Origin of the sequence: Candidatus Spyradosoma sp. SGI.093 (assembly GCF_050314555.1) — a bacterium.
Lineage (GTDB): Bacteria > Verrucomicrobiota > Verrucomicrobiia > Opitutales > UBA953 > Spyradosoma.
The window spans coordinates 173015-283422 of the sequence record NZ_JBNPNH010000003.1; the positions used below are offsets into that span (position 1 = coordinate 173015).

At 64.1% G+C, this 110408-nt stretch carries 112 protein-coding genes and 3 tRNA genes (2 of these 115 running past the window's edge); 32 read left to right on the plus strand and 83 right to left on the minus strand.

Annotated elements, in window-relative coordinates:
- Positions 1-835 carry the 5' portion of a hypothetical protein gene (locus tag ACQREB_RS04630; protein ID WP_427765864.1) on the minus strand. The gene continues 587 nt to the left of window position 1, outside the view, so only the first 835 of its 1422 coding nucleotides appear in the window; it begins with the start codon at positions 833-835; its stop codon lies beyond the left edge, outside the window.
- 8 nt (positions 836-843) lie between these two features.
- Positions 844-1842 carry a beta-ketoacyl-ACP synthase III gene (locus ACQREB_RS04635; RefSeq protein ID WP_427765865.1) on the minus strand — a complete coding sequence of 333 codons (999 nt, stop codon included), beginning with the start codon at positions 1840-1842 and terminating at the stop codon, positions 844-846.
- Positions 1843-1927: 85 nt separating this feature from the next.
- Here ACQREB_RS04635 and menC point away from each other — a divergent pair, with 85 nt between their 5' ends.
- Positions 1928-2908 (plus strand): o-succinylbenzoate synthase, encoded by a 981-nt coding sequence (gene menC / locus ACQREB_RS04640; protein WP_427765867.1) that lies wholly within the window; start codon positions 1928-1930, stop codon positions 2906-2908.
- Positions 2909-3126: 218 nt separating this feature from the next.
- On the opposite strand, the gene ACQREB_RS04645 is transcribed toward menC, so the two are convergent.
- Both ACQREB_RS04645 and ACQREB_RS04650 read right to left on the minus strand, forming a co-directional pair.
- The gene (locus tag ACQREB_RS04645; protein ID WP_427765869.1) at positions 3127-3969 is read right to left on the minus strand and encodes an MYXO-CTERM sorting domain-containing protein; all 843 of its coding nucleotides are present in this window, start codon (positions 3967-3969) and stop codon (positions 3127-3129) included.
- Between the two features lie 1149 nt (positions 3970-5118).
- A complete protein-coding gene (locus tag ACQREB_RS04650) occupies positions 5119-6480 on the minus strand; it encodes an MBL fold metallo-hydrolase (RefSeq protein WP_427765871.1) in 1362 nt (453 codons plus the stop codon).
- Positions 6481-6615: 135 nt separating this feature from the next.
- Between ACQREB_RS04650 and rdgB the strand changes: the two genes are divergently transcribed.
- A complete protein-coding gene (gene rdgB / locus ACQREB_RS04655; RefSeq protein WP_427765873.1) occupies positions 6616-7239 on the plus strand; it encodes an RdgB/HAM1 family non-canonical purine NTP pyrophosphatase in 624 nt (207 codons plus the stop codon).
- A gap of 6 nt (positions 7240-7245) precedes the next feature.
- Here rdgB and ACQREB_RS04660 read toward each other — a convergent pair whose 3' ends face one another.
- From ACQREB_RS04660 to ACQREB_RS04685, 6 genes are all read right to left on the minus strand, one after another.
- On the minus strand, positions 7246-8514 hold the full coding sequence (locus ACQREB_RS04660; protein WP_427765875.1) for an MFS transporter: 1269 nt from the start codon (positions 8512-8514) through the stop codon (positions 7246-7248).
- A 132-nt stretch (positions 8515-8646) separates the two neighbouring features.
- The gene (locus ACQREB_RS04665; RefSeq protein ID WP_427765878.1) at positions 8647-9363 is read right to left on the minus strand and encodes a type II secretion system protein; all 717 of its coding nucleotides are present in this window, start codon (positions 9361-9363) and stop codon (positions 8647-8649) included.
- A 108-nt stretch (positions 9364-9471) separates the two neighbouring features.
- Positions 9472-10719: a serine hydroxymethyltransferase gene (gene glyA, locus ACQREB_RS04670; protein WP_427765880.1), complete on the minus strand. Its 1248-nt coding sequence runs from the start codon at positions 10717-10719 to the stop codon at positions 9472-9474.
- Between the two features lie 47 nt (positions 10720-10766).
- Positions 10767-11219 (minus strand): ribose 5-phosphate isomerase B, encoded by a 453-nt coding sequence (gene rpiB, locus ACQREB_RS04675; RefSeq protein ID WP_427765882.1) that lies wholly within the window; start codon positions 11217-11219, stop codon positions 10767-10769.
- Between the two features lie 120 nt (positions 11220-11339).
- On the minus strand, positions 11340-12344 hold the full coding sequence (locus ACQREB_RS04680; RefSeq protein ID WP_427765884.1) for a thiamine-phosphate kinase: 1005 nt from the start codon (positions 12342-12344) through the stop codon (positions 11340-11342).
- Complete coding sequence (locus ACQREB_RS04685) at positions 12341-12961, minus strand: manganese efflux pump (RefSeq protein ID WP_427765886.1); 621 nt, start codon at positions 12959-12961, stop codon at positions 12341-12343. The genes ACQREB_RS04680 and ACQREB_RS04685 overlap by 4 nt, the downstream gene beginning before the upstream one ends.
- 122 nt (positions 12962-13083) lie before the next feature.
- Between ACQREB_RS04685 and ACQREB_RS04690 the strand changes: the two genes are divergently transcribed.
- Both ACQREB_RS04690 and ACQREB_RS04695 read left to right on the plus strand, forming a co-directional pair.
- A complete protein-coding gene (locus ACQREB_RS04690; RefSeq protein WP_427765889.1) occupies positions 13084-15015 on the plus strand; it encodes a DUF4139 domain-containing protein in 1932 nt (643 codons plus the stop codon).
- Positions 15016-15055: 40 nt separating this feature from the next.
- Complete coding sequence (locus tag ACQREB_RS04695; RefSeq protein WP_427765892.1) at positions 15056-16705, plus strand: mucoidy inhibitor MuiA family protein; 1650 nt, start codon at positions 15056-15058, stop codon at positions 16703-16705.
- A 208-nt stretch (positions 16706-16913) separates the two neighbouring features.
- On the opposite strand, the gene metK is transcribed toward ACQREB_RS04695, so the two are convergent.
- The 7 genes from metK to ACQREB_RS04730 all read right to left on the minus strand — a co-directional run bounded on the left by metK (position 16914) and on the right by ACQREB_RS04730 (position 22691).
- On the minus strand, positions 16914-18092 hold the full coding sequence (gene metK, locus ACQREB_RS04700) for a methionine adenosyltransferase (protein ID WP_427766174.1): 1179 nt from the start codon (positions 18090-18092) through the stop codon (positions 16914-16916).
- Between the two features lie 169 nt (positions 18093-18261).
- A complete protein-coding gene (locus tag ACQREB_RS04705; protein ID WP_427765894.1) occupies positions 18262-18426 on the minus strand; it encodes a hypothetical protein in 165 nt (54 codons plus the stop codon).
- Positions 18427-18439: 13 nt separating this feature from the next.
- A complete protein-coding gene (locus tag ACQREB_RS04710) occupies positions 18440-19381 on the minus strand; it encodes a hypothetical protein (protein ID WP_427765895.1) in 942 nt (313 codons plus the stop codon).
- Positions 19382-19387: 6 nt separating this feature from the next.
- Complete coding sequence (locus ACQREB_RS04715; protein WP_427765898.1) at positions 19388-20968, minus strand: glucose-6-phosphate isomerase; 1581 nt, start codon at positions 20966-20968, stop codon at positions 19388-19390.
- A gap of 20 nt (positions 20969-20988) precedes the next feature.
- The gene (gene secG / locus ACQREB_RS04720) at positions 20989-21393 is read right to left on the minus strand and encodes a preprotein translocase subunit SecG (RefSeq protein WP_427765900.1); all 405 of its coding nucleotides are present in this window, start codon (positions 21391-21393) and stop codon (positions 20989-20991) included.
- Between the two features lie 127 nt (positions 21394-21520).
- Positions 21521-22090 (minus strand): NUDIX hydrolase, encoded by a 570-nt coding sequence (locus ACQREB_RS04725; protein WP_427765903.1) that lies wholly within the window; start codon positions 22088-22090, stop codon positions 21521-21523.
- 22 nt (positions 22091-22112) lie between these two features.
- Positions 22113-22691 (minus strand): LysM peptidoglycan-binding domain-containing protein, encoded by a 579-nt coding sequence (locus tag ACQREB_RS04730; protein WP_427765905.1) that lies wholly within the window; start codon positions 22689-22691, stop codon positions 22113-22115.
- 99 nt (positions 22692-22790) lie between these two features.
- Here ACQREB_RS04730 and ACQREB_RS04735 point away from each other — a divergent pair.
- The 3 genes from ACQREB_RS04735 to ACQREB_RS04745 all read left to right on the plus strand — a co-directional run bounded on the left by ACQREB_RS04735 (position 22791) and on the right by ACQREB_RS04745 (position 25122).
- A tRNA-Pro gene (locus tag ACQREB_RS04735) sits at positions 22791-22864 on the plus strand.
- Positions 22865-22894: 30 nt separating this feature from the next.
- A complete protein-coding gene (locus ACQREB_RS04740; protein WP_427765907.1) occupies positions 22895-24091 on the plus strand; it encodes a lipid-A-disaccharide synthase in 1197 nt (398 codons plus the stop codon).
- 14 nt (positions 24092-24105) lie between these two features.
- Complete coding sequence (locus ACQREB_RS04745; RefSeq protein ID WP_427765909.1) at positions 24106-25122, plus strand: shikimate dehydrogenase family protein; 1017 nt, start codon at positions 24106-24108, stop codon at positions 25120-25122.
- 93 nt (positions 25123-25215) lie between these two features.
- Here the strand turns inward: ACQREB_RS04745 and glgB are convergent, their stop codons facing one another.
- Positions 25216-27420, minus strand: coding sequence for a 1,4-alpha-glucan branching protein GlgB (glgB, locus tag ACQREB_RS04750; protein ID WP_427765910.1), 2205 nt, complete (start codon positions 27418-27420; stop codon positions 25216-25218).
- 252 nt (positions 27421-27672) lie between these two features.
- On the opposite strand from glgB, the gene ACQREB_RS04755 reads away from it, so the two are divergent.
- Complete coding sequence (locus ACQREB_RS04755; RefSeq protein ID WP_427765913.1) at positions 27673-28560, plus strand: PEP-CTERM sorting domain-containing protein; 888 nt, start codon at positions 27673-27675, stop codon at positions 28558-28560.
- 446 nt (positions 28561-29006) lie between these two features.
- Here the strand turns inward: ACQREB_RS04755 and ACQREB_RS04760 are convergent, their stop codons facing one another.
- The 3 genes from ACQREB_RS04760 to ACQREB_RS04770 form a co-directional block, all read right to left on the minus strand.
- On the minus strand, positions 29007-31685 hold the full coding sequence (locus ACQREB_RS04760) for a glycoside hydrolase family 2 TIM barrel-domain containing protein (protein ID WP_427765914.1): 2679 nt from the start codon (positions 31683-31685) through the stop codon (positions 29007-29009).
- 326 nt (positions 31686-32011) lie between these two features.
- On the minus strand, positions 32012-32869 hold the full coding sequence (locus ACQREB_RS04765; protein WP_427765916.1) for a LamG-like jellyroll fold domain-containing protein: 858 nt from the start codon (positions 32867-32869) through the stop codon (positions 32012-32014).
- A gap of 302 nt (positions 32870-33171) precedes the next feature.
- Positions 33172-34734 carry a class I tRNA ligase family protein gene (locus ACQREB_RS04770; protein ID WP_427765919.1) on the minus strand — a complete coding sequence of 521 codons (1563 nt, stop codon included), beginning with the start codon at positions 34732-34734 and terminating at the stop codon, positions 33172-33174.
- 188 nt (positions 34735-34922) lie between these two features.
- Between ACQREB_RS04770 and argH the strand changes: the two genes are divergently transcribed.
- Positions 34923-36356, plus strand: a complete 1434-nt coding sequence (argH, locus tag ACQREB_RS04775; RefSeq protein WP_427765921.1) for an argininosuccinate lyase — start codon at positions 34923-34925, stop codon at positions 36354-36356.
- A 34-nt stretch (positions 36357-36390) separates the two neighbouring features.
- Here the strand turns inward: argH and ACQREB_RS04780 are convergent, their stop codons facing one another.
- Both ACQREB_RS04780 and ACQREB_RS04785 read right to left on the minus strand, forming a co-directional pair.
- A complete protein-coding gene (locus ACQREB_RS04780; RefSeq protein ID WP_427765923.1) occupies positions 36391-37866 on the minus strand; it encodes an excinuclease ABC subunit UvrC in 1476 nt (491 codons plus the stop codon).
- Positions 37850-40423 (minus strand): hypothetical protein, encoded by a 2574-nt coding sequence (locus ACQREB_RS04785; RefSeq protein WP_427765926.1) that lies wholly within the window; start codon positions 40421-40423, stop codon positions 37850-37852. The genes ACQREB_RS04780 and ACQREB_RS04785 overlap by 17 nt, the downstream gene beginning before the upstream one ends.
- 138 nt (positions 40424-40561) lie before the next feature.
- Between ACQREB_RS04785 and ACQREB_RS04790 the strand changes: the two genes are divergently transcribed.
- The 6 genes from ACQREB_RS04790 (at position 40562) to ACQREB_RS04815 (ending at position 44270) form a co-directional block, all read left to right on the plus strand.
- Entirely contained in the window at positions 40562-41176 is a 615-nt protein-coding gene (locus ACQREB_RS04790) for a riboflavin synthase (protein ID WP_427765928.1), read from the plus strand.
- 11 nt (positions 41177-41187) lie between these two features.
- Complete coding sequence (locus ACQREB_RS04795; protein WP_427765930.1) at positions 41188-41754, plus strand: shikimate kinase; 567 nt, start codon at positions 41188-41190, stop codon at positions 41752-41754.
- A gap of 9 nt (positions 41755-41763) precedes the next feature.
- Positions 41764-42105 carry a histidine triad nucleotide-binding protein gene (locus ACQREB_RS04800; protein ID WP_427765932.1) on the plus strand — a complete coding sequence of 114 codons (342 nt, stop codon included), beginning with the start codon at positions 41764-41766 and terminating at the stop codon, positions 42103-42105.
- A 90-nt stretch (positions 42106-42195) separates the two neighbouring features.
- Positions 42196-42468, plus strand: coding sequence for a 30S ribosomal protein S20 (gene rpsT, locus ACQREB_RS04805; protein ID WP_427765934.1), 273 nt, complete (start codon positions 42196-42198; stop codon positions 42466-42468).
- Between the two features lie 84 nt (positions 42469-42552).
- A complete protein-coding gene (locus tag ACQREB_RS04810; protein ID WP_427765936.1) occupies positions 42553-43362 on the plus strand; it encodes a hypothetical protein in 810 nt (269 codons plus the stop codon).
- Positions 43359-44270: a metal ABC transporter substrate-binding protein gene (locus ACQREB_RS04815; RefSeq protein WP_427765939.1), complete on the plus strand. Its 912-nt coding sequence runs from the start codon at positions 43359-43361 to the stop codon at positions 44268-44270. Before ACQREB_RS04810 ends, ACQREB_RS04815 begins: the two co-directional genes overlap by 4 nt.
- A 22-nt stretch (positions 44271-44292) precedes the next feature.
- Here ACQREB_RS04815 and ACQREB_RS04820 read toward each other — a convergent pair whose 3' ends face one another.
- The 4 genes from ACQREB_RS04820 to ACQREB_RS04835 form a co-directional block, all read right to left on the minus strand.
- A complete protein-coding gene (locus ACQREB_RS04820; RefSeq protein ID WP_427765942.1) occupies positions 44293-44757 on the minus strand; it encodes a tRNA (cytidine(34)-2'-O)-methyltransferase in 465 nt (154 codons plus the stop codon).
- A gap of 65 nt (positions 44758-44822) precedes the next feature.
- On the minus strand, positions 44823-45194 hold the full coding sequence (locus ACQREB_RS04825) for a four helix bundle protein (RefSeq protein ID WP_427765944.1): 372 nt from the start codon (positions 45192-45194) through the stop codon (positions 44823-44825).
- 115 nt (positions 45195-45309) lie between these two features.
- The gene (locus ACQREB_RS04830) at positions 45310-45894 is read right to left on the minus strand and encodes an HAD family hydrolase (RefSeq protein ID WP_427765946.1); all 585 of its coding nucleotides are present in this window, start codon (positions 45892-45894) and stop codon (positions 45310-45312) included.
- 71 nt (positions 45895-45965) lie between these two features.
- Positions 45966-46041, minus strand: a tRNA-Thr gene (locus tag ACQREB_RS04835).
- 171 nt (positions 46042-46212) lie between these two features.
- Here ACQREB_RS04835 and metH point away from each other — a divergent pair.
- Entirely contained in the window at positions 46213-49848 is a 3636-nt protein-coding gene (gene metH, locus ACQREB_RS04840) for a methionine synthase (protein WP_427765949.1), read from the plus strand.
- Positions 49849-49941: 93 nt separating this feature from the next.
- Here the strand turns inward: metH and ACQREB_RS04845 are convergent, their stop codons facing one another.
- The 33 genes from ACQREB_RS04845 to rpsL form a co-directional block, all read right to left on the minus strand.
- Positions 49942-54240 (minus strand): autotransporter domain-containing protein, encoded by a 4299-nt coding sequence (locus ACQREB_RS04845; RefSeq protein ID WP_427765951.1) that lies wholly within the window; start codon positions 54238-54240, stop codon positions 49942-49944.
- Between the two features lie 180 nt (positions 54241-54420).
- Positions 54421-54720 carry an HPr family phosphocarrier protein gene (locus tag ACQREB_RS04850; protein ID WP_427765954.1) on the minus strand — a complete coding sequence of 100 codons (300 nt, stop codon included), beginning with the start codon at positions 54718-54720 and terminating at the stop codon, positions 54421-54423.
- 296 nt (positions 54721-55016) lie between these two features.
- A complete protein-coding gene (gene rplQ, locus ACQREB_RS04855; protein ID WP_427765956.1) occupies positions 55017-55508 on the minus strand; it encodes a 50S ribosomal protein L17 in 492 nt (163 codons plus the stop codon).
- Between the two features lie 35 nt (positions 55509-55543).
- Complete coding sequence (locus ACQREB_RS04860) at positions 55544-56680, minus strand: DNA-directed RNA polymerase subunit alpha (RefSeq protein ID WP_427765959.1); 1137 nt, start codon at positions 56678-56680, stop codon at positions 55544-55546.
- Positions 56681-56706: 26 nt separating this feature from the next.
- Positions 56707-57315 (minus strand): 30S ribosomal protein S4, encoded by a 609-nt coding sequence (gene rpsD / locus ACQREB_RS04865; RefSeq protein ID WP_427765962.1) that lies wholly within the window; start codon positions 57313-57315, stop codon positions 56707-56709.
- Positions 57316-57444: 129 nt separating this feature from the next.
- Positions 57445-57927, minus strand: a complete 483-nt coding sequence (rpsK, locus tag ACQREB_RS04870) for a 30S ribosomal protein S11 (protein ID WP_427765965.1) — start codon at positions 57925-57927, stop codon at positions 57445-57447.
- A gap of 21 nt (positions 57928-57948) precedes the next feature.
- Positions 57949-58320 carry a 30S ribosomal protein S13 gene (rpsM, locus tag ACQREB_RS04875; protein WP_427765967.1) on the minus strand — a complete coding sequence of 124 codons (372 nt, stop codon included), beginning with the start codon at positions 58318-58320 and terminating at the stop codon, positions 57949-57951.
- A gap of 94 nt (positions 58321-58414) precedes the next feature.
- Positions 58415-59179 (minus strand): type I methionyl aminopeptidase, encoded by a 765-nt coding sequence (gene map, locus ACQREB_RS04880; RefSeq protein WP_427765969.1) that lies wholly within the window; start codon positions 59177-59179, stop codon positions 58415-58417.
- A 20-nt stretch (positions 59180-59199) separates the two neighbouring features.
- The gene (secY, locus tag ACQREB_RS04885) at positions 59200-60750 is read right to left on the minus strand and encodes a preprotein translocase subunit SecY (RefSeq protein ID WP_427765972.1); all 1551 of its coding nucleotides are present in this window, start codon (positions 60748-60750) and stop codon (positions 59200-59202) included.
- 30 nt (positions 60751-60780) lie between these two features.
- Positions 60781-61245 carry a 50S ribosomal protein L15 gene (gene rplO, locus ACQREB_RS04890; RefSeq protein WP_427765974.1) on the minus strand — a complete coding sequence of 155 codons (465 nt, stop codon included), beginning with the start codon at positions 61243-61245 and terminating at the stop codon, positions 60781-60783.
- Between the two features lie 31 nt (positions 61246-61276).
- A complete protein-coding gene (gene rpsE, locus ACQREB_RS04895) occupies positions 61277-61891 on the minus strand; it encodes a 30S ribosomal protein S5 (RefSeq protein ID WP_427765977.1) in 615 nt (204 codons plus the stop codon).
- Between the two features lie 9 nt (positions 61892-61900).
- A complete protein-coding gene (gene rplR / locus ACQREB_RS04900; RefSeq protein WP_427765979.1) occupies positions 61901-62266 on the minus strand; it encodes a 50S ribosomal protein L18 in 366 nt (121 codons plus the stop codon).
- 20 nt (positions 62267-62286) lie between these two features.
- Positions 62287-62823 carry a 50S ribosomal protein L6 gene (rplF, locus tag ACQREB_RS04905; protein ID WP_427765982.1) on the minus strand — a complete coding sequence of 179 codons (537 nt, stop codon included), beginning with the start codon at positions 62821-62823 and terminating at the stop codon, positions 62287-62289.
- 25 nt (positions 62824-62848) lie between these two features.
- The gene (gene rpsH, locus ACQREB_RS04910; RefSeq protein ID WP_427765984.1) at positions 62849-63244 is read right to left on the minus strand and encodes a 30S ribosomal protein S8; all 396 of its coding nucleotides are present in this window, start codon (positions 63242-63244) and stop codon (positions 62849-62851) included.
- Between the two features lie 33 nt (positions 63245-63277).
- Complete coding sequence (gene rpsN / locus ACQREB_RS04915; RefSeq protein WP_427765987.1) at positions 63278-63583, minus strand: 30S ribosomal protein S14; 306 nt, start codon at positions 63581-63583, stop codon at positions 63278-63280.
- Between the two features lie 18 nt (positions 63584-63601).
- On the minus strand, positions 63602-64171 hold the full coding sequence (gene rplE, locus ACQREB_RS04920; RefSeq protein WP_427765989.1) for a 50S ribosomal protein L5: 570 nt from the start codon (positions 64169-64171) through the stop codon (positions 63602-63604).
- A gap of 18 nt (positions 64172-64189) precedes the next feature.
- Entirely contained in the window at positions 64190-64450 is a 261-nt protein-coding gene (gene rplX / locus ACQREB_RS04925; protein ID WP_427765992.1) for a 50S ribosomal protein L24, read from the minus strand.
- A 1-nt stretch (position 64451) separates the two neighbouring features.
- Entirely contained in the window at positions 64452-64820 is a 369-nt protein-coding gene (gene rplN / locus ACQREB_RS04930; protein ID WP_427765995.1) for a 50S ribosomal protein L14, read from the minus strand.
- Between the two features lie 24 nt (positions 64821-64844).
- A complete protein-coding gene (rpsQ, locus tag ACQREB_RS04935) occupies positions 64845-65132 on the minus strand; it encodes a 30S ribosomal protein S17 (protein ID WP_427765997.1) in 288 nt (95 codons plus the stop codon).
- Between the two features lie 18 nt (positions 65133-65150).
- Complete coding sequence (rpmC, locus tag ACQREB_RS04940) at positions 65151-65369, minus strand: 50S ribosomal protein L29 (RefSeq protein WP_427766000.1); 219 nt, start codon at positions 65367-65369, stop codon at positions 65151-65153.
- A gap of 51 nt (positions 65370-65420) precedes the next feature.
- On the minus strand, positions 65421-65852 hold the full coding sequence (gene rplP, locus ACQREB_RS04945) for a 50S ribosomal protein L16 (RefSeq protein WP_427766003.1): 432 nt from the start codon (positions 65850-65852) through the stop codon (positions 65421-65423).
- Positions 65853-65882: 30 nt separating this feature from the next.
- Complete coding sequence (gene rpsC, locus ACQREB_RS04950; RefSeq protein ID WP_427766006.1) at positions 65883-66512, minus strand: 30S ribosomal protein S3; 630 nt, start codon at positions 66510-66512, stop codon at positions 65883-65885.
- A gap of 18 nt (positions 66513-66530) precedes the next feature.
- Positions 66531-66866, minus strand: a complete 336-nt coding sequence (gene rplV, locus ACQREB_RS04955; RefSeq protein ID WP_427766009.1) for a 50S ribosomal protein L22 — start codon at positions 66864-66866, stop codon at positions 66531-66533.
- Between the two features lie 10 nt (positions 66867-66876).
- Entirely contained in the window at positions 66877-67227 is a 351-nt protein-coding gene (locus ACQREB_RS04960; protein WP_427766012.1) for a hypothetical protein, read from the minus strand.
- 3 nt (positions 67228-67230) lie between these two features.
- Entirely contained in the window at positions 67231-67506 is a 276-nt protein-coding gene (gene rpsS / locus ACQREB_RS04965) for a 30S ribosomal protein S19 (RefSeq protein ID WP_427766015.1), read from the minus strand.
- A 6-nt stretch (positions 67507-67512) separates the two neighbouring features.
- Complete coding sequence (gene rplB, locus ACQREB_RS04970) at positions 67513-68370, minus strand: 50S ribosomal protein L2 (protein WP_427766018.1); 858 nt, start codon at positions 68368-68370, stop codon at positions 67513-67515.
- Between the two features lie 27 nt (positions 68371-68397).
- Entirely contained in the window at positions 68398-68685 is a 288-nt protein-coding gene (rplW, locus tag ACQREB_RS04975; protein ID WP_427766021.1) for a 50S ribosomal protein L23, read from the minus strand.
- A gap of 14 nt (positions 68686-68699) precedes the next feature.
- Positions 68700-69320, minus strand: coding sequence for a 50S ribosomal protein L4 (gene rplD, locus ACQREB_RS04980; protein ID WP_427766023.1), 621 nt, complete (start codon positions 69318-69320; stop codon positions 68700-68702).
- A 13-nt stretch (positions 69321-69333) separates the two neighbouring features.
- Complete coding sequence (gene rplC, locus ACQREB_RS04985; protein ID WP_427766026.1) at positions 69334-69969, minus strand: 50S ribosomal protein L3; 636 nt, start codon at positions 69967-69969, stop codon at positions 69334-69336.
- Between the two features lie 140 nt (positions 69970-70109).
- Complete coding sequence (gene rpsJ, locus ACQREB_RS04990; RefSeq protein WP_427766029.1) at positions 70110-70418, minus strand: 30S ribosomal protein S10; 309 nt, start codon at positions 70416-70418, stop codon at positions 70110-70112.
- A gap of 33 nt (positions 70419-70451) precedes the next feature.
- Positions 70452-72602, minus strand: a complete 2151-nt coding sequence (gene fusA, locus ACQREB_RS04995) for an elongation factor G (RefSeq protein ID WP_427766031.1) — start codon at positions 72600-72602, stop codon at positions 70452-70454.
- Positions 72603-72635: 33 nt separating this feature from the next.
- Positions 72636-73115: a 30S ribosomal protein S7 gene (gene rpsG / locus ACQREB_RS05000; protein WP_427766034.1), complete on the minus strand. Its 480-nt coding sequence runs from the start codon at positions 73113-73115 to the stop codon at positions 72636-72638.
- Between the two features lie 27 nt (positions 73116-73142).
- Positions 73143-73523: a 30S ribosomal protein S12 gene (gene rpsL, locus ACQREB_RS05005; protein WP_427766176.1), complete on the minus strand. Its 381-nt coding sequence runs from the start codon at positions 73521-73523 to the stop codon at positions 73143-73145.
- A 176-nt stretch (positions 73524-73699) separates the two neighbouring features.
- Here rpsL and ACQREB_RS05010 point away from each other — a divergent pair, with 176 nt between their 5' ends.
- From ACQREB_RS05010 to purB, 6 genes are all read left to right on the plus strand, one after another.
- Positions 73700-74785 (plus strand): DUF4339 domain-containing protein, encoded by a 1086-nt coding sequence (locus tag ACQREB_RS05010; protein WP_427766036.1) that lies wholly within the window; start codon positions 73700-73702, stop codon positions 74783-74785.
- Between the two features lie 81 nt (positions 74786-74866).
- Positions 74867-76828, plus strand: a complete 1962-nt coding sequence (locus tag ACQREB_RS05015) for a DUF3857 domain-containing transglutaminase family protein (RefSeq protein WP_427766039.1) — start codon at positions 74867-74869, stop codon at positions 76826-76828.
- Between the two features lie 29 nt (positions 76829-76857).
- On the plus strand, positions 76858-78513 hold the full coding sequence (locus tag ACQREB_RS05020) for a DUF3857 domain-containing protein (RefSeq protein WP_427766042.1): 1656 nt from the start codon (positions 76858-76860) through the stop codon (positions 78511-78513).
- Positions 78514-78575: 62 nt separating this feature from the next.
- Positions 78576-79643, plus strand: a complete 1068-nt coding sequence (gene ruvB, locus ACQREB_RS05025; protein ID WP_427766045.1) for a Holliday junction branch migration DNA helicase RuvB — start codon at positions 78576-78578, stop codon at positions 79641-79643.
- A gap of 22 nt (positions 79644-79665) precedes the next feature.
- Entirely contained in the window at positions 79666-80118 is a 453-nt protein-coding gene (locus ACQREB_RS05030) for a YraN family protein (protein ID WP_427766047.1), read from the plus strand.
- Between the two features lie 52 nt (positions 80119-80170).
- Entirely contained in the window at positions 80171-81595 is a 1425-nt protein-coding gene (gene purB / locus ACQREB_RS05035; RefSeq protein ID WP_427766050.1) for an adenylosuccinate lyase, read from the plus strand.
- A 196-nt stretch (positions 81596-81791) separates the two neighbouring features.
- Here purB and ACQREB_RS05040 read toward each other — a convergent pair whose 3' ends face one another.
- Together ACQREB_RS05040 and ACQREB_RS05045 are read right to left on the minus strand one after the other, a co-directional pair.
- Complete coding sequence (locus ACQREB_RS05040; protein ID WP_427766053.1) at positions 81792-82505, minus strand: FecR domain-containing protein; 714 nt, start codon at positions 82503-82505, stop codon at positions 81792-81794.
- An 83-nt stretch (positions 82506-82588) separates the two neighbouring features.
- The gene (locus ACQREB_RS05045) at positions 82589-83854 is read right to left on the minus strand and encodes a 6-phosphofructokinase (RefSeq protein ID WP_427766055.1); all 1266 of its coding nucleotides are present in this window, start codon (positions 83852-83854) and stop codon (positions 82589-82591) included.
- A 191-nt stretch (positions 83855-84045) separates the two neighbouring features.
- On the opposite strand from ACQREB_RS05045, the gene rpsP reads away from it, so the two are divergent.
- From rpsP to rplS, 3 genes are all read left to right on the plus strand, one after another.
- Positions 84046-84297 (plus strand): 30S ribosomal protein S16, encoded by a 252-nt coding sequence (rpsP, locus tag ACQREB_RS05050; RefSeq protein WP_427766057.1) that lies wholly within the window; start codon positions 84046-84048, stop codon positions 84295-84297.
- Positions 84298-84377: 80 nt separating this feature from the next.
- Positions 84378-85073, plus strand: coding sequence for a tRNA (guanosine(37)-N1)-methyltransferase TrmD (gene trmD / locus ACQREB_RS05055; protein WP_427766060.1), 696 nt, complete (start codon positions 84378-84380; stop codon positions 85071-85073).
- Complete coding sequence (gene rplS / locus ACQREB_RS05060) at positions 85070-85435, plus strand: 50S ribosomal protein L19 (protein ID WP_427766061.1); 366 nt, start codon at positions 85070-85072, stop codon at positions 85433-85435. The genes trmD and rplS overlap by 4 nt, the downstream gene beginning before the upstream one ends.
- A 75-nt stretch (positions 85436-85510) precedes the next feature.
- Here the strand turns inward: rplS and ispH are convergent, their stop codons facing one another.
- The 6 genes from ispH to ACQREB_RS05090 all read right to left on the minus strand — a co-directional run bounded on the left by ispH (position 85511) and on the right by ACQREB_RS05090 (position 89206).
- Entirely contained in the window at positions 85511-86386 is an 876-nt protein-coding gene (ispH, locus tag ACQREB_RS05065; protein ID WP_427766063.1) for a 4-hydroxy-3-methylbut-2-enyl diphosphate reductase, read from the minus strand.
- A 132-nt stretch (positions 86387-86518) separates the two neighbouring features.
- A complete protein-coding gene (gene rplI, locus ACQREB_RS05070; RefSeq protein ID WP_427766065.1) occupies positions 86519-87088 on the minus strand; it encodes a 50S ribosomal protein L9 in 570 nt (189 codons plus the stop codon).
- A gap of 53 nt (positions 87089-87141) precedes the next feature.
- A complete protein-coding gene (gene ssb / locus ACQREB_RS05075) occupies positions 87142-87621 on the minus strand; it encodes a single-stranded DNA-binding protein (protein ID WP_427766068.1) in 480 nt (159 codons plus the stop codon).
- Positions 87622-87654: 33 nt separating this feature from the next.
- Positions 87655-87912, minus strand: coding sequence for a 30S ribosomal protein S6 (locus ACQREB_RS05080; RefSeq protein WP_427766070.1), 258 nt, complete (start codon positions 87910-87912; stop codon positions 87655-87657).
- 16 nt (positions 87913-87928) lie between these two features.
- On the minus strand, positions 87929-88522 hold the full coding sequence (gene pth / locus ACQREB_RS05085) for an aminoacyl-tRNA hydrolase (protein ID WP_427766073.1): 594 nt from the start codon (positions 88520-88522) through the stop codon (positions 87929-87931).
- A 51-nt stretch (positions 88523-88573) separates the two neighbouring features.
- Entirely contained in the window at positions 88574-89206 is a 633-nt protein-coding gene (locus tag ACQREB_RS05090; RefSeq protein ID WP_427766076.1) for a 50S ribosomal protein L25, read from the minus strand.
- Between the two features lie 248 nt (positions 89207-89454).
- On the opposite strand from ACQREB_RS05090, the gene ACQREB_RS05095 reads away from it, so the two are divergent.
- From ACQREB_RS05095 to ACQREB_RS05105, 3 genes are read left to right on the plus strand one after another with little or no spacing between them, the layout of a single operon-like run.
- Positions 89455-90522, plus strand: coding sequence for a TraR/DksA family transcriptional regulator (locus tag ACQREB_RS05095; protein ID WP_427766078.1), 1068 nt, complete (start codon positions 89455-89457; stop codon positions 90520-90522).
- A 10-nt stretch (positions 90523-90532) separates the two neighbouring features.
- Positions 90533-91123: a signal peptidase II gene (lspA, locus tag ACQREB_RS05100; RefSeq protein ID WP_427766081.1), complete on the plus strand. Its 591-nt coding sequence runs from the start codon at positions 90533-90535 to the stop codon at positions 91121-91123.
- Positions 91120-91545, plus strand: coding sequence for an acyl-CoA thioesterase (locus ACQREB_RS05105; RefSeq protein ID WP_427766083.1), 426 nt, complete (start codon positions 91120-91122; stop codon positions 91543-91545). The genes lspA and ACQREB_RS05105 overlap by 4 nt, the downstream gene beginning before the upstream one ends.
- A 112-nt stretch (positions 91546-91657) precedes the next feature.
- Here ACQREB_RS05105 and dtd read toward each other — a convergent pair whose 3' ends face one another.
- The 8 genes from dtd to ACQREB_RS05145 form a co-directional block, all read right to left on the minus strand.
- Complete coding sequence (dtd, locus tag ACQREB_RS05110) at positions 91658-92113, minus strand: D-aminoacyl-tRNA deacylase (protein ID WP_427766086.1); 456 nt, start codon at positions 92111-92113, stop codon at positions 91658-91660.
- Between the two features lie 14 nt (positions 92114-92127).
- Complete coding sequence (locus ACQREB_RS05115) at positions 92128-92781, minus strand: nucleoside deaminase (protein ID WP_427766087.1); 654 nt, start codon at positions 92779-92781, stop codon at positions 92128-92130.
- Between the two features lie 93 nt (positions 92782-92874).
- Positions 92875-92950, minus strand: a tRNA-Phe gene (locus ACQREB_RS05120).
- Positions 92951-93065: 115 nt separating this feature from the next.
- Entirely contained in the window at positions 93066-95717 is a 2652-nt protein-coding gene (gene acnA, locus ACQREB_RS05125; RefSeq protein WP_427766090.1) for an aconitate hydratase AcnA, read from the minus strand.
- A 73-nt stretch (positions 95718-95790) separates the two neighbouring features.
- The gene (locus tag ACQREB_RS05130) at positions 95791-97011 is read right to left on the minus strand and encodes a hypothetical protein (protein ID WP_427766092.1); all 1221 of its coding nucleotides are present in this window, start codon (positions 97009-97011) and stop codon (positions 95791-95793) included.
- A gap of 65 nt (positions 97012-97076) precedes the next feature.
- Entirely contained in the window at positions 97077-98021 is a 945-nt protein-coding gene (locus ACQREB_RS05135; protein WP_427766095.1) for a hypothetical protein, read from the minus strand.
- A complete protein-coding gene (locus ACQREB_RS05140; protein ID WP_427766098.1) occupies positions 98021-98569 on the minus strand; it encodes a nucleoside deaminase in 549 nt (182 codons plus the stop codon). Before ACQREB_RS05140 ends, ACQREB_RS05135 begins: the two co-directional genes overlap by 1 nt.
- Before the next feature lie 41 nt (positions 98570-98610).
- Positions 98611-98907 carry a ribbon-helix-helix domain-containing protein gene (locus ACQREB_RS05145; protein ID WP_427766100.1) on the minus strand — a complete coding sequence of 99 codons (297 nt, stop codon included), beginning with the start codon at positions 98905-98907 and terminating at the stop codon, positions 98611-98613.
- Between the two features lie 124 nt (positions 98908-99031).
- Between ACQREB_RS05145 and ACQREB_RS05150 the strand changes: the two genes are divergently transcribed.
- From ACQREB_RS05150 to ACQREB_RS05160, 3 genes are all read left to right on the plus strand, one after another.
- Positions 99032-100285, plus strand: a complete 1254-nt coding sequence (locus ACQREB_RS05150) for a DUF1015 domain-containing protein (RefSeq protein WP_427766102.1) — start codon at positions 99032-99034, stop codon at positions 100283-100285.
- Between the two features lie 106 nt (positions 100286-100391).
- Entirely contained in the window at positions 100392-102146 is a 1755-nt protein-coding gene (locus ACQREB_RS05155; protein WP_427766105.1) for a hypothetical protein, read from the plus strand.
- 10 nt (positions 102147-102156) lie between these two features.
- Positions 102157-102906, plus strand: a complete 750-nt coding sequence (locus ACQREB_RS05160) for a class I SAM-dependent methyltransferase (protein WP_427766107.1) — start codon at positions 102157-102159, stop codon at positions 102904-102906.
- Here the strand turns inward: ACQREB_RS05160 and ACQREB_RS05165 are convergent.
- From ACQREB_RS05165 to ACQREB_RS05195, 7 genes are all read right to left on the minus strand, one after another.
- Positions 102903-104237 carry a DUF3472 domain-containing protein gene (locus ACQREB_RS05165; RefSeq protein ID WP_427766109.1) on the minus strand — a complete coding sequence of 445 codons (1335 nt, stop codon included), beginning with the start codon at positions 104235-104237 and terminating at the stop codon, positions 102903-102905. The two genes, ACQREB_RS05160 and ACQREB_RS05165, sit on opposite strands and share 4 nt — an antisense overlap.
- Before the next feature lie 95 nt (positions 104238-104332).
- Positions 104333-105406, minus strand: a complete 1074-nt coding sequence (recA, locus tag ACQREB_RS05170) for a recombinase RecA (protein ID WP_427766112.1) — start codon at positions 105404-105406, stop codon at positions 104333-104335.
- A gap of 132 nt (positions 105407-105538) precedes the next feature.
- Positions 105539-106549, minus strand: coding sequence for a protein kinase domain-containing protein (locus tag ACQREB_RS05175; RefSeq protein WP_427766115.1), 1011 nt, complete (start codon positions 106547-106549; stop codon positions 105539-105541).
- Positions 106550-106553: 4 nt separating this feature from the next.
- Entirely contained in the window at positions 106554-107660 is a 1107-nt protein-coding gene (gene ribD, locus ACQREB_RS05180; protein WP_427766117.1) for a bifunctional diaminohydroxyphosphoribosylaminopyrimidine deaminase/5-amino-6-(5-phosphoribosylamino)uracil reductase RibD, read from the minus strand.
- Positions 107661-107678: 18 nt separating this feature from the next.
- Positions 107679-108548, minus strand: coding sequence for a carbon-nitrogen hydrolase (locus ACQREB_RS05185; RefSeq protein ID WP_427766119.1), 870 nt, complete (start codon positions 108546-108548; stop codon positions 107679-107681).
- Between the two features lie 19 nt (positions 108549-108567).
- A complete protein-coding gene (icd, locus tag ACQREB_RS05190) occupies positions 108568-109821 on the minus strand; it encodes an NADP-dependent isocitrate dehydrogenase (RefSeq protein WP_427766120.1) in 1254 nt (417 codons plus the stop codon).
- Between the two features lie 4 nt (positions 109822-109825).
- Positions 109826-110200: a hypothetical protein gene (locus tag ACQREB_RS05195; RefSeq protein WP_427766122.1), complete on the minus strand. Its 375-nt coding sequence runs from the start codon at positions 110198-110200 to the stop codon at positions 109826-109828.
- A gap of 139 nt (positions 110201-110339) precedes the next feature.
- On the opposite strand from ACQREB_RS05195, the gene ACQREB_RS05200 reads away from it, so the two are divergent.
- On the plus strand, positions 110340-110408 hold the start of the coding sequence (locus ACQREB_RS05200; protein WP_427766124.1) for a rod shape-determining protein. The gene runs 957 nt beyond the window's last position; the window shows 69 of its 1026 coding nt (coding positions 1-69); the start codon lies at positions 110340-110342; its stop codon lies off the right edge, out of view.

The following is a 110408-nucleotide window of genomic DNA, read 5'->3' on the forward strand; positions in this document are numbered from 1 at the left end:
CGCCGATGGCGTCGCGGACGCGGTCGCCCTCGAAGATCTCCTCCGAGATTTCCGACGCGAAGACGCCCTTGCGGAAGAGCAGACGCGGCGCGAGCGCGGACTGCGGCGCGAGCGCGTAGAGCTCGTCGTAGAGACGCAGCACCGCCTTGCGGTCCTTCAGCCACGGCAGACGCCCGCCGAACTTGCGCGGGCGCACGCCCTGCCGCCCCGATTCCGCGATGACGTAGCCCTGCGCGAGCGCGTCCGCGATGCGGTCCGAGCCCGGGTAGGTGGAGACGAGCGTGCGGACACGGTCGAAAGCCTCCTCGAAGCGCCGCTGCAGCGTCAGAATCACGCTCTGGCGGAAAAGCGCCTCCGCCGCGAAAAGCGTCGTCGGGAACGCCTCCACGACGGCTTCGCAGCGTTCGAGCGCCGCCGCGCAGTCCGGTCCCGCCGTGTAGAAGACGGCGGCGCCGCCGTCTTCGCCCGCGTGATTCGGGTCGCGCGAAAGATTGTAGGCGTCGGCGAGCATCGCGATCGCCTCCGCGCGGACGTCGTCGGAGACGCGCCACGCGCGGGAACGTTCCCAAAGCGCCTCGGCGTAAGCCTTCACGAGCGGCTCGCGCGCGCCGAGCTCCTCGCCGCTTTCCTCGACGGCGGCGGCGATCGCCGCCCAGGTTTCCGCCGGCATCGCTCCGCCCCGCCCGGCCGCGTCTTCCGCGTCCGCGGGAACGGCGGTCGTCGTCGGAGGTGGCGGGGGCGTCTTTTCCGTCTCCGCCGCGCTCTCCGCAAAAGAAGCCGCGGGAACGCCGCAAAGCGCCGCCGCGGCGAAAAATGCCGTCGTTCCGAACTTCATGCGCCGCCTTATTTCCAGCGGATGAGCGTCGCGCCCCACGTGAAGCCGCCGCCGAACGCCGTCAGCAGCACGAGGTCGCCCTCCTTGAACCGGCCCGCGTCGTAGGCTTCCTTCATGCAGTTCGGAATCGTCGCCGAGGACGTGTTGCCGTAATTCTGCAGGTTGACGCAGAAACGTTCGAGCGGAATGCCGAGCTGGCGCGCCACGGCGTCGATGATGCGCAGGTTCGCCTGGTGCGGAATCACGCACTTGATCTCGTCCGCCGAGACGTTGCATTTTTCGAGCAGACGCCGGCAGCAGTCCGACATCGTGCGCACCGCGATCTTGAAGACTTCCTGCCCCGCCATGTGCAGATAATGGTCGCCCCCGCGCACGGTCTCGTAGCTCGCCGGACACGCGCTCCCGCCCGCGGGCAGGCTCAGCAGATCGCCGTTGGAACCGTCCGCGCCGAGGATGTTGCCGAGAATGCCGACGTAGGGCTCGTTGCATTTCGTGAGCACGAACGCCGCCGACGCGTCGCCGAAGAGCACGCAGGTGTTGCGGTCTTCCCAGTTGACGATGGAGGAAAGCTTTTCCGTCGAGATGATGAGCACGTTGCGGTAGTCGCCCGCGCGCAGCATGTGATTCGCGATCTGCATCATGTAGATGAAGCCCGAACACGCCGCCGACATGTCGAACGCGGGAACGTCCTTGATGCCGAGCTTTGCCTGCGTGCGGCACGCCGTGGACGGGAACGCGTGGTCCGGCGTCGCCGTCGCGACGATGATGAGGTCGATCTCGTCCTTGGAAATGCCCGCGTCGGCGATCGCCTTTTCGCCCGCCTTCGCCGCCATGTCCGAAGCGCTCTCGGACGCGTCCGCGAGCCGGCGCTCGACGATGCCCGTCCGCGTGCGGATCCATTCGTCCGACGTGTCGACGAGGCGCGTCAGATCGGCGTTGGTCAGGCGGCGCTCCGGCGTATAGACGCCCATGCCGCGAACATAAACGGACGGTGTAGGAGTTCTCATGATTGCCGATTATGAAACAGCTTTTCCCCCGAAATGGGAACAAAAAACTTTCCGCGCGCGCGCCGCCGCCGTAAGCTTTCCGACCATGAACCGAAGCCCGCTGAAACTCGCCTTCGAGCACGTCTCCCGCCCCTTCCGCGTTCCCGTGAAAACGGCGCGCGGAACGGCCGCCGCGCGCGAAACGATCGTCGTCTCGATGCGCGACGAAGCCGGGCGCGTCGGCAGGGGCGAAATCGCGCCCTGGGGGGGCTTCGGATGCGAGACGCTCGACGCCGCGGAAGCCGCCCTGCGCGCGCTCGCGGAACACGCGGGAAAGCCCGAAAGCCTCGCCGACGCCGTTCCCGCCCGCCTGCCGTGCACGCGCCACGCGCTCGCCGCCGCCGCCTTCTTCCTCGACAACCCCGCCGAGTTCGCCGCGCCCGAGCCGACGCCCGCCGCCGTCTGCCGCCTGATTCCGCGCGACGCCGCCGACGCGCCCGAAACCCTCGCCGAAAAAATCCGCCGCGCGCACGCCGAAGGCTTCCGCGCCTTCAAAATCAAAATCGGACTCGCCGCCCTCGCCGACGAAGTCGCGCTCTGCGACGCCCTGCTCCGTCTCGCCGCGGAAAGCTTCCCGGACGCGCGGCTGCGCTTCGACGCCAACGGCGCCTGGCGCGACGACGCCCTCGACGCGCTCGCGCCCCTCGCGGCGTTCCCGCAGCTCGAATTCGTCGAACAGCCGCTCGCGCCCGCGCCGGAGAACGACGCCGCCGTTCTCGCGCTCCCGCGGGAACGCGCCGCCAAAATCGCGCTCGACGAATCCCTGCGCGAGCCGTGGACGCTGCCCGACGACGCGCCCGTCGTCGCCGTCGTGAAGCCGCTCCTCGTCGGAGACTTTCCGCGACTGCGCGCCTGGCTGCGGCGCGAAAACGCCGCGCCGCGTTTCGTGCTCTCCTCGGTCTTCGAGACGGACGTCGGCCGCTCCGTCCTGCGCGCGCTCTGCGCCCGCGCCGCCGACAATCCGCGCGCGCTCGCCGCCGGCGTCGGCACCCTCGCCTTCTTCCGGGAAAACCCGCCGCGTCATTAAAATCCGCATACATGTTTTTTCATCACCACGGGATCTCGCGGAAATCTTCACGGAAAACGCCGAAACGCGGAAGCGTTCCCGCACACAAAAAAAACGTCCCCGCGGATCGCTCCGCAGGGACGCCAACACACACTATGAAAAAAGTCGAGGAGTCGAAAAGGTTTAAGAGGTCGAGGAGTAATTACTTTTAAACTCCTGAACTCCTCCGCTCCTGAACTTTATTTTCTCCGGCGGCGACGCGTTCCCGCCAACGCCAGCGCGCCCAGGCCCGCCAGCAGCCCGAACGCCGACGGCTCGGGAACGGCACCGCAAGCTTCAACGGCGAGCTTCAGCCCAGAAGCGTCGTTCGTCGTAGAAAGCCAATAATACCCCTGTGTTCCTATTTTATCCGAATCGCTCGTATAGGTCAGCAGATTGCCGCAAGCGTCCGTGACGGTAATTCCGCTGACATCCCAGTTCGCCGTCGCGGAATAAGTCGTCGCCGACAAAAGAGAATAGGAATAATTCTTGGACGTCATGGAAATTGATCCGGTAAACTTCACGTTTTTCCCGGTAACGCCCCCGTTCGTCGTAAGTCCAGAATCATTGGTGATGGAGGAAAAATTGAGCATGGAGGATCCTCCAAAGTCTCCGAAATCGAAAGTGTAAGCCTTGTTCGTGTATCCGCCCAAAGCAATGGAACCAGACAGCGTGACGCTTTCGCCGAGATAAATTCTCCCGTGCGTCAGTTTTCCGCTCATGACAATATCGAGCGCGGTGGAATTTGAAGTGAATGTTTGGGCATTGTCAGCCCACGCGTAATCGTACCCGATAACGGCGGTATTGTTGTCTCCGGGCGTCCAATTATTCGTCGTGTTCATCGACTGAGCCGTGGCGCCTGTCAGATAATCCCACGCGGCCCCGTCGGTCCAGTTCCCGCCGTTTGAGGACGTCCAAGCGTACACATACGCGTTGCCATTGTTGCTGTCCTTATAGTCCGAAGCGCTGGTAGTGAAACTATACGCGTTCGCGCAGAGCGTTCCCGCGGCGAGGAGTGAGGTAATAGTGATGATGTGTTTCATAAGTGAGAAAAACAATAATGCCCCCCCCCCCGTATGTAAATCGTCAAGAAGCGAATTTTCGCCCGGAAAACATTTTTTCTTTGACCTCATTATCATCATTTCGAATTTGGGGGCGAAGGCATTCTTGCCTTCGTTCCCGCGACGCCCGATTTCCTAAGGACACATTTTCGCCGCGCGGCGTTCCCGCGCCTCTCCGAATTCGTGAAATTCGAGCAATTCGTGGATAAAAAATCCGCGTCAATCCGCGAGTTCCGCGGGAGATTTCCGCGCTTGCGCGTTCCCGCAATCGCGCACTTACAGCGCGCATCGTTTTCGTTGCCGTTTCCGTAGGGTTGGCACCCTACGCTAGGCAATTCCGCCCCTTCGGGGCTTTTGAAAATCCTTCCGCACTTTGAAAAGCCCCCGCCGGGGCAACCCTCTTAGAAACCCCAGGTGGGAACCTGGGGCAGGGCGGAAAATCCGACAAGCCCCGTCGGGGCGACCCTGCTCCGGGCGCGTCCGTCCGCCGCGGGAACAGGGTCGCCTTTACAAGGCTTTTCCGTTTCGCGTGCATCCCCGGGCTTCCGCCCGGGGTTTCTTTTAGGGCAGCCCCGACGGGGCTTTCATCTGTGTTCATCCGTGACATCTGCGGCAAAAAACTTTCTGCCCGCCGCGCGGCGTTCCCGCGCCCCGCGACGAAGACGTGGACGTCTTCGCCCCCAAGCGTTCCCGCGAGCGGATCCGCATGGAATGCGGAACAAAAATAACCCCATGCGGCGGAACGCCGCTTGGGGCTGTGTCTCGGAAAAACCACGCGCCTGAAAGGCGCAACTCCCCTGCGGGAACGACGCGCCGCGAGGCCTCGTGCGCTTCGGACGGTTGCGCCTTTCAGGCGCGCTCGATGCGCGGAGCGTTCCCCAAGCGCGCGCTTCGCGCCGCGCATGGGGTTACGCTTGTTCCGCCCCGTCGGGGCGTTTTCCGCGTCAATCCGCGAGTTCCGCGGGAAATTTTTCGCGTTCCCACAATTGCGCACTTACTGCGTGCATCGTTTTCGCATTTTTCATCACGGAAGCCCGAAAAAATTTGACGCGACGCGCCCGATTCACTCTCGTTTCGGCGTCTTCCGTGAAGATTTTCGTGAGATTCCGTGGCGAAAAAACGTTCCCGCGGTCAGACGTTCAGTTCTTCGCCGGGCGCGGGATTGACGACCTTCGTTTTCGGGAGCTGAATCGCGAGCTCTTCCGCGTACCATTCGCGGGCGGCGGGATCGCCGTGCGTCAGCACGACCAGGCGCGGCTCGACGGCGTTCACGAACTCCATCATGCGTTCCCGCGTCGTGTGTCCGCTCAGATCGTAGCGCGCGACGGCGGCACGGACGCGCGCGATGTAGTTCAGAGGCGCGAAGCGGAGTTCGTCCGTGTTCGTGCGCGTGAGCAGGCGGCCGCCCGGCGTGTCCGGATCGCAGTAGCCGACGAACGCGATCAGGTTGTGCGCGTGGTCGAGCATGTTCGAGGCGATGAACCACGCCGGCGTGTTTTCGACGAGCATGCCGCTCGAAACGAGGTAAATGCCCTGCACGGCGACGTCCGTTCCCGGCGCTTCCCAGGCGCGGAGCGGCTGCACGCCGAGCTCCTTCGCCATCGCGCGGTGGAAATGCACGTCGCCCGTCTTGCGCGCCATCGTGTCGAAGAAGTCCGCCAGATCGAGCCCGAGCCCCGTGCAGAAGACGGGAACGTTCTTCGGAATGCGTCCGTCGAGCTTCGCCTTCAGCAGCACGTGAAAAAGGTCCTGCATGCGCCCGAAGGCGAACGCGGGAATCAGCACGGAGCCGCCCGCCGCGAGCGTTCCCGCGACGTCGCCGACGAGGCGTTCGAGCTCGCCGTCGCGCGTCAGATCCGGATCGACCTCCGTCGCGCCGCGCGTCGTCTCCATGATCAGCGTGTCGATCTTTTCGAGCGGGAACGCCGCGCCGTCCACCGTCTCCAGATCGTGAAAGCAGACGTCGCCCGTGAGAAAGATCTTCCGGTGCCGGTATTCGATCATCACGCCGACGGCGCCCGCGACGTGCCCCGCGGCGTGGAGCGTGAAGGTGATTTCGTCGTCGTGCTCGTGAAACGTCTTCGGCACGCCGAGCGGCAGCGCCGTCAGCGCGGCCTCGACGCGGTCGAGTTCGCTGTATGTATAAAGCGGATACTCGAAGACGTTCTGCTCCTCGCGCTGGCGCATCATGACGCCGATGGAATTGCGCAGAATCCGCGTCGCGACGATGCGCGAAGCCGGCGAGCAGAGCACGCGCGCGCTCGGGTGCTCCCGCAGCGCGACGGGCAGACCGCCGAGGTGGTCGAGGTGGCAGTGCGTCAGCAGAATGAAGTCCACGGACAGGTCGCGCACCTTCGCGAGATCGGGCAGCGCCGCGCGGCCGAGCTTCTTCGGGTGAATCCCGCAGTCGGCGAGAATGCGGAAAGGTCCGATTTCCAAAAGCATGCAGTTGGAACCGATGTCTTCTTCGCTGTTGAGATCCGTGATTTGCATAGGCGGCGCGCTGTCTTCCAAATGCGGAAAACGATAAGCGCTCCGCGCTCCCGCGTAAAACGCAAAATCGCGGGCGCGGCGCCGCGCGGTCAAAACTTTTGCCTTCGCCGTTCCCGCGCGCTACGCTTTCGCGCCATGAAGGAAAAAATCGTCGTCATCGCGACCGGCAACGCCCACAAGGTCGAAGAATTCAACCGCCTCGCGGCGCGCGCGGGTCTGCGCGGCGTGCGCTTCGTCTCGGCGAAGGAAGCCGTTCCCGGCGGCATGCCGCACGTCGTCGAAGACTCGGGGACGTTCGTCGGCAACGCGCGTCTGAAGGCCGCCGCGCTGCGCGCGCTCGCGCCCGCGGACGCTTTCGTGATGGCGGACGACAGCGGCCTGCGCGTCGATTTTCTCGACGGCGCGCCCGGCGTCGAGACCGCCTACTACGCGGGGCCGCAGGCGGATTCCGCGGCGAACCGCGCGAAGCTGCTCGGCGCGCTCGCGGGCGTTCCCGCGGCGAAACGCGGCGCGAATTTTTATTGCCTGCTGCTGCTGATCGCGCCCGACGGCGGCGAAAAAATCTTCGAAGGCGTCTGCCCGGGAACGATCGCCAAGCGCGAGCGCGACGCGGGATTCGGCTTCGGCTACGATCCGATTTTCGTTCCCGCGGGACACGCGGAGACCTTCGCCGAGCTCTCGGGCGAAATCAAGGACGCGCTTTCGCACCGCGGCAAGGCGTTCGACGCGCTCGCCGCGTTCCTCCGCGCCGCCGCGTGAGGCGCGTCACGCGCCCTTCCCGTCCGCGAAGATGCGGCGTTTCGCGAAGAGCGTCGCCGCAATCGCGAAGCACACGCCCGCGCCCAGCCCGAGGCTCGCGCCCGTGCCGAAGCGTTCGTCGAGAAATCCGAGCAGCAGCGTGCCGAACGGAAACGTTCCCGTGAACATCATCGTGTAGAGCGAGACGACGCGCCCGCAGTGCGCCGCGTCCACGTTGAGCTGGATGAGCGTGTTCGACGAGGCGCCGACCAGCACGCTCCCGAAGCCCGCCGCGAAGAGCAGCGCGAGAAAGCACGGCAGCGGCGGCGCGAAGATCATCCCGACGAGCGAGGCGCCGACCAGCAGATTGCCGACGACGAGAAAGCGCGGCAGCAGGCGTTCCCGCTTCAGCACGGAGACGGTCAGCGCCGCGACGATCGCGCCCGCGCCCGTCAGCGTCAGCATCTGCCCGTAAAGCCCCGCCGAACCGCCGTAGACGCCGTGCGCGAACATCGGCAGCAGCACCGTGTAGCTGAAGCCGAACGTGCTCAGCAGGCCGATGCCGACGAGCACCGCGCGCAACACGGGAACGGACGCCGCGTAGCGCACGCCCTCGGCGAACGCGCGCAGCGGGCTCTCGCGGCGCGTTCCCGCCGGCGGACGCCCGTCGAACTTCAGCGCGAAGACGAGCAGGATGGACGGCACGTTCAGCAGCACGTCGGCGAAGAAGCAGGCGGCGGCGCCGAGATTGGCGACGTTGCGCGCGAGCGCCGGGAACAGCGACGCGGCGCGCGCGTAGATTTCTCCCGCGGCGGCGGGCGCGACGACGCGCATGAAGTTGAACTGCGTCGCGTTCAGCCCGATCGCCTGCGGCAGATCTTCGCGCCGCCCGACGAAGGTCGAGACGAGCGACTGCCGCGTCGGAATCTCCACCGCGCCGACGAGCCCGCGCACGAAGCACAGCGTGAAGAGCACCGCGAGATTTTCGCCGTTGAAGACCGCGTAGAGCGCCAACGCGAGCGACGCCGCGAGCATCGCGAACTGTACCGCGACGAGCATGCGGAAGCGGTCCGTGCGGTCGAACATCACGCCCGCCGCCGGCGTCACGAACAGGTGCGAGACCTGGCTCAGGAACATCGCCGTGCCGGACATCAGCGTGGACTGCGTCAGGTCGTACACGAGCCAGCCGATCGCCGTCTGCGAAATCCACATGCCGGGAAGCGCGAAGGTCCTTCCCGCAAAGAACAGCCGATAATTGCGGGAACGGAACGGCGAAAGCGCTTCCGGAATCTTCATGCCCGCAACGGAAACCCGAAACGCTCCGCCCCGCAAACGTTTTTTTCGGGCGCGCGTCCCGACCGCACGCAAAAAAACGTTCCCGCGAAGCGAATCGCGGGAACGTTTTCGGGAAAAGGTCCGTAAACCTTATCAGGCGCCCTGGTCTTCGAGACGCGTCGGCGTCAGACCGCCGGAAGACGTGTTGGAGCCGATGGCGTCTTCGTAGCTGGACGAATCGCGCTTGCCGTCCGCGGAGCGGAACTGGTCTTCTTCGGAAAGGAGGTTGGAATACTTCTTGACGGAACCGTCCGCGAACGCGACGAAACCGACGCCGGCGCCGAAGGGCGCGTCTTCCGTCCATTCGCCGTTCGTCTGCAGGCCGCGGAGCCACGCGATCGGGTAAGCGGACTTGCCCGCCTTCGGGTTCTTCTTCGCGTTGACGACGACCGCCCAGGAAATCGGCTTCACTTCGCGGAGCTGATTCGTGCCATCCGTACCGTCGGAAAGAACGGTCTTCGGAATCGTGTTGTTGATCGCGTCGTCGGAAGCGACGTACCAGACTTCCGCGTCGACGAGGCCCGCCTTGCGCGCGAGAATTTCGGCGACGGAGGCGACGGTGGACGCGGTGCCGCGTTCGGGCTCGTCGCCCTTGTTGGTGATCTGGCGGCCGTTCGTGCCTTCCTGCATGTAGGAGACGTAGGACTTGGCGATCTGGCTCAGATTGTTGCTCGCCACGAGCTGGCGGACTTTGTCCATGCCGATGCCGATCGTCGGAACGGCGAGAGCCGCGAGAATGCCGATGATCGCGATGACGGTCAGGAGTTCGATGAGCGTGAAACCTTTACGGTTGGTTTGAGATTTCTTCATAAGCTTTTTCTGGGGGTTGTGGGTTTTAAAATTTGTCCTCAATGATGCACTGCGGGAACGCTTTGGCAAACAAATTTTTTCGCCGCCGCGGCGTTCCCGCGTTTTCCTTCAGTACGGGAGCGGGAAGTTTCGGCAGAGCTCGCGGGAAATTTCGCGCGCCTCCGCGATCTTCGACTCGTCGTGAATGTTGTTGACGACGAGCGCGATCGCCTTCGCGATGAGCTTCATCTCCGGCTCGCGCATGCCGCGCGACGTGCACGCCGCCGTGCCGAGGCGGATGCCGCTCGCCTGGAACGGGGAGCGCGTCTCGCCGGGAACGGTGTTCTTGTTCGTCGTGATGTTCGCCGCGTCGAGCGCGAGCTGCGCGTCCTTGCCCGTGACGTCGGGATGGCTCCCGCGCAGGTCGACGAGGCAGAGGTGGTTGTCCGTCCCGCCGGAGACGAGCTTGAAGCCCGCCGCCGCGAGATCCGCCGCGAGCACCTTGCAGTTGGCGACGATCTGGTGCGCGTACGCCTTGAACTCGGGCTTGAGCGCTTCGCCGAAGCAGACCGCCTTGCCCGCGATCACGTGCTCGAGCGGTCCGCCCTGCATGCCCGGGAACACGGCGGCGTCGATCGCCTTCGCCCATTTTTCGCCGCAGAGAATCAGCCCGCCGCGCGGCCCGCGCAGCGTCTTGTGCGTCGTCGTCGTCACGAAGTCCGCCAGCCCGACGGGCGACGGATGCGCGCCGCCGGCGACGAGCCCCGCGATGTGCGCGATGTCCGCGAGCAGCAGCGCGCCGTTGGAGTGCGCGATGTCCGCCATGCGCGCGAAGTCGATGATGCGCGGGTACGCGGACGCGCCGACCGTGATCAGCTTCGGCTTCTCGCGCGCCGCCGTTTCCGCGATTTCGTCGTAATTGATGTAGCCGTCCTCGCCGACGCCGTAATGGACGACTTCATACAATTTCCCGGAAAAGTTCACGGGCGCGCCGTGCGAAAGGTGCCCGCCGTGCGCGAGATTCATCGTCAGAATCTTGTCGCCCGGCTTGAGCGCGGCGAAATAGACCGCCATGTTCGTCTGCGAGCCCGAATGCGGCTGCACGTTCGCGTGCTCCGCGCCGAAGAGCTTCTTCGCGCGGTCGATCGCGAGCTGCTCGATCTTGTCGATCCATTCGCAGCCGCCGTACCAGCGCTTGCCCGGATAGCCTTCGGCGTACTTGTTCGTCAGGATGCTGCCCTGCGCCTGCATGACCGCCGGGAGCGTGAAGTTCTCGGACGCGATCAGCTCGACGTGCGACTGCTGACGCGAGAGTTCGCCGCCGATGAAGCCGGCGAGCTCGGGATCGATTTGTGCGAGTGGAGTCGGATTTATCATGGTTTTTCGGTTTTGGGAAAAAGGGAGACGCGTTCCCGCGCGGGCGCTCAGAGACGGCACGCGCAGGCGGCCAGATCCTCGATTTCGCCGACGCGGCGCGCGTGACGCCCGCCCTCGAAATCCGTCGCGAGAAACGCGTCGAGCATCGCCTTCGCGTCCGCGGGAGCGATGAACTTCTGCCCGAAGCAGATCACGTTCCCGTCGTTGTGGCGGCGGAAGAGCCCCGCCATCTCGACGTTGAAGCAGTTGCCGGCGCGCACGCCCGCGACCTTGTTCGCGGCGATCGAAATGCCCACGCCCGTCCAGCAGACGAGCACGCCGCGATCCGCGGCGCCCGAAGCGACGTCGCGCGCGACCGCGTGCGCGAAAAGCGGGTAATCGACGGAATCCTTCGACGCCGCGCCGTAGTCCGCAACTTCGTGCCCGCGGGAACGAAGGTACTCGGCGAGTTCCTGTTTGAGTTCAAAGCCTGCGTGATCGCTGCCGATGCTGATTTTCATGACGATAAATTGCTGACGCGGATTCTTGAACGGAACGCGAAAAATGGAAAGCGGAAAATGACGGAAATCCGCGCGGGAACGGAACCCGGAAACGTCTTCCGCCGGCGTTCCCGCGCCGCCTCACTTCTCCGGGGCGAAATGCTCGTAGCCGCCGGAGAAAAGCGGTTCCGCGGGCGCGTCGGCGGCGATGCGGCCGATGCGCGTCAGCGGCGTTTCCGGGAAGCGTTCCCGCCAGCGCGCGAAAAGCTCCGCCTCGAAATCCGGCGCGACGCAGAAGAGCAGCTCGTAGTCTTCGCCGTCGCAGAAGGCGCGCCGCAGCGCGGCGTCCGCGTCGCCGCCGGAGAGCGCGAGCGCGTCCGCGGAAACGGGCACCGCGTCGAAGTCGATCTCGGCGCGCGCGCCCGCGGGAACGATCGCGGGCAGGTCCTTCGCCGCGCCGTCCGTGACGTCGATGCAGGCGCGGACCTTGTCGCGCGGGAACGCCGCGAGAAACGCGCCTTCGCGCACGCGCGGCTCGAACGCGTAATGCCTGCGGCGGAGGCTCCCGCCGAGCGTTCCCGTGACGCAGACCGCGTCGCCGACGCGCGCGCCCGTGCGCAGCAGCGGTTCGCCCGCGCAGAAGCCCGTCAGCGCGAGCGTCGCCGCGAAGAGCCGCGTTCCCGCGGGCGCGGAAGCGACGTCGCCGCCCGCGAGCTCGACGCCGAGCGCCTCGCACGCGCGCGCCGCGCCTTCGTAGAATTCCGCGAGCCAGGCGACGCGGACGTCGCGGCTCATGATCAGCGAAATCACGGCGTCGGCGGGCTCGCCGCCCATCGCAGCGACGTCGCTCACGTTGCGCCGGATCAGCTTCGCGCCGGCCTCGCGCGCGGTGACGCCTTCGTCGAAATGCCGGGAAAAAATCACGCTGTCCGCGGTCGTGAGCCGCCGCGCGTTCCCGTGTTCGTTCGGAAAGACGGCGCAGTCGTCGCCTATGCCGCGCGGCGCCGGGCGCGAGACGCGCGGGAACGCCGCGAGCAGCGCGGAGATTTCCCGCAGCAGCGCGGTCTCGCCGAGCGCGCCGACGGTCGGTTCGGAGCCCGCGCCGTCCGCGAACGGAAAATTCGGATTCCGCTCCGCCGCGTTCATTGCGCCGCACCCTCCCCGAGCAGATCGCGCGCGAGCGCGACCGCACCGATGGAAAAGAGAATCAGCCCGGCGCAGACTTCCGCCGCGCGTTTCGGGAATCTGCGGAAGCAGCGCGAGACGAAGAACGCGCCGAACGCGCCCGCGAACGTGACGACGCCGATAATCGCCGCGGGAACGAGCACGTCGGAAACGCCCGCGTAATCCTGCGCCATGCAGCGCATGCCCGCGCCGACGGCGAGCGCGTCGAGACTCGTCGCCACGCCGATCGCGCCGAGCTTTTTCGCGCCGAGCGCGCACTTGCCGCACGCGCAGGAACGGTCGCCCGCCGCCGCGTCGTCCGCGTCCCCGCGCAGTGCGCCGTAAATCACGGAACCGCCGAGCGCGGAAAAGACCGCGAACGCGATCCAGTGGTCCCACGCCGCGTAGTAGGCGTGAAATTCCGCCGCCGCCGAAAAGCCCAAAATCGGCATCGCCGCCTGAAAAAATCCGGTCGTCGACGCGAGCTTCAGCGCAGCCGCGAGCCGCGCGCGCTCGATGACGACTCCGTAGGAAAACGCGACGAGCGTCGCGTCCGTCGCCAGCGCCGCCGCGATGCAGACTGTCTCCAAAAAATTCATGCCCGCAGTCTAACGCCCCGCCGCCACCCTTTCGAGCCTCGAAAACTTTTCCCGAAGGCGGCGACGCTTTTTCTTTAAACCCGCGCGCCGCGCGGGCATCATGCTTTTCACGAAATCACGTCATGCTCACCCCGAATCCTAAAATGCTTTTCGCCGTCGCGCTGGCGGCGTTCCTGTGCGTTCCCGCGGCGTTCGCGGACGAAAGCGCTCCCGCGGCGAAGACGCCTCCGCCGCCGCACTATCTTTACGCCGCGACCGAAGCCGAGAAGGCGGCGACGCCGACGCGCGTCTCCCGCGTGGTCGTGTTCCCGAAGGGCGCGCGCGTCACGCGCTCGGCGGAAGTCTCGCTCCGCGCGGGCGAGCAGGAAATTCTGCTCACGGGAACGCCCGCGCGTCTCTCCGCCGCGACGCTCGCCGCGGAAACGCGCATCCCGGGCGCGCGCGTGCTTTCCGTTTCGACGGAAACGCGGACCGCGGCGCCCTCCGCGACGCGCGAGACCGTCGAGGCGGCGAAGGAAAAACTCGAACGCGCGCGGATCGCGCACGTCGATCTGACCTGCCGGCACGCCGAAGCCGAATCCCGCCGCCGCGCGCTCGGCGAGTTCAGTCCGCCCGAAGCGGACGCGCCGTTCCCGTCCGCCTTCGACGCGCAGACGGCGCTCCGCGCGCTCGCGCTTCTGGAAAAGGAGGCGGACGCCGCTTCGCGCGAAACGCTCCGCCTGAAAAAGGCGCTCGACGAAGCCGCGCTCACCCGCGAGATCGCCGAGAGCGAATACCGGAAAATTTCCGCCTACGCGCAGGAAAAGGAAACCCTCGTGCGCGTGAAGCTCGTCGCCGACGCGGACTGCGCGGGAACGCTCGAACTGAGCTATTTCATGGGCGCCGCGCAGTGGCGGCCGAGCTACGACGTCGTCGTCGATCCCGCGACGAACGCCGCGACGCTCGTCTCCTACGGCGTCGTCAGCCAGCGCACGGGCGAGGACTGGACCGGCGTTCCCGTGACGCTCTCGACCGTGAACCCGGACGCGTCCGCGGATCTTCCGGAGTTCAGAAAAATCCTGATCACGGAGGCGTTCGCGCCGCGCCCCGTTCCCGTCGCCCTGCTCGCGAAGAAAAGCGGCGGCGGACGCGGCGAAGGAATCGGTCCCGCGTCGTTCGGCTCGCACTCTTCCCGCGATTCCGGCGAGGCGCCCGCCCTGGCCGCCGGCGAAAACGGCGTGTTGTCGATCGCGCTGAACAGCGGACGCGTCGTCGCGAACGCGCGGGACATCCGGCTCGCGGGCGGCGGCTACGTCTTCCGCAACGCCGACGGCGTGCTCGAACGCGTCGCGGCGAAGGACGTCGCGGGCATTTCCCAGAACTACGTCGAGACGCAGGCGGAAAACGAGAGCGTTCCCGCCGCGCGCCTGCGCGACCCGGCGGCGGACCTGCGCGGGCTGGAAATCCGCCGCGACCTCGCGCGCGCGGAGACGATTCCGTCCGCGGGAACACCGCACCGCTGCCTGCTCGGCAGCGAGACCTACGCGGGCGACGCCTATCTGCAGCTCGCGCCCGCCGCCGACGGGAACGCCTACCGCATGCTCGCCGTGACGCACCGCGACTTCCGCCCGATTCTCGCCGGCCCCGCGAACATCTTTTACGGCGCGGACTTCATCGGCGAAATGGACGTGCCCTACACGCTGCGCGACGGGAGCGTGCGCATTCCGCTCGGCGTCGATCCGCGCGTCGCCGTCGAGCGCCGCGTCGTGAACGCGATCGAGACCGTCGGCACGTTTTCGAAATCGCGCCGCAAGGCGGTCGAGGTTTCCGTGAAGATACGCAACCGCACGCCGGAGAAAATCCGCGTCGTCTGCGACGAGGCCGTTCCCGTGAGCACGCGCGACGACATTGAAGTCTCCGCGCCGGAATTTTCGCCCGCCGCCGCGAAGTTCGACGCGAAGACGGGGCTCGCGACGCGCGATCTCGCGCTCGAGCCCGCGCAGGAAATCGAGCTGAAGACGCGCTACGAAATCGATTTCCCCGAAAACTTCGAACTGCGGGAACGCTCCCGCTGAACCGCCGCCGCAACCGCACAGCAGAAAGGATTTTTTGAAGATGAAAAAGACACTCGTCGCCGCCTTCGCCCTCGCCGCCGCGCTCGCGCCCTTCGGCGCCTTCGCCGCCGAGGAAATCGCGCACGCCGTGAGCGCCGTCTCGGTGTTCACCGACCGCGCCGTCGTCACCCGCTCGGGAACGGCGAAGCTCGAAAAAGGCAAAAACGAAATCGTGTTCGCGGGCGTTCCCGCCGACGTCGATCTGCGCTCGATCCGCGCGGGCGCGCGCGTTCCCGCGGGCGTGAAGATTCTCGGCGTGTCGTGGGAGCGCCGCGTCGAGCGCGTCGTGAACGACAAAAAAATCGCCGCGCTCGAAGAAAAGCTCGCCGTGCTGAACGAACGCAGGGCGCTGCTCTCCGACGCCTCCGATTTCAACCGGAAGCGCCGCGAAACGCTGCGGGAATTCGAACGCCGCTTCCGCCGCGCCGTCGAGGAAAACAGCGTCGGCGGAAAAGGCGGAGAAAACTGGAACGCCGACGCCGAAGCGCTGCGCGCGGAATTCGAAAAAATCTTCGCCCGCGCGACGGAAATTTCCGAACAGACGGCGGCACTGGAAAAGGAAATCGCGCCCGTCCGGGCCGAGTTCGACGCTCTTTGCTCGGGAACGGACGCGCGGCGCTCCGTCGCGCTCGTCGTCGCGCTCGAGGCGGAGCGCGCGGGCGAGGCGGAAATCTCCGTCGCCTACACGACGCGCGCCGCGCGCTGGAAGCCGCGCTATTCCGCGCGCCTCGACCGCGCCGCGGGAACGGTCGATTTTTCCTACGACGGCGAAATCTCGCAGAACACGGGCGAAGACTGGAAGGGCGTCGCGCTCACGCTCTCGACCGCGCAGCCGCAGGTGAGCGCGCTCCCGCCGCGCGTGCGCCGCATCGAGCTTTACGGCGAAAGCCTCGCAGACCCGCGCGCGCGCCGCATCGTGGCGACGGAGGAGGCGGCTCCCGCCGCCGAGCCGCCCGCGAATTTCGCCGACGCCGCGCCCGCCGACGAGGACCGCGCGCTTTCCCGCGTGCGCGAACAGGGCGCCGTGGTGAATTTCGAATTACGCGGCGCGCACGACGTGCCCTCGGGCAAGGCGGCGCCGCGCGTCTCCATCGCCCGCGCGACGCTCGCGGACGTCGAGCTCCGCGCCGAAGCCGCGCCGCGCCTGCGCGCCGGCGTCTATCTGCGCGCGACCGCGAAAAACGAAACGCCCTGCCCGATTCTGCCCGGCGAGCTGTCGCTCTTCCGCGACGGCGCCTTCATCGGCGGAAGCTCGCTGAAATTCGTTCCCGTCGGCGGTGAAATCGCGTTCTTCGCGGGAACGGAGGACGGGCTTTCCGCCGCGTTCGAGGAGCTCCCGCCCTTCCGCGCGACGCACGGCTCGCTGAAGGCCTCCTTTTCCGGGAAGAGCTCGACCGACGCCGCGGGCGACGTCTATACGCTCGCGAACCTCACGGGAACGCCGCGCAAGGTGCGCCTGCGCTCGCAGATCAAAGTCTCGGAAGTGGACGACGTGAAGATCTCGCTGCTCGAAACGCCCTGCGGGCACGTTCCCGCGACCACGCCCGGCTTCACGCTCGAAAAGGACACGGGCATGATCTTCTGGGACGTCTCCGTTCCCGCGCGCGGCGAGGCGAAAATCGTCCTCTCCTCCAAAACCGAAAAGAAGTGAGCGCCTGACCGCGGGAACGTTCCCGCGCGCGGATTTCCAAAAATTCAAAAAAAGGGACCGGGTACCCCCTCACGGGGATACCCGGCCTTTCTCTTATCTCTACTGACTAACTCTAACTTCTCTATCTACTCTATTCGCTAATTGCTTAGCAAAGCCTTTGATGGTGGGCATTCTTGCCTTAAAAAAAATTTTTGGCAAGCAATTTTTTTCATTTCATCGCGGCGAGAAGCGCGTCGACGCGATCCGTCTTTTCCCACGGAAGATCTTCCTTCGTGAAGTGCCCGTAGTTCGTCGTCTTCGCGTAGATCGGGCGCAGCAGATCGAGGCGCGCGATGATGTCCGCGGGCTTGAAGGAAAAGACTTCGCGGACGGCGGCGGCGATACGCGAATCCGGCGCCGTTCCCGTGCCGAACGTGTTCACGTAGACGCTCGTCGGATTCGGCTCGCCGATGGCGTAGGAGACCTGCAGCTCCACGCGGCGCGCGAGCTTCGCGGCGACGACGTTCTTGGCGACCCAGCGGCACATGTAGGCGGCGGAACGGTCCACCTTGGACGGATCCTTGCCCGAGAAAGCGCCTCCGCCGTGGCGACCGGCGCCTCCGTAAGTGTCCACGATGATCTTGCGCCCCGTCAGCCCGGCGTCGCCGTGCGGCCCGCCGACGACGAACTTGCCCGTCGGGTTGATGAAGAAGCGCGTCTCCGCGTCGATCAGTTCCGCCGGAAGCGTCTCGCGGATCAGCGCTTCGCCGAAGGCGCGGATCGTCGCGCAGTCCACGTCTTCCGTGTGCTGCGTGGAGAGCACGACGTTCTCGATGCGCGCGGGAACGCCGTCTTCGTAGCGCACGGCGACCTGCGACTTGCAGTCCGGGCGGAGCCAGGAGGCTTCCGGGCGCGCGGCGTTCTTGCGGACGGCCTCCAGCGCGCGCAGAATCCTGTGCGCGAACATGACGGGCGCGGGCATGAGCTCCGGCGTCTCGTCCGTCGCGAAACCGAACATGATTCCCTGGTCGCCGGCGCCCTGCTCCGCGGAGCTTTTGCCTTCCGCGGCGGCGGCGTCCACGCCCTGCGCGATGTCGGGCGACTGCGTGCCGATGAGATTGATCACTTTCGCCGTTCCCGCCTGAAAGACGTCGTCGGCGCGGCTGTCCACATAGCCGATTTCGCGGATCGCGGCGCGCGCGACGGCCTCGTAATCCACTTTCGCGCGGGTCGTGATTTCTCCCGCGAGCACCACGTGGTCGTCCTTCACCAGCGTTTCGCAGGCGACGCGGGAACGCGGATCCTGCGCGAGGCACGCGTCCAGAATCGAATCGGAAATCAGGTCGGCGACTTTGTCCGGATGCCCGGCGCCGACGGATTCGGATGTGAAAGTGTAAGATTTCATGATGCCGCGCAGTCTGCCCGAGAGACGCAGGAAACGCAAGATTGTATTTTCATATCAAGATTGATTGATATAAAAAGAAAAACAATGAACGCTCCGCCTTCGCGTTCCCGCGGATCGGACGCGCAAAAAAATCCTTCCGCGGGAACGGAAGGATTTTTTCGGAGAAACGCGCTCAGCGGTCCTGCGGCGTCATGCCGCCCATGCCCGGCATGGAATTTTCCCACGCCTGCGGCGCGCCGCTCGCCGGCAGATTGGAATCTTCCGGCGGAGGCGTTTCCGTACACGCGGCGAGCCCGAAAAGACCCGCGAGAGCGAAAAGCGAAAGAAAAATTCTCATCGGAATCGGAGTGTCAGCGTTTCGTGACGAACGGAATCAGACGGACGTTCGTTCCCGCGGAAATCGCGGACATGTCGGATTTCGGCAGAATGTGCGCGATGACGTTGGACGGCTGCGCGTCCGCAATCTGAATCTGACCGACGTTCACGCCGTTGACCTCGACGTTGTAGTATCTGCCGACGGCGATGTAGGATTCGCTCGTGCCGACGGAAAGCACCATCAGACCACGGCGGACGTCGATCGAATAGACGGTCGTCGCGACGTAGGGTTCCGCGAACTCGATCGTCGGACCCGTGAGACCGGTCGCCACGTAAAGGGCGGACGGATATTCTTCTTCGGAGAAGGAAACGCCTTTCGCCTTCGCGTAGTGGCGGAACTTCGTGTAGCGGTTCTGCCCGTTTTCCATCTTCTTCTGGAGGTCGGCGATCTCGTCGAGGCGCGCGTTGTATTCCTCCATCGTCTTCATGTTCGCGATGCGCTGATTGAGGCGCGCCGTGTTTTCCTTTTCGGCGCGAAGCGTCGCTTCGGCGGAAGCGAGCTGGGATTCAAGCTGCGACTTCTTGCCTTCGAGCTCGTCGCGGGCGCGCGTCAGCTCGGCGATTTCGGTGTTCTTCGCGTCGATGTCGGCGTTCAGTCCGTCGATCGTGGCGTCGCGCGCGGCGATCGTCGCCTTCTGGCCGGCGATGGTCGCGTCGTCGGCGCGTTTCTGCTCGCGGCGCTTTTCGATTTCCTTGCAGGCGGGAGAGACGATTTCCATCGCCGCCTTCAGATCGACGGGCTTGGCGAGATTCTTGTAGTCGAAGGGCTCTTCGGAGGTCTTGGCGACCTGGACGAGGGGCTTGGTCTTTTCGACCGCGTTCTGCATCTCGCCGCGGACGAGGAAGAACAGCGCGACGGCGGCGGCCGAAAGAACAATCGCGAGTGCGCGGAGAATAATAGAAACTTTGTTGTTCATGGGGTTTTATTGATTGTAATTGAAAGTTGAGCAATGGGCGGGAATCGCGACCTGACGGGAAACCGCGCAGGACGGGCTCGCCGCCAAGTGTTGACAGATTTTGAACACTAATTCCGTGCGGTTTTCAAGCTCTAATTTTTCCGCGAGCGCTTCCGCCGTGAATTTTTCCGGCGCGTGCGCCTTCAGGAATTCGACGATGCGCACCTGCAGCTTCAGGATGCCCGCCGCCGCCTTCTTGCCGGCTTCGACGCCGGGCTGGTGATAGGCGTTGATGCCGATGAAGGTCGCGTAGAAGCCGACCGCGCGCTCGAACAGCGCGATGAGCGCGCCGACGCTGCCCGGCGTCACATCCTCGACGGTCAGCGTGACCGAGGCGCGTCCCTTTTCCGTGAGCGCCTCGCGCGTGCCGAGCAGGAAGCCTTCGAGATAGTCGCCCGCGCGCACGCCGGGATCGACTTCGACGCTCGTTCCCGCGCGGTCGCGGAGCACTTCGATGAACGTCGCGAAAAAGTTCGGCACGCCCTCGCGCAGCTGCTGAATGTAGGCGTGCTGGTCCGTCGAACCCTTGTTCCCGTAAACGGAAATGCCCTGGTTGACGACGTTTCCGGCGAGGTCCTTTTCCTTGCCGAGCGATTCCATGATGAGCTGCTGCAGGTAGCGCGCGAAAAGTAGCAGACGGTCCTTGTAGGGCAGAATCACCATGTCCTTGGTGCCCTTGCCGTCGGTGAGGAAATACCAGGCGAGCGCGAGCAGCGCGGCGGGATTCGCACGCGCGTCGCGGGAACGCGTCTGCGCGTCCATCGCGGCCGCTCCCGCGAGCAGCCCGCGGATGTCCAGCCCCTGCAGCGCGGCGGGCAGAAGCCCGACCGCCGCCGTTTCGCTCGTGCGGCCGCCGACCCAGTCCCACATCGGGAAGCGTTCGATGAAGCCCTGCGCGACCGCCGTCTTGTCGAGCTGCGAGCCGACGCCCGTCACGGCGACGGCGTGCTTCGCGAAGTCCAGTCCCGCCGCCTTGTAGCGGGCTTCGGTCTCGATCATCGCGTTGCGCGGCTCCGGCGTGCTGCCGGACTTCGACGTTACGACGCAGAGCGTTTCGCCGAGCCTGCCTTCAAGCTCCGCGAAGACGGCGTCGAATCCGTCCGCGTCCGTGTTGTCGAGAAAATACACCTTCAGCTTGTCCTTGCCGGGCATGCCGAGCGCGGAGGCGACGAACTGCGGGCCGAGCGCGCTCCCGCCGATGCCGATGCAGAGCAGATTTCTGAACGCGCCGGCGCTCCCGCGGATTTCGCCCGCGTGCACCTTCTTCGCGAAGGCTTCGATGCGGTCGGTCGTTCCCGAGATTTCGGCGGCGAGCTCCGCCGTCGGCGCGAGCTGCGGCGCGCGCAGCCAGTAGTGCCCGACCATGCGGTTTTCGTCCGGATTGGCGATCGCGCCCTTTTCGAGCTCCGCCATAGCGTCGAACGCCTTGGCGAGCATCGGCGCGGCTTCTTCGACGTAGCCCTTCGGGAAGCCGACGCGGCTGAGGTCGATCGCGAACTTCAGCGCGTCGAACTCGATGTAGTTTTCCTTGAAATTTTCCCAGCTCATGACGATTTACAGAAAAATTTTTACTGCGCGAGAACGTTCTCGACCGGCTGCGGCTCCTGCGCGGGAACGGCCTCGGGCGCGGGCTGCGCCGCGGGTTCCACGTCGGTCGTCACGAGCGCCGCGGGCGCGGCGGGAACGGCCGTCTCCATCTTCAGCGATTCGGCGACGTCGCCGCGGGTGGACTTGGCGATGAAGCCGAAATAAAGCCCCGCGCAAAGCAGAAAGAAAAGCGTGATGAAGATCACCGTCGCCTTGGAAAGCACGCCGGCGGCTTCCCCGCCGAAGACGCTCTCGGAAGTCGCGCCGCCGAGCGCCGAGCCCATGCCCGCGTTCGCGCTCGGGCGCTGCATCAGCACGAAGAGCACGACGAGCGCGCAGACGAAGAAAAGCACCAGGGCCGCTGTGAAAAGGAGAATGTTGAACATAACGAAAGTTTCTTATTAAACGGCCCCCCCGCCGCAATCTCAAACAAAATTTTCTCGACCGCGACGGAACCGAAACGCCCCGCGAGCCTTGAAAACGCGGGCGCCGCGCGGGAACGCCGCGCTGGGCTCACGAAGCGCGGGGACGGAGCAGTTCCGGACAATGCAGGTAGATTTCGCCCAGCGCCGCCGTCATGATGGCGTGGTGCATGCCGCCGGAGCGCGCGAGTTCCGGCAGCGCTTCGGGCTCGATTTCGCGCACGAGGATTTCCTCGTTCGCGTCCGGCGAGATTTCCGCGACCTTGCGGCAGTTGCGGATGAGCACGATGCTGCAGTAATTGTTGAAGATCGCCGGATTCGCCGAAAGCCGCCCCAGCAGCACCGGCGCGTCGCCCGCGTAGCCGGTTTCCTCCAGCAGTTCCCGCGGGCCGGCCGCGAGCGGATCTTCGCCCGGCTCGACGACGCCGCCGGGAAATTCCCACGACAGATCGCGCACGCCGTAGCGGTACTGCTGCTCGACGAGAAATTTTCCCTCCGCCGTCACGCAGACGCACGTCACCCACGCGGGCGCGTGCGCCACGAAGAAATCGCCTTCGCGCCCGTCGAGCGGATGGCGGTCGTGCTCGCGGAAGACTTTGAAGACCTTGCAGTCCGACCAAAACTCTTCTTTTTCGACGATCCAGCGGGAAGGCGTCTTCATCGCGCGAAACGGAAACGCGAAATCACTTCGCGGGAACCTTGATTTTCTGACCGACGCGCAGGCGCGCGGGATCGACGTCCGGATTCAGAGCCTCGATGTCCGCGGGCTTGCAGTCGAACTTGCGCGCGATCTTCCAGAAATTGTCGCCGGGCTCGACCTTGTATTCTCCGCCCGCGGCGGCGGCGGGCGTCCCGGAATTGCCCGCGGGACGCGGCTGGGCGGCGTTCCCGTCGGCGGCGGGCGCGCCTCCGCGGCGGCGGCTCAGCGACTCCACGGTCTGCGCGAGCGCCTCCTGGTTGGCGTTGACGGACTCGAAGCTCGCGGAAACCTGCGCGCGGAGCGCTTCGAGCTCGCGCCGCAGCTCGGCGACTTCCTTCGCGTTCCCGCCGGCGTCCTGCCCGGCGGCGGTCTTGTTCACGGTCGCGCGCACGTCTTCGATGTCCGCGTCCACCTTTTCGGTGAAGCGGGAAATCTTGCCGCGGTCGACGAAGACGATGATCAGCGCCAGCCCGCCGACGATGAGGCCGAGAAGCCCGAGAGCGATCGGAATCTTGAGATCCGCGGGAGCGTCGAAACCCGTGTCCATTGAAGAATCTTCCATAGTCGATAATCCTTTATCTGAAATGATTTTCGGTAAGCTTCGAATGGAATATGTTGTTGACACGCGGGGCAATAAAAAACGATGCTTTCCCGATAATTTCGGGCAATAGCGCAGTCTGGTAGCGCATCTGCTTTGGGAGCAGAGGGTCGTGGGTTCGAATCCCTCTTGCCCGACTCCTTTCCGCCGAAAATTCCGTTCCCACCATGAAGAAATCCATGCCCGATCTGCCCGCCGCGTTCCCGCCGCCGGAAAAACCCGGCCGCCCCGACATCCTTTTCGTCGCGGGCGAGCATTCCGGCGACGAGCTCTCCGCCCTCGCCGTCCGCCGACTGCTCGCGCTGCGGCCCGAGCTCAGAATCGAAGCCTTCGGCGGCCACGACATGCGCCGCGCGGGCGCGCGTCTGCTCTTCGACATGACGACGTTCTCCGCCGTCGGGCTCGTCGAGGTGCTCTCCAATTTTTCGTTCTATTCCGCGCTCTTCAAAAAAATCCTCGCGTGGATCCGGGAACACCGCCCGCGCGTCGTCTGCTTCGTCGATTTTCCCGGGATGAATCTGCGTCTCGCCGAAGCGATGAAAAAGGAAGGCATCTCGCGCAAGGGCGGCGGCGACGTCGTCGTCCTCCATTACGTCTCGCCGCAGATCTGGGCGTGGAAGGCGAAGCGCCGCTTCAAGATGGAGAAGCTCGTCGATTCGCTCGGCGCGCTCTTCCCCTTCGAGCTGAAATGCTACGCGGACACGCGGCTCGACGTCCGCTTCGTCGGCGATCCCTTCGCCGAGCCGGACTACCGTCTGCCCGTGAAATACGCCGCGGACGCGCCCGTGCTCCTCCTCCCGGGAAGCCGCCCGAAACCCGTCGCGCGCATTTTCCCGATTCTCCTCGCCGCGTGGGAAAAATTTCACGCCTCGCACCCGGACAAACGCGCCGTCGTGCTCCACCCCGGCGAACCCGTGCTGAGCATTCTCCGCGAGCTCCGCGGGAAAAGCGTCGCCGCGCGCAGCGTCGAGCTCGTTCCCGTGGACGACGTCGCCGAAACACAGCAGGCGGCGAGCGCCGTGCTGATGAGCTCGGGCACGATGTCGCGCACCTGCTCGCTCGCGGGCATTCCCGGCGCGATTCTCTACAAGGCGAATCCGCTCACGTGGGCGGTCGGCCGCGCGCTCGTCGGCGACAAGGTGAAGTATCTCGGCATGGCGAACATCCTGCTCGACCGCGTCGTCTATCCCGAATTTCTGCAGGGCGACGCGACGCCGGACGCGCTCGCGGCGCGTCTCTCCGCGTGCTTCGACGATCCCGCCGTCCTCGCGCGCATGCGCGCCGACTGCGACGCGCTGCACGCCCTGCTCCGTCCCCGCGCGGGCGACCTCGACGCCGCCCGCTGGATCGCGCAGTTTCTGTAAGCGTTTTCCGCACGATGAACGCCGCCGAAAAAGTCTTCACGCTCGCCGACCTGCGCGCATGGACGCGCGCCGAGCCGAGCTTCGCCGTGCTCGGAAAACCCATCGCGCATTCGCTTTCGCCGAAGATGCACGACGCCGCTCTCGACGCCGCCGCGCGGGAACGCTCCGCGCCCGAGCTCGCCGCGCGGCGTTATTTCCGCTTCGAAATCGCGCCGGAGGAGCTCGGAGAGGCGCTCCCGCTCTTTTTCGCGAAGAATTTTCTCGGCCTCAATCTCACGATTCCGCACAAGGTCGCCGCGCTCCCGCTGCTGAAAAAGATTTCGCCCGAGGCGGAAATCATCGGCGCGGCGAACACGCTCGCGCGCGACGACGCGCTCAGCGGCTGGCGCGGCGAAAACACGGACGGACGCGGGTTCGCGCGCGCGGCGGAAATGAGCCTCGGCGTGAAGCTCGCGGGAACGCGCGTCGTGCTTCTCGGCGCGGGCGGCGCCGCGCGGGCGATCGCCGCGACCGCGCTCGCGCAGGGCTGCGCCTCGCTCACGATCGTCAACCGTTCCCGCGACCGCGCCGAAGCCCTCGCCCGCGCCCTTTCCGGGAATTCCGGGGAAGCGACTTTCCAGTCGCTTTATGAAAACCCCTACAAGGAAATTTCCTTAAAACGGATTCCGACAAGCGACAAGAATGTCGCTTCCCCGAAAAGCGGTTTCCCGAAAATTTCCGTTCTTTCGCCTGACGAAATCCGCGATTTCCGCGGCGAGGGGAAAACGCTCGTCGTGAACGCCACTCCGCTCGGGCTGAAGCCCGGCGACCCGTCGCCGTTCCCGCTGAAACTTTTCCGCGACGGCTTCGCCGCCTACGACACCACCTACGGCGCGCACGTTCCCGCGCTCGTCGCCGCCGCGCGGGAACGCGGCGTTCCCGCCGCCGACGGCCGCGCCATGCTCGCCTGGCAGGGCGCCCTCGCCTTCGAGCTCTGGAACGGCGTTCCCGCCGCCGACGCCTTCCCCGTCATGTTCGCCGCGATTTCCTGATCCGCGGGATTTTCCCGCAATCCCGCGGACTGCGAAAAACAAAGAAGTCACGAGGCGTCCCTCGTGACTTCTTCGGATTCGCGTTTCCGTCTCTTACGCTTTTTTGCGGAAGATGACCGTCGCGAGCGGCGGGAGCGCGATTTCGACGGAGTTCGGGCGGTCGTTCCACGGCTTGGCTTCGGAATCGACGCCGCCGAAATTGCCCTGTCCCGAACCGCCGTAGCATTCGGCGTCGGAATTGAACACTTCGTCCCAATGCCCTTCCGCGGGAACGCCGACGCGGTAGGTGCGCGCGACCGGCGTGAAGTTGCAGAGCACGACCCAGAGCGTCTTGCCGTCGAGGCTCTTGCGCACGTAGGAGAGCACGGAATTGTCGCCGTCGTTCGCGTTGATCCACTCGAAGCCGCGGTAATCCTGGTCGAGCGCGGCGATTTCCGGCGATTCCTTGTAGAGCTTGTTCAGATCGCGCACGGCGTTCTGCACGCCCTTGTGGTCCATGTACTGGAGCAGATGCCAATCAAGCGAGCCGTCGTATTTCCATTCATGCGACTGGCCGAACTCGCCGCCCATGAAGAGCGTCTTCTTTCCGGGCCAGGTCCACATGTAGCCGAGCAGCGCGCGCAGGTTCGCGGACTTGCCGGACATGTCGGGCTGCGGCATCTTGTTGATCAGCGAGCATTTCCCGTGGACGACCTCGTCGTGCGAAAGCGCGAGCATGAACTTTTCGGAATACTGGTAGAGCATCGCGAACGTCAGCTTGTTGTGGTGGTACTTGCGGTTCAGCGGATCCTCCTTCATGTAGGCGAGCGTGTCGTGCATCCAGCCCATCGCCCATTTGAAGTCGAAGCCGAGCCCGAAATCCTTGGTCGGGCGCGTGACGCCCGCGAACGAAGTCGATTCTTCCGCGATCGTGATCGCGCCCGGGTGATACTGGTGCACGACGTCGTTCACGGTGCGCAGGAACTCAATCGCCTCGATGTTCTCCTTGCCTCCGTAGCGGTTCGGAATCCATTCCCCGTCCTTGCGGGAGTAGTCCAGATAAAGCATCGCCGCGACGGCGTCCACGCGCAGACCGTCCACGTGGAAGCGGTTGATCCACGAGAGCGCGGAGCCAATCAGGAAGCCGCGCACTTCGCAGCGGCCGAAATTGAAGAGCAGCGTGCCCCAGTCCGGCTGCGCGCCCTGGCGCGGGTCGGCGTGGTCGTAAAGGTGCGTGCCGTCGTAGCCGGAAAGCGCCCAGTCGTCGCGCGGGAAGTGCGCGGGCACCCAGTCGATGATGACGCCGATGCCGTTCGCGTGCAGCGTGTCCACCATCGCCATGAAGTCCTCCGGCGTGCCGTAGCGGCAGGTCGGCGCGTAGAAGCCCGTGACCTGGTAGCCCCACGACGGCGGGAACGGATATTCCGTCGGCGGGAGCATTTCGACGTGCGTGAAGCCCATGTCCTTGCAGTATTTCGCCAGCTCGACGCCGAGCTCGCGGTAGTTGAGCGGGCGGTTGTCCTCTTCGGGAACGCGCTTCCACGAATCGAGGTGCATTTCATAGACGGAGACGGGCTTTTCCTGCCAGTTCGTCTTGTCGCGCGCGGCGATCCACGCGGCGTCCTTCCAGGAAAATCCGGAGACGTCGCGGACGATGCACGCGTTGTTCGGCGGCGGCTCGAACGAAATCGCGTAGGGATCGATCTTGCAGTACGGCGTCGGGTCGTACTGATTCAGCAGCTCGAACTTGTATTTCGCGCCCGCGGAAACGCCGGGAATGAAGATCTCCCAGATGCCGGACGCGCCGAGCATGCGCATCGGGTGGTAGCGCCCGTCCCAGCCGTTGAAGTCGCCGACCACGGAAACGCGCCGCGCCGACGGCGCCCACACCGCGAACGAGACGCCCTTCACGCCGCCGATCTCGCGCACGTGCGAGCCGAGCTTTTCGTAAACGCGGTGGTCCGTGCCCTGATTGATCAGATAAAGATCGCTGTCCGTGATCGTCGGCAGGAAGCAGTACGGATCCGCGATTTCCGAACGCGTTCCCGCGTAGCTCTCGACGAGCAGACGATAGCCGAAAAGCTCCTTCGTGCGCGGATACCACGCTTCGAAAAATCCGTCCTCGGAAAGGCGCGTCATCGCCGTCGCCTTGCCGGTCTTGAGATTCTTTACGGAAACGGCCTTCGCGTCGCGCAGATAAGCGCGCACGACGACGCCCTGCTTGCCGTCCACGGTCGCCTGGTGCATGCCCAGGAAATCATGCGGATGCGACTGAACGACGCCGGTGAAGGACTGAAGTTCTGCTTCGGAGATAATCATATTTTTTTGAAAACAGTGGGGTTGACGAATGAGGGGATTTTCGGTTGACGCGCTTTTCGCGCGAACCCGGGCGCTGCGCCCGAATCGTCGCGTATTCTGCGCGGGAACGTCCGCGCTTTCAACGAAAAAAGATTCCGCGTTCCCGAGCCCGCGCCGAGCCGTTCCCGCACGAAACTTTTTCGTTTGCGCGGGAACGTCCTTTCCTTTATCTTGCGCGGCAACATGACGAAAAGAAGACAGCCCCGACTTTTTATGAAATCCGTCATTCTTCCCGCCGCCGCGCTCGCGCTCGCCGCGTCCGCGTTCCCGTCGCCTGAAGCCCGCGCCGAAAATCTCGTCCAATACTGGGCGGACGGAGTGAGCACGGAAGGCGGCTGGCTCGACGGTCTGCAGTATCCGAATCACTGCTGGGCGGCGTGCTGCTCGAACATGCTCGCGTGGTGGCAGGACCGCCTCGCGGAAAAATACGTGCTGCCGGCGGGCGTTCCCCGCACGAACGAAGAGCTGAAGGCGTGGTATTACACGAATTACGGGAGTATTCAGGGCGGAAAGCTCCCGTCGCCCGGACTTAATTACTATTTCGAAGCGTTTTATCCGGAGCTCGACATCTACGCGTATCAGGCGGGCGCGCGCTACAGCTATTCAACCTACGGCGGACTGCCCTCGCTGATCAACGAATACCTTTACGAAAGCTTTTCCCGCGCCGACGGCAAGGTCGTCGCGACGATCAGCTCCGACACGCACGCAGTGACGCTCTGGGGCGCGGAGTTCGACGAAAGCGTCGAGGGCTCGCCGCGGCTGACGCGCGCGTGGATCACGGATTCCGTCGGGCGCGACGGAGGTTTCTCGGACACTCACGAACTCGAAGAATATCTCGCGGTTTACGGCGAGAGCACGAGCGGCGCGCCCATTCTTTCGCTCCAACGCTCGCTCTACGATTCTTCGACGGGCGTTTCGACCACGAGCGTGCTTTACATCGAGGACATCTGCTTCCTCAGCTACGAAGATTATCGGCTGATGGACAAAAACGGCGAATTCTTCTTCACGGGGATTCCGGAGCCGTCGGCGTTCGGGCTGCTCGCGGGAACGCTCGCGCTCGCCCTCGCGGGAACGCGTCGCCGCAGGCGGAAAAAAGCTTAAAGCTTAAAGAATCGCTTCCGCGATACACCATTCCCGCGGGGCAGTTGCGCTTTTCAAGCGCGTGTTCTTTTTGCGGGTCCAGCCCCAGGCGGCGTCGCCGCATGGGGTTATTTTTGTTCCGCATTTCATGCGGGAACATGGGAGCGAAGACATTCCCGCCTTCGTTCCCGCGGCGGGCGATTTTCTGCGGACGAACTTTCGTAGCGCGGCGTCCGCGCGTTCCCGCGACGGTGACGTTCGTCCGCCGCGGGGACAGGGTCGCCTTTACAAGGCTTTTCCGTTTCGTGCGCATCCCCAGGCTCCCGCCCGGGGTTTCTTTCGGGGCAGCCCCGACGGGGCTTAGGGGTTGAATCCAATCCCTTGAAATCCCCGAAATCCCTGTTCGTTTTCGCGTTCCCGCGGCGGGCAAGCGGGACGCTCGCCCTCCTTTCCGCGCCGCGCGCGGCTCAGGTGTTGGTCTTGAGCTGGCGCGCGGTCGGTTTCTTCACGGTGACGTCGAGCGTCTGCGTGCCGATTTTTTCGCCGGAAATCTTCAGCGTCGCCTTGCCCGAGGAATCGCGCTTCGAGCGCAGAATCACCTGCACGAGCCCGTTGAACGCCTTCAGCTCCGTGCCCTTCATCGAATCGTGGTCCGTCTGCGAGCCGTTGCACACGCCGACGATTTCCGCCGGACCCGTCACCGAAAACTTGAACTTGTTCGACGCCGTCGGCACGACGCGCCCTTTCGCGTCCGTGACCGCGATCTTCACGTAGGAGAGGTCGCGCCCGTCGCCGAGGATTTCCGTGCGGTCCGCCTCGGCGGTGAACTTCGCGGGCGCGTCCGTGGTCTCGACGACGTCCTCCGCCCACTTTTTGCCGTTCTTGTAAACGACGACCTTGAGCGTTCCCGGCGCGTATTTCACGTCCATCCACGTGAGGCGGAAGCGTTCCCGCAGATCGCCGTTCATGTCTTTTCCGGAGAGCGGCGCGCCGGGCTTCTTCTCGCGCTTGCCGAGCGATTTTCCGTTCAGAAAGAGCTCCGCCTTGTCGCCGTTCGTGTACACGAAAACGGGCGTCGTCTTGCCCTCGCGCAGGCCCTTCCAGTTCCAGTGCGGCAGGATGTGCGCCATCGGCTTGTCGGGAATCCAGTGCGCGCGGTAGATGTACGTGCGGTCCTTCCAGAAGCCGCAGAGATCGACGATGCCGAAATACGACGAGCGCGCGGGCGAGCCCTGCCGCTTGAGCGCCTCCATCTCCGCCTTCATCTTTTCGAGATCCTTCGCGGGCGCGTCGCGGAAATCGTTTTCCGGCTTGCGGCCGAGGTTCCACGGCGTGGGTTCGCCGAGATAGTCGAAGCCCGTCCACACGTATTCGCCCGCGCAGCGCGGTTCGTCCTCGAGCGCGCCGAACTCGACGTCGGGCGCGTACGACCAGCCGGGCGCGTAGAGCCCGTAGTCGCTCACCTGGCACGTCGCGATGTTGTCGCAGAAATTGCGCCGCCAGAACGGCTCGAAATTGTCGTCCGCCGGGAACGAGTAGAAGCCGCGCGTGCTCACGCACGAAGCCGTTTCCGAGGCGACGAAAGGCTGCTTGTTCTTGTTCGCGAAATCCTTGTAGTTGTTCGGTTTGTAGTTGAAGCCGTACACGTCGAATTCCTTGCCGAAGCCGTTCCACGACGCGCTGAGGTCGTTGCAGCCGACGGTGACGGGGCGCGTCACGTCGTATTTCTTGAAGAGCTTCACGAGCTCGCGCGCGATCGCGGGACCGTCGGGCTTGCCCTGCTCTTCGATTTCGTTGCCGGCGGACCACGCGATCACGCACGGGTGGTTGCGGTCGCGCTGCACGAAATTGCGCACGTCGCGTTCCCGCCAGTCGTTCCAAAAGAGATTGTAGCCGTTCGCCTTGCCTTCCTTGGTGTATTTCCAGCAGTCGAAAAGCTCCGCATCCACGAGAATGCCCATGCGGTCGCAGAGCTCGAGCAGCTCGGGCGCGGGCGGGTTGTGCGAGGTGCGGATGGAGTTTGTGCCGAAGCTCTTCAGCACCTCGATCTGGCGCTCGATCGCGCGCTTGTGCACGGCGCCGCCGAGCGGCCCGAGGTCGTGGTGCTGGCACACGCCCTTGATCTGCACGCGGCGGCCGTTCAGGAAAAAGCCGTCGGTCTTCCATTCCGCCTTGCGCACGCCGAAGACGGTGTCCTTGCGGTCGGTCATCTGCCCGTCGAGCAGAATCGTCGTGCGCAGCACGTAAAGCGACGGCGCGACCACGTCCCAGAGCTTCGGCGACGGGAGCGTCGCCTCCACGTCGATCGTCGCGGACGCGCCCGCGGGAACGGTCTTCGCCGGAGACTGGCGCGACGCGAGCGGAGCCTTCGCGCCCCCGAGCGGATAAATCTCCTGCAGCACTTCGACCTTCGCCGGCGCCGAGGATTTGTTGACGACGGTCGTCTCGGTCGCGATCTTCGCGCTGCTCGCCTTGAGCTCCTTCGGCGGCTTCTTGTCGTTGATCTTCGGCAGCCCGTCGATCTTCGGCGTCGTCACGAAGACGCCCCAATTCTCGATGTGCACGGGATTCGATTCCGTGATCCACGTGTGGCGGTAAATGCCCGCGCCCGGATACCAGCGCGTGGAGTTCGGCAGATTTTCCGCGCGCACGGCGACGACGTTCGTGCCGCCGAATTTCAGGAAGTCCGTGATGTCCACGCGGAACGAGTTGTAGCCGTATTTCCACTCGCCCGCGAGCTTGCCGTTCACGTACACCTGCGGCGTCATCATCACGCCGTCGAAATCGAGATAAAAGCGGTTGCCCTTCGACGCCGCGGGAACGCTGAAATCCTTGCGGTACCAGCCGACGGCGTTCCACGGGAGCGAGGCGGTCTGGTTCGGCAGCTGCGGCAGGAAGCGGCTCTCCACGCCCCAGTCGTGCGGCAGGTCGAGCTTGCGCCACTTGCCGTCGGAATAACCGGGCTTGGCGGCCTCCGCGCCGGGATCGTTCGGCGCGAGGCAGTCGGCGTGCCCGCCGAACTTGGCGAACTTCCAGCCGAAGTCGAACGTCTCGCGCTGCGAATACTTCACGGGCGCGGCGACGAGCGTTCCCGCGAACACGCAGGACGCGATCAGCGAAAAGGAAAGGGGCTTGAACGATTTCATGCCCCAAAATCTACCGAAACCCCCTCCCGCCGTCAAAGCTTTTGGACGCGTTCCTGCCGCCGGAGCCGAGCCTCCCGAACGCGGATTTTTGACCACAGAAAAGCACGGAAGTCTCCACGGAAAACAAGCGGAGCGAACGCCGCCCCGAAACGTCGCGGCGAAAAGCGCCCGCCTCCGAAACGGATTCCGAATTTTCTCCCCGCGTTCCCGCGACAAAAAAACGCCCCCGCGGATCGCTCCGCGGGGACGCCAACACACACTATGAAAAAGTGATGAACGCTTAGAGACTCGGTATTTCCGCCTCTTTAAGCTTTAAGCCTTAAACTTTAAGCTTTTCTCCGGCGGCGACGCGTTCCCGCCAACGCCAGCGCGCCCAAGCCCGCCAGCAGCCCGAACACCGACGGCTCGGGAACGGAAGCGGTCAAGTGAGCTGCGGACAGAATCTCCGCTTGCGTTTTCGCGCCGCTCAAAATCTGAAATTCAGCAATCAGCCCCGCGAAGTTGCCCTGCTGACTGTCGGAAGACGCGCTGCCGAACGCGGAAGCCGCGCCGCCGCCGTTATCGCAAGCAACTGAAGCCAAGCTGCCGATCTGCCCGACGTCTGCGCCGTCAACATAGAAAGTCGCGATTCCCAACGCAGCGTCGTAGGACACGGCGAGGTTATACCAAGTACCCGTCGAGAACGTGACCGACGAAGTCAAATTATAATGAGCCTTGCTTTTCGCGAGAAGGTCCAACCGTCCGTTGTTCAACCCGAACGCAAGCCCCGCGCCATGGTTGGAACCCGTTCCGAAAATAAATTGTTCACCCGCAACGGAATCGAAATTCACGTATGTGATCAGCGTGAAACTCTGAGCGCCGCTTCCGATCTTGAGCGCTCCGTCGCCGTTTCCCCAATAGGCGGAACCAGCGGTCGTCACACGCTGAGTCGTGCCGAGGTCAATCGCCTGTCCGAGGGAAGCCGTCAATTCATAGCTCCCGAATTTCGTGCCGATACCCAGCGTCGAATCGACATAACTTGCGGAAGTCGCGGCCCCGGAAGTCGCTGAATCCGCAAAAGCTCCGGCAACAGAAACGCCTGTCGAAGCCGTCGTACCGTCAAACGTCCAGACAGTATCCGTAAACGCGTTCGCGAGAATCGTTCCCGCGGCGAGGAGAGAGGTAATAGTGATGATGTGTTTCATAAGTGAGAAGAACAGTAATGCCCCCCCCGTATGTAAATCGTCAAGAAGCGAATTTTCGCCCGGAAAACATTTTTTCTTTGACCTTATTATCATCATTTCGAATTTAGGGGCGAAGGCATTCCTGCCTTCGTTCCCGCGACGCCCGATTTTCCCGAGGGCGCGTTTTCCGCCGCGCGGCGTTCCCGCGCCCCGCGACGAAGACGCGGACGTCTTCGCCGCCAGGCGCCGGACAAGCAGACCGCTCTCCTTCCGAATTCTTGAAATCCGCGGGGAGATTTTCCGTGCCCCGCGTTCCCGCGGGTTCACGCCTTTTTCGGCGCTTTGCCGTCGTCGGGACGCGGGAAGAGAATCGCCTTTTCGCCGAACGTCCTGCCGACGAGAACGTCGCTCCACGCCTGCGCACCGTCGAATTTTTCCGCGGGCGCGGCGCCGAAGAGCGTCTGAATCTTCGCGGCGATGCCGGGCATGACGGGCGTCACGGCGACGGCGACGAGGCGCAGGCCTTCCGCCATGGTCGCGAGCGACGTCTCCATCTTCGCGCGGTCGGCGGGATCGGCGGATTTCGCCAGCTTCCACGGCGCGCGCTCGTTCGCGTAGCGGTTCAGCTCGCGCACGAAATTCCAGAGCACGTCGAGCGCGGTGTGGAACTGGAAGTCCGCCGCGAGCGCGTGATACTGGCGCGCGGTCGTTTCCCAGAGTTCGCGGAGATTCTTTTCGAGCGGCTCGTCCACGCTCGCCGCGGGAAGGACGCGGCCGCAGTAGTTGCCCGTCATGTTGAGCACGCGGTTGACCATGTTGCCGAGGTCGTTGGCGAGGTCGCTCTTGTAGCGCGACATGTAGAGCGCTTCGGAGTATTCGCTGTCCTGGCCGACGTTCATTTCGCGGATGACGAAATAGCGGAACGCGTCGGCGCCGAGTTCGCGCATCAGCTCGATCGCGGATTTTTCCTGCGGCGCGTCGGCGTCGGCGGCGGTCTTCGTCTTGGAGACCTTGCGGCCCGCGGAAAGCCACCAACCGTGGGCGACGATCTTTTTCGGCAGCTCGATCCCGAGCGCGTGCAGCATGATCGGCCAATAGACGGCGTGCGGCGGGACGAGAATGTCCTTGCCGATGACGTGGATGTCCGCCGGCCAGCAGCCTTTTTCGAGCGAGGCGGAATAGTAGTTCGTCAGCGCGTCGAACCACACGTAGGTGACGAAATCCTTGTCGAACGGCAGCTCGATGCCCCACGCGAGGCGCTCCTTCGGGCGCGAGATGCAAAGGTCCGAAATCGGTTCCTTGAGGAACTCGACGACGTTCTTCTGGCGGAACGCGGGGAAGATGAAGTCCGGATTTTCTTCGAGATATTTACGGAGCCAGTCCTGGTGCTTCGCGAGGCGGAAGAAGTAGTTGGACTCGGTGATTTCGATGACTTCGCCGAAGAGCTCCGGCCACGAGCCGTCGGGCAGGCGGTCCTTTTCGAGCACGAACTGCTCCTGGCGGATGCTGTAGAAGCCCTTGTAGTCCGCCTTGTAGATTTCGCCGGCGTCGTAGAGTTTCTGCAGGAGCTCCTGCACGACCTTGACGTGGCGCGGCTGCGTCGTGCGGATGTAGTCGTCGTTGGAAATCGCAAGCTCGCGGCAGAGATCCTGGAAGAGCACGGCGACGCGGTCGCAGCATTCCTGCGGCGTGATGCCGAGCTTCTGCGCGTTCTGCTGGACTTTCTGCCCGTGCTCGTCGAGCCCCGTCAGAAAATGCGCGTCCTCGCCGTTCATGCGGCGGAAGCGGACGATGACGTCGGCGAGCACTTTTTCGTAGGCGTGTCCGAGGTGCGGAGCGCCGTTGGCGTAGTCGATCGCGGTTGTCAGATAAAAAGGCTTGCTCATGGTGATTGGTTCGATGACGAAAATTTTTTACGAAAGAATTTCGCAAGACGATACGCCGCCGCCCGCGTTCCCGCGAGAAAATTTTGCCCGCGGGAACGTTTGCGCCTTACGCCTTCCACATTCCACCTTCCACATTCCGCCGCGCGTTTTGGCTTTAAGCCGCAATCCCGAGGCATTAGATTTCACGCATGGCTAAAAAATCTTCGACGACGAAAACCGCGCCCGCGCGCAAGGAACAGGCGACCTGGGGCGGCAGATTTTCCCAGGGACCCGCCGAGCTGATGCTCCGCTTCGGCGAAAGCGTCTCGTTCGACGCGCGGCTCGCGCCGTTCGACGTCGCCGGGAGCAAGGCGCAGGCGAAGATGCTCGCGCACGTCGGCATCATTTCGCAAAAGGAATGCGCGGACATCGTGCGCGGGCTCGACGCGGTTCTCGCCGAAATCGAGGCGGGAAAATTCGAGTGGAACATCGCGCTCGAGGACGTGCACATGAACATCGAGCAGGCGCTCACGAAGCGCGTTCCCGCCGCCGCGAAGCTGCACACCGCGCGCTCGCGCAACGACCAGGTCGCGACCGACATGCGCCTGTTCTTCAAGGACGCGTGCGCGAAGATCTTCGAAAAGCTCGGCGCGCTGATGAACGCGCTGCTCGACTTCGCCGAGAAGAACCAGACCGTCTACATCCCCGGCTTCACGCACCTGCAGCGCGCGCAGCCCGTTTCCGTCGCGCACCACGCGCTCGCCTACGTCGAAATGTTCTCGCGCGACCGCGAGCGCTTCGCGGCGGTTTTCGACCACGCGAACTGGTCGCCGCTCGGCTCGGGCGCGATCGCGGGAACGACGCTGCCGATCGACCGCGAATTTTCCGCGCGCGAGATGGACTTCGTGGACGACCGCGGGAACGCGCGCGTCACGCGCAACAGCATGGACGCCGTCTCCGACCGCGACACGTTCGTCGAGTTCGCCGCGGCGTGCGCGCTCTGCGGCGTGCATTTTTCGCGCATCGCCGAAGACCTGATTCTGTGGAACACGGCGGAGTTCGGCTTCGTCGCGCTGCCCGACGCGTTCACGACGGGCTCGTCGCTCATGCCGCAGAAAAAGAATCCGGACTCGCTCGAACTGCTCCGCGGCAAATCCGCGCGGCTGCACGGCAATCTCGCCGCGCTCGTCACGATGGTCAAGGGACTACCGCTCACCTACAACCGCGACCTGCAGGAAGACAAGCCGCCCGTGTTCGACTCGTTCGACACGGTGATGATCGCGCTCGACGTGCTGCGCGAAACGCTCGCGGGCGCGTCCATGCGCGCGGACCGCTGCGCCGCCGCCGTCGCCGATCCGCTGCTGCTCGCGACGGACGTGGCGGACTACCTCGTGCGCGCGGGCGTGCCGTTCCGCGAGGCGCACCACGTCGTCGGGCACCTCGTCGCGCTCGCGGAAAAGACGGGAACGCCGCTGAACGCACTGCCGTTCGACGCGGTGAAGACGATCCACCCCGCGCTGAAGCCGGACTGGGTCAAGGTCTTCGACCTGAAGACGGCGATGGCGTCGCGGGAACGCGTCGGCATGCCCGGCCCGAAGCAGGTGAAGAAGCAGCTCGCCGCTTGGCGCAGAAAGCTCGCCTGAGCGCTCCCGCCGCGGGGCGTTCCCGCGCGCGGCGTCAGACGGTCTTCAGAAAGTCGAGGAGGTCGAGCGCGAATTTTTCGCCGACGCCTTCGACGGAGAGGAGCTCGTCGAGCGTCGCCGCCTTGAGGCGCGGGATCGTGCGGAAGCGCGCGAGCAGCGCCGCCTTGCGGCGTTCGCCCAGCCCGGGCATTTCGTCGAGCACGGATTCGCGGATTTTGCGGGAACGCAGGTCGGCGTTGTAGGTGTTCGCGAAGCGGTGCGCCTCGTCGCGCAGGCGCTGCAGCAGGCGCAGCGCGGGCGAGTCGTCGGGCATTTTGAGCGGCGCGCGCCCGTCGTGGAAGATCACGTATTCCTCGCGCTTCGCCATGCCGATCATCATGGGCGGGGCGATTCCGATTTCGCCGAACGCCTCGAGCGCGGCGTGCACCTGGCCGAGCCCGCCGTCGATGACGACGAGGTCGGGCATCGCGCGGCCCTCGCGGTGCAGGCGCGAGTAGCGGCGGAAAATCGTTTCGTGCATGGAGCGGAAGTCGTCGTTGCCGACGTAGCCCTTGATGCGGAAGCGGCGGTATTCGTTTTTGTCCGGCAGCCCGTCGCGGAAATGCACGCAGGAGGAGACGACGAACGTTCCCGAAATGTGCGAGATGTCGAAGCACTCCATCGTGCGCGGGAGTTTTTCCATGCCGAGCATTTCGCCGAGCAGGCGCACGGCCTCTTCGGGCGCGGTCGGGTCGGGGAGCGGATTCCCGCGGGCGAAGCGGCGGGATTTCTCGAGCGTCGCCTCGATCGCGGCGATGCGGTCGCGGAGCGCGGCGGCGCGCTCGTAGTCGCGCGTTTCCGCGGCCTGCGCCATCTCGGCGCGGAGGCGTTCGACCTCCTCGCGGTCGCGCCCTTCGAGAAAATCGCATGCGGCGTCCACGCGGGAACGGTATTCGGCCTCGCTCACCTCGTTCGCGTGCCCGTAGATCTCGGCGCGCGCGTCGTCGTAAAGCCGCCAGCGGCCGTCGTCGAGCCGGCGCGGGTGCGCGTCGCCGAGCAGCACGCCGAATTTTTTGCGCAGCTGCGCGAGCGTGCGGCGCACGCCGGTCGTGTGCGGGAACGGTCCGAAATAGCGCGCCTTGTCGGTGGCGCGCACGCGCACGAGGCGGAACACGGGCAGCGCCGCGCCGAGATCGACGCGGATCTGGATGAACTGCTTATCGTCGGTGAAAAGCGTGTTGTATTTCGGCTTGAGCTCCTTGATGAGGCGGCCTTCGAGCAGAAGCGCCTCCGTCTCCGAGCGCACGACGTGATACTCGAAGTCGGCGATCAGCTCGACGAGCATTCTGATCTTCGGTCCGAGCAGCGGCCGCCGCCCCGGCTGAAAATACGTGGAGACGCGGTTCTTGAGGTTCTTCGCCTTGCCGACGTAGATGATCGTGCCGAGGCGGTCCTTCATCAGATAGACGCCGGGCTTGCGCGGGAGCGCGCGCACCTTCGCCTTCAGCGACTCCTCATTTTTCCCGAACATCGGCGGGAACGCTCCAATCGCCCCAAAGCCGCGCGACGGCGGATTTTTCGACCCAGCCTTCGGCGTTCCCGCCGAAACGGATCAGACATTGCCCCGAACGCTCGCCCGCGACGCGCACGGGCGTTCCCGCGGCGAGCGTCGCGACGGCGCGCGCGGACGCGTCGTCGAGCACCGGCAGGTCGCGGACGACGAGCCCGTCGGCGAGCACGACCGCCGCGTCCGCGTCCCTGAGCGCCGCGCGCTGTATCCAGAAATTGAATGCGCCGAAGGCGAGCAGCGCCGCGCCGAGCGCGAGCACGGGAACGCGACGCCTCCGCAGAAACGCCGCGGCAAGCGCGCAGACGGAAAATCCGACGACGGCGAAGAGCGTCCACGCCGTCGGCGAAAACGAATCGCGCAGCGCCGCGAACGCGTCGAGCGGCGTCTTCACTTCGCCGAGCGACGGCAGCCCGAGCCTGAAGCGCGCCGCGTTCAGATTCACGACGACGTCCCCGCGACCGACGTCCAGCCGGCGCGCGCGCTCGAAGCAGACGAGCGCCGCGGCGTTCTTCCCCTGCGCGAAACACGCGTCGCCGAGGTCGAACCAGACGTCCGCGGCGAACGGCGCTTCGGCGGCGAGCGCGGCGAATCCGCGTTCCGCCTCGGCGAAATCGCCGCGCGCGTAGGCGTCTTCCGCCGCGGGAATCTTCGACGCGGTCTCGCTTTCCGCGCGCAGTTCGCCCGAAACCGCCGCCGTTCCCGCGAGCGCGGCGACGAGCGCGAACGCGCCCGAGCGCACCGCCCGCACGACGACCGCGCGGAATTTCTCGAAATGCGCGCAGCGCGCGTTCGGCAGATAGCCCGTCTTTTCCGCCTCGTCGAGCACTTCGGCGAGCTCGGCGTTCGCGCGGCGCACGTCCTCGCGGATCGCGTCCGCGCTCGCGGCGCCCTTCGCGTCGGCGAGCCAGTCGCTCACGTCCTCGCGCACGAGCGCGTCGAAATCTTCCGGCGTCGCGGCGGCGAGCTTCTTCAGCAGCGCGCCTTTGCGGGCGCGGGCGCGGCGGCGGCGTTCACGCGCGGGATCGGCGCGTTCCCGGCGCGCGCGGAACCGCGCGAGCGCGAAGGCGAGCGGCGCGACGACGAACGGCAGCGCCCAGAGCGCGAGCGCGGCGCGCCCCGGCGGCGTCTTTCCGCACGCGAGCGTCTCCGGCGTCAGCGGGCGGATGTAGGCGACGGCGTCCGCGGCGGCGTTCACGCGCGTCTCCGCGTTTCCGGCGGCGGGAGGCGGCGGCGCGGCGAGCGTTCCCGAGACGGCGGGCGCCGCGAGCGCGCGGTTCTCCTCGACCGAAAAAGTCTTTTCCGCGGTCGTCAGCGCGTAGTCGCCCGTCGCGGGATTCAGCGTCGCGAAGCTCAGCGAGACCTTGCGCTCGCCGGGTTCGAGCGGAATCAACATCAGCCGCACGCGCGTCTCGCGCTCGGCGGCGTTCCCGTCGGCGGCGGGCGTCTCGGAAATCTCCGCCGGATACGTGCGGAAGCCGGGCACGGACGGTTCCGGCGCGACGAGCCCCGACGCGTTCCCGCGGATCTTCAAATCCAGATAAAGCGGCTCGCCGCACTTGGCGGCGTCCGAGGAGAATTCCCAGCCCGGCGCGTTTTCGGAAACGATCCCCAGATCCGTCGCGCCCGCGGGAACGGGCGGGCGCGCGCGCACGACGACGCCCTTCAGCTCGCCCTTCAGCGGCACGGGAACGACGGCGCTCCCGCCGGGAAACGCCGCCGCGCGCATCTGCAGTCCGCCGAAAAACGGATCGCCGGCAAACGGGTCGCGCGCGCTCCCGTCGTCGAAAAAGCAGTCCGCCGACGCGGAAAACGCCGCCGTGAACGTGCCCGCCTTCATCGCGCGCAGGTCGAACGGGAAAATCGCCGCGTCGAAGCGCTCGCCGCGGAACGTCGCCGCGCTTTTCGCGTAGCCCTTTTCCGCCGCGACGAAGGCGTCCGCGCCGCCCGTGAGCGCGGGGCGCGACGTCAGCCGCGCGTCCAGCCCCGGCCGCGAGAGCACGCAGACGAGCGCCGGAATCTCCTCGCCCACGAAATACGATTCGCGCGCGCCGTCCTGCGCCTGGACGACGAGAAAGACAGCCTCCGAGAGCGGCATCTCCGAACCGTCCGCGCGCGTCAGCCCCGTCGAAAATCTGCCGACCGTGAATTTGAGCGGGCGCGTGAGGCGCTCGCCCTTCGAGGTCTCGACGCGGAACGCCGGGATTTCGATTTCGCCCGGCTTCGTGACCGTGAAGCCGAAGGTCTCCGCGCGCGTCGTCCTGCCGTTCACCCAGCTCGTCCGCGAGCCGCGCACGTTCGCGTGCCACGCGACGCCGTCCACCGCCGGGAACGCGGGAACGCCGCGCAGGGATTCGCCGTCGTCGCAATAGACGACGAAGCTCGCCATGCGGTTTTCCGTGACGACGTTCGGGGAAATTCCGACGCGCAGCGCTTCCGCCGCCGAAGCGGGAAGCGCCCCGCAGAACAAAAACAAAACGGCGAACCCGAGCGCCGTTCCGAATCTTCTGAAAAGCCTCATATTCTGCCGTCAGTATGCAGCAAAACCCCGACGGCGGGAACGGAAAATTTTCGGGCTTCCGCTTTCGCGGGCTCCGCGCCCGCAGCCTTCCGCCTTTTTGTTTTTACAGGCGGGGCGGGCGCGGCTACATTTTTCCGCATGTTCACAGGATTAGTGGAAACCACGGGAACGGTCGTTTCGCTGACGCGGGCGGAAAACGGCGTCTGGCGGCTCGTCGTCGACGCGCCGCGCTTCGCGGGAACGCTCGCGCTCGGCGACAGCGTCGCGAACAACGGCTGCTGCCTCACCGTCGTCGAGACGGCGGGAACGCGGCTCGGCTTCGACCTGCTCGACGAGACGCTGCGGAAGACGTCGTTTTCGCTGCTCAAGCCCGGCCGCGCCGTGAATCTGGAGCGCAGCCTGAAGGCGGACGCGCGGCTCGGCGGCCACTTCGTTTCCGGACACGTGGACGCGACGGGCGAAATCGTCTCGCTGGCGCGGGAAGGCGCGAATTTCCGTCTGCGCGTGCGCCCGCCGGCGCAATTCCGCAAGTACCTGGTCTACAAAGGCAGCATCGCCGTGGACGGCATTTCGCTGACGGTCGCCGAGCTCGACGACGCGGCGGGAACGTTCGACGTGTGGCTGATTCCGCACACGATGGCGGAGACGAACCTGCGGGAACGCCGCGCGGGCGAGCCCGTGAATCTCGAATTCGACATTCTGGCGAAATACGTCGAGCGCATCGGCCTTTTCGCCGACGCGCCCCGCGGCTGAATCTCACGCCGATGCACGCGAGCCGAAACGCAGAGCTTTCCTCCGGGCCGAACCTGATTCTCACGGGATTCATGGGAACGGGGAAATCCACGCTCGGACGTGCGATCGCGCAGGCGTGGAAACGGCCTTTCCGCGACACGGACAAAATCATTCAGGAGCGCGAAGGACGGACGATTCCGGAAATCTTCGCGCAGGACGGCGAAGCGGCGTTCCGCGGGCTCGAAAAGCGCTGCGTCGAGGAATGGCTGCCCGAAAGCGGCGCCGTCATTTCGACGGGCGGCGGAATCGTGACGATTCCCGGGATCGCGGAACGCCTGCGCGCGCGCGGCGTCGTCGTCGCGCTCTTCGCCTCTCCGGAGACTATTCTCGAACGCACGCGCGCGAACAAAAACCGCCCGCTCCTGCAGTGCGAAGACCCGCTCGCGCGCATCCGCGAACTGCTCGCCGCGCGGGAACGCGCCTACATGCGCTCCGGCGTGAACGTGCTCACCGACCGGCGCCCGCTCGAGGAGCTCGTCGCCATCGTCACGCGCGTCTATCGTGCCGCCCTCCGCGCGCGGGAACGCGAAACGCGCTGAAGAATTTCCATGAAGACGTTATTCCAAAAAATCGCAGACCGGGAAATCCCCGTGAAATTCGTCTTTGAGGACGAACTCTGCTTCGCCATCGAGGACATCAACCCGCAGGCGCCCGTCCACGTGCTCGTGATTCCGAAGCGCGTCGTCGCGCGGCTCGGCGTCGCCGAAGAATCGGACGCCGCGCTGCTCGGGCACCTGCTCGTCGTCGCGGGAAAGATCGCGCGCGAGCGCGGGATCGACGCGACGGGCTTCCGCACGGTCGTCAACAGCGGACGCGACGCGGGCGAAACCGTGCCGCACCTGCACGTGCACCTGCTCGGCGGGCGCGCCCTCGGCTGGCCTCCGGGCTGAAGAAGCGCGGCGAAAATCGCCGTTGACTTTCTCCCGAAAAATGTTGTGATGTTTCAACTTTCCAAATTTTTCAATTTATCACAGACCGAAATGGCCAACATCAAGTCAGCACAAAAGAACATTCGTAAATCCGCGACCAATGCGAAGCGCAACCGCTCCGTGAAGAGCCGCATCAAGTCCACGGCGAAAACCGCGAAGCAAGCCATCGCTTCGGGCGACGCGGAAGCCATTAAGGCGGTCGCGCCGCTCTGCGCCTCCGTCTTCGACAAGGCGACGAAGTCGGGCGTCATCCACCCGAACAAGGCCGCCCGTATGAAGTCCCGCCTCGCGAAGGCCGCGAACAAGGCAAAGGCCGCCGCGTAAGCTTCGCAGCATTTTCCGCTTTTCCGCGTTCCCGCGCCGCTCGTCCGTCGCGGGAACGTTTTTTTGAATCGCGCAGTTTCTGCCGTGCTCTCTTTTCCGCCGAACACGCTCCGCGCCGAAGCGACGCTGCTCCCCGTGATCTTCCGCGGGCGGGGCGTCGTCGCGCTCGCCAAGCCCGCCGGAGTTCCCGCGGACGAACATCCGTGGAACGCGGCGGGAACGCCGACGCTCTGCGGCGAACTGCGGAAACGCCTCGCGCTGAAGATCGCCTCGGCGGAAGCGCTCGGGCTGACGCGCCCCGCGGCGGTCGCGGCGCCGGACGCGGACTGCTCCGGCGCGACGCTGCTCGCCGACCGCGACGGCGGCGCGCTCGAATTCTGGCGCAACGCGCTCGGCTCGGAACGGCTGGCGTTCCGCTTCCTGCTGCTTTCCCGCGCGGCGCCGGGAACGCCCGACGCGTTCACGTGCGCGCTGCCCGTCGCGGCGCATTTTTCCGAAGCGCGCGCGCTCGTCTCGCACACGACGGGGAAAAAATCCGCGACGCGCTTCGAGCGGCTCGAAAAACTCGGCGCGTGGGAGCTTTGGCGCGCGGAAACGACTCTCCCGCGGCCGCACCAGATCCGGCTTCACGCGGCGGAGAGCGGGATTCCCGCCGTCGGCGACGCGCTTTACGGCGGCGCGCCCGCGGTTCTCGTCTCGGAACTGCGTCCGAAGAAGCGTCTCAACAAGGGCGACGACAAGGCGTTTTACGCGGCGCCCTGCGTGCATCTGGCGGAAATCGCGCCGTGCGGCGAGCTCGGCGTTCCCGCGTTCGACGGCGTCGTCGCGCCGCCGCCGAACGGCTTCGAAACGCTCTTGAAAAAACTCCGCGCGCGGTTTCAATGCGCGTCATGAAAACGAACCTGCTCGCGCCGCTGCTCTGCTTCGCCGCCGCTCTCGCCGCCTTCGCGGGAACGCCCGCCGACGCCGCCGCGCGCCCGGAAAAACGCCGCGTCGTCGCGACCTTCACCGTTCCCGCCGACTGGGCGCGCAACGTCGCCGGAGCGGGCGCGGACGTCGTTTCGCTCGTCCCTCCCGACGCCGACAATCACGCCTATTCGCCCTCGCCGGGCGACCTGAAGAAAATCCGCGAGGCGGACGTCGTCTTTGCGATTTCGCCGCATTTCGAGACCTGGTTCGGCGCGCTCGTCCGCGAAGAACTCCGAAAGAATCCTGAGAAATTCGTCTTCCTCGGCGAGCCTTTCGTCGCGGAAACGCACGCGGCGCACGCGCACGAAAACGCGCCCTGCGCGCACGGCGCCGAAGACCCGCATTTCTGGACGGATCCCGCGCTCGTCGCCGGGCACTGCGTGCCGCTCATCGAAAAAGCGCTCGGCGCGGACGGAAGCCGCTACCGCCGCGAGCTCGAAGCCTTCGTGCGCGAGGCGCGGGAAAAGCTCGCGAAAATCCCGCGGGAACGCCGCCGCTGCGTCACCTACCACAACAATTTTTCGCATTTCGCGGCGCGTTTCGGTTTCGAGATCGCGGGAACGATTCTCGACTCCGCGACGACGGAGGCGGCGGATCCGTCCGCGAAAAGGCTGGCGCGGCTCGCGGAAAAAATCCGGCGGGAACGCATTCCCGTCTTCGCGGACGCGACGGCGTCGCCGCGCCTGCCGCGCGTGCTGGCGCAAAACGCGGGCGTTCCCGCGCCGCGGACGCTGCGTGTGGACGCGCTCGGCGCGCCCGACTCTCCCGCCGGCGACTATCTGGGCATGATGCGCGAAAACGTCGCCGCCCTCCTCGCCGCCTGCGCGGAATAGCGCGCGAAAATCAGCGGCGCTCTCATCGTCCGCGCGTGATCTGGCGGAGCGCCTCGTAGGTCGCGATGCCCGCCGCGGTGGAAAGATTCAGCGAGCGGAGCGTTTCCGCGGGCTGGGGAATCTTGATTTCGAAATCCTCGCCGACGAACGCGTGCAGCCACGCGGGAGCGCCGTGCCCTTCGTTGCCGAAGACGAGCCCGTCGCCGTCGCGGAACTCCGCGTCCCAAAGCCCCTTCTTTGCCTTCGTCGTGAGCAGCCACAGGCGCGTCGGCCGCTCCGGGAACGCCAGGAACGCGTCCCAGTTTTCGTGGTGCACGACGTCGAGCGACTTCCAGTAGTCCATTCCCGAGCGGCGCAGGTGCGCGTCGGTGATCGTGAATCCGAGCGGATGGATCAGGTGCAGGCGGGAACGCGTGATCGCGCACATGCGGCCGATGTTGCCGGTGTTCTGGGGAATTTCGGGATTGAAGAGGACGACGTGAAGCATCGGAAAAAAAGCTTAAGAGTTGAAAAGCTTAAAAGCTTAAAGTTGAAGGATTCGACGGACGAAATTCAGGAGCGGGTTTCAAAACTTTTTCTGAGCGCATTGAGCATCAGCCCAATTTCGCGGATGCGCTCTCGACACTCCGAAAAATTTTCTTCGGAAACGAATCCCGTATCCGCGCCGAGCTGCATCTGGCAGCAGACTTCGAGTAATGAGCCATAAGCGATTTCAAGAAAACGTATCTGGTCTTTAATCGATCTCCGGCCAGTTCCCTCCGCAATGTTCGAAGCGACCGAAACGACCGCGCGGCGGAGCTGAAGCGCCAACCCGTAACGTTCTTCCGCCGGGAACGTCCGCGTCACGTCGTATATCTTCTTGGACAGTTCCCGCGCCTTTTGCCAAACAGCCAGCCGTTCAAAATTAAATCGAAAATCTTCCATGCTCTTTCTCTCCTCGGCTTTCAGACGTCCGCACTCTTCAACTCTTAAATTTTTTCACCTTTTAAGCTATTAACCTTTTAAGCTCTTAAGCTTTTAAACTCCTCAACTCTCCCCGTCAGCGCGGGAAAACCATCAGGCACGCCATGCCCGCGGCTTCGGCGGCGTCGAAGCCCTTCGGGCTGTCCTCGACGACGAGACAGTCCCGCGCGGGAACGCCGAGCCGCTCCGCCGCGAGCAGAAAAAGGTCCGGCGCGGGCTTGCAGTTCGCCACGTCCTCCGAGGTGACGACGACGGGAAAAATATCCGCGACGCCTATGACGTCGAGAATCTGATGCACCTCCTTGCGGAAGCCGCCCGAGGCGACGGCGAGCTTCGCGCCCGCCGCGGCGAGCCGCCGCGCGTAGTCGCAGACTTCGGGAATCGGCGTCACGTCGCGGATGTGCTCGGCGAGATAGGCGTGGTAGTCCGGCAGCAGGCGCTCGATGCTGATCCTGAAGCCGTAGCGCGCTTCGAGAATCGCGATCGTGTCCGCCGTGTTCATGCCGCCGAGCGTGCAGAAGAAATCCCACGGGAACGCCCACTCGAATCCGACCTGCCGCCGCACGGCGTTTTCCCAGGCGCCGTGGTGCAGACGCATGGACGCGGCGAGCGTGCCGTCGCAGTCGAAGATGTAGGCGGAAAAAGGATGTGTTGCCGTCATGATGGCGAGGATTGAAACACGCGTTCCGAAATCTTGGAAACAAAAAAGCGTTCCCGGCGGGAACGCTTAAATGGAGCCACTTGTCGGACTTGAACCAACGACCCTCTCATTACGAATGAGATGCTCTACCAACTGAGCTAAAGTGGCGAAAACGTCAAAAATGAAGCCCTAACAATACTCTTTATCCGACGACGCGCAAGCTTTTTTTGAAAAAATTTTCGCGCGCCCGCACCCGCGGCGGAAGAGCGTCGGACGCGGGGCGAAAAATTTCCGCATTTTGGGCTTAACATATCAAAAAATCATAATTTAATGATACGTATGAATTTCGACGAACTGCCATTGTCCGCGCGTGGGAAAAAATTCGAAGCGCTCCTGCGTTCCCGCATCGTCTTTCTCGACGGCGCCATGGGAACGATGATTCAGCGCGAAAAGCTGAGCGAGGCGGACTTCCGCGGCGAGCGTTTCCGCGCTCATCCCGTCGATCTCAAGGGCGACAACGACGTGCTTTCGCTGACGCGCCCCGACGTGCTCGAAAAGATCCACCGCGCGTATCTGGAGGCGGGCGCGGACGTGATTTCGACGAACACCTTCAACTCGACGCGCATCTCCCAGCACGAATACGGGCTGGACGAGCACGTCGGCGAAATGGCGCGCGCGGCGGCGGAAATCGCCGTGCGCGTCCGCGACGCGTTCGAGGCGGAAAATCCCGCGCGCGCGGGGGCGTGCTTCGTCGCCGCCTCGATCGGCCCGACGGGCAAGATGCTTTCGATGTCGCCGGACATCGGCGATCCCGCGGCGCGCGCCGTCACGTTCGACGAAATGCGCGACGCCTACCGCGAGCAGATTCTCGCCGTGCTCGACGGCGGCGCGGACGCGCTGCTTTACGAGACGGCGACGGACGCGCTCAACGTCAAGGCGGCGATCTTCGCGATGGAGGAAATCTTCGAGGCGCGCGGCGAGCGCGTTCCCGTAATGATTTCGGGCACGGTCGCGGACAAGGCCGGGCGCCTGCTCTCCGGGCAGACGGTCGAGGCGTTTTGGGAAAGCGTCCGCCACGCGCGGCCGATCTCGATCGGCATGAACTGCGCGATGGGCGCGCCCGCGATGCGGCCTTTCATCGAAGCGCTCGCGAAGATCGCGGACTGCGCCGTGAGCTGCCACCCGAACGCCGGGCTGCCGAACCCGCTCGCGCCGTCGGGCTTTTCGGAAACGGCGGAGGAGACGGCGATGCACCTGCGCGAATTTTCCCGCGAAGGGCTGGTGAACATTCTCGGAGGCTGCTGCGGAACGACGCCGGAGCACATCCGCGCGATCCGCCGTTCCACGGAGCCGTTCCCGCCGCGCGCGATTCCGCGCTTCGCGGAGACGCTCACGCTCTCGGGCACGGAGACGTTCGCGTTCCCGCCGCTCGGCTCGGCGGAGGCGAGTTCGGCGTTCGTGCTCGTCGGCGAACGCGCGAACGTCACGGGCTCGCCGAAATTCAGAAAACTCGTCGTCGCGGGCGACTGGGAAGGCGCGCTCGCGGTCGCGCGGCAGCAGGTCGAAAACGGCGCGAACGTCATCGACGTGAATTTCGACGAAGGTCTGCTCGACGGCAAGGCGTGCATGACGCGCTTTCTGAATCTGATCGCGGCGGAGCCCGAAATCGCGCGCGTGCCGATCATGATCGATTCGTCGAAATGGAACGTGATCGAGGCGGGGCTGCGCTGCGCGCAGGGCAAATGCGTCGTCAATTCGATTTCGCTGAAGGAAGGCGAAGCGACGTTCCTCGAACGCGCGAAGCTCTGCCGCCGCTACGGCGCGGCGATGATCGTGATGGCGTTCGACGAGCGCGGCCAGGCGACGAGCTTCGAGCGCAAGGTCGAAGTCTGCGAACGCGCGTACAGGCTGCTCACGGAGCGCGCCGGCGTTCCCGCGAGCGACGTCATCTTCGACCCGAACGTGCTGACCGTCGGCACGGGCATCGAAAGCGACGCGGCGTTCGGCGTCGACTTCATCCGCGCCGTCGCCGAAATCAAGCGCCGCTGCCCGGGCGCGCGCACGTCGGGCGGCATCTCCAACGTGTCGTTCGCGTTCCGCGGGAACAATCCCGTGCGCGAGGCGATTCACGCCGTTTTCCTTTACCACGCGATCCGCGCCGGGCTGGACATGGGCATCGTCAACGCGGGCATGCTCGGCGTCTACGAGGAAATTCCCGAAGAACTGCGGGAACGCGTCGAAGACGTCGTGCTGAACCGCCGCGCGGACGCGACCGACCGCCTCATCGAAATCGCCGCGAAATACAACGTGAAGCGCGCCGCCGGCGAAGCCGCGGGAACGCCGGGCGCGGCGCCTCTCGCGCACGACGACGCCCGACGCGAAGCGGACGTCGCCGCGCGCCTCGAATACGCGCTCGTCCACGGCGTCGCCGACCACGTGCGCGAAGACGTGCTCGAAGCCTTCGCGAAAATCGGCTCTCCGCTCGGCGTCATCGAAGGTCCGCTCATGGCGGGCATGGGCACGGTCGGCAAGCTTTTCGGCGACGGGAAAATGTTCCTGCCGCAGGTCGTCAAATCCGCGCGCGTGATGAAGCAGGCGGTCGAAGTGCTCACGCCGTTCATGGAGGAGGAGCGCCGCGCGGACGGCGGGAACGCGCCCGCGGCTTCGGCGCGCCGGCGGCTCGTCGTCGCGACGGTGAAGGGCGACGTCCACGACATCGGCAAAAACATCGTCTCGATCGTGCTCGCGTGCAACGGCTACGAAATCTTCGACCTCGGCGTCATGGCCCCCTGCGAAAAAATCCTGGCGGCCGCGCGGGAACACGCCGCGGACGCCGTCATTCTCAGTGGGCTCATCACGCCCTCGCTCGACGAGATGGCGCACGTCGCCGCGGAGATGCGGCGCGCGGGCTTCACGATCCCGCTCTTCGTCGGCGGCGCCACGACCTCGCACGCGCACACGGCGATCAAGATCGCGCCGAACTACGCGGACGAGCTCGTCTTCCACACGGAGGACGCCTCGCAGCTTTCCGCCGCCTGCAGCGAATATTTTTCGCGGGAACTGCGGGAAAAATTCGTCGCGGAAACGCGGGAGGCCTACGCGAAGATCCGCGCCGAATACGCCGCGAAGAAGCCGCGCGAAACGCTTTCCCCCGAAGCCGCGCGCGCGAACCGGCTGCGCCTCGACTTCGCCGCGAATCCGCCCGCGCGCCCGCGCTTCGTCGGCGTGAAGCGCGTTGAAATCCCGCTCGCCGAGCTGGAGCCGCTGATCGCGTGGAACGCGCTGCTGAGCGTGTTCGAGATGCGCGGAGCCGCCGCGAAATCGGACGAGGCGAAAAAACTGCTCGACGACGCGCGCGCCATGCTGCGCGCCCTGCCCGAGCACGGAATCGCGCACGCGCTCGGCGTCGTCGGGATTTTCCCCGCCTTTTCCGAAGACGAAAAAATCGTCGTCGAGGGCGGACGCGTCGTCTTCCGCACGCCGCGCCAGCTCGCGAAAATGCCCGCGGGAACGCCCAATCTCGCGCTCGCGGACTTCATCGCCCCCGCGGGAACGCCCGACTGGATCGGCGCCTTCGCCGCGACCGCGGGAACGCCGCTCAAACGCCGCGCGGACGAACTCGCCGCGGCGGGCGACGATTACGCCTCGCTGCTCGCGTGCGCGCTCGGCGACCGCATCGCGGAGGCCGCGTCCGAATGGCTCCACCGCAAAGTCCGGCGCGAGCTCTGGGGCTACGCGGCGGACGAACGCCTTTCCGCGGACGAGCTGCTCGCCGAAAAATACAAGGGCATCCGCCCCGCGATCGGCTATCCCGTCTTCCCGGACCACGCGCAGAAGCGCGAGCTCTTCGCCCTGCTCGACGTTCCCGCCGCCATCGGCGTGACGCTGACGGAGTCGTTCATGATGACGCCGCCGTCTTCGACCTGCGGCCTCTATTTCGCCTCGCCCTCCGCCAAATACTTCGACGCCCGCTGACGCGAGAGAGATTCCGCGCCCCCGCCCGAAGCAAAACGAAAAGAGGACAGGCGTTCCCGCCTGCCCTCTTTTCGCGTGTCGTCCGCGCGCGCGTCAGAAGCGGCAGCGCACCATCAAGTTGAAGCTGTGCTCCGGATCGGCGTCTTCGCGCAGGAACGTGCAGTCGTAGTCGAAGGAAACCGTCGTCGATTCCGCGATGAGCACGGTCACGCCGAGTCCCGCCGTGACGGAATCCGCACCGGACTTGTTCATTTCCGTCGTGAACGGCGTCGAGCCCGGAATCGCGAGCCGCGCGTCCACGTCTTCCGCGCCGTCGAGGAATTCGTGCTTCCACGCGATGCGGGCTTCGGGAACGAACGTGATGCACTCCTTGACGTCGAAGCGCACCGTCGCGCGCCAGCCGAGCGTCGAGACGAGCGAATCGTAGCTGAAATCGTCGGTCGTGAGCCTGTCCGCGCCGGAGCCGTTTTCCGTGTAGCCGTCGATGCTGTTGTAGGCGTAGCGGAGCGAGGCCGTCGGTCCCGTCGTCCACTGATAAGTCAGCGCCTGCGAGCCCGCCTCCCATTCGTAGCCGAGCGCGAGGTAGCCGATCGCCTGCGAGCCGTCGGGCGACGCCGACGCGCGGCCGGAATAAGAGCCAATCTTCGTCGTGCGCGTGAAGTCGTATTCGCCCATGCCGTAGGACGCCATGCCCATGTAGTAGAAGCTGCCCTCGCGGTTGTTGTTGGAGCCGGCGAAATAGACGCCGACGGAGCGCATCGAAACGTCGGACTCGGAATCCGTCGCCTTCATTTCGGTCTTGCCGTCCGTGTAGCCGACGAAAAGCCCGACGGCGAGACGATCCGAGAGCGCGTAATCGAAGCCGATGAACGCGTTGGTCAGATCCGTTTCCGTCTTGGGGGCGTTCCCGGCGGCATCGCCCTTGCTGAAGGAATAGCCGCCGTTCGCCCAGAGCATCGCGCGCTGGCGGTTGAGCTCGTAGCCCGCGAACTGCCGCATGCCGTTGGCGGCGACGGCGTTCGGGTTCGCCGAGAACGAAAATCCGTAGGAATTGAAGAGCGGCGCGGACCACAGGTCGGAAATCGGGAAGCCCGTGCGCAGCTCGCGGGAACGCCGTTCGAGCGCGCCCGTCGTCGCCGAAGCCTGCATGTCGTGCAGCATGTTGACCGTCTTCAGGTTGACGGGCAGGAACTGGTCGTAGGCGGCGAGCAGATCGCCGAGATATTCGAACGCGTTGAGCTGACCGAGCAGGACCGCGTTTTCCGCCTTCAGCGCGGGATCGTCGAGGCAGAGGCGAAGCGAATGCGCGATCGCCTTCTGTTCGCCGCTCATCGACGCGTACGTCAGCCGCAGCGGGGACACTTCGACGCCCTCGGGCATGTCCGCCTCGATTTCGCCGTTCGCGTTGATCACGTAGTTCAGATCGACTTCCCGCGTGCCGTCCCAGACGGTCGGCGCCGAAGCGTCCAGCGTCACGACGGTGTCGGAGACGCTGACGGAGTCCGCTTCGATGAAATTGATTTTGTCGCTCGGCAGTTTGCCGACGAAGGCGAGCTTGATCGTGGATTCGCCGCCTTCGTTTCCGGAGATGGAGACGGAGCCGTCCACCTTCAGCATGTCGCCGGCCGTCAGTTCGATCGTGCCGCCCGTGCAGCGGAAGGAAGTGGATTCCGCGTCCGCGGATTTCGCGATCGCCAAGTCGCCGCCGAGCGAAAGCGTCGAGTCGCCGCCGAGAGAAACCGCCGCCGCGAGAATCGTCGCGCCCGACGCGACGCGGACGACGGATCCGCCGCCGACGTTCACGCCGGAGGCTCCCGAGACGGAAATTTCGCCGCTCAGCGCGACTTCCGACTTCTGCGCGACCTGCAGACCGCCCGTTCCCGAGAACGTCGCGCCCGCGATCGTCGCCGCCGCCGTCGAAATCGAAACGCCGCCGGAATTCACCTCGCCGGCGAACACCGCCGTCGCGCGGTTGATTTTCTCCGGCGTGCCTTCGCCTTCCTCGCCCTCGGCGGGAACGGTCGCCGCCTGGTAGAAGCCGCGCACGCTCAGCACTTCCAGAGAGCCGCCTTCCGCGTCGATGTTGCCGACGACGAGCTTTTTGCCCGCGGGAACGTAAATCGACGCCGCCGTGGTCTCCGTCGCGCCGATCGTCGCGCTGTTGACGCGCGTTTCCGCGCCGGTGACGTTGACGAGACCGCCCGTCGGGCTCAGCGCGAATTTGTTCGTGCCGCCCATGTCGAAGGTGCCGCCCGTCATCGAGAACGAGGCGATTTCGAGCGTGCCCGCGTCGTTCGTCCGCAGCACGCCGCCGCGCAGATCGACGCCGGAAAGGCTCGACTCGTTCTGAATCGCCGCCACGACGCCGCCGTAAATGCTCAGCGTTCCGCTTTCCAGCGTGCCGCCGTTGAGCTTGAGCGTTCCCGCGTCGATCTCGATGCCGCGCGGCGCGTCAATCGTGCCGCCCGCGGCGAGATCCAGCGTGCCGCCGTTGACGTAAACCTTGAGTCCCTTCCAGTTTTCGCCGTCGTAAGAGGAAATCACGCCTCCGTCCTTCACCGTCAGCGAGCCGGCGTTGAGAATGACGGAATCCTCGACGCGCAGATTCGCCGCCGTTCCCGCCGAAGAAGCCGAGGCGACGACGCAGCTCGTCGAGCTCCTGTCGAGCACGAGCGCGTGAACGTCGCGCGTCGAATCGATGAGCATCGAACTCGACTCCATCACGACGTCGCCCGTGTTGAACTTCACGCTCACGTCGGAGACTCTCCCCGTCGTGTTCCCGTCGTTGATGAACTTCACCTGCCAGTCGCCGGTCTCGACGCTCGTGTCCACGCCCCAAAACGCGTTGGAGACGAAGGTCCACGTCAGCGCGGTCGTGCCGTTCGCGGCGGTCACCGAATCGTAAGCCGTCTTGAACGCGTCCGCGCCGTCCGCGGAGGACGAAAGCGACGCCTGATCGAGCAGCACGCTCTCCGTGCCGTTCGGCGAAACGAGCACGACCTTCGCGTCCTTGAAATAGTTGATGTTGTCGATGGTGAACGAGACTTCGACGGACTCGATCTTCTGCTCGAGCGGCGTCTCGGAAACCTTGACCGTCGCGACGACGGGATCGCCGCGGCGCGTCCACGACGAGGCGTTGGAGCTCAGCGCCACGTCCGGCGTCGTCGTCGTGCGGATCGTCTCGTAGGCGATGTCCGCGGCGACCTCGACGAAATTCGTCGCGTTGACCATGCCAAAGCCGTAGTCGTTGGAAAAGCGGAAGCCGGCGGAATTCGTCGTCCAGACCGTATCCTTGGACTTGCTCGCGTCCTCCATCTGCGGGAGCACGTCGCAGGAGCGCGCGAGCGCATGCTTAGCCCAGCGCGAATCCATGGCGACGTTGTCCGCCGCCGCGAGCGCGATGACGCCGGAGACGACCGGCGCCGCGTAGGACGTGCCCGAGCTGTACGCGTAGTTGACCTGATCGTTTCCGCCGGAAGCGGCGGCGGCGAGCGCGCTCGTCGTGTCCGAATCGCCTTCGTCCTCGTTCTTCACGGAGATGCCGTCGCGCGAAGCGGAATAGACGTTTTCGCCCGGCGCGCAGACGAAGAGATTGGCCCCGTAGCTGGAAAAGGCGCTGTAATAGCCGCCCTGATGCGTCGAGCCCACGACGATGCCGCCCTCGAAATTCTGCTCCGCTGAACCGTTCGCGTCGGAAGGCGTGGTCTTTTTGTTGCGGTCGTTGCCGGCGGCGAAGACGTAAATAGTGTTGTTGCGCGTCGTCTGCGTCAGCGCGGTCTTCACGTCGTCCGAAAGCTTCGCGACGAAATACGGCGTATAACCGTAACTGCAGTTCTTGATGTGAATCGCGGCGTCGGAGATCGGCTTTCCCGTCTGCGTTTCCGTGTTCGTTCCCCACCCGGCGCCGTACCAGTACGCCTGCAAAATCGCGGACGAGCTCATCGTTCCGTTGCCGTTGCCGACGTGCAGCCCCGCGAGCTGCGCGTAGGGCGCGGCGCCGGAAATGCCGATGCCGTTGTTCCCGCGCGCCGCCGCCATGCCCGCGACGAAGGTGCCGTGCGATTCGCTGGAATACATCACCTCGTCGTCGTCGCGCGCCGAGCCGATGAAGTCCTTGCTCCACTGCGTGCTGTAATTGGGCGCGAGGTCCGGATGCTCCGGATCTAGCCATTCGTCGATGACGCCGATGACGACGCCGCTGCCCATGTGGCCCGCCTGCCAGGCGCCCGCGATCTCGATGCCGTTTTTGGCGGGATTCCACTGCCATTGCGAGCCAAGATAGGGGTCGTCGAGCACGCTCGTGGGAGGTATCTGAACGGCGGTTTCCGCGGCGGAAAGCGCGACCGCGCCGGCGAACAGCATCGTCAAAGATAAACGGAAGGGGCGAATCATGATGATAATGATTGGGTTCTTTTGCAAAAGGGGGTGGAGGCGAAAATGCGTCTTCGCCGTTATGCTCGAAATGAAACTCTTTTCGGGAGCGCGCCGCAAGGAAAAACGCGGCTCGGGAAAACAAAAAACGTTCCCGCGAAAACGAGCGCGGGAACGCGAAAAGCGGACGGAGAAAAAGGCTCAGACTTCGTCGAAGCGGCGCGCGAAAAGCGCCTCGAGCTCGTCGAGCAGACGCCTGGCGGCGGCTTCGTCGTCGCCGCTCGCCTCGAACGCCAGCTTCGAGCCGTTGCCGGCGGCGAGCATCATCAGCCCCATGATGCTCTTCCCGTTGACGCGCTCGTCGTCCTTCGCGACGTCGAGCTGGACGTTCGGATATTTGTTCGCGATGCGGACGATCATCGCCGCCGGACGCGCGTGAACGCCCATCTTGTTCTGAACGACAAGTTCTCGGGTGAAAGAATTCGGTGAGGAATCTGACATAAATTTTCTGAGAGGTTCGTACATTTCAGCACGAAGACGAAAACCCGTCAAACCTTTAAGACGGCGCACGCGCGGGAACGCTTCGCGGAAGATGACGAAGCGATGAAGTCTTATGGCCATGGAGCTTCCGCGAGTTCGGCTTTCGCCGAAAAAAGTTCGGACGATCTCTTCGCGAAGCGAAACGCGATCGCGGCTTCATCACCTCGCCCTTCGCGGCGCCGCGCGCAAAAAAACGTTCCCGCCGGGAAATCGGCGGGAACGTTCTTCTTCGCGTTCAAAACGTCGGACGAGACGTCTTATTCGGCGGCGGCGGGAGCGGGAGCCGCTTCCGCGGGAGCTTCCTCGGCGGGCTTTTCGGCCTTCTTGGCGGGCGCCTTCTTGGGAGCCTTCTTGTGGCCTTCGTCGTCCGCGGCGATGAGCTCGATGAGAGCCATCGGGGTGGCGTCGCCGACGCGCGGAATCGCGAGCTTGTAGATGCGGGTGTAGCCGCCGTTGCGGTTCAGGAATTCCTGCGCGCGCTTATTGAAAAGCACGGCGACGGGTTCTTCCTGGCGCACCTTCGCGAGCGCGAGACGGTAGTAGTGAAGCTTCTTCACCTTGTCGTCGGTTTGGGCAGCCTTCTTCGCAAGCGTGACAATCTTTTCCGCGAACGGGCGGAGAGCCTTTGCCTTGGCGAGCGTCGTTTGGATGCGGTTGTGGAGGAAAAGCGCTCCCGCCAGAGACGCCATGAGGGCCTGACGGTGTTCTTTTTTAACGCCGAGTTGATAACGGTGTTTGCAGTGACGCATGATGTTTTAAATTTCCGATTTTGTTGGTTGGTGGATTACTCTTCGCCTTCGTCGCCGTCCACGGTGGGGCCGGCGTCCTCGGTCGCGTACTCTTCTCCGGCTTCTTCTTCGTCGTCGGAGATTTCGGGCAGCGCGCCGGAAGCGCGCATGTCCGCGAGCGCCTTGTGATGCGCGGCGATGATGTCGCGGTCGATGAGGCGTTCGTCGAGCTTCATGCCGAGCGAAAGACCGAGCTGTTCGAGCTTGGCTTTGATTTCGTTGAGCGATTTCTTGCCGAAGTTGCGGTATTTGAGCATTTCCGCTTCCGACTTGAGCGCGAGCTCGCCGACGGTCGTGATGTTCGCGTTGTTGAGGCAGTTGGCGGCACGAACCGAGAGTTCGATTTCATTGACGCTCATGTTGAGAAGCTTGCGGAGGCGGTTCTGCTCTTCGCTGACTTCCTTGCCTTCGGTCGCGAACTCGATCTTTTCGTCGGAGACGGAGTCGAAGACGTCGAGGTGGTGGCGGAGAATCGCCGCCGCGTCCTTGAGGGCTTCGTCCGGAGTCGTGCGGCCGTCCGTCCAGATTTCGAGCACGAGCTTGTCGTAATCGGTCATCTGGCCGACGCGCGTGCTCTCGACGCTGTAGCGGACGAGGCGAACCGGGCTGAAGAGCGAGTCGATAGCGATGACGCCGATCGGCTGGTCCGGAGTCTTGTTGCCTTCCGCCGGGCACCAGGAGCGGCCGACGCGGATGGTGAGCTCCATGCGCAGACGGCGTTTCTTGTTGATCGTGCAGATGACCTGTTCCGGGTTCACGACTTCGAGGTCGGAAACGAGCTGAATGTCTTTCGCGGTGACGACGCCCTCGCGGTCAACGTCGATGAGAACGTTGAACACGTCGTTTTTGTGGGCGCGGATGATGACCTTCTTGAGATTGAGGACGACATCCGTGACGTCTTCGACGACGTCGTCGATGGACTGGAATTCATGATCCACGCCGTCGATTTTGACGGAGCAGATCGCGGCGCCTTCGATGGAGCTGAGGAGGACGCGGCGAAGGGCGTTGCCCATCGTCTGTCCGTAGCCGGTTTCGAACGGTTCCGCAATGAATTTCGCGTAAGTATCAGTCGATACCGTTTCATCTTTTTTGAGATGTTTCGGCAGTTCAAATTTCCCAAGACGTTTCGGCATATTCGGTATCTCCTAATTTTGACGGATTAACGGCTGTAGAATTCAACGATGAGCTGAACGTTGATGTCCTGCGCCATTTCCTCGCGGGTGGGCTTGCGGTCGACCGTGCCCTCGAGCGTTCCCGCCGTGAGGGTAAGCCAAGCCGGGACCGGACGCGTCTGGTTTTCTTCGACGCCGCGGGTCGCGAGCTGTTTGGAGGAAGTGCGGTTGCGGACTTCAATCTTGTCGCCGACGCTGCAGCAGAAGCTGGGAATGTCGACCTTGTGTCCGTTGACGCAGATGTGGCCGTGGCCGACGAGCTGGCGGGCGGCGCGGCGCGTGTTCGCGAAGCCCAGCAGGTAAACGACGCTGTCGAGGCGCATTTCGAGGAGCGTGAGGAAGTTTTCGCCGACGACGCCGCCCATGCGCTTCGCGCGGGCGTAGGTGAGGCGGAACTGTTTTTCGCCGAGGCCGTACATGAAGCGGAGCTTCTGCTTTTCGTTCAGGCCGACGGAGTATTCCGAAGCCTTGCGACGGAGCGTCGGGCCGTGAACTCCCGGAGGATACGGCTTGCGTTCCTCAGCCTTGCAGGTCGGAAGAATGTTCTGACCGAAGCGGCGATTTAACTTGCTGGTGGGTCCTGTGTATCGTGACATTTTAATCTATGGTTTGGCGGCTTAGTCTGCTGCCCGGGTTGCCATTGCCGGACAGGAAAAAAGATGTTGAAAAACGGCCGGCGGCGCCGAAGCGAATCGACGACCGACGACCGAAAACGGAAACGCCGATCAGACGCGACGGCGCTTGGGCGGGCGGCATCCGTTGTGCGGAACCGGCGTCACGTCCGTGATGGAGAGCACGTTCAGGCCGAGCGACTGGAGCGCGCGGACGGCGGAGTCGCGACCCATTCCCGGACCGCGAACCTTGACGATGACGTCCTTGAGGCCGTGCGACATGGCGACGCGGGCGGCGTCCTGGCAGACGACCTGCGCGGCGAACGCCGTGGATTTGCGGGAACCGCGGAAGTTGCACTGACCGGACGAAGAGCGGGAGATGACGTTCCCGTTCGTGTCGCAGAACGTGATCTTGGTGTTGTTGAAGGTCGCGAGAACGTTGCAGACGCCCGTCGTGATGTTCTTCGAGCCCTTGGCGCGGCGAACCTTGATTTCCTCCAAGCCTTCGGCGAGGAGATCCTTGGCCGTGATTTCCTTCTTTTCGGGCTTTTCGGGCGTTGCGGGAGCGGCTTCTTTCTTGATTTCTTCTTGACTCATTGAAAGGAACTTTCTCGTGGATTATTTGGAAACGACGCCGACCGTCTTGCGCGCGCCCTTGCGGGTGCGGGCGTTCGTCTTCGTGCGCTGACCGCGCACGGGAAGACCGCGGAAGTGGCGCAGACCGCGATAGGATTTGATGGACTGCAAGCGCTTGACGTTCCCGCTGATTTCGCGGCGAAGGTCGCCTTCGCATTTGTAGCCTCGTTCAACAATATAGTTGACGATTTTGTTGAGCTGTTCTTCCGTGAGCTTGTCGGAGCGGAGCGCGGGATCGATGCCGAGCGCGTTCACGATTTCCGTGGCGCGGGTCGGCCCGATGCCGTAGATATAGCGCAACGCGAATTCGACGCGTTTGTTGTTCGGAATGTCTACACCAAGTAAGCGTGGCATGTTCTGTTATGTATTATCGTTTGTTTGGAAAGGGAAAAGTTTGTAAGGATGTCAAAACTTCTCGCGTTTGAAAAGAAAATTTTTCGGAAAGTGCTCAGAGCTTCGTGAGAATCTCCGGCTCGTCCTCCGTGATGAGAATCGTATGCTCGTAGTGAGCGGCGGGCTTGCCGTCGCGGGTGACCACCGTCCAGCCGTCGTCGGCGACGTCCACGTAGCGGGACCCCATGCAGATCATGGGCTCGATCGCGAGCGTCATGCCGGGGCGGAGTTTTTCGCCCTTGTGCGGCTTGCCGTAATTCGGGACCTGCGGCTCCTCGTGCATGGAGCGACCGACGCCGTGTCCCGTGTATTCGTGCACGATGCCGTAGCCGTGCGGGCGGACGAACTGCTCGATCGCGTGCGAGATGTCGCCGACGCGGTTGCCGCGGTGCGCGGCGGCGATGCCGGCGTAAAGCGCGCCCTCGGTGACCTCGCAGAGCCTGCGGACCGGTTCCGCTACGGGTTCGACGAAGACCGTGCGCGTGTTGTCGCCGACGAAGCCCTTGTAGCGCGTGACCACGTCGAGCGAAACAATGTCGCCGGGACGAATCGTGCGCCGCATGGTGCCGATTCCGTGGATGACCTCCTCGTTGACGGAGACGCAGATGTAGCCCGGGAACGGAACGCCTCCGCAGGTGTAGTTGTAGCTGGTGCTTTCGGCGCCGAGCTCTTCCATCACCTTGTGGGCGAAGCGGTCGATTTCGTAAGTCGTCACTCCGGCTTCCACGAAACGGGCCGTGCGGTCCAGCACCTGCGCGGCGACTTTGCAGGCCTCGCGCATCGGACCGAGCTCTTCTCGGGAAAGCGGAACGATTTTCATTTTGGGAAAGAACTGAAATCTCACTGTCCCGCGGGAACGGAGACGTAGGCCTGCCAGGCGTTGACGCCGTAGGCGATCAGCCCGAGCACGAAGATGCCGATCAGCACGTACGTAAGGCGCCCGATGCCCTTTTCTTCGCCGATTTCGGCGATGCGGCGGGAACGCGGCATCGCGGGAACGGAGACGCCGCCGATGCGGCTTTTCTTCAGGAAGCCTTCGTAATGGCGCTGCAGCAGGAGGGATTCGACCTGACGCATCGTGTCGAGAACGACGCCGACGACGATCAGACCGCTCGTGCCGCCAATGACGCGGGCGAGGCGCGGGAACAGGTTGAGATTGTAAATGAAGTAGTCCGGCAGGAGCGCGATGACGACGAGGAAGATGCCGCCGGCGAACGTGAGACGGTTCATGACGAACTCGAGGTACGCCGCCGTGTGCTGCCCCGGACGAATGCCGGGAACGTAGCCGTTGTTCTTCTTCAGATCGTCCGCCACCTGAATCGGCTTGAACATCACCGAAACCCAGAAATAGCTGAACGTGAAGACGAACGCCGCCATCAGGAAATAATAGACGCCGTGTCCGGGAGCGACGTAGGAGCTCCACGGGAGCAGGAAGCTCAACGCCGGAGTGGACGTGCCGAGCCACGTGAGGGGCATCGCGAGGAAGGAAAGAATCGCGCCCGCGAAGATGACCGGCATGACGCCCGCGTAATTGACCTTCATCGGCAGATACTGCGTGTTGCCGCCGTACATTTTGCGGCCGACGACGCGCTTCGCGTACTGAACCGGAATCTTTCGGACCGCCTGCGTGATCATCACCAGCGCGGCGCAGCCGACGACGAAGAGCGCGATCATGCCGATGAGCTTGATCAGCGTGAACTCCGACGTTCCCGTGCCGTCCACCACCGTCTCGCCGAAGAGACCGGAGATGAAGGGCGAAACGGCCTGCGGCATGTCGGCGACGATGCCGAGCATGATGAGAATGGAGGCGCCGTTGCCGATGCCGCGCTGCGTGATCTGCTCGCCGAGCCAGGTCATGATGACCGCGCCCGCCGTAAGGATGATCGTCCCCATGCAGACGAAGAGCGTCTTGTCGCAGACGAGGATGCTGCCGTGGAACTCGTTCATGCCGAGCGCGCGTCCGACCGTTTCCGGATTGGAGAGCATGTTCGTGATCATGAGTCCCTGGACGAAGGCGATCAGAATCGTCAGATAGCGCGTGTACTGCGCGATTTTCTGCTGACCGTTCTCCTCCTGGCGCAGGCGCGCCAGCCCGGGAACGACGGCTCCCATCAACTGCATGATGATCGACGCGCTGATGTAGGGCATGATGCCGAGCGCGAAAATCGCGCCCTTGAGCATGGCCCCGCCGGTGAAGGCGTTGTAGAGACTGACGACGCCGCCGTTGCCGTTTTGGAGCAGCTGGTCGACGAAGCCGGTGAGCACCGTGAGATCAATTCCCGGCAACGGCAGATTGCCGCCGATGCGGGAAATGAAAATCAGTCCGAGCGTGACGATGATGCGGTTCCTAAGTTCGGGAACGCGCCAGCAGTTGATGAAGGCCGAGAACATTCGCGGGCTTTGGCTTTAAGTGCCGCCGAATCACTCGGCGGCTTCTTCGATCGTGCAGGAAAGCACTTCGACCTTGCCGCCGGCGGCTTCGATTTTCGCCTTGGCGGAGTCGGAGAACTTCTGAGCGGAAACCGTGACCGGCTTCGAGATTTCGCCCATGCCGAGCACCTTGATGAAGAGCTCGTTGGCGCGGACGAGACCGGCGCGGACCATCGCGTCGCGGTCGATCACGTCGCCTTCGAGCTTCGCGAGCTGCCCGACGTTGACGACCGCGAATTCGACGCGGTTGACGTTGCGGAAGCCGCGATGCGGGAGCTTGCGGTAGAGCGGCATCTGGCCGCCTTCGAAGCCCGGACGGACGCCGCCGCCGGAACGGGCCTTCATGCCCTTGTGTCCGCGGCCGGACGTCTTGCCGTGTCCGCTGCCGATGCCGCAGCCGAGACGTTTGTGACGGTGCGTCGAGCCTTCGATTTTAGGAAGAGTGTGAAGTTTCATTTTCTATGAACCCTGCTGAATGTTGTTTCGCTTACGAACGGGCGACGCGGATCTGCTCGAGCGTGCGCAGCTTGCACAGACCGTCGAGCGTGGCCTTGACGAGAGCGCCCGGATTGTTGGAGCCGAGGGACTTCGAAAGCACGTCCTTCACGCCCGCGACTTCGAGCACCGCGCGGACGCCGCCGCCGGCGATGACGCCGGTACCGGGAGCCGCCGGACGCAGCAGCACTTCGCCGCCGTCGTGCGAACCGAGCACTTCGTGCGGAATCGTGTTGTTGCGGAGCTGAACGGGAACGAGATTCTTGTGCGCGCGTTCCGTGCCTTTGCGGATCGCGTCCGGAACTTCCTTCGCCTTGCCGTAGCCGATGCCCACGTTGCCCTTGCCGTCGCCGGAAACGACCAGCGCCGCGAAGCTGAAACGACGACCGCCCTTGACGACCTTCGCGCAACGATTGATGTGCACCACCTTGTCCATGTATTCGGACGCTTCCGCCTCTTGGCGCGGAGCGCGACGATCGGAGCGGCGGCCGCCCTGGCGACCGTTCCCGCGACCGCGGGGAGCTTCCCGGACGGGAGCGGCGGCTTCCGTCGCCGGCGTTTCGACCGGAGCGGCAGCGTTTTCAGGAGCAGAAATTTCTTGCGACATGGTGTTTCCTTAGAATTGAAGTCCAGCTTCGCGGAGCGCTTCCGCGAACGCCTTGACGGTTCCGTGATAACGGCGACCCGCGCGGTCGAAGACGATCGCGCTGATGCCGGCGGCTTTCGCCTTTTCGCCGAAAATCCTGCCGAATTCCTTCGCGCCGGCGACGTTCGGAAGAATTTTCTGCGCGCGCAGATCCTTCTGCGTCGTCGAACCGCCGAGAAGCGTACGCCCCTCGCCGTCGACGATGACCTGAGCGTGAATGTGAAGATTCGTGAATTTCACAACCAGGCGCGGACGTTCCGCCGTGCCCACCACCGTCTTGCGGATGCGATAGCGACGGCGTTGCAAAAGTTTGATTTTTCTGTCGTTCTTTTTCATTTTTCAGAAAACGTTAGGAATTATGCGGTCTTCTTGCCTTCCTTGCGGAGGACGAATTCGCCCACGATGCGGACGCCCTTGCCCTTGTACGGTTCGACCGGCTTGAACGCCTTGATGTCCGCGGCGACCTGCCCGACGAGACGCTTGTCCGGACCGGAAACGTCGATCTTGACGCCGTCCGTGATGACGATCTTGATACCGGCGGGAACGTCGTAGACGATCGGGTGCGACTGACCGAGGGAAAGGTCCAGCTTGCTTCCGCTGAGGGCGGCCTTGAAGCCGACGCCCTGGATTTCGAGCTGCTTCGAATAACCTTCGGTGACGCCCTTGACCATGTTGTTGATGATGGCGCGCGCGGTGCCGTGCATCGCTCCCGCGAAACGGGTTTCGTTCAGGGGCGCGACGTGGACGAGACCGCCGTCGACCTTGATTTCGACGCAGTCCGCGAAGTTCTGGGAAAGCTTGCCCTTCGGACCTTCGACGCTGACGGTGTTGCCGTCGACGGCGACTTTGACTCCGGCGGGAATGTGAACGGCGATTTTACCGATTCGACTCATTGTAGTGTCTCCTTGTATTCAATGATTACCAGACCTGAGCGAGGATTTCACCGCCGACCTTCTGCTGGCGCGCTTCCGCGTCGCTGAGAATGCCCTTGGAGGTCGTGAGGACGGAAATCCCCATGCCGCCGATGACTTTCGGGATATCGCCGTAGCCGGTGTAGATGCGGCGGCCCGGCTTGGAAATGCGGTTGATTTCCGTGATGACCGGCTTCTTGCCGTTGTACTTCAGCGTGATTTCGAGAACGGGAAGCTTGTTCTTCTCCGTCTTCGCGAAATCCGCGATGTAGCCCGATTCCTTGAGGATGCGGGCGACGCCTTCGCGGACCGAGGACCACTGGGCGGAAACGCTTTTCAGACCTGCGCGGCTTCCGTTACGGATGATCGTAAGAAAGTCGCCTAAGGTATCATGAGTAGCCATATTAAATTTTTCCTGTGTTTGCGGTTAATGGAATTACCAAGAAGCCTTCGTGATGCCCGGAATCTTTCCGTTCGAGGCGAGCTCGCGGAAGGTGATGCGGGAAAGACCGAATTTTCCGATGTAGGCGCGCGGGCGCCCCGTGATGCTGCAGCGGTTGCGGAGGCGGATCTTGCTCGAGTTGCGGGGAAGCTTGTCCAGCGCGACCTGCGCCTTGTAGAATTCCTCGTCGCTCGTTTCCGGATTCGCGATGATCGCTTTCAGCGAAGCGCGCTTTTCCGCATATTTCGCGACGAGGCGCGCACGCTTCAGATTCTTTTCGATGGAAGATTTTTTTGCCATTGTTCAGAGTTCCCCGTTTTAGTTGTTGGCCGCGACCTGTCGGGCGGACTTGCGGAACGGCATGCCGAGAAGGCGGAGAAGCTCGCGCCCTTCATTGTCCGTCTTCGCCGTCGTGACGATCGAGATGTCCATGCCGATGTTCGCGCGCTGCGAACCGTCGCCCTGCGTTTCCGGGAAGATCGTGTGGTCGGCGATGCCGAGGGAGTAGTTCCCGCGGCCGTCGAAACGATTGGAGACGCCGCGGAAGTCGCGGATCATCGGAAGCGCGATGTAGATGAGGCGCGCCAGGAATTCGTACATGGCGTCGCCGCGCAGCGTCACCATGCAGCCGAGCGGCATGCCTTCGCGGACGCGGAAGTTCGAAACGCTCTTGCGGGCGTGCGTCACGACGGGTTTCTGACCGGCGATCTTGGAGATTTCCTTGAGGATTTCCGCCTGCGCGTTCTTGTCCGTGTCGGACGAATACGCCGAGTTGATGACGACCTTCGTGATCGCGGGAACCTGATGCGGATTGTCGATCTTGAGCGTCTTCTTCAGCTCGGGAACGACTTGCTCCATGTAAATTTTCTTCAGAACAGGTGTATGCATTTTACGTGTCTTTCCTGATTATTTCTTTGCCGCGCGCTTCGCGTCGAACTTCGAGGCGAGCATCACGTTCGAGACGTGAATCGGAGCTTCCTGGTCGACGATTCCGCCTTCGACGCCGGCGGCTTCGTTCGCCTTCGTGTGGCGCTTCACGATGTTGACGCCCTCGACGAGCACCGAATCCTTGGACGGGAAGACCGCGAGGAGCTTGCCGCGCTTGCCTTTTTCGGAACCGGAAATCACGACGACCTCGTCGTCCTTCTTGAGAATTTGTTTTGCCATATCAGAGCACCTCCGGTGCGAGAGAAACGATTTTCATGAATTTCTGGCGAAGTTCGCGCGCGACGGGCCCGAAAATGCGGGTTCCGCGCGGATTGCCGTTGCCGTCGAGAATGACGACCGCGTTCGAGTCGAAGCGCAGGTAGCTGCCGTCCGCGCGACGAATCGGAGCCTTGGTGCGCACGACGACCGCCTTGACGACCTTGCCCTTCTTGACGGCGTCGGGAGCGCTGGGAATCGAATCCTTCACCGCGCAGACGATCACGTCTCCGACGGAGGCCGTGTCGGTGATCTGACCGAGGCGGCGGATCATTTCCACCTGGCGCGCGCCCGTGTTGTCGGCGACGTCCAAACGAGATTTGAGTTGTACCATTGTGACAGTCTCTCCTGTTTTCTGTTAGACGGCGGCTTCGCCGACGATTTTCGCGGCCTGAACGATGCCGACGACGCGGAAGCGTTTCAGCTTGCTGATCGGGCGCGTCTCCATGATTTCGACCTTGTCGCCGACGTTGCATTCATTCTTCTCGTCGTGAGCGTGAATGACGGTCTTGCGCTTGATTTCCTTGCCGAAAATCGGGTGCGGTTTTTTGTAGAAATACGTGACCTTTACGCTCTTATCGCCGGTTTTGCTGGTAACAACACCGATAAGAACTTTACGGGACGGACGTTTTTGTTCTTCAGACATGGTTAAACGATTTGATGATTAATTTTGCGCCGCCGACTTTTCGGCGAGAACGGTCTTGATGCGCGCGTTCTCGCGGCGAAGCGTGCGGATGCGGGCCGGATTCTGCACCTGACCGCTCTGCGAACGCAGACGCAGGTTCAGGAGTTCCTCGCGGTTGTCGCGGAGCTTTTTCGAGAGCTCCTCGGCGGAGTTCTCGCGGATTTTCGCGGCGGCTGTTTGTTTGGTTTGTGCGCTCATTTTCGTGAAAGGGCGATAAAATAGTTTTCGGTCGCGGAATGCAATCTCAAATTAAAGAAACTGTTCCTGCTGTTCACGGCTGATGAAGCGGCAGCGGATCGGGAGCTTCGTGTCCGCGAGGCGCATCGCTTCGCGCGCCGCCGAAAGCGGGACGCCGGAAACTTCGAAAAGCATCGTGCCCGGGCGGACGATCGCGGCCCAGTATTCGACGTTGCCCTTGCCGGAACCCATGCGGACTTCCGCCGGCTTCTTGGTGACGGGCTTGTGCGGGAACACGCGCATCCACATTTTCCCTTTGCGCTTGAGCGAGCGGGAAATCGCGACGCGGGCGGCTTCGAGCTGCGCCGCGGTCATGCGGCAGCGTTCCAGAGCCTGGATGCCGAACTCGCCGAACGCGAGGTCGTTGCAGGATTGCGCCGTGCCGTAGATGCGTCCTTTCTGGACTTTGCGGTATTTGACGCGGGACGGTTGAATGTTAGGCATTTGAATTATCCTTTCTCTGTCCGGATGGAATTAGATTTCGGGATCCTTCGTGCAGATCCAGCATTTGATGCCGAGCTTGCCGTAAACGGTGTGCGCTTCGGCGAACCCGTAGTCGATGTTCTCGCGCAGCGTGTGCAGCGGAACGCGACCGACGCGCGCGGATTCGACGCGGGCGATTTCCGCGCCGCCGAGACGACCGGCGATGCGCAGACGGATGCCGTCGGCGCCCATGCTCATCGTCGCCTGAATCGCCTTCTTCATGGCGCGGCGGAACGCGATGCGGCGTTCGAGCTGGAGCGCGATGTTTTCGGCGACGAGCTGCGCGACGAGGTCGGGTTTCTTGATTTCCTGAATGTCGAGAATGACGTCCTTGCCGGAAAGCTTGGCAAGTTCGTCACGGAGCTTTTCGAGCTCTCCGCCCTTGCGGCCGATGACGACGCCGGGCTTCGCCGTGAAAATCTTCACGCGGATGCGGGCGCCCGCGCGCTCGATCGAAATCGAGGGAACGCCGGCCTGGCGCAGCTTGTCGTGAAGGAACTGGCGAATCTCATAGTCGCTCTTGAGGTTCGCGGGGAACGTCTTCTTGTCTGCGAACCAACGAGATTCCCAGTTGCGGCGCACCGCGAGACGAAAACCGATAGGATTTGTTTTTTGACCCATAGTCTGAAAGTGCGAGGATTATTTTTTGTCACCGACCACGATCGTGATGTGGCTGGTGGATTTGCGGATCGGATGCGCGCTGCCCTTCGCCGTGGGACGGAACCGCTTCAGCATCGGCCCCTGCCCGACCGTGGCGGCAACGACGACCAGATCCTTGGCGGAGAGATTGTTGTTGTTTTCGGCGTTGGCGACGGCGCTGTTGAGGGTCTTCGCCAGAAGGCGAGCGGATTTGCGCGGAATGAAACGAAGAAGATCTGCCGCTTCGAGAACCGGGCGACCTTGAATTTGGCGTGCCACGTCACGCACCTTGGCGGGCGTCATGCGGGCGAACTTGGTGATGGCTTTAACTTCCATTGGAACTAAGTTAAAAAGTGATGGTTTTGATTTTGACCGGATCGCCGGCCCGAATCGTTTGATTGTTATTGAGTTGCGTGATCAGAGCGACAGCCCGATCCGCGTCCGCTTCGGCGACGATGAGCTCTCCGGCGGGAACACCGTCGCGTTCGACGACGCAAAGCGTTCCCGCGCAGAAATCGTCCTTCATCCCCGAATCAAGCAGGACCAGATCCGCGCTCGTTCCCGCAGCCACCGCGCGGACGCAGGCGACGTTCCCCGAATGTGCTTCGTAGGAAAGCACCTTGCCGCAAAGCGTTCCCGCAAGCCCGAAAAGCATCGAGCCCGCGAGGACGGCGAAGACTGCGGAACGCGTTTTCACGGATTAGACGGCCTTCTTGGTGGGAGCCGTGTGAGCCTTGAACGTGCGCGTCGGCGCGAATTCGCCCAGCTTGTGGCCAACCATGTTTTCGGTCACGTACACGGGAACGAAAACCTTCCCGTTGTGAACGTTGAGGTTGAGCCCGACGAAGTCCGGGGTCACCGTGGAACGGCGCGACCAGGTTTTGATCGGCTTGTGGTCTCCGGCTTTCTGCGCCGCCTGCACCTTCTCCATGAGAGAAGCTTCGACGTAAAAGCCCTTTTTGATTGAACGTGCCATTGTCTATTAGCCCTTCTTAACTTTGCGTCCGTTGCGGCGAACGATGATGTGAACGTTCGTGGACTTGGATTTGATGCGCGTCGGGAAGCCTTTCGCGAGCTGGCCCCACGGGGAGGACAGGTGCTGACGACCGCCGCCGCCCTTGGATTTGCCCTGACCGCCGCCGTTCGGGTGGTCGACCGGGTTCATCACCATACCGCGGACGCGCGGACGGCGTCCGAGCCAGCGGTTGCGGCCGGCCTTGCCGAGCGTGCGGTTGTAGTGCTCGCCGTTGCCGACGTAGCCGATCGTCGCGCGGCAGTCCGCGTTCAGATAGCGCTGTTCGCCGGAAGGCATCTTGACGATCGCGAGATCGCCTTCGATGCCGAGGAGCTGAGCCGCGTTGCCGGCGGAACGCGCGATGCGCGCCTTCTGACCGGGTTCCATCTGAATCGCGTGGATGAACGTCGCGGGAGCGATGTAGCGGAGCTTCACCGTGCAACCCGGATTGAATTCTTCGACCGGATTCATCGTGGAGACGACCGTGGCGCCGACCTTCAGACCTTCGGGAGCGAGAATGTAGGCTTTTTCGCCGTCCGTGTACTGAATGAGAGCGAGATTCGCGGAACGGTTCGGATCGTATTCGATCGCGAGCACCGTCGCCGGGATCTCGACCTTGGCGCGACGGAAATCGACAAGACGGTAGAGGCGCTTGTGCCCTCCGCCGCGACGACGCGACGTGATGCGTCCGTTGTTGTTGCGGCCGCCCGTGCGGTTCTTGGATTCCACCAAGTCCTTCTCCGGACGCTTCTTCGCGAGTTCCTGCTTGTTGCGGACCAGGAAGCGCTGCGAAGGCGTAAGCGGACGATTAGATTTGAGTGCCATATGCTATGTTCCTCTGTCTTTTAAACGTTAAATGAGTTCGATCTTGTCGCCCTTCTTGAGGGTGACGATCGCTTTTTTAACATCCGGAGCCTTGATGACGGCGCCGCGCTTCGTGCGGGACTGCTTCACCTTGCCCTTGGTGTTGACGACGTGAACGCGCTCGACGGTGACCTTGAAGGTGTCCGCGACCGCTTTGGCGATTTCGGGCTTATCCGCGTTCGGATAAACTTCAAAAACATACTTGTTCGCTTCCGCGAGAGCCGCCGTCTTTTCCGAGACGAGCGGACGTTTGAGGACGCTGTATGCGGATTTCATGTTGAATATTCTCCTTATTGAGCGCGTTCGATGATCTTCTGGAGTCCCTGTTCGCTGACCAGAACCTGATCGAAGGCGACGAGATCCAGCGCATTGAGCGTCGCGGCGTCCGTGACGGAGACACGCTCGATGTTGCGGATGGAAAGAACCGTGTTGTCGTCCCAGGCCTCCGAAACGATGAGCATCTTGCCCTTCGGGAACACCTTGGCGAAAACGCCGTTCATGATTTTCGTCTTCGGCTGCGCGGCTTCGAAGCGCTCAATGACGCTGAGACCGCCTTCGTTCGCCAGATCGACGAGAGCGCGCGCGAACGCGAGCTTCTTCATCTTGCCGTTGACGGACTTGGACCAGTCGCGCGGACGCGGACCGAAAACGACGCCGCCCTTGTAGAGCTGCGGAGCGCGCTTGTCGCCGTGACGGGCGCCGCCGGAACCCTTCTGCGGGCCCTGCTTCTTGCCGGATCCGGCGACTTCGCCGTAATCCTTCGTTTTCGCGCTGCCCTGGCGAAGATTCGCCTGGTAGGCGACGATCGTCTGCTTCAGCGCCGCGACGCCCTTGCCTTCTTCAAGCTGCGGGAGCGCAAATTCTTTTTCCGTGCAGGAACTGCCGTCGACTGTGTAAACTTTGAGTTTCATCGTTCAGTTCTCCTTATTTGGCTTTCTTGGCTTCACGGACGTAAACGAGATCCCCGTTCGCGCCGGGAACGCTGCCCTTGATGAGAATAAGATTCTGGTCCTCGACGATCTTCACGACCGTGAGATTCTGCGTCGTGCGGCGGACCTGCCCCATGTGACCCGGCATGTCCTTGCCCTTGAACACGTGACCCGGCGTCTGGCGCATCCCGATGGAGCCCGGACGGCGGTGCATCATGTGCCCGTGGGAAGCCGGCTGCCCGGCCTGGTTATGACGCTTGACGTTGCCCTGGAAACCACGACCTTTCGTCGTTCCGATGACGTCAACGATCTGACCTTCCTTGAAGGTGGTGACGGTCAGCACGTCGCCGACCTTGTATTCGGGAGCTTTGTCGTCAAAGCGGATTTCGCTCAGCACGGCGTGCGGATCGATTCCGGCCTTGGCGAAGTGCCCTTGTTCGGGCTTCGTCAAACGCTCTTTTTTCTGGGCGCCGTAGGCAATTTGTACGGCATTGTATCCGTCAGACTCGGTGGTCTTGACCTGGACGACAGGGCACGGACCCGCCTGAACCACGGTCACGGGAACGAGATTCGCGTTCCCGTCGTAGATTTGGGTCATCCCAATTTTTTTGCCAATCAGTTGTAACTTCATTTTGTCTAAGAGGCAGGTGGAGGTTCAATTCCGTTTGCACAGACCTGCTTTAGGCTGCGAAATCTTCTATGTCGATTCTTTTACAGTCCTAAGCCTATCCGAAAAACGAAAATTTTTCAGTTGTTGTTGCGGTTGCGGATTCAGACGTTGATCGAAATGTCCACGCCCGCGGGAAGATTCAGTTTCTTGAGTTCGTCGACCGTCTGCGCGGTCGGCCCGATGATGTCGATCAGGCGCTTGTGGGTGCGCTGTTCGAACTGATCCATCGACTTCTTGTCGACGTGCGGCGAACGGTTCACCGTCCAACGCTCGATGGAGGTCGGCAGCGGCACGGGACCGGAAACGCGAGCGCCGGTGCGCTTCGCGGTTTCCACGATCTCGCCCGCGGACTGATCGATCACTCGATAGTCGAATCCTTTGAGTTTGATGCGAATTTTTTGACGAGCCATAGCTGTAAAAATCTGAGTTGAATTGTTTGCGGATTACGAACGGGCCGGAGCGCGGGAAGCCGTTTCGACGATTTCCTTGAGGACGTTCGCGGGAACCTGTTCGAAGTGGTCCGGCTCCATCGTGTAGGAGGCGCGGCCCTTCGAGAGCGAACGCACGTCCGTCGCGTAACCGAACATCGTCTGCAGCGGAACCATAGCGTCGATCGTGCAGACGCCGTTCTTCGTCTCCATGTTCTGAATCTGACCGCGGCGGCGGTTCAGGTCGCCCATGATGTCGCCCTGATATTCCTCGGGCGTGACGACCTCGACCTTCGTGATCGGTTCGAGCAGAATCGGAGACGCCTTCGCCATCGCGTCCTTAAGAGCGAAGATGCCCGCCATCTTGAACGCCATTTCGGAGGAGTCGACTTCGTGGAACGAACCGAAGACGATGCGCGCCTTGAAGTCGATGACCGGATAACCGGCGATCGTGCCGTTGTTCGCGGCTTCCTGAATGCCTTCGATGGTCGGCTTGATGTATTCCTTCGGGATGACGCCGCCGACGATTTCGTTGACGATTTCGATGCCCTTGCCCGGATTCGGTTCGATCTCGATTTCCGCGTGACCGTACTGACCGCGACCGCCGGACTGACGGACGAACTTGCCGACGCCGCGGGAGTTGCCCGTGATCGTTTCGCGGTAGGAAATCTGCGGACGGCCGGATTTCGCCTCGACCTTGAATTCGCGGCGGAGACGGTCGACGATGATGTCGAGGTGAAGCTCGCCCATGCCGGAAATGATCGTCTGCCCCGTTTCCTGGTTGGAAGAAACGCGGAACGTCGGGTCTTCCTGCGCGAGGCGCTGCAGACCGATGGAAAGCTTTTCCTGGTCGGCCTTCGTGGCGGGTTCGATCGCCATGGAGATGACCGGTTCCGGGAAGGACGGCGGTTCGAGGATGATGTCTTCTTCGCGCGTGCAGAGCGTGTCGCCGGTCACGATTTCCTTCGGACCGATGAGCGCGCAGATGTCTCCGGAGTAAGCCGTGTCGATTTCTTCGCGGTCCATCGCCTTCATGATCATGAGGCGGGAGACGCGTTCAGTCTTGCGCGTGCGCGGATTGTAGAGCGCGTCGCCCTTCTTGAGCGTGCCGCGATAAAGACGGAAGAACACGAGCTGACCGACGTACGGGTCGGACCAGAGCTTGAAGCAGAGGCCGACCGGCTTCGCGTTGTCGTCCGGCTCCACGCCGATTTCGGTCTCGCCGTCGTCCTTGAACGCCTTCATCGGCGGCAGGTCGAGCGGGGACGGCAGGTAGTCGACGACCGCGTCGAGCACCATCTGAACGCCTTTGTTCTTGAACGAGGAACCCGGAATGACGCCGACGAAGTTCAGGGAAAGCGTCGCCTTGCGGATCGCCACGCGGAGCTCGTCCGCCGTGACTTCCTCGCCGCCGAGGTATTTTTCGGCGATCGTGTCGTCGAAGTCCGAAACGGCTTCGATCAGTTCCTCACGATATTTTTCGTAGTCGGCCTTGATGTCGGCGGGAACGTCCGTCTTGGCGTATTTCATGCCCTTCGGATCGCTTTCGTCGTAAACGTAGGCGCAGCCCTTGACGAGGTCCACGAGACCCGTGAACGTTTCGCCCGCGCCGATCGGAATGTAAAGCGGATGCGCGTTCCCGCGGAGCTTTTCGCGGATGCCGTTAACCGCGTTGAAGAAGTCCGCGCCCGTGCGGTCCATCTTGTTGATGTACGCGATGCGGGGAACGCTGTATTTGTTCATCTGGCGCCACACCGTCTCCGACTGCGGCTGCACGCCGGCGACCGCGCAGAAAACCGCGACCGCGCCGTCGAGCACGCGGAGCGAACGCTCCACTTCCGCCGTGAAGTCCACGTGACCAGGCGTGTCGATGACGTTCAGACGATGCGGAATCTTCGCGAACGGACCGTCCGCGACCGTCCATCCGCAGGAAACCGCGGCGGACGTAATCGTGATGCCGCGCTCCTGTTCCTGCTCCATCCAGTCCGTCGTGGCGGCGCCTTCATGGACTTCGCCCGTCTTGTGGATGACGCCCGCGTAAAAGAGGATACGCTCGGAGGTCGTGGTCTTGCCCGCGTCGATGTGAGCGGCAATGCCGAAGTTACGTGTGTATTCCAACGGAGCCTTGCGCCCGGAGGAGTTCTTGCTGGAAAGTGCGGCGGCCATTGTAAAAGTATGCTCGACTTTTCGATTAAAAAATTAGTTGCCCCAACGAAGGTGCGCGAACGCGCGGTTCGCCTGCGCCATCTTGTGCGTCTCTTCGCGTTTCTTGACGACCGAGCCCGTGTTGTTGTACGCGTCGATGAATTCCGCGGCGAGCGATTCCATCATCGGCTGGCCCTTGCGGCCGGCGGCGGCGTTCACGAGCCAACGGAAAGCCATGCTCGTCTGGCGCTCGTGGGAGATTTCGACCGGGACCTGGTAGGTCGCGCCGCCCACGCGGCGGCTCTTCACTTCAAGCTTCGGACGGCAGTTTTCCAGCGCACCGAGAAGAAGTTCCATCGGATCGCCCTTTTCGAGCTTTTCGCTGACGCGCTCGATCGCGCCGTAGACGATGCGCTGCGCGACCGTCTTCTTGCCGTTCTTCATGACGACGTTGATCAGCTGGCTCACCAGCGGGCTGTTGTAACGCGCATCGGGCTGATGCGCCTTCTTGTTTGCTTTACGACGACGTGACATTGAATAAAGTCTCCTGTCTCTCTGAAATTATTTGCCGCCCTTCGGACGCTTCACGCCGTATTTCGAACGGCTGCGGCGGCGTTTTTCGACGCCCGCGCAGTCCAGCGGCCCGCGCACGATGTGGTAACGCACGCCCGGCAAGTCCTTGACACGACCGCCGCGAATCAGCACCACGCTGTGTTCCTGCAGCTTGTGGCCTTCGTCCGGAATGTAGGAAATGACTTCCGTGCCCGAGGTGAGGCGGACCTTCGCAACCTTGCGCTGAGCCGAGTTCGGCTTCTTGGGCGTACGCGTCATGACCTGAATGCAGACGCCGCGTTTGAACGGCGAGCAATTCAAGGCGGGCGATTTCGACTTGATGTTGGCTTTAGCCCGCGGTTTGCGGACGAGTTGATTGATTGTCGGCATATCCTGAACTTGAAATTGAATATAAAGGAACGACGAAAAAAAAGCATTCGAACGACTTACGCAAGTTTTTTTTGAAATTTTTGAAAAATTTTCTTGCATGCCGCGATTTTCCCGCGCCGCAGCGCGACCGAAATTTTCGCTTGAACCGCCCCGCGCCCTCCCGTAGCGTTCCCGCCATGAGCGAAAATTCCTCCGAAAACGCAGATTTCTACTGGTTCGCGACCGACGACGGAGTCAAGCGCGGTCCGTTCACGAAAACGGAATTTTCCGAAAAGCTCGCCGCCGGCGAAATCGACGCGGGAACGCTCGTCTGGCGCACGGACGAAGCCGACTGGGCGCGCTTCGGCGCCGTCCGCGGCACGTGGTTTCCCGAAGCCGCAGCGCCCGAACGCATCACGCCGGAAGTCTCCGCAGCCTCCGTCTTCTCCGACGCGTGGAGCGCCCTGTTCTTCCGCCGCAATTTCTGGCTGCTGCTCGCGGGCGGCGTTCTCTGGTGGTTCGTCGGCGTCGCGCTGGACTGCGTCACGGACGTCGGTTCCAAATTCCTCACACCGTTCGCGGAAACGCTCGTCTTCCTCAGCGTCGTCCGCCTCTGGGATCGCGGCGAAGCGGCGACCTTCGCCGACATGTTCCCGCTGAAGCGACTCTTCTTTCTCCCGTGGCTGCGCGCGCTCGCCGCCTCCGCGATCGTCGTCCTTCCCGTCTTTCTGCTCCTCGTCCTCGCGCTCGCGAGCCTCGTCGCGCCTCTGGCGTCCGACGGCGCGCGCCTCGAAGCCGCCCTCGAAAACCTCGAGAAGGCGGCCGCGCCGCTCGCCGAAGCCGCGGAGGAAATCGACCCGGACGATCCGGGAACGCAGCTCGATCGAATCCTGGCGGCATGCGACGAAACGGACTGGGCGCTCGTGACGGACGGCTACGCGGGAACGGCGGGCGCCGTCGCGCTCGCGTGCGCGCTCCTCTTTTTCTGCGCCGCGTACTGGCTCGAAATCCGCCTCGGCTTCGCGCCCTACCTCGCGCTCGACGCGGAACGGACGAACCCGTTCGCCGCGCTCAAAAACGCGTGGCTCATCACTCGGGGAAAGTTTCTGCGCGTTCTTTTCGTCGAAATCTGCCTCGCGCTGTTCGTGCTCGTCGGCGCGGCGATGACGCTGGGGCTCGGTCTGCTCGTGCTGCTGCCGTTCGCCTACCTCGCGAACGCGACGCTCTGCGTCAAGCTCATGAAGGCGCGCCCCGACCTCGTCCTCCCGCCCTCGCGCCTCTGAAATCTTCCTCGCCGCCGCGCAAAACGCTTCAATCAAAAAATCGCGCTCGCGCGGGGACGGAAGGCGGGCTAAGCTTTCCGCATGATTCGGGAAGTTTTTTTCGCCATCGGATTTTTTTGCGCCGCCGCGCTCGCGTCCGCGGGAACGGAGTTCGAGGAGGCCGCGGCGAAGGCGGATTACGTCGTGCTCGCCGACGAGACTCACGCCGACGTGAACGACGACGGGAGCGCCGCGTTCCGCATTTTCAAAAGAATAAAGATCGGCACGCCCGCGGGCGCGTTCGCGAACCGCGTCGTGAAATACGACTACGATCCGCTGACCGCCGAGGCGAAATTCGCGGAGGCGCGCGTCATCGGAGCCGACGGAAGCGAGCGCAAGCTCGACTGCACGGAGGCGCACGACCGCCCCGCTCCCGCGCGCGACATCTATTGGAGCGCACGGCAGATCGTGCTCGAAATCGGGAGACTGAATCCGGGCGACGTGCTCGAATACGGCATCGAGAAGCGCGGTTTTTCCTACGCGCTGCTCGGCGCCGAAAACGCCGCGGGAACGCCGGACGCCGCGTCGGAAGACGCCGACAGCAAGTTCGTGCCGCCGATGCGCGGAGAATTTTACGACATCGTGCCGTTCTGGACGACGGGCGCGCCCATCGAGAAAAAGGTTTATTCGGTCGCGATCCGCAAGCCGCTTCAGTACAAATTCTACCGCGGCGACGTGCGCGCGGAGGCGCGTTTTCTCGAGGACGGCAGGACGGAATACCGCTTCATCGCGGAAGACGTCACGCCGTTCAAAAAAGAGCCGAACATGGTCGATCTCTTCGACGCAGCGCCGAAACTGCTGCTTTCCACGACGCGTTCGTGGCGGGAAAAATCGCTCTGGTTCCACCGCGTGAACGAGGATTTCGGCAGCTTTCGTCCGACGCCCGCCGCGCAGCGCAAGACGGACGAAATCGTCGCCGGCGCGAAGGACGACCGCGAAAAGGTCGCGCGCCTCACGCACTGGGTCGCAGACAACATGCGCTATTCGGGCATTTCGATGGGCAAAGGCGAAGGCTACACGCTGCACCCGACGGACATGAACTTCACGGACCGCTGCGGCGTCTGCAAGGACAAGGCGTCGCTGCTCGTCGCGATGCTGCGCATGGCGGGCTTCGAGGCCTGCGCGGCGATGACGATGGCGGGCTCGCGCATCGAGGACGTTCCCGCGGACCACTTCAACCACTGCGTCGCGCTCGTGAAGCTCGACGGCGAATGGACGCCGCTCGACCCGACGTGGGTGCCCTTCGAGCGCGAACTGTGGTCGTCCGCCGAATCGCAGCAGCATTACCTGCCCGGCGTCCCCGAAGGCTCGGAGCTGCGCGAGACGCCCGTCGCTCCCGCGGAAAACCACTACCTGCGCGTGTCGGTGACGGGAACGCTCGGCGCCGACGGGACGCTCGAAGGCGAATATCTGCTGGAGGCGGAAGGACAGACGGACGCGCGTATCCGCCGCCCCTTCATCGAAGGCCGCGTCGAGGACTGGCCGGAGATGATCGCCCGCGAGCTGCGCGCGATCGCGCCGAACGTCGAAATCCTCGAAATCGAGCTCGGCAACGACTGGCGCGCTTATCTGGAAATGCCGCTGCGGCTGAAGGCGCGTTTCCGCGCGCCGCGTTACGCGGCGGTCGCACCGGACGGCTCGCTGATCTACGAGCCCATCGTCTTCAGAAACGTCTTTCCGCGCGGGCGGCGTCATGAGCGAATGGATACGTCGCCGGAGACGCGCCGCTTCGCCTTCCGCGACTCGTGTTCCCGCACGGCGGAATTTTCGGAACGCGTCGCGTTGCCCTTCGGCGCCGAGCCCCGCCGCGTCGAGAAGAAGACCGAAGGCGCGGCGGCGTCCTTCGCGGGAACGCTTTCCGTGCAGGGCGGCGCGCTGACTTATTCCCAGAAACTGACGATGAACAAACGCGTTTACGAACCCGAAGACTGGCCCGCCGTCCGCGACGCGCTGCGCGCCGGCAAGGCGTTCGCCGAAACGCCGGTCGTATTGAAAAAACAATGACGAACAACGATTTTTCCGCCATGAAGACGATGAAAAAAGGAATAGCGCTTTTTGCGGCGCTCGCGCTCTGCCCGCTTCCCGCCTTCGCCGAAGACGCGGGCGGCGCCGCGCCGGAAACTTCCCGCGAGACCGCGCCCGCCTCGCCCCGCTTCGCGAATTTTCCCGAGGCGCTCCCCGAAGCCCGCTACGAAAGCGTGGAAAAATACTATTCGTTCGACGCGGATGACGTCTGCGAATTCCGCTGCCGGACGGCGCTGCGCGTGAACACGCTCGCCGCGGTCAACCAGCTCTGCGGCGAAACGTTCATCGTCTACAACCCGCAGTTTCAGCGCGTGAAGATCAACGCCGCCTACACGATTTCGGCGGACGGCTCGACGCGCACGGACGTTCCCGAAAACGCCTTCAACACCGTGCTCCCGCGCTGCGCCGAAGACGCGCCCGCGTTCGACTTCCTGCGCGAGCTCGTCGTCACGCACACGGCGCTCGAACCCGGCGCGGAGATTTTTCTCGATTATTCGATCTTCACCCGATCCGCGTCGGAGTCGCTCTTCGACGAGCGCGCGGACATGCCGTTCCCGTGCGCGCGGCTCGTGCTGAACTTCAACGGAGCGCAGACGGAGCATTTCGACGTTCCCGCGCGTTCCCGCGAACCTCTCGCCGACGTGCGCGACGACGTTCCCGTGATTTACCCCGGAATGCCGCGCTCGGCGGCGCGCGATTTCTGCGCGATGGAAGCCGTCCCGCCGCTCGGCGAATACGGCGCGGGTCTCGTCGCCTCGCTCGTGAACGATTCGATGACGCGCCGAGAAAAACTCGCCGCGCTCGCGAAGTTCGTCCGCGAAAACGTCGCGACGGCGAAGATTCCCGACGCGCTGCTCCGAGAAGCCGATCTGCGCGCGCCCGACGCGGTGCTGCGCTCCGCCTACGGCGTTCCCGCGGAAAAGGCGCGCGCGCTGCGGGCGATGTTCGTCGCCGTCGGCGAAAAGGACGTTTCGGTTTCCCGCGACGAACGCCTCGGCGCGTATTTCGTCGAAACCTCCGCGGGCGCGTTTCCCGTGGACGCTTCGACTCCGCTCCTTTTCGGACGCCTGAGCGTCGTCGAGGAGATTGCGCTTTCTGCCGAATCCGCGAACACGCGCGGGAGTTTTGAATTTTCGGGCGTGCCCGTCGCAAAAGAAGCCGCCGCGCTCGCGAAGGAATTTCTCGGCGACGCCGCGCCGGAAAATCTCGAGGCGAAGCGCGCCGTACGCGGCGCGAACGCCGTCGAGTTTTCGGGAACGCGCGCGCTGAAGCCGACGGACGGCGTGCTTGTGCTCAAGCTCCCGCGTTCGCCGAAAGGCCTTGCCGCGATTCAGCCCGCGCTGCTCGCGGAAAAGCGCGTCGCCGCGCTCGAACTGCCGACGCTCGCGCAGAAGCTCGAAGAGTCCGTGCGCATGAAAATCCGCCTCGCGGACGGTTGGGAACCGGAGGGAACGCCGGGCGAAACCGTCCACTCTTCCGCGTCGAACGCCGTCGGAGAAGTCTTCTTTTCGCGGGAACGCGACGGCGACGAGTTCGCGTTCTTCGCGCGGATTCGGCTGAGCAAAACGCGTTTCGAGCCGGAGGAGTATCCGCTTCTCCGCGATCTGGTCGTCGCATTTTTCGCGCCGGAAAACGGCCGCCTCGTCCTCGTGAAGAAAAACTGAGCTCTGCGCCGCGCGAAGCGCGCTTCCTTTTTTCGCGGGAACGCGCTATTGTCTTGCTCACGATGGCGAAAAAGAAGACAGAGCCGAGCGTTCCCGAGGAGGAGGCGCCGCGCAGTTATTTCGAAGAGGCGCTCGCGCGCAAGGACTCGACGCTGGACCAGGCGCTGCGCCCGCCGAACTTCGACGACTTCACGGGGCAGCCGCGCACGATCGAGCGCCTGCGCGTGATGGTCGGCGCGGCGCGGCGGGAACACCGCGCGCTCGACCACATTCTGCTCCACGGACCGCCGGGGCTGGGCAAGACGACGCTCGCGCTGATTCTCGCCGAGGAAATGGGCACGAAGGTGAAGATCACTTCCGGGCCCGTCATCGAAAAGCCCGCCGACCTCGCGGGCCTGCTCACCGCGCTCGAGGAGGGCGAAATTCTCTTCATCGACGAAATCCACCGCATCTCGAAGGTCGTCGAGGAATTTCTCTACTCGGCGATGGAGGATTTCCGCATCGACATCATGATCGACCAGGGCCCGAACGCGCGCAGCGTGCGCCTGTCGATCCCGCGCTTCACGCTCGTCGGCGCGACGACGCGCACGGGCCTGCTCACCGCGCCGATGCGTTCCCGCTTCACGCTGCAGACGCGCCTCGACTACTACACGCACGAGGATCTTTTCAAGATCGTGCGGCGCAACTGCGCCAAGCTCGGCATCGCCGTGGACGACGGCGGCGCGATGGAGATCGCGCGGCGCGCCCGCGGGACGCCGCGCATCGTGAACAATCTCATCCGCTTCGCGCGCGACTACGCGCTGGAGCGCGGGAACGGCGAAATCGACAAGCCGACTGCCGCCGCCGCGCTCGAACTGCTCGAAATCGACGCGCACGGGCTCGACGACATGGACAAGCGCATCCTGCGCACGCTCGCGCAGAACTACAACGGCGGGCCCGTCGGGTTGGGCACGATCGGCGTCGCCGTCGGCGAGGACGAGCACACGCTCGAGGAAGTGCACGAGCCGTATCTGATTCAGGAAGGCTACATCGCACGCACGCCGCAGGGGCGCGTGCTCACGGAAAAAGGCTGGGGCGTCGCCGGCGTCGAACGCGATTTCGGCGGCCGCCGCCAGGGCACGCTTTTTTGACGCCGCACGCGGGAACGGGCATATGGGTTTTCTGAATACGTTTTTCCGGAGACTCGCCGAGCTCGCGCGCGCCGCGTTCCCGCGAAGGCGGCCGAAGACCTCGCGGCGGGAACGCGGCGACGCCGGAGAGGCTTTCGCGGCGAAATTTCTGCGGCGCGAAGGCGCGAAGATTCTCCTGCGGAACTGGCGGCACGGGCGCGACGAAATCGACATCGTCGCGCTCGACGGCGACTGCCTCGTCTTCGTCGAAGTGAAGACGCGCTCCGAAGACGATCCGCACGGCGGCTACGCGGCGGTGGACGCGCGCAAGCGCAACGCGCAGAAACGCGCCGCCCGCGCATATCTGAACTCACTGCGGGAACGCCCGCCGGTGCACCGCTTCGACGTCGTCGAAGTCTTCGTCCGCGAGACCGACGGCTCCATGCGCGCCGTACATCACCGCGCGGTCCCGTTTTCGCGCCGCTATTCCAATTGAAATTCCGCGCGCCTTCGGCGATAATCCGCGCTTAACCTTTTTGAACGAATTTATGGAAAAAATCGCAGACGTCCTCGCTCAACGCTACGCCACGGAGCCGATCCGCAACATCTGGTCGGCGACGGGAAGAATCATCCTCGAACGCGAATTCTGGATCGCGGTCATGCGCGCCCAGCGCGACCTCGGGCTCGACATTCCCGCCGAGGCGATCGAAGCCTACGAACGCGTCAAGAACGACGTGAATCTCGACTCCATCAACGCGCGCGAACGCGTCACGCGCCACGACGTGAAGGCGCGCATCGAGGAGTTCTGTGCGCTCGCCGGCTACGAGCACATCCACAAGGGCATGACCTCGCGCGACCTCACGGAATCCGTCGAGCAGCTGCAGGTGTTCCGCTCGCTCGAATACATCCGCCTCAAGACCGTCGCCGCGATCAAACGCCTCGCCGAGCGCGCCGCGGAAACGCGCGACGTCGCGATGACCTCGCGCACGCACAACGTCGCCGCGCAGCTCACGACCTTCGGCAAGCGTTTCGCGATGTTCGGCGAAGACATGCTCGTCGCGCTGCGCGAGCTCGACGCGCTCATTGCCAACTACCCGGCGCGCGGCGTGAAGGGCGCGGTCGGTACGCAGCTCGACCTGCTCACGCTTTTCGACCACGACGTGGAAAAAGTCATGGCGTTCGATTCCCGCGTGCGCGCGCACCTCGGCATTCCGCACGCGTTCAACGCGACGGGCCAGGTCTATCCGCGCTCGCTGGATTTCGCGACGATCTCGACGCTCGTCCACATCGGTTCGGGCGCGTCGAGCTTCGCGAAGACGCTCCGCCTGATGGCGGGACACGAGCTCGCGAGCGAAGGCTTCCTGCCCGGTCAGGTCGGCTCCTCCGCGATGCCGCACAAGATGAATTCCCGCAGCTGCGAACGCCTCAACGGCCTGCACGTCATTCTCAAGGGCTACCTCGCGATGGCGGCGGACCTCGCCGGCGACCAGTGGAACGAGGGCGACGTCTCGTGCTCCGTCGTGCGCCGCGTCGCGCTCCCGGATTCGTTCTTCGCGATCGACGCGCTGCTGGAGACGTTCCTCGTCATTCTCAACCAGATGGAGATCAACGTTCCCGTCATCGAGCGCGAAAAGAACTACTATCTGCCGTTCCTGCTCACGACGACGATCATGATGGAGGCCGTCAAGCGCGGCGTCGGGCGCGAGACCGCGCACGAAGTCATCAAGGAACACGCGGTCGCCACGGCGCGCGACATCCGGCAGGGAAAAATTTCGCGCAACGACCTCTTCGACCGCCTCGCCGCGGACGGGCGCCTGCGTCTCGCCCGCGAGGACTTCGACGCGATCGCGAAAGTCGCCGCCGCCGAGACGGGAACGGCCGGCCTGCAGGTGGACAATTTCGTCACCTCCGCGAAGGAGCTTCTGGCGAAGTTCCCCGCCGCCGCCGACATCCGCCCCGGCGCCATTCTCTGACGCGTTCCCGCGTTCCCGCGCGAAAAAGGACGGCCGCTCCCGGTCGTCCTTTTTTGCGCTTTCTCACGAAAGCTTTTTCGGCGTCCGCGCGATTCCTTCAAAAAATTTCGCGGACTTTCGGCGCGGCGATTCGTACACGAAAAAAGCCGCTCCCGAAAACGGGAACGGCTTTTTCGCGGACAACTCGCGCGCCGGATCAACCGATGGCGGGCGAATTGGGCGTGACGTTCGTGTTGATGTCGTTGCCTTCGATGTTGACCGAATCGGACCCCGCGTCCGGAGCGGCGGGAGCGGCGGGCTTTTCCGCGCCGGAAGCTCCGTCGGCGGAAAGCGTCGTTTCGGCCTTGGCGGCTTCCGACTTCGTGGCGGGACGCGGCGCGAACGTGGCGTCTCCCTTCTTCACCAGAACCGTCTGATTGGCGCCGAGAACGCCGGTGTCGCCGTTCGTTCCCGTGACGCGCCAGCTGCCGGAGGTGGAGGTGACGCTGACGGTGGCGGCGGTCGCCGTGACCGTGACGGTGCCCTTCGTGCCCGAGACCGTTCCGGAGGGCGTCAGAATCGTCACCGAAGAACCTCTGGGCGCGTTGGACTGAACCGTGATCGTGCCGCTGCCAAGCGAAATCACCGTGGCGGTGCCCGTCTCGGAGACGGAGACCGTGACTTCGGCGCCTTCGCCGACGCCGACGAGAGAGCCGTCGGGAAGCTTCAGCTGGGCGGCGCTGCCTTTGCCGGCCTTGACGACGGCGCCCGCGGGAACGGTGTCGCCCGGCTTCAGCGCGGACGCGACGCCGTTGACGACGACGACGACGTCGTTCTTGGCTGCCTGCACCGTGGTGTCCGGAGCCGCGAACAGCGCCGCGGCGAGGAAGATCGGGGACAGGATGATGGAAACCAGTTTTGCGAATTTCATAAGTTTTTTCCTCTCGAATGAATTTGTATCTGCGGACATTTTGTAGCTCCGTCCGCGAAATACAAGTTTTTTTTGTCGGCTTTTCAGCGGGTTTCGTACGGCGGGCAGAGCTTTTCGACGGCGACGCGGTCGAGAATCGCCATCTTGGGAACGCCGGCTTCGTCCGTAAGCTGCGGCGCGCCCTGAATGAGCGGGAGCGCGTACTTCGCGAACTGGAAGCCGACGGTCATGCCGTTTTCGCCGATCCAGTTCTGCGGGAACGTCTTCACGCCGTTGGCGACTTCGTCGAGCGGCGCGAGCTCCGCCTTCACCTGGTAGCGGTCCTTTTCCTCGCGGACGAGGATGACCATCTTGCCGCTTTCGCCGGCGACGGCGGCCTTGACCGCCGCGGCGCCCGCCATGAAGGCCTCGTCCACGTCGGTCTTCGAGGCGCAGTGCGAGGCGGTGCGCTGAATGTGCCCCTGGCGGCAGGTGCGCGTCTTCACGCCCGCGAAGGATTCTTCGACGACCTCCTTCAGGTATTCGCAGACGCCGCCGAGGCGCGGATGCCCGAACGCGTCGAGCACTGCCGTGTTCGCGCCGAGATAGTTCCCGTCGGCGTCCTTCAGTCCTTCCGCCGCGACGACGACGCAGTGGCGGTTCAGCGAAAGCACGTTGCGGACGGCTTCGACGAAGGCGGCGCGGTCGAACGGCACTTCCGGCAGAAGAACGAGATGCGGCGCGTCTTCCGGGCAGGCGCGGCGCTTCGCGAGCACGGAGCCGGCGGCGATCCAGCCGGCGCTGCGGCCCATGACTTCGATGATCGTCACCAGGTCGTGGCGGCCGAGCGATTCGCAGTCGCAGGCGAGTTCGCGCACGGACGTCGCGATGTATTTGATCGTCGAGCCGTAGCCCGGGCAGTGGTCGGTGAGGACGAGGTCGTTGTCGATCGTCTTCGGCACGCCGACGACGCGGATTTCGTAGCCCTGCGCGGCGCAGTAGTCCGCGATGCGCTTGGAGGAATCCTGCGAGTCGTTCCCGCCGATGTAATGGAAATAACGGATGTCGTGCGCCTTGAAGACTTCAAGAATGCGGGCGAGATCCTGCTCTTTCTTGAGCTTGTAGCGGCAGGAGCCGAGCGCGGCGCCCGGCGTCGTCTTGAGCAGACGCACCGTCTGCTGCGACTCCGCGGCGAGATCGATCAGATTTTCGCTCAAAATTCCCTCGACACCGTTCACGGCGCCGTAAATTTCGCCGATTTCGTCTTCGAACTGCAGCGCGGCGGCGAGAACGCCCGCCAGGCTCGCGTTGATGACCGGCGTCGGTCCGCCGCTTTGAGCCACCAGTAAATTTCCTTTAAGTGTTTCCATAGTTCTTGAATCAAAATAAGTTGCTCCCTACTTTCATTCACTCGGGCGGACTTTGTCAAGCGCGAGCGCCGACGACCGAAAACATTTCCGCGCTTTTCGCGCTTGACGGAGAGGGCGCGTTAAGGTTTCATGTCCTTTCTTTCAATTTTTCAATACATCAAACAAACGGAAACACAATGCTTCGTATCAGATTGCAACGTCATGGCGCCGCTCACGCGCCGAACTATCGCCTCGTCGTCTGCGAGAGCACGGCGCGTCGCGACGGACGCTTCGTCGAAATCGTCGGCGCCTACAATCCCGCCGCCAAAGGCAACACGCAGCCGCTGACGGTCGATCTCGACCGCGTCGATTACTGGGTGAAGTGCGGCGCGCAGCCGTCGGACACGGTCCGCTCGCTCATCAAGCGCGCGCGCAAGGAAGTCGCGGCCGCTCCCGCCGCGTAATTCCGCGGGAACGCTCCCGCCGCGTTTCACCTTTTCGAGAGAAAGGCGTTCCCGTCCGCGAGAACGCCTTTTTTTTTACGATGCCGCTCCAGATCGACATTCTCACGCTGTTCCCGAAGATGGTCTCCGGATTCTTTTCCGAGAGCATCCTAGGGCGCGCCGTGGAGAACGGGCTCGTGGACGTGCGCCTGCACGACGTCCGCGACTGGTCGACGGACAAGCACCGCCGCGTGGACGACCGCCCTTTCGGCGGCGGAGCCGGCATGCTCATGGCGCCGCAGCCCGTCTTCGACGCGGTGGAGGCCGTCGTTGGAGACGAACCCGCGGACGAGGTGATTTATCTCTGTCCGGACGGCGAGCCGCTGACGAACGATATCGCGCGCGGGCTTTCCCGCAAGAAGCGCCTCGTTCTGCTCAGCGGGCATTACGAAGGCATCGATCAGCGGATCCGCGACGCGCTCGTCACGCGCGAGATTTCCATCGGCGATTACGTGCTGACGAACGGCACGATCGCGGCAGCGGTTCTGGTCGACTGCATCGCCCGACAGATTCCCGGCGTGCTCGGCGAAGAAAATTCGTTGACGAGCGACAGTTTTAATGCCAATCTTCTTTCCTTTCCTCAGTATACGCGTCCCGAGGTTTTCCGAGGCATGCCCGTTCCGCCGGTTCTTTTGTCCGGCAACCACGCCGAAATACGGCGTTGGCGCCACGAGCAGCAGCTGAAAAAAACGCGCGAACGCCGACCTGATTTACTTTTAAAAGACATACAACAATGAGCCAGCAAATTCTTAATTCGCTTACACAAGCCCAGCTGAAGGCCGACCGCAACAATTTCCGCGTCGGCGACGGCGTCCGCGTGCACACGAAAGTGCGTGAAGGAGACAAGGAGCGCATCCAGATCTTCTCCGGAATCGTGATTAGCCACAAAGGCACGGGCATTCAGGAAGCCTTCACGGTCCGCCGCATCGCCTCCGGCGAAGGCGTCGAACGCGTGTTCCCGGTGCACAGCCCGAACGTCGTCAAGATCGAGGTCGAACGCAAGTCGGTCCCGATGAAGGCGCGCCTCCACTACCTGCGCAAACGCCTCGGCAAGAGCGCGACGAAGGTCAAGGAGAAAGCCTTCTCCACGGAAGCGTGATTTTCGCGTCCCGTCAAAAAAAACGCGCCCCGCAAAGGGCGCGTTTTTTTGTCGGGCTCCGCTTCGCCGAAATCTTCACAACTTCTTCAGCGCGTCGCAGACTTCGTCGATGAGGAAGCCCGGCGTGGACGCGCCCGCCGTGACGCCGACCGTCCCGTAGCGGGAGATCGCGTTCAGATCGAGCTCCGCGAGCGTTTCGACGTGGAAGCACGGGATGCCCTGGCGCTCGACGAGCCGGGCCAGCTTCAGCGTGTTGGCCGAATGCCTGCCGCCGATGACGACGATCGCCTCCGCGCCTTCCCGCGCCAACGCGGGAACGTCGCCCTGGCGGTCGCGCGTCGCGCCGCATATCGTGTTGAAGATGAGCGCTTCGGGAAAGCGTTTTTTCAGCGCCGAGACGAGTTTTTCGAATTCGTCCGGATACATCGTCGACTGCGAGACCATGCAGACTTTTTCGCCGAGCTCGGGCAGCTTCTCGATGTCCTTGAGCGAGCGCACCGCGTAGCCGCGCCCCCGCGAATAGCCGAGAATGCCGACGACTTCGGGATGGTCGGGATCGCCGAAGATCACGGTCGCGTATCCTTTCTGCGCATACATTTTCACGCGCCCGGCGATGGCGGCGACGTCGGGACAGGTCGCGTCGCGGAATTCCAGCCCAAGCGAACGCAGATACTCGCGCCGCTGCGGCGAAATGCCGTGCGCGCGCACGATGAGCACGGCGTTCCCGCGCGCCTCGTCGTCGAGATCGATTTCGAGCTTTTCGCTGCTGCGGTAGTCGCCGAGCTCGCGGACGCCTTCGCGGGCGAGCTCCGCCATCATCTGGCTGTTGTGAATGAGCGGACCGTCCGTAAACACGGGAAATCTCCCGCGCAAGGCGTATTCGCGGGCGATGTTGATGGCGCGTTCGACGCCGCGGCAGAACCCGGCGCTTGCTGCTCGAAGAACTTTCATGCGGATAGGAAAAAGCCCCCGCCGCGAAAACGCAACCGCGGACTTTCTTTCCCCGACGCGCCCCGCCCGCGCGCGCAAAAAAAGCGTTCCCGCGGGAAGGCGGGAACGCTCGTCAAACGAAAGGAGATTCGTTTACTCGGCTTTCGGAGCTTCGTCGGAAGCGGCGGCTTCCTCGGCCTTCGGAGCGCGCGGCTTGCGGGCGCCCTTCTTGCCCTTGGCGGAGTCTTCCGCGACTTCTTCGACCGGATTTTCGGAAACGACTTCGACGGAGATTTCCACGGAGACTTCGGCGTGCAGCTTGACGACGGCGGAGGTTTTGCCGAGGTGCTTGATGGCGCCATGTTCGAGGTGGATCGCCTTCTTTTCGATTTCGTGGCCGAGTTCGGCGAGCTTCTTCGCGATGTCGGTCGTGGAGATCGAGCCGAAGAGCTTTCCGCCTTCGCCGGTCTTGACGGCGAACGTGAGGGCGACGCCGGCGAGCTTTTCGGCGGCGGATTTAGCCGCTTCGAGTTCCTTGGCTTCGCGTTCGGCGCGCGCCTTCTTGAGCGCTTCGATCTGCTTGCGGTTCGCCTGCGTCACGGGAACGGCGATTCCCTGCGGGAACAGGAAATTGCGCGCGAAACCGGCGCGGACCTTGACTTGATCGCCTTCGGCGCCGAGACCGGCGACGGGCTTTTTGAGGAGGACTTCAGAGAGTGCCATAATTTTGTTTTGTTAAATGTTGAACGTTGTTGTTTTCCGAGACCGGAACCGAATCAGAACGGGACGTCTTCGTCGTTCATGTCCGACGAAGCCGGCGGCGGCGGCGCGGGCTGGCGCGACGGCGCGGGAGCGCGGCGCGGAGCCGGAGCGACGTCGTCGTAGTCGGAAGGCGCGGAAGCGCCTCCGGCGGGCGAGTCACCGCGGGAGCCGACGAACTGGAAGTTTTCGAGCACGATGCCGAGGCGCGAGCGCTTTTCGCCCGTCGTCTTGTCGTCCCACTGGTCGAGACGCAGACGCCCTTCGACGAGCAGCGTGCGCCCTTTCGTGCACCACTTCGCGATCGTTTCCGCCTGTTTTCCGAAAGCGTCCACGTCCACGTAGGTGACTTCTTCTTTCTTTTCGCCTTCCTTGGAGAGGTAGGCGCGATTGACGGCAAGCCCGATGCGCGCCACGGCGTTGCCGCTCGGAAGCGTGCGCAGCTCGGGATCGCGCGTGAGGTTGCCCATGAGGATCACTTTGTTGAACGATGCCATTTTCGGGGTGTCCTTTGCGATTCGGGGTTACGGTCAGCGGGCTTGGATCAGGATGCGCTTGATGGTGCGGTCGAGACGAAGTTTTTCGCGGAAGGCGACCGGGAAGGTCGTCGCGGCGGCGACGTCGAACTGCGTGTAGTGCGCGTTCGGCATGCGTCGATTGGTGACGCGGACGAAGTCCTTGACGCCGAGATCCGTCACTTCCTCGAGGGTCGCCCCGAGCGCGGAGATGAGCGTCTTGATCTTCTCGATCTGCGCCTCGGCGGTGACGCCGCGGACATCGAAAATCATGTTCACACGATATTTGTTAAGGTCGTTCATTGTTGTCTTTTCTGTTGATAAGGTTTTGTGCGGCGGAAAGCCCCTGGGAAATCAGAAGCTCCAGGCCTTGGATGAAGTTTGCCTGCCGTGTTTCGAAAATGTTCTTTTCCTCGTCGCCGAGTTTCCCCAGCACGAAGTCGGCGAGCGGCTGTTCGCGGAAAGGCTTCGCGCCGATGCCGACGCGGAAGCGGATGAAGGCGTTCCCGCAGCAGCGGATGACGCTCTTGATTCCGTTGTGGCCGCCGTCTCCGCCGCCCTGGGAAATCTTGACCGCCCCGACCGGAAGCGCGATGTCGTCGTAGACGACCGCGACCGTGGAGAAGTCGAGCTTGTGGTAGCGGGCGTGAGCCCCCACGCACTCGCCGCTGAGATTCATGAACGTCAGCGGCTTCCCGAGCCAGAGCGTTCCCGCGGAGCCGAATCGCGCTTTCGCGAACTCCCCGCGCAGCGCCGCGTCCTTGCGGAACTCGGCGCCGAGGCGCTTCGCCAGAGCATCGACTACGCGAAAACCCGTGTTGTGGCGGGTGAACTCGTACTCTTTGCCGGGATTGCCCAGACCGTAAATGGCGGAAACGAACATCGAATTTTAAAGAACAAACGCCGAAAGGCGAGAAACACGCGCGGACCGAAGTTATTTCTTTTCGGGCGCGGGAGCGGCGGCGTCCGCAGGAGCGGCTTCGCCTTCCGCAGCGGGAGCGGGTTCTTCTTCCTGCTTTTCGACCGTGCAGGACGCGACGACGGTGTTCTGATTCGCCGGGAACGTGACGCCCGGAATCGGCGGCAGCGCGTCGATGTGAATCGTGTGGCCCGCGTGCAGACCGGAAACGTCCACTTCGATGAATTCGGGCAGGTCCTTCGGGAGGCAGCGGACGATGATTTCGTGCACCGCTTCGAGCGTCGCGTTTTCCTGCAACACGCCGATCGCTTCGCCCTTGATGTGGACGGGGATCGTGGCGGTCATCTGCACGTTGGGATCGACCTCGAGGATGTCGACGTGAACGACCTTCTGCGAGACGGCGTCGCGCTGGAAGTCCTTGATGAGGGAGAGCAGCGTCTCGGCGCCGTCGACAGCAATCTCGACGAGAGCGGCGCTTTCGCCCTTGGCGCGCATCATCATGCGGAATTCGACCGCGTCGATGGCGACGGGCTTCGAGCCGCTTTTTCCGTAAATCACGCCCGGGATTGCGCCCGCGGCGCGAAGGCGACGAGCCGGCCCGCGGCCGATGCCGTCGCGTTTCTTGACATTCAGTTTGTATTTTTTCATTGGTTGGATGTGTCTCCGTGGTAGTCACGGGCCCGCAACTGCTGCGGCCGCGCCTCGACCGAAGACAAGTCGAGAATGAAGAGTCGATATTACGAGAACGTTTTTTTCGACGCAACAAGAATTTTTCGCGCGGAAGCGCGCGGCGCGGCGCGCGTTGAATTGACACTTCAGCGGAAATCAACATGCTGTTCGCAACCTTTTTCAGCAAGGCGATACCTCCTTTTCAACGCAGTCAGAATCTTATTCTTATGTCAGCCAAGAAAATTTCCTCCAAGCAGGCCGCGAAACGCCCCGCCGCGAAGACGCCGGCGAAGGCTCCCGCGAAGAAATCCGCCGCCGTGAAGACGCCGCCGGCGAAGAAAGCCGCGCCCGCGAAGGCGACGAAGAAAAGCGTTCCCGCGAAGCCCGTTCCCGCCAAGAAGGCGGAGACGCGCCCCGCAAAAACTGTTCCCGCGAAACAGGAGGCGCGCCCGCTGATCGCTCCCGCGAAGCGCGGCAGAAAGCCCAAGGCTGAAGCCGCGCGCGGCGCTTCCACCGCCGCCATTTCCGTGCCGCGCGACGTGCGCGCCGCCTCCAAGCGCGTCTCGCCGAACCGCGCGCGCGCCTACACGCCGGCAGAGCTCGAACAGCTGCTCTTTCAGCGCGGCACGGCGGGCATCAACGTCTTCAGCCCGGAGCTCGGCGTCGTTCCCGCCAAGAAGGCGGAAAACAAAAAGATCATTCTGAAGGAGCTCCCGAAGAGCGACGGCAAGCGCACCGTCGGCGCCGTCTCGATCAGCGACCTTTTCGGCTTCAACCCGTTCGCGAAGGACGCCGTTTCGCAGGAAGAGGCGCTCATTCCCGAAAAATGGCGCAAGTACTACCGCAAGCTCATGGCGCGCAAGGACGAGCTGATGGCGAACATCTCCCGCCACTCCGAGAACGCGTTCCGCAAGGAAGGCAAGGAGGAGACCGGCGACGTCTCCGCCTACAGCCAGCACACGGCGGACATCGACAACGAGGCCTTCGACCGCGACTTCGCGATCAGCCGCCTCGCCGCCGAGCAGGAGGAGCTTTCCGAAATCAACATCGCCGTCGAGCGCATGAAGAAAGGCACCTACGGTATCTGCGAAATCACCGGAAAGCCCATTCCCGCGGAACGCCTCAACAAGGTGCCGTTCACGCGCTATTCCGTCGAAGGCAAGATCGAGGCGGAAAAGCAGCGCCGCGTCGAAGCCCGCCGCCGCCGCGCCAACGCGACGGGAGACATCTCCGAGGTCATCGACATCGAAAACGACTCGCCGATCTCCCTGCCGGAAGAACACGAAGAACCGTAATCGGATTTTCATGACGTTCCGCCTCCGACGAATCCGCAAGTACGCGATTTTCTGGAAAATCGCTCTCGGCGTCTTCGCGCTCGACCAGCTCACGAAGCTGCTCGTGATCTGGCTGATTCCGTGGGCGCCCGGGCAGCCGACCTACGCGCTGCCGGGAGACTTCGGCTTCGATCCCGCGTTCGCGCCGATTCCCGTCGTGGAAAGCTTCTTCTACCTCGTGCACATCGACAATCCCGGCGCGGCGTGGAGCCTCTTCGCCGGGCATCAGATTCTGCTGAGCCTCTTCGCCGTCGCCGCGCTCGCCGCGCTGTTCTTCTTCCGCCGCCATCTCGAGCTCGAGCGCCTGCCCTCGCAGATCGCGCTCGGCCTGCTCGCCGGCGGGATCGTCGGCAACCTGCTCGACCGCGTGGCGCACAATCACGTCATCGACTTTCTCGACGTCCACCTGCCGCTCTACGGCCGCTGGCCCGCCTTCAACGTCGCCGACTGCGGCATCGTCGTCGGCGTGTGCTTTTACCTTTTCATCAACGTCATTCCGCTCTTCGGCTACAATCACCCGAAGGCGAAACGCTTCAACGAAGAAGAAACTCTGAACAAATGAACGATTCCGCCCCGAAATTCTCCCGCTTCGAAACCGAAATGCAGGTCCGCCCCGACGACATCGACCTGTATCAGCACGTCCACAGCTCGCGCTACATCGACTACGTGCTCGCGGCGCGCTTCGATCAGATGGAACGCTGCTACAAAATGTCCATGCAGGAATTCGCCGCGCGCGGACTCGGCTGGTACCAGACGTCCATCACGATGAACTACAAGCGCGCGCTCGGGCTCGGCGACGCCTTCATCGTCGAGACGGGTATCGTCGATTTCGCCGACGCGTCCATCACGCTCACCTTCAAGATCATCAAGAAGGACACGCGCAAGCTCGTCGCCGACGGGCACGCGTCCTACGCGCTCATCGACCTGAAGACGAAGCGCGCGACCAAAATCCCGCAGGACGTCATCGACAAGTACACGATCTGAGGGAGAGAGCTTAAAGCTTAAGGGGCAAAGCTTAAGAGGAGAGTCCCGACGGCCGTCTCCGCCTGCACCCAGACGTCTTCGCTTTCAAGAAAATCTTCGGCCGCCGGCGCGCTCAGAAATCCGGGCGTCGAGAATCCAGCGTCAGCGTCACGGGACCGTCGTTCACGAGCTCGACGTCCATCATCGCGCCGAAGCGCCCCGTCGGCACCGGCCGCTCCAACAGGGCGGAAAGCTTCGCCGTGAAGCTTTCGTAGAGCGGAATCGCCTCCGCGGGAACAGCGGCGCGATTGAACGACGGGCGCGAGCCCTTGCGCATCGTCCCGAAAAGCGTGAACTGGCTCACCACGAGGGCGCTACCGCCGACGTCGCGCGCCGCAAGATTCATCTTGCCGTCCGCGTCCTCGAAAATCCGCACGCGCGCCAAGCGCGTCGCAAGCCAGTCCGCATCCGCCTCCGTGTCGCCCGCCTCCACGCCGAGCAGAATCAGCATCCCCTTGCCGATCGCGCCGACGACGCTCCCGTCCGCGCTCACGCTCGCCCGCTTCACCCGTTGAACGACCGCTCTCATCGTGCTTCCTCGGTTCAGTAGATTTCTCCGCCCTTTTCGCGATAAAGCCGGAACGGCGTTCCCGCGGCGTCCTCCAGAAGCGGCCCGACCACGCGGACGCCGCGTTTTTCCAGCGCGCCGCGCCAATCCGCGGGCTTGTCGCCTTCGTCGAATCCGACGCCGCGCGCGGCGTCTCCCGACGCGCCGTAGATCAGCTTCTCGACGCCGCTCCACGGCGTGGCGCCCGTGCACATCGCGCACGGCTCGCAGCTCGACGCGATCGCGCAGCCTTTCAGATCGTGCGAACCGAGACGGTTCTGCGCGTGCGCGTAAGCCGTCATTTCCGCATGCGCCCACGACTGCTTCGCGGGAACGACGCGGTTCACGCCGACGGCGATCAGCCTTTCGTAGGCGAGCGAAAAAATCGCCGCGCCGAACGGACCGCCCGTCCCGCGAAGCACGTTCTCTTCCGCGAGCCGAATCGCGAAACGCAGTTTTTCCTCGTCGCCGGCGAAGACGCGCCCGAGATTTTCCGCCTCGATTTCGCGCAGCCATTCCGGCATCGCGAGCGCTTCCGCGAGCGGCGCCGCTCCGCGGCAATTCGGGCATTCATGACGCGAGCGGACGAAAACCGCCGCCGCCGCGACGGCGAAAATAACGCACGCCAAAACGAGAATTCCGATTTTCATGAAAAAAAAGCTACGCGTTCCCGCGGACCGGCGCAACGCCGAAGCGGAAAAAAGAACCGCCCGCGAGGTTTGCGCTCGCGGGCGGAAGGAAAATGGTGGTCAGGGGCGGGATCGAACCGCCGACACAGGGATTTTCAGTCCCTTGCTCTACCGACTGAGCTACCTAACCGACGAAAGGAAAGAGACGCCATAAAACCCGAAATTCTCTCCGCCGTCAACATCTTTTTTTCGACTCGCGGATTTTTTTTGAACATCTTCGCGGAAAGGCGCCTCGTCGGACAAGTTCACTTCAGAATCTTGCGGAGGACGTACTGCAGGATGCCGCCGTTCGCGAGGTAGTGCGATTCCGCGAGCGTGTCGATGCGGCAGAGCAGCGTCGCGCGCGAGACTTCGCCGTTCGCGCGGCGGACGACGAGCGTCGCCGTCTGCTTCGGCTTCACGGGGTTTTCCAGCCCTTCGACGTCGAAGGTTTCCGTGCCGTCGAGCCCGAGCGTCTCCGCGCTCTCGCCGTTCGTGAACTCCAGCGGAATCACGCCCATGCCGATGAGGTTCGAGCGGTGGATGCGCTCGAAGCTGCGCGCCACGACCGCGCGCACGCCGAGTAGCGCCGCGCCCTTAGCAGCCCAGTCGCGCGAAGAGCCCATGCCGTAATCGACGCCCGCGAAGACGATGAGCGGCGTTCCCGCCTTCCTGTAGGCTTCGCTCGCCTCGAAGATGGTCGTCGGCGTTCCCGCCGGCTGCAGCTTCGTGAAGCCGCCTTCTCTGCCGTCCGCCATTTTGTTTTTGATGCGGACGTTCGCGAACGTGCCGCGCACCATGACGCGGTCGTTCCCGCGGCGCGAGCCGTAGGTGTTGAACTTTTCGCGCGGAATGCCGCGTTCGGTGAGGTATTTTCCTGCGGGCGTCTCGGGCGCGAACGCGCCGGCGGGCGAAATGTGGTCGGTCGTCACCGAATCGCCGAGAATCGCGAGCGGGCGCATTCCCGAGAGCTTCGCGGGCGGCGGGAGCGCCATGCCGAAGCCGTCGAAATACGGCGGCAGCTGGACGTAGGTCGAGTCGTCGCGCCAGCCGAAGAGCGCGCCCTCGCTCGCGGGAACGGTCTTCCATTCCGCGGTCGCGTCGTCGAACGACGCGTAGCGCTTCGCGAACATTTCCGGCTTCACGCCGGCGGCGATCAGCGCGTCGATCTCCGCCTGCTTCGGCCAGATGTCCTTGAGGAAGACGGGCTCTCCGTCCGCGCCGACGCCGAGCGGCTCTTTCTCCAGATCGACGTCGATTCTGCCCGCGATCGCAAACGCGACGACGAGCGGCGGCGACATCAGGAAATTCGACTTGATGAGCGGGTGGATGCGCGCTTCGAAATTGCGGTTGCCGGAAAGCACGCTCGTCGTAATGAGTTTTTCATTACGGATCGCGTCTTCGATTTCCGGCGCGAGCGGCCCGGAATTGCCGATGCACGTCGCGCAGCCGTAGCCGACGAGATTGAAGCCGAGCTTGTCCAGATACGGCGTGAGCCCCGTCGCGTTCAGGTAATCCGTGACGACGCGCGAGCCCGGCGCGAGCGAGGTCTTCACGTGCGCGGGAACGCTCAGGCCTTTTTCGACCGCGCGTTTCGCGAGCAGCCCCGCCGCGATGAGCACGCTCGGGTTCGACGTGTTCGTGCAGCTCGTGATCGCCGCGACGACGACGCTCCCGTCCTTCAGCGTTCCCGCGGACGTCGGCGCACCCTTCGTCTCGGCGACGAATTTTTCGAAGACGTTCTTCACGTTCCCGAGCTCGATGCGGTCCTGCGGGCGCTTCGGTCCCGCGACGGAGCGCGTGATCGTCGCGAGATCGAGCTCGATGACCTTCGTGTAGCTGATTTCGCCCGCCTTCGGCATGCCGAAGATGCCCTGCGCCTGCAGATAGTCGCGGACGAGCGCGACCTTCTTTTCGTCGCGCCCCGTGAGGCGCAGATAGTCCAGCGTCTTTTCGTCCACCGGGAAAAATCCCATCGTCGCGCCGTATTCGGGCGCCATGTTCGCGACGGTCGCGCGGTCGGCGAGCGAGAGCGACGCGGCGCCTTCGCCGAAAAATTCCACGAATTTGCCGACGACCTTCGCCGCGCGCAGAATCTCCGTCACGCGCAGCGCGAGATCCGTCGCGAGCACGCCTTCCGGCAGCGTTCCCGTGAGGTGCACGCCGATGACTTCCGGCGTCTGGAAGCACACCGGCTGGCCGAGCATGCCCGCTTCCGCCTCGATGCCGCCGACGCCCCAGCCGACGACGCCGATGCCGTTCACCATCGTCGTGTGCGAGTCCGTCCCGACGACCGAATCCGGGTAGAACACCGTTCCCGCGTCCGTCTCCTTCTCGAAGACGACGCGCGCGAGATATTCCAGATTCACCTGGTGGCAGATGCCGACCGCCGGCGGCACGACGGAAAACGTCTTGAACGCGCCCTGGCCCCATTTCAGCAGCTCGTAGCGCTCCGTGTTGCGCGAAAAATCCTTTTCGATGTTCTTGCGGAAAGCGTCCGGCGTTCCCGCGTAGTCGATCTGCACGGAGTGGTCGACGACCATGTCCATCGGCACGAGCGGCTCGATGAGCGCGGGATCGCGCCCGAGCTTGGCGACCGCGTCGCGCATCGCCGCGAGATCGACGAGCAGCGCCACGCCCGTGAGGTCCTGCAGCAGCACGCGCGCGACCGTGAACGGAATTTCCGAGTCGGCGGGCCTGGCGGCGTTCCAGCCCGCGAGCGCGCGCACGTCGTCTTCCGTGACGAGCGTGCCGTCGCAGTTGCGCAGCACGCTTTCGAGCACGACGCGCAGGCAGACCGGCATTTTGGAGACTTGCCCGATGCCCGCCTGTTCGAGCGCGGGAACGCTGTAGTAAAAACCTTTTCTGCCCGAGGCCGGGCTGTTGAATTCGCGGAGCGTCTGAAACGGATTGTTCATAGTAGCGCGCAAGCATACGCCCCCGCGCCCCTTCCCGCGACGAAAAAAAGCGGCGCGGAAAACGCCGCCCGCGTCACTGCGGAAGGTTCTTCAGACCGCCGGCGGGCTGGACGACGGGAAGCCCCGCCTCCGTCGAGTGCGAACGGCGGAACTGGTAGCGGTTCAGATCCTGCATCGAAAGCCCCGTGCGCTCGCCCGGCGCGGGCAGGCGCAGATCGTATTTCCCGGCGGCGGTGCCCGTCGTGTAGCGCTCGACGAGCCTGCGCGCGAGCGCGTCGTTCACGGAAATCTGCGCCTCGCGGGAACGCTCCCACATCAGCGAATTGTCGAGCAGACGGCGCTCGAGCGTCTCGGGGGCGTCCAGACGCGCGTCGTAGCGCTCCGTGCGCACGTCGTAGCGGTCCGTGCGGCGCACGCCGAGCGTCGAATACTTCGAGTGCCATTCCTTCATCGCGATGACGTTGTCGTAGCCTTCGTTGCGTTCGAGCTCGTAGCCCTCGCGCTCGATGCTGCCGGCGTAGCGCTCGTTGACCTTCATGAAATTCTTGAGCCCGCCCGCGGGATCGACGCCGACGTCCGCGTCGCCGCGCTGCAGATAAAACGGCATCTTGCGGCCGTCCTCGGTCATCGGCTGCGAGACGAGCGCGTTGCGCGGATCGACGAAGACGGAATCGTCGGAAAGCGACGCGGGCGAATCGTCCTCGGCGCCGAGCGCCGCCGTTTCCGAAGCGGCGGGAGCGCGCCGCGCCTGTTCGGCTTCGAGGCGCGCCTGCTCCGCGCGGACGCGGGCGGCGGCGGCGCGTCTTTCGGCGAGAATCTTCCGCGCTTCGGCGAGCGCCTTCGGCGAAACCGCCCAGGGCGAGCGGGAACGCGCGGGCGCGGCGGCTTCCGGCTCCGCGGCGTTTTCGGCGGGAACGTCCGCGCCGGCGCGTTCCGAGGCGGCCACGGCTTCGGGCGCGTCTGCGGGAACGGCGATTTCGGGAACGCCGGTCGGATCGTCCGCGGAATCGGCGGTCGGGTCGAGATTCAGATCCAGGCCTTCGCCGAGCAGCGAATCGTCGACCGTGCCCCGTTCGAGATTGCGGAAAAGCACGCCGCGCGAATCGTACACGACGTTTCCGTTCGCGTCGTATTGGATTTCCTTGCGTTCCTCGACGCCGCCGCCTTCGACGACGACGCGGTAGCCGCCGAGATCGGCGTTCTTCACGACGCCCGCCGCGAACGCGCGCGCCGCTCCCGCCGCGAACGCGAGCGCGACGGCGGCGGAAAGAAAAGCGGCGGGAACGGGGAACATGCGCGGAAGCTTAGAACTTAAAGCCCGAGGCTTAAAGCCTAAAGAACGCCCCGCCCGCGGCGCGCTCACTTGCTTTTGCGACGGCGCGACCAGATGCGCAGGCAGTTGAGCAGAAACGCCTCGACGACGGCGCCGTCCTGCATGTTCAGTTCGAGCAGGCCGTTGAGGTGTTCGAGCAGCGCGCAGGAACGCGCGGTCTCGGAAACGAGCGGCGTTCCCGCGTCGGCGCGCAGCGCGGACTGCAGCAGCGATTCCTGGATTTCCGCGAGCAGACGGTGCCGCACGCCGCGCGCCGCGCCGACCTGCATCGCGTCCTTCTGGTCGGCGGAAACGCCCGCGGGAAGCGCGGCTTCGAGCCGGTCCCATTCTGCGTCGGAAATTTCCTTCACCAGCGCCTGCAGGCGCACGGTCAGCGCGTAGACCGAAAAGACGGACTTGCCGACGTCCGCCGCGGCTTCGCCGGCGATGAGCCCGCCGATCCATTTCGAGAAATCGTCGAGCCAAAGCCGCCATTCCTCGTTCTCGACGCGGGTTTCTCCGGGAATGCGGAAATGCAGCGTGCGCGAAAGAATCGTCGGCAGGACTTTGTTGACCGCCGTCGTCATCAGAAAAATGAACGTTCCCGCGGGCGGTTCTTCGAGCGTCTTGAGAAAGGCGTTGGCGGAATCGCGTCCGAGGCGCTCCGCGTCGAAGACGCACGCGACCTTGCGGTCTCCGAACGCGGGCGACTGCTGGATTTCCCGCACCAGCGCGAGCACGCTCTCGATGCCGATCGTGCGGGATTTGTTCGCGGGGCGCACGGCGTGGAAATCGAGCGACTTGCCCGCGGGAACGCCCAAAATGCGCTCCGCGAGCGCGAGGCAGACCGCCTCCTGCGCCGCGGCGGACGCGCCGTAGAAAAGAATCCCGTGCGGGCAGCGGTTCTGCGCGACGGCTTCGAAAAGCGCGCGCACGCCTCGCGCCTTCGCGAGCGCGGGCGGGAGCGACGCGGGAACGGCGGCGGCGTCCATCAGGCGCGCGCCTCCTTCGCCGCGTCGGGTTCGTCGGCGGGAGCCGCGGCGGCGCGTTCCCGCTTGATCCGGAAATACGCCTGCACGATTTCGCGGCACGGCGCTTCGAGCACGCCGCGGTCCACCTGCGGGCGGTGATTTGTTCCCGGCAGGTCCTGGAGCGCGGTCGCGCCGCCGAGACAGCCCATCTTCGGGTCGCCCCACGCGAAAACGACACGCCCGAGACGCGCCATCAGCGTCGCGCCCGAGCACATCGGGCACGGTTCCTTGGTCACGTAAAGCGTGCAGTCGTTCAGACGCCAGTCGCCGACGGCGCGCGCCGCCTGCGTAATGGCGATCATCTCGGCGTGTGCGGTGGGATCGGTCGAGGAGACGGTGAGATTGTGCGCGGAAGCGACGATTTCGCCGTCGCGCGCGACGACGGCGCCCACGGGCACCTCGTCCGCGTTCCACGCGGCGACGGCCTCGTTGTAGGCGTGCGCCATGAAATAGGCGTCGTCGCGGGACAGCTCAGAAGGGAAAATTTTCTTGAACGGGCAAGGAATCATGCGCCGAAAATGCTGCGGCGCGTTCCCGCGCTCGGTTCGGTTCAACGCGCGGAGGCGCGCTTCGGCTGCACGGCCGCCTTCGCGGCGGCTTTGGCGGCCTTGGCGGCGCGGCGTTCCTTGCGGAGGCGACGCTTTTCCTCTTCGGTGACGCGGTTCGGCAGATCGGTGCGCGCGCCCCAGTAGGTGCATTCGTCGCTGACCTTCTTGCCGTGTTCGCGAAGCTTCTCGATCACCGCGATGCGGATGTATTTGGAGACAGGGATTTTCTGCTCCTTCGAGACCTGGTGGAGGAGATCGATCAGCTCCTGGTTGATCGAAATGTTATATCTGACGGACATACCCATAATTAGTTCCAAAACATGAACCGCCCGCGCCGCCCGCGCAACAAAAAAGAGCCCTCCGCGCCCCCGCCGCTCTTTAGGCTTTAAGCCTTAGGCGCGAATCTCTAAGCTCTCCCGCATCATGGCAACCGTTCGACCCTTCGCCGCGCTGCGGCCTCCGAAAAACCTCGCGGAGAAAGTCTCTTCGCTCCCCTACGACGTGATGAACCACGACGAAGCCGTCTCGATGGCTCGCGGGAACGCGCAGTCGTTTCTCCACGTCTGCCGCGCCGACATCGACACTTCCGAGGCGCTCATCCACGCGCCCGAAACCTACGCCAAATCCCGCGAAAACCTCGAAAAATTCGTCGCCGCGGGAACGCTCGTCCGCGACGAAAAGCCCTGCTTCTACATTTACCGCCAGATGCTCTGGGGGCGCGTGCAGACGGGAATCGTCGGCTGCGCGAGCGTGGACGAATACCTCGACGGCACGATCAGGAAGCACGAGCTCACGCGCAAGGAAAAGGAGCTCGACCGCATCGAGCACTTCGACGCCTGCTCCGCGCAGACCGAGCCTGTCTTCCTCGCCTACCGCAAGCACGAAGGCATCGCCGCCGTCGTGCGCGAATGGATACGTTTTCACCGCCCCGACTACGATTTCCGCACCGACGACGGCGTTTCGCACATTCTCTGGAAAGTGGACGACGACGCCGCGATCGCCGCGATCCGCGACGGCTTCGCCGAAGTGCCCGCGCTCTACATCGCCGACGGGCACCACCGTACCGCGTCCTCCGCCGCCGTTTCCGCGCGCCGCCGCGCCGCGCATCCGGACTACGCCGGCACCGAGGAGTTCAACTTCCTCATGGCGGTGATTTTCTGCGACGAAGACCTTTTCATCATGGACTACAACCGCGTCGTGCGCGATCTGAACGGGCTCGGCGAAGCGGAATTTCTCGCGAAGATCTCCGAAAAATTCGACGTCGCGCCCGCGGGAACGCCCGGTCCCTTCGCGCCGAGGCGCAAGCACGAGTTCGGCATGTTCCTCGGCGGCAGGTGGTACGCCGTCGCGGCGCGCGCGGGAACGTTCGACGAGGCGGACCCGATCGCCTCGCTCGACTGCGCGATTCTGCAGGCGAACCTGCTCGCGCCCGTCCTCGGCATCGCCGACCCGCGCACCGACACGCGCATCGACTTCGTCGGCGGCATCCGCGGGCTCGGCGAGCTCGAACGCCGCTGCCGCGAGTCCGGGAACGGCGCCGTCGCCTTCGCGCTCTTCCCCGTCACGATGGCGGACCTTTTCCGCGTCGCCGACGCCGGCGAAATCATGCCTCCGAAATCGACCTGGTTCGAGCCGAAGCTCCGCAGCGGCCTCTTCCTCCACGAAATCGAACGCTGAGCCGCCGCGGATCTTCGGGACGGAGGGCGGAGTTTCCGTTTGCGTTCGCAGGGGCGCGGCTGTTTGATTGGACTCCGTGAAAAAAATAATTTCCACCGCGATTCTCATGGCATCCTTCGTTTTTCCGCATCCTGATTTTTACGGGCAGCACGTTCCCGCGCAGCCGGCTCCGGCGGGCGGCGCGGCGCGGAATCCCGCCGCCGGCGGAGATTTCGTGAACCTGCTCCTGCTCGCGGATCTCGCGCTCTACGATAAGCCGGACGACGTCCGCGACCGCGCGGGAACGCTCATCGAGCGCGCGGAAAAGATCGACGATCCCGCGCTGCGCCGCATCGTGCTCTTTTCGCTTTCGAAGGTCGTGAACGCGCCGGAGAACGTCGCCGCCATCCGGCGGGAGCACCTCGCGCGCGTCGGCGCGCATTTCCACGAGCTCGCCGCGGCGGCGCGCAAGGGCAACCGCGACGCGGACGCGCTCGCCGCCGTGCAGATCGCGCTCAAGTGCGATCCCGCGAACACGGAGGCGCGCCTGCTCTTCGCCTCGCTCATCGAGCCGAAGGCGGCGCTGCAGACGCTCCATTACGGCATCAAGTTTCTCGACCTGAAATCCGAGCTCGCGCCGGCGTACTTCAACCGCTACTTCGGCGCGCTGGCGGATCTGCAGCAGGACCGCATCGCCGCGAAGCAGGCGCTCGCCCTGCTCGGCTCGGGAACGCTCCCGCCGGCGGTGCGCACGGTCGTCGCCAACCACGCGGCGATGGCGCTTTTCTGGATCGGCGACTGCACCGACGCGCTCAGGATTCTCGACGAGGAAAAGCTCTCCGAAACGCAACAGGGCCTCATTCTGAAGGCGCGCTGTCTTTTCGAGACGCGGCGCACGCGCGAGGCCGTCGCGCTGCTTTCGGAGAAGGTGAACGCATTCCCGGCGGCGAAGCGCGACGTCATTCTTTCGCAGATCGCGCGCTTCCAGCTCTCGACGGGCGACGTCGCCGCCGCGCTGGACACGACGAACCGCCGCATTTCGGAAAACCCGTCCGCGCCGCAGCCGTATCTGCAGCGCCTGCTTCTGCTGGAGCGGCTGGGCAGAACGGAATCGCGCGACGCCGAAATCGCCGCCGCCTTCGACGCGTTCTCCTCGCAGCAGTCGGCGCTCCTCACGCTCGCGAATTTCGCGGCGGAGACGGGCGTTCCCGCGGTCGCGGAAACCTGCGTCGAGCGCGCCTCCGAAAAGCGTTTTCCGCCCAACGTCTTCGTCTCCGCGCTGATCGAGGCGTTCGTCACGGCGGGCGAGCCCGAAAAGGCGATTCTCGCCTACCAGAACATTTCGAAGAATTCGCCCAAGGCGCTGGAAGGCTGCGAGGCGGCGAACTCCGCGATTCTCGCCGCCGCCTACGCGCTCGCCGCGAAGAAGAATCCCGACGCCGCGAGCGCGCGCACACAGGCGGGCCACGCCGACCTGCTGCTCGGGCAGTTCCTCGCCGACGCCTCGCTTTCGCCGGAAAATTTCGCCGCCGTCACGCAGCTTTTCGAGCGCGTCGGCGAAACGGGGCTCGCGCTCCGCGTCGCGCAGGCGGGGCTGGGCGCGTTCCCGTGGCATTCGCAGCTGCGGGCGAACGTCGTCTCGCTGCGCATCCGCCTCGGCGCGATCGACGGGAACGCCGACCGCACGCCGCTCGCGAAGGAAATCCGCGTGCTCGCGGCGATGCGCCGACCGAGCCCGGAAATCTGGTCCGAAATCGCGCGCTGGCTCGATTCGGGCAAGACGGCGCTCCCGCCGCAGGAAATCGCCGCGCTGAAAAAGCTCGTCGCGCCGCTCGTCCGCGACGACCTGCAGGCGCACGGGACGCCGCGCGCGCTCGACTGAGACCGTTCCCGTGGACGACGCCGTCAACCGCGCCTTTTTCTCGCACCCGGACACCGTGCTCGCCTACGCGCGCGCGGCGGCGAACGTCGGGCTGTGGCGCTCCGAACGCGGGCTCTGCGAAAGATTCGTCCCGCGCGACGCGGAAATCCTGGAGCTCGGCGCGGGCGCGGGGCGCGTTTCGCTCGGGCTCGCGAAGCTCGGCTACGCGCGGCTGACGGTCACGGACTTCGCGCCGCCGATGGTCGAGATCGCCGAAGCCGTCTTCGCCGAAACGCCCGGCGTTCCCGCGGAAGTCCGCGCGCGCTTCGCCGTCGAGGACGCGACCGCGCTCTCGTTCCCGGTGGAAAGCTTCGACGCGGCGATCTTCGCGTTCAACGGACTGCAGATGATTCCCAAGCGCGCCCGACGGGAACGCGCGATCCGCGAAATCGCCCGCGTCCTGCGCCCCGGCGGCGTCTTCGTCTTCACCGGGCACGACCGCACGCACGCCGCGCGGCGCGCCCACTGGACCGCCGAGCGGGAACGCTGGGAAAACGGCGCGCGCGATCCCGCGCTCGACGACTTCGGCGACTACAACCACGCGACGCCGCAGGGCGCGATGTTCATCCACGCCGCCGAGCCCGAGGAGATCCGCTCCGCGCTCGAGGCGGCGGGCTTCCGCGTGCTCTTTTCCGAGCTGCGTTCCCGCATGGGTGACGAGCCGCCCGAAGTGCGCGAGTTCTCCGACGACACGCGCTTCTGGGTCGCGGAAAAACTTTAGAGCGCGTCGAGCGCCTTGAAGTTGACGATCGGAGCCGCTTTCGTGCCCAGAGACTTGCGTTCGAAAGGCGTGCCCGATTCCGTCAGCTCGTTGAAGAAGCCGCAGTTTTTGAGGAAGAAGGATTTTTTGTCGTCGGAAAGCCCGCCCGCGTAGTCGAGCCGCACGCCGGCGTTCCCGGTGGCGTCCACGGTGAAATCGGCCTCCGTGATTTCGTAGGCTTTTCCGTTTTTGTCCCAAACCCACAGATTCGTGAAAAAGACTTCGCGGCGCTGGTAGCCGGTCTCAGGCTGAAAATTCTCCAGAAACGAGTAGGCCCCCTTGTACCACGTGGACGTCGCCGGGCGGCGGAACGAGGCGATCAGGAACCATTTGCGTTCCTTCGGCACGTGGAAATACGCGGTGTATTCCGTGTTCCCGTTCCCGTCGGGGCGCACGCGCGTCAGGCAGCCGTAGTTTTCTTCCGCCTTCCACGGGTAGCGCAGGAAACTCTGCCCGCCCGCGCCTTCGTTCCCGAAATCCTTGATCGTCACGTCCTTGCCGCGGCGGAGCTCCACGACGCGCAGATGCTCGGGAATTTCCTTCGGATCCTGCGTCTCGAACGGACTCCAGACCGAGAAGAGCACGCGCCGCTCCGTCGGCGAATTCACCTGAATGCCGAAATAGCCTTCGCCGAAGCCGCTCACCATGTAGTAGGTGCCGACCTTGTCCATGCCTTTCGGCACGACGACTTCGCCGTAGAAATACTCGATGTTCTTCTCCTTCGGCAGGTGATAGTTCATGTGCACGCTCGGGCCGCGGCGCCCCCAATACGGGTCGAAGTCGCGGACGAAATTCGAGTGCCCGCCGACGCCCTTGATCAGCACGGAGGAGACTTCGCCGAACGTGTCGCCGGCCTTGCTCTTCCCCTTGAAGCGGATGTTCTGATAGCCGGCTTTCGGGAACGACGCCTTGCCGACCGTGTATTCCTTGAAGTCTTCCGAGTTCAGCTTCACCGTGAACGTCTGCTTCTTTTCGCCGTTCACGTTCACGAGAATCGTCGAACGCCCGCGCGCGCGGATCTTGATTTCGACGTTCTTCTGCGGGTCCTCCAGGCGGAAGAAGACCGTCGGCATCGCGTCGGCGCTCGTCCACTTCACGAGCCCGTCGGTCTTGTCGATGCGCGCGCCGTCCTTGCCCTTGACGACGTAGGCGTTCCCGGCGAGCTCAATCGCGAGGTCGCCGGACGTCTTTTTCTCCGCCGTCCCGAAGACGTTTTTCGGAGGTCCGGCGAAAAGCGTCGCCGCGCACAGCAGGAACGCCGAAAAAACGGAGATGATCTGTTTCGAGGACATGGCGGGGAATTTTTCTGAGAGAGGTATTTAAACGATTAAAGCGTTCCCGCGGGAGATTTCCGTGTTTCGCGGGAACGCTTTTTTCGGAGGCGGAATCAGGCGGCGGACTCGGCGGCCTTTTCCTCTTCGGTCGCGCCGAGGGTCTCGCCGACGGTCGGGTGGACCTTCTCCATGATCTTGCCCTGGATTTCGTCCAGAACCGCCGGATTCTTCTTCAGATAATCCTTGGCGGCTTCGCGGCCCTGGCCGATCAGATTGCCGTCGTAGGAGATCCACGCGCCCTTCTTTTCGAGAATCTTGTGCTCGACGCCGAGGTCGATCACCGAGCCCGTGCGCGAAATGCCCTCGTTGTACATGATGTCGAACTCGCATTCCGTGAACGGCGAGGCGACCTTGTTCTTCACGACCTTGATCTTCGTGCGGTTGCCGATGACCTTGCCCGAAGGCTCCTTGATCTGCCCGATGCGGCGGATGTCCATGCGCACCGACGCGAAGAACTTCAGCGCGCGGCCGCCCGGCGTCGTCTCCGGCGAACCGAACATCACGCCGATCTTTTCGCGGATCTGATTCGTGAAGATGCACAGGCAGTTCGACTTCGCGATCGCCGCCGTGAGCCGGCGCATCGCCTGCGACATCATGCGCGCCTGCAGGCCGACTGTCGTGTCGCCCATCTGCCCGTCGAGCTCCTGCTTGGAGACGAGCGCCGCGACCGAGTCCAGCACCACGACGTCCACCGCGCCCGAGCGCACGAGCGTCTCGACGATGTTCAGCGCGTCCTCGCCGCTTTCCGGTTGCGAGACGAGCAGATTCTCGAGATCCACGCCGACGACCTTCGCGTAGCGCGGATCGAGCGCGTGCTCGACGTCGATGATCGCCGCCGTGCCGCCCTCGCGCTGCGCCTGGGCGATGACGCTGAGGCAGAGCGTGGTCTTGCCGGACGATTCCGGCCCGTAAATCTCGACGATGCGCCCGCGCGGAAGCCCGCCGACGCCGAGCGCGAGGTCGATCGCGACCGAGCCGGTGGAAATCGTCGTCACGTCCATCTTGGTGGCGTCGCCCATGCGCATGAGCGTGCCTTCGCCGTAGGTCTTGTTGATGGCGGAAAGCGCGAGTTCGAGCGCCTTTTTCGTGTCGGTGACAGGGGAGTTTTTTGAAGGTTCTTTAGCCATGATATTCGAATTTTAAATGATGAGAAGAGATTATCCGCCTTTCCGCCTTCCCGCGACAAAAAATTTTCGCCCGCGGAACAAAAAGGCGACGGAACGAGCCCGCCGTCCCGCGATTCCTCCGGCGCGCGGGAATCAGCGCAGGACGGCGGCGAAGTCGGCGGCGGCGGGGCGGAGGCGCGCGTCCGTCGAAAGGCCGCGGCGGAGCAGATCCGCGAGCGCGCGCGCACGCCCGGCGTCTTCCGGCGGCGCGACGAAGGGCGGAACCGCGTCGGCGCAGCACGGCGTTCCCGCGCAGAGCAGCGCGTCGTAGGAAACGCCTTTTTCCGCGGCGGCGAGGCGGCAGGGATGCGCGCCGCAGAGCAGTTCGCACAGCACCAGCGTCGCCGAAAAGACGTCGCCGCGCCGATCCGTCGCGCCGTAGGCGACGAACTCGGGCGCGTAATACCAGCGCGTTCCCGTCGGGCCGCGCGCGTGCGCCCACGGCGGGGTCTCGTCCTCGAAGAACGCGAAGTCCAGGTCGTTGATCTTCGCTTCGAAACGCGACTCGGGCGACGTTCCCGCCGAAATCTGGACGTTGTCCGGCTTCAGGTCGGAATGGACGACGCCGAGCGCGTGCAGACGGCTCAGCCCGCGGACGAAATCCCGCGCGAGCGCGAGCCGTTCCCGCGGCGTCGGCGCTTCGGGAGAACCCGGCGGAAGCGCGAGCAGTTCGCGCAGCGTCCGCCCGTCGCCGACGAACGGGAACGCCGAGTAGAGAAAACGCGCTCCGGGAAAGCGCGCCGGCTCGCCGAGAAAGACGTCGCGCAGCGGCACGCAGCACGCCCCGGCGGGCGATTCGGCGACGCGCCGATAGAGCGCCGCGCTGTGCGCGACGTAGGCTTCCGTCCAGTCGTTCTCGCCGCCGGGCGCGGGGTTGAGATAGGCCTTGAAGAAGACGATTTCGCCGGAATCTTCCGCGCACGCCCGGTGGCACGCCGCGTTGTTCACGTCGACTTCCAGCGGCGCGCCGAGAATGCGGTAGGCGCGCTCCGGCCCGCGGACCAGGTCGCCTTCGCGCAGCAGCGCCGGCAGCTCGGGCGTGCGCGGGAACGCGCCGTGCCGCAGCGCGAAGACCGATTCGCTGATGGAAGATTCCTCGTCCATGCGCTCACGAATCGTAGCGGACGGAGCCGAACAGCTCGACGTCGCGCCCGCCGTCCGCGCGCGGGAAGAAGAGCTCGCCTTCGGGAACGAGCCGCGCGGCTTCGGAGAAGAATTTTTCGGGAGACTTTTCCGGCGTTCCCGCGACGTAGGCGTAAAGCCGGTCCGCCTGGCGCGCCGCGAAAAGCGCGCGCAGAAACGTCGGCCCGCATTCGCAGTACACGCCGGTGACGCCTTCCGCCGCGCAGAGCCCGCGGAACGCGCGCCAGAACGCCGCCGTCTCCGCAGGAAGCGCCCGGACGCGGACGCCGCGCGGGGCGAGCGTCGCGCGCGCCGCCGCCTCCGTCTCGGGAACGGTCACGAAAATCGTGCGCTCGCGGAACGCGTCGGAAAAGACGGCGAGCGAGTCCGCGCGCGCGAGCGTGCGCCCGCGGCGGTCGAAGACGAAGCGCGTCGGGCAGAAGACCGGCTCGCCGGGCACGCGCGCCGTCAGCGCGGGATCGTCGCAGAGCACGGTGCCGGAGCTCGTCGCGACCGCGGGAAAACTGCGGCGTTCCCGCATCACGTTCCCGCGCGCCGCCGCGTCCGTGATCGCCGCGCGTTTTCCCGGCTCGAAAAACATTTTCCCGTCCGGCGTGAGCGCGCATTTCGCGGCGATCAGCGGCTCGCCCGTGACGATGTTGTAATTGAAAATCGGATTCAGATTTCCGCACTCGCGCGCGAGCACGCCGGAGACGACCTCGACGCCGCGTTCCCGCAGAATATCCAGGCCGCGGCCCGCGTGCTCCGGGTTCGGATCCGTCGCGCCGACGACGACGCGCGAGACGCCCGCGGCGAGAATCGCGTCCGTGCACGCGCCCGTCCTGCCTTGCGTCGAGCAGGGTTCGAGCGTGACGAAGAGCGTCGCGCCGGGCTTCGGTCTGCGCCCGAGCGCGTTCAGCGCGACGCGCTCGGCGTGCGGCGTTCCCGCGCGCGCGTGGAAGCCCTCGGCGACGATCTCGCCGTCCTCGACGAGCACCGCGCCGACGATCGGGTTCGGGTGCGTGTCCCCGCGCGCCTTTTCCGCGAGCGCGATCGCCCGCCGCATGAAACTTTCCTCATCCACGAATTTCACCGAAGAAGCGGCGGCGCGTCAGTCCCGAAGGCGTTTCGTGATTTCGCCGTAGGCGTCGATGCGGCGGTCGCGGAAGAACGGCCAGATGCGGCGGAATTCCCGCTGCAGCGCGAGGTCGCATTCCGCGACGAGCACTTCCTCCTTGTCCGCGGACGCGCGCGCGACGATTTCGCCGTAGGGGTTCGCGACGAAGCTCTGCCCCCAGAATTCCGTGCGTCCCTCGACGCCGACGCGGTTCGTCGCCGCGACGTAGCAGCCGTTCGCGACGGCGTGCCCGCGCTGCACGGTCTCCCAGGCGCAGTGCTGCGCCTCGCCGAGCGCCGCCTTTTCTTCGGGCAGCCAGCCGATCGCCGTCGGGTAAAAGAGAATCTGCGCGCCCGCGAGCGCGGTCAGCCGCGCCGCCTCCGGGTACCACTGGTCCCAGCAGATGCAGACGCCGATTCTGCCGAACGCCGTGTCCCACGCGCGGAAACCGAGGTCGCCCGGCGTGAAGTAGAATTTTTCCTCGAAGCACGGATCCTGCGGAATGTGCATCTTGCGGTATTTGCCGAGATAGGAGCCGTCCGCGTCGATGACCGCCGCCGTGTTGTGGTAGACTTCGCTCCCGCGCGCCTCGAACATCGGCGCGACGACGACGACGCCGAGCCGCTTCGCGACGGCGCAGAGCTCGCGCGTGGTCGGCCCCGCGGGAATCGGTTCGGCGAGGTCGAAGCGGTCCGGATTTTCGTCGATGCAGAAATACTTCGTCGTGAACATCTCCTGCAGTCCGACGATCTTCGCGCCGCGCGCGGCGGCCTCCTCGATGCGCGGGATCGTCTTGCGCAGGTTTTCCGCGGGCGTTTCCGCCGCCGCGAGCTGGACGAGTCCGATGGAAACTTTGTCGTTCATGGCGATGCCTTTGCGCGGTTCAGGCGCGGAGATGCGCGATGACGGCGTCCGCGAACTCCGAGCATTTCAGCGAAGTCGAGCCGGGAATCATTTCCGCGAGGTCGAACGTCACCGTCTTCGCGGAAATCGCGCCCGAGACGCCCTTCACGACCAGGTCCGCCGCTTCGTTCCAGCCGAGGTGGCGGAACATCATCTCCGCGGAAAGCAGCAGCGAGGACGGGTTCGCCTTGTCGAGCCCGGCGAGCTTCGGCGCCGTGCCGTGCGTCGCCTCGAAGATCGCGTGCCCCGTCTTCGTGTTGATGTTCCCGCCGGGAGCGATGCCGATGCCGCCGACCTGCGCCGCGAGCGCGTCGGAGACGTAGTCGCCGTTCAGGTTCAGCGTCGCGACGACGTCGAAGTCCGCCGGGTGGAGCAGAATTTCCTGCAGGAACGCGTCGCAGATGCAGTCCTTGATCACGAGTCCCGCGCCGGGGCGCCCTTCGGGAACGCGCAGCCACGGACCGTCGCCGATCGGCTCCGCGCCGAACTCCTCGCGCGCGACGGCGTAGCCCCAGTCGCGGAACGCGCCTTCGGTGAACTTCATGATGTTGCCCTTGTGGACGAGCGTCACGGACTTGCGTCCCTGCGCGACGGCGTATTCGAGCGCGGCGCGCACGAGGCGCTGCGTTCCCGCCTTGGAGACGGGCTTCACGCCGAAGCCGACCTCGTCGGGCGTCTCCGCGCCGAAGCGGATTTTTTTGAAGTCGTCGGGAAATTCCGTCCGGAGAAATTCGATCATGCGCAGCGCCTTGGGCGATCCCGCCGTCCAGTCGATGCCCGCGTAAATGTCCTCCGTGTTTTCGCGGAAGACGACCATGTCCACCTTCGACGGATCCTTCACGGGCGTCTCGATGCCGCGGAAATGCTTCACCGGGCGCAGGCAGACGAAGAGGTCGAGCGTCTGGCGCAGCGTGACGTTGAGCGAGCGCACGCCCTTTCCGACGGGCGTCGTGAGCGGGCCCTTGATGCCGACGAGGTATTCGCGGAACGCCGCGAGCGTGTCGTCCGGCAGCCAGGTGCCGAGTTTTTTGAACGCGTTTTCGCCGGCGAAGACTTCGCGCCAGGCGATTTTCCGCGTTCCCGCGTAGGCCTTTTCGACGGCGGCGTCGAGCACGCGCACGGCGGCGGCCCAGATGTCGGGCCCGCTCCCGTCGCCGCGGATGAACGGAATGATCGGCTCGGCGGGAACGTTCAGCGTCCCGTCCGCGTTGACTGAAATTTTCTCGGGCGTCATGGCGTCAGACCTTGAAGGTGATCTTGAACTGCGCCTCCGCCTGGTCGCGCGCGGGGCGTCCGTTCTCGACGACGAAATGCACGGCGAGGCGCGCGCCCTGGCCGTTGAGAATGTCCTCGAACATCGGCAGGACGCAGTTCGGCAGGAAGAAGCAGAAACGCCCGTAGTCGTAATAGGATTTTTCGACCGTCGCGCCCGTCTGCACGAAGTTGATCATCGCGGAGCGGCCGTTTTCGGGCTTGAAGAATTCGCCTTCGACGAAGACTTCGTAGCTGCAGACGTAATTGTTGTTCGCGGGGAATTTGGTGGAGATGCGGATCGTGCCGCGCTCGAACTGAATTCCGGCTTTCGGAGGCGTGAGAAACGTATTGTCTGGCATGGTGAACAGAGAATGAAACCTTCCCGCCGACTTGAAAAGTGAAAAAACGCGGGAACGCGGCTCTTTCGCGGCAAGCCGACGTTTGACAAGCGGGCGCGCCTGTTTTTTACTTGCGGGAACGAAAAATCAGAAATCCGCCATGTCCATTTTCAGCAAATTTCCCGGAATCTTTTCCACGTCCATCGGCATCGACCTCGGAACCGCCAAC

Bases quoted from the DNA above. Each gene is read 5' to 3' on its own strand.
- ACQREB_RS04780 (WP_427765923.1), bottom strand. From the start codon at position 37,866: ATGTTCGGGAAAAATGAGGAGTCGCTGAAGGCGAAGGTGCGCGCGCTC.
- rplF (WP_427765982.1), bottom strand. From the start codon at position 62,823: ATGAGTCGAATCGGTAAAATCGCCGTTCACATTCCCGCCGGAGTCAAA.
- glyA (WP_427765880.1), bottom strand. From the start codon at position 10,719: ATGATAAATCCGACTCCACTCGCACAAATCGATCCCGAGCTCGCCGGC.
- ACQREB_RS04665 (WP_427765878.1), bottom strand. From the start codon at position 9,363: ATGAAGAAATCTCAAACCAACCGTAAAGGTTTCACGCTCATCGAACTC.
- secY (WP_427765972.1), bottom strand. From the start codon at position 60,750: ATGTTCTCGGCCTTCATCAACTGCTGGCGCGTTCCCGAACTTAGGAAC.
- rplI (WP_427766065.1), bottom strand. From the start codon at position 87,088: ATGGCACTCTCTGAAGTCCTCCTCAAAAAGCCCGTCGCCGGTCTCGGC.
- ACQREB_RS05195 (WP_427766122.1), bottom strand. From the start codon at position 110,200: ATGCCAGACAATACGTTTCTCACGCCTCCGAAAGCCGGAATTCAGTTC.
- rplR (WP_427765979.1), bottom strand. From the start codon at position 62,266: ATGAAAAAGAACGACAGAAAAATCAAACTTTTGCAACGCCGTCGCTAT.
- rpsQ (WP_427765997.1), bottom strand. From the start codon at position 65,132: ATGTCTGAAGAACAAAAACGTCCGTCCCGTAAAGTTCTTATCGGTGTT.
- rpiB (WP_427765882.1), bottom strand. From the start codon at position 11,219: ATGAAAATCAGCATCGGCAGCGATCACGCAGGCTTTGAACTCAAACAG.
- ACQREB_RS05155 (WP_427766105.1), top strand. From the start codon at position 100,392: ATGGCATCCTTCGTTTTTCCGCATCCTGATTTTTACGGGCAGCACGTT.
- acnA (WP_427766090.1), bottom strand. From the start codon at position 95,717: ATGAACAATCCGTTTCAGACGCTCCGCGAATTCAACAGCCCGGCCTCG.
- ACQREB_RS04650 (WP_427765871.1), bottom strand. From the start codon at position 6,480: ATGCAAATCACGGATCTCAACAGCGAAGAAGACATCGGTTCCAACTGC.
- ACQREB_RS04795 (WP_427765930.1), top strand. From the start codon at position 41,188: ATGCACGCGAGCCGAAACGCAGAGCTTTCCTCCGGGCCGAACCTGATT.
- ACQREB_RS04705 (WP_427765894.1), bottom strand. From the start codon at position 18,426: ATGAGAATTTTTCTTTCGCTTTTCGCTCTCGCGGGTCTTTTCGGGCTC.
- ACQREB_RS05165 (WP_427766109.1), bottom strand. From the start codon at position 104,237: ATGTCCTCGAAACAGATCATCTCCGTTTTTTCGGCGTTCCTGCTGTGC.
- ACQREB_RS04710 (WP_427765895.1), bottom strand. From the start codon at position 19,381: ATGAACAACAAAGTTTCTATTATTCTCCGCGCACTCGCGATTGTTCTT.
- ACQREB_RS04790 (WP_427765928.1), top strand. From the start codon at position 40,562: ATGTTCACAGGATTAGTGGAAACCACGGGAACGGTCGTTTCGCTGACG.
- ACQREB_RS04745 (WP_427765909.1), top strand. From the start codon at position 24,106: ATGAACGCCGCCGAAAAAGTCTTCACGCTCGCCGACCTGCGCGCATGG.
- ACQREB_RS04830 (WP_427765946.1), bottom strand. From the start codon at position 45,894: ATGACGGCAACACATCCTTTTTCCGCCTACATCTTCGACTGCGACGGC.
- rpsC (WP_427766006.1), bottom strand. From the start codon at position 66,512: ATGGGTCAAAAAACAAATCCTATCGGTTTTCGTCTCGCGGTGCGCCGC.
- ruvB (WP_427766045.1), top strand. From the start codon at position 78,576: ATGGCGAAAAAGAAGACAGAGCCGAGCGTTCCCGAGGAGGAGGCGCCG.
- ACQREB_RS04635 (WP_427765865.1), bottom strand. From the start codon at position 1,842: ATGAGAACTCCTACACCGTCCGTTTATGTTCGCGGCATGGGCGTCTAT.
- ACQREB_RS05010 (WP_427766036.1), top strand. From the start codon at position 73,700: ATGAGCGAAAATTCCTCCGAAAACGCAGATTTCTACTGGTTCGCGACC.
- rplV (WP_427766009.1), bottom strand. From the start codon at position 66,866: ATGGAAGTTAAAGCCATCACCAAGTTCGCCCGCATGACGCCCGCCAAG.
- icd (WP_427766120.1), bottom strand. From the start codon at position 109,821: ATGACGCCCGAGAAAATTTCAGTCAACGCGGACGGGACGCTGAACGTT.
- ssb (WP_427766068.1), bottom strand. From the start codon at position 87,621: ATGGCATCGTTCAACAAAGTGATCCTCATGGGCAACCTCACGCGCGAT.
- ACQREB_RS04765 (WP_427765916.1), bottom strand. From the start codon at position 32,869: ATGAAACACATCATCACTATTACCTCTCTCCTCGCCGCGGGAACGATT.
- rpsJ (WP_427766029.1), bottom strand. From the start codon at position 70,418: ATGGCTCGTCAAAAAATTCGCATCAAACTCAAAGGATTCGACTATCGA.
- dtd (WP_427766086.1), bottom strand. From the start codon at position 92,113: ATGAGAGCGGTCGTTCAACGGGTGAAGCGGGCGAGCGTGAGCGCGGAC.
- ACQREB_RS04815 (WP_427765939.1), top strand. From the start codon at position 43,359: ATGAAAACGAACCTGCTCGCGCCGCTGCTCTGCTTCGCCGCCGCTCTC.
- recA (WP_427766112.1), bottom strand. From the start codon at position 105,406: ATGGCTAAAGAACCTTCAAAAAACTCCCCTGTCACCGACACGAAAAAG.
- glgB (WP_427765910.1), bottom strand. From the start codon at position 27,420: ATGATTATCTCCGAAGCAGAACTTCAGTCCTTCACCGGCGTCGTTCAG.
- ACQREB_RS04645 (WP_427765869.1), bottom strand. From the start codon at position 3,969: ATGAAACACATCATCACTATTACCTCACTCCTCGCCGCGGGAACGCTC.
- trmD (WP_427766060.1), top strand. From the start codon at position 84,378: ATGCCGCTCCAGATCGACATTCTCACGCTGTTCCCGAAGATGGTCTCC.
- ACQREB_RS04730 (WP_427765905.1), bottom strand. From the start codon at position 22,691: ATGGAAGATTCTTCAATGGACACGGGTTTCGACGCTCCCGCGGATCTC.
- lspA (WP_427766081.1), top strand. From the start codon at position 90,533: ATGACGTTCCGCCTCCGACGAATCCGCAAGTACGCGATTTTCTGGAAA.
- rpsL (WP_427766176.1), bottom strand. From the start codon at position 73,523: ATGCCGACAATCAATCAACTCGTCCGCAAACCGCGGGCTAAAGCCAAC.
- ACQREB_RS05090 (WP_427766076.1), bottom strand. From the start codon at position 89,206: ATGAAAAAATACAAACTGAATGTCAAGAAACGCGACGGCATCGGCCGC.
- ACQREB_RS04760 (WP_427765914.1), bottom strand. From the start codon at position 31,685: ATGAAATCGTTCAAGCCCCTTTCCTTTTCGCTGATCGCGTCCTGCGTG.
- ACQREB_RS04695 (WP_427765892.1), top strand. From the start codon at position 15,056: ATGAAAAAGACACTCGTCGCCGCCTTCGCCCTCGCCGCCGCGCTCGCG.
- rpsM (WP_427765967.1), bottom strand. From the start codon at position 58,320: ATGCCACGCTTACTTGGTGTAGACATTCCGAACAACAAACGCGTCGAA.
- rplD (WP_427766023.1), bottom strand. From the start codon at position 69,320: ATGAAACTCAAAGTTTACACAGTCGACGGCAGTTCCTGCACGGAAAAA.
- ACQREB_RS04690 (WP_427765889.1), top strand. From the start codon at position 13,084: ATGCTCACCCCGAATCCTAAAATGCTTTTCGCCGTCGCGCTGGCGGCG.
- ACQREB_RS04770 (WP_427765919.1), bottom strand. From the start codon at position 34,734: ATGAGCAAGCCTTTTTATCTGACAACCGCGATCGACTACGCCAACGGC.
- rpsN (WP_427765987.1), bottom strand. From the start codon at position 63,583: ATGGCAAAAAAATCTTCCATCGAAAAGAATCTGAAGCGTGCGCGCCTC.
- rpsT (WP_427765934.1), top strand. From the start codon at position 42,196: ATGGCCAACATCAAGTCAGCACAAAAGAACATTCGTAAATCCGCGACC.
- ACQREB_RS05135 (WP_427766095.1), bottom strand. From the start codon at position 98,021: ATGGACGCCGCCGCCGTTCCCGCGTCGCTCCCGCCCGCGCTCGCGAAG.
- rplQ (WP_427765956.1), bottom strand. From the start codon at position 55,508: ATGCGTCACTGCAAACACCGTTATCAACTCGGCGTTAAAAAAGAACAC.
- ACQREB_RS05130 (WP_427766092.1), bottom strand. From the start codon at position 97,011: ATGTTCCCCGTTCCCGCCGCTTTTCTTTCCGCCGCCGTCGCGCTCGCG.
- ACQREB_RS05095 (WP_427766078.1), top strand. From the start codon at position 89,455: ATGTCAGCCAAGAAAATTTCCTCCAAGCAGGCCGCGAAACGCCCCGCC.
- rpsS (WP_427766015.1), bottom strand. From the start codon at position 67,506: ATGGCACGTTCAATCAAAAAGGGCTTTTACGTCGAAGCTTCTCTCATG.
- rplE (WP_427765989.1), bottom strand. From the start codon at position 64,171: ATGCATACACCTGTTCTGAAGAAAATTTACATGGAGCAAGTCGTTCCC.
- ACQREB_RS04660 (WP_427765875.1), bottom strand. From the start codon at position 8,514: ATGAAGATTCCGGAAGCGCTTTCGCCGTTCCGTTCCCGCAATTATCGG.
- ACQREB_RS04800 (WP_427765932.1), top strand. From the start codon at position 41,764: ATGAAGACGTTATTCCAAAAAATCGCAGACCGGGAAATCCCCGTGAAA.
- ACQREB_RS04845 (WP_427765951.1), bottom strand. From the start codon at position 54,240: ATGATTCGCCCCTTCCGTTTATCTTTGACGATGCTGTTCGCCGGCGCG.
- ACQREB_RS05020 (WP_427766042.1), top strand. From the start codon at position 76,858: ATGAAAAAAGGAATAGCGCTTTTTGCGGCGCTCGCGCTCTGCCCGCTT.
- ACQREB_RS04820 (WP_427765942.1), bottom strand. From the start codon at position 44,757: ATGCTTCACGTCGTCCTCTTCAATCCCGAAATTCCCCAGAACACCGGC.
- rdgB (WP_427765873.1), top strand. From the start codon at position 6,616: ATGAAGGAAAAAATCGTCGTCATCGCGACCGGCAACGCCCACAAGGTC.
- ACQREB_RS05115 (WP_427766087.1), bottom strand. From the start codon at position 92,781: ATGAAAATCGGAATTCTCGTTTTGGCGTGCGTTATTTTCGCCGTCGCG.
- ACQREB_RS05105 (WP_427766083.1), top strand. From the start codon at position 91,120: ATGAACGATTCCGCCCCGAAATTCTCCCGCTTCGAAACCGAAATGCAG.
- ispH (WP_427766063.1), bottom strand. From the start codon at position 86,386: ATGAAAGTTCTTCGAGCAGCAAGCGCCGGGTTCTGCCGCGGCGTCGAA.
- ACQREB_RS04850 (WP_427765954.1), bottom strand. From the start codon at position 54,720: ATGTCAGATTCCTCACCGAATTCTTTCACCCGAGAACTTGTCGTTCAG.
- ACQREB_RS04860 (WP_427765959.1), bottom strand. From the start codon at position 56,680: ATGCCGAAACGTCTTGGGAAATTTGAACTGCCGAAACATCTCAAAAAA.
- ACQREB_RS04740 (WP_427765907.1), top strand. From the start codon at position 22,895: ATGAAGAAATCCATGCCCGATCTGCCCGCCGCGTTCCCGCCGCCGGAA.
- ACQREB_RS04825 (WP_427765944.1), bottom strand. From the start codon at position 45,194: ATGGAAGATTTTCGATTTAATTTTGAACGGCTGGCTGTTTGGCAAAAG.
- rpmC (WP_427766000.1), bottom strand. From the start codon at position 65,369: ATGAGCGCACAAACCAAACAAACAGCCGCCGCGAAAATCCGCGAGAAC.
- pth (WP_427766073.1), bottom strand. From the start codon at position 88,522: ATGTTCGTTTCCGCCATTTACGGTCTGGGCAATCCCGGCAAAGAGTAC.
- rplB (WP_427766018.1), bottom strand. From the start codon at position 68,370: ATGGCACTCAAATCTAATCGTCCGCTTACGCCTTCGCAGCGCTTCCTG.
- rplS (WP_427766061.1), top strand. From the start codon at position 85,070: ATGAGCCAGCAAATTCTTAATTCGCTTACACAAGCCCAGCTGAAGGCC.
- rplO (WP_427765974.1), bottom strand. From the start codon at position 61,245: ATGAAACTTCACACTCTTCCTAAAATCGAAGGCTCGACGCACCGTCAC.
- rpsK (WP_427765965.1), bottom strand. From the start codon at position 57,927: ATGAGTCAAGAAGAAATCAAGAAAGAAGCCGCTCCCGCAACGCCCGAA.
- ACQREB_RS05080 (WP_427766070.1), bottom strand. From the start codon at position 87,912: ATGATTTTCGATGTCCGCGGCGTCACCGCCGAGGCGCAGATCGAGAAG.
- argH (WP_427765921.1), top strand. From the start codon at position 34,923: ATGGCTAAAAAATCTTCGACGACGAAAACCGCGCCCGCGCGCAAGGAA.
- ACQREB_RS05150 (WP_427766102.1), top strand. From the start codon at position 99,032: ATGGCAACCGTTCGACCCTTCGCCGCGCTGCGGCCTCCGAAAAACCTC.
- ACQREB_RS04715 (WP_427765898.1), bottom strand. From the start codon at position 20,968: ATGAGCTGGGAAAATTTCAAGGAAAACTACATCGAGTTCGACGCGCTG.
- metH (WP_427765949.1), top strand. From the start codon at position 46,213: ATGAATTTCGACGAACTGCCATTGTCCGCGCGTGGGAAAAAATTCGAA.
- secG (WP_427765900.1), bottom strand. From the start codon at position 21,393: ATGTTCAACATTCTCCTTTTCACAGCGGCCCTGGTGCTTTTCTTCGTC.
- rplX (WP_427765992.1), bottom strand. From the start codon at position 64,450: ATGGCAAAACAAATTCTCAAGAAGGACGACGAGGTCGTCGTGATTTCC.
- rplN (WP_427765995.1), bottom strand. From the start codon at position 64,820: ATGGTACAACTCAAATCTCGTTTGGACGTCGCCGACAACACGGGCGCG.
- ACQREB_RS05045 (WP_427766055.1), bottom strand. From the start codon at position 83,854: ATGGAAACACTTAAAGGAAATTTACTGGTGGCTCAAAGCGGCGGACCG.
- rplC (WP_427766026.1), bottom strand. From the start codon at position 69,969: ATGAAGTTACAACTGATTGGCAAAAAAATTGGGATGACCCAAATCTAC.
- ACQREB_RS05030 (WP_427766047.1), top strand. From the start codon at position 79,666: ATGGGTTTTCTGAATACGTTTTTCCGGAGACTCGCCGAGCTCGCGCGC.
- ACQREB_RS04725 (WP_427765903.1), bottom strand. From the start codon at position 22,090: ATGAAGACGCCTTCCCGCTGGATCGTCGAAAAAGAAGAGTTTTGGTCG.
- ACQREB_RS05175 (WP_427766115.1), bottom strand. From the start codon at position 106,549: ATGGACGAGGAATCTTCCATCAGCGAATCGGTCTTCGCGCTGCGGCAC.
- map (WP_427765969.1), bottom strand. From the start codon at position 59,179: ATGAAAATCGTTCCGCTTTCCCGAGAAGAGCTCGGTCCGATGCGCGAG.
- rplW (WP_427766021.1), bottom strand. From the start codon at position 68,685: ATGAAATCCGCATACAGCGTCCTCAAACGTCCGCTCGTCTCGGAAAAG.
- fusA (WP_427766031.1), bottom strand. From the start codon at position 72,602: ATGGCCGCCGCACTTTCCAGCAAGAACTCCTCCGGGCGCAAGGCTCCG.
- ACQREB_RS05145 (WP_427766100.1), bottom strand. From the start codon at position 98,907: ATGTCCGTCAGATATAACATTTCGATCAACCAGGAGCTGATCGATCTC.
- ACQREB_RS04755 (WP_427765913.1), top strand. From the start codon at position 27,673: ATGAAATCCGTCATTCTTCCCGCCGCCGCGCTCGCGCTCGCCGCGTCC.
- ACQREB_RS04685 (WP_427765886.1), bottom strand. From the start codon at position 12,961: ATGAATTTTTTGGAGACAGTCTGCATCGCGGCGGCGCTGGCGACGGAC.
- ACQREB_RS04785 (WP_427765926.1), bottom strand. From the start codon at position 40,423: ATGAGGCTTTTCAGAAGATTCGGAACGGCGCTCGGGTTCGCCGTTTTG.
- ACQREB_RS05185 (WP_427766119.1), bottom strand. From the start codon at position 108,548: ATGAACGACAAAGTTTCCATCGGACTCGTCCAGCTCGCGGCGGCGGAA.
- ACQREB_RS05015 (WP_427766039.1), top strand. From the start codon at position 74,867: ATGATTCGGGAAGTTTTTTTCGCCATCGGATTTTTTTGCGCCGCCGCG.
- rpsD (WP_427765962.1), bottom strand. From the start codon at position 57,315: ATGTCACGATACACAGGACCCACCAGCAAGTTAAATCGCCGCTTCGGT.
- rpsE (WP_427765977.1), bottom strand. From the start codon at position 61,891: ATGTCGCAAGAAATTTCTGCTCCTGAAAACGCTGCCGCTCCGGTCGAA.
- ACQREB_RS05040 (WP_427766053.1), bottom strand. From the start codon at position 82,505: ATGAAATTCGCAAAACTGGTTTCCATCATCCTGTCCCCGATCTTCCTC.
- rplP (WP_427766003.1), bottom strand. From the start codon at position 65,852: ATGCCTAACATTCAACCGTCCCGCGTCAAATACCGCAAAGTCCAGAAA.
- menC (WP_427765867.1), top strand. From the start codon at position 1,928: ATGAACCGAAGCCCGCTGAAACTCGCCTTCGAGCACGTCTCCCGCCCC.
- purB (WP_427766050.1), top strand. From the start codon at position 80,171: ATGGAAAAAATCGCAGACGTCCTCGCTCAACGCTACGCCACGGAGCCG.
- ACQREB_RS04680 (WP_427765884.1), bottom strand. From the start codon at position 12,344: ATGAACGCGGCGGAGCGGAATCCGAATTTTCCGTTCGCGGACGGCGCG.
- rpsG (WP_427766034.1), bottom strand. From the start codon at position 73,115: ATGTCACGTCGTCGTAAAGCAAACAAGAAGGCGCATCAGCCCGATGCG.
- rpsH (WP_427765984.1), bottom strand. From the start codon at position 63,244: ATGGCTACTCATGATACCTTAGGCGACTTTCTTACGATCATCCGTAAC.
- ACQREB_RS05140 (WP_427766098.1), bottom strand. From the start codon at position 98,569: ATGATTCCTTGCCCGTTCAAGAAAATTTTCCCTTCTGAGCTGTCCCGC.